The 98,231-nt window shown below is 72.5% G+C and carries 90 protein-coding genes and 2 pseudogenes; 50 read left to right on the forward strand and 42 right to left on the reverse strand.

Annotation, left to right across the window (positions count from 1 at the left end):
- Positions 1 to 106: 106 nt before the first annotated feature.
- Complete coding sequence (locus tag ACF08N_RS24505) at positions 107 to 979, reverse strand: winged helix-turn-helix transcriptional regulator (protein ID WP_392326811.1); 873 nt, start codon at positions 977 to 979, stop codon at positions 107 to 109.
- Positions 980 to 1,108: 129 nt separating this feature from the next.
- Between ACF08N_RS24505 and ACF08N_RS24510 the strand changes: the two genes are divergently transcribed.
- The 4 genes from ACF08N_RS24510 (at position 1,109) to ACF08N_RS24525 (ending at position 5,489) form a co-directional block, all read left to right on the forward strand.
- Complete coding sequence (locus tag ACF08N_RS24510) at positions 1,109 to 1,906, forward strand: ABC transporter permease (RefSeq protein ID WP_392326812.1); 798 nt, start codon at positions 1,109 to 1,111, stop codon at positions 1,904 to 1,906.
- Positions 1,907 to 1,908: 2 nt separating this feature from the next.
- Positions 1,909 to 2,886, forward strand: a complete 978-nt coding sequence (locus ACF08N_RS24515; RefSeq protein ID WP_392326813.1) for an ABC transporter ATP-binding protein — start codon at positions 1,909 to 1,911, stop codon at positions 2,884 to 2,886.
- Positions 2,883 to 3,716, forward strand: coding sequence for an ABC transporter permease (locus tag ACF08N_RS24520; RefSeq protein WP_392326814.1), 834 nt, complete (start codon positions 2,883 to 2,885; stop codon positions 3,714 to 3,716). Before ACF08N_RS24515 ends, ACF08N_RS24520 begins: the two co-directional genes overlap by 4 nt.
- Positions 3,717 to 4,103: 387 nt before the next feature.
- Positions 4,104 to 5,489 (forward strand): PAS domain-containing protein, encoded by a 1,386-nt coding sequence (locus ACF08N_RS24525; RefSeq protein ID WP_392326815.1) that lies wholly within the window; start codon positions 4,104 to 4,106, stop codon positions 5,487 to 5,489.
- 500 nt (positions 5,490 to 5,989) lie between these two features.
- On the opposite strand, the gene ACF08N_RS24530 is transcribed toward ACF08N_RS24525, so the two are convergent.
- The gene (locus ACF08N_RS24530) at positions 5,990 to 6,745 is read right to left on the reverse strand and encodes an SIS domain-containing protein (RefSeq protein ID WP_392326816.1); all 756 of its coding nucleotides are present in this window, start codon (positions 6,743 to 6,745) and stop codon (positions 5,990 to 5,992) included.
- A 205-nt stretch (positions 6,746 to 6,950) separates the two neighbouring features.
- Here ACF08N_RS24530 and ACF08N_RS24535 point away from each other — a divergent pair, with 205 nt between their 5' ends.
- The 3 genes from ACF08N_RS24535 to ACF08N_RS24545 all read left to right on the forward strand — a co-directional run bounded on the left by ACF08N_RS24535 (position 6,951) and on the right by ACF08N_RS24545 (position 9,865).
- Positions 6,951 to 7,643, forward strand: a complete 693-nt coding sequence (locus tag ACF08N_RS24535; protein WP_392326817.1) for a metal-dependent transcriptional regulator — start codon at positions 6,951 to 6,953, stop codon at positions 7,641 to 7,643.
- 523 nt (positions 7,644 to 8,166) lie between these two features.
- Complete coding sequence (locus ACF08N_RS24540) at positions 8,167 to 9,030, forward strand: alpha/beta fold hydrolase (protein ID WP_392326902.1); 864 nt, start codon at positions 8,167 to 8,169, stop codon at positions 9,028 to 9,030.
- 82 nt (positions 9,031 to 9,112) lie between these two features.
- A complete protein-coding gene (locus ACF08N_RS24545; protein WP_392326818.1) occupies positions 9,113 to 9,865 on the forward strand; it encodes a hypothetical protein in 753 nt (250 codons plus the stop codon).
- Between the two features lie 12 nt (positions 9,866 to 9,877).
- Here ACF08N_RS24545 and ACF08N_RS24550 read toward each other — a convergent pair whose 3' ends face one another.
- From ACF08N_RS24550 to ACF08N_RS24560, 3 genes are all read right to left on the reverse strand, one after another.
- The gene (locus ACF08N_RS24550) at positions 9,878 to 11,470 is read right to left on the reverse strand and encodes a transporter (protein WP_392326819.1); all 1,593 of its coding nucleotides are present in this window, start codon (positions 11,468 to 11,470) and stop codon (positions 9,878 to 9,880) included.
- The gene (locus ACF08N_RS24555) at positions 11,467 to 12,297 is read right to left on the reverse strand and encodes an ABC transporter ATP-binding protein (RefSeq protein ID WP_392326820.1); all 831 of its coding nucleotides are present in this window, start codon (positions 12,295 to 12,297) and stop codon (positions 11,467 to 11,469) included. The genes ACF08N_RS24550 and ACF08N_RS24555 overlap by 4 nt, the downstream gene beginning before the upstream one ends.
- A 102-nt stretch (positions 12,298 to 12,399) precedes the next feature.
- Positions 12,400 to 13,065: a bifunctional DNA primase/polymerase gene (locus ACF08N_RS24560; protein ID WP_392326821.1), complete on the reverse strand. Its 666-nt coding sequence runs from the start codon at positions 13,063 to 13,065 to the stop codon at positions 12,400 to 12,402.
- A 305-nt stretch (positions 13,066 to 13,370) separates the two neighbouring features.
- Here ACF08N_RS24560 and ACF08N_RS24565 point away from each other — a divergent pair, with 305 nt between their 5' ends.
- A complete protein-coding gene (locus tag ACF08N_RS24565; RefSeq protein WP_392326822.1) occupies positions 13,371 to 14,753 on the forward strand; it encodes a transcriptional regulator in 1,383 nt (460 codons plus the stop codon).
- 169 nt (positions 14,754 to 14,922) lie between these two features.
- Positions 14,923 to 16,821, forward strand: coding sequence for a hypothetical protein (locus ACF08N_RS24570; protein WP_392326823.1), 1,899 nt, complete (start codon positions 14,923 to 14,925; stop codon positions 16,819 to 16,821).
- 50 nt (positions 16,822 to 16,871) lie between these two features.
- Here ACF08N_RS24570 and ACF08N_RS24575 read toward each other — a convergent pair whose 3' ends face one another.
- Positions 16,872 to 18,185 carry an ABC transporter substrate-binding protein gene (locus ACF08N_RS24575; RefSeq protein ID WP_392326824.1) on the reverse strand — a complete coding sequence of 438 codons (1,314 nt, stop codon included), beginning with the start codon at positions 18,183 to 18,185 and terminating at the stop codon, positions 16,872 to 16,874.
- 173 nt (positions 18,186 to 18,358) lie between these two features.
- Between ACF08N_RS24575 and ACF08N_RS24580 the strand changes: the two genes are divergently transcribed.
- Both ACF08N_RS24580 and purU read left to right on the forward strand, forming a co-directional pair.
- Entirely contained in the window at positions 18,359 to 18,805 is a 447-nt protein-coding gene (locus ACF08N_RS24580; protein WP_392326903.1) for a hypothetical protein, read from the forward strand.
- Between the two features lie 82 nt (positions 18,806 to 18,887).
- Positions 18,888 to 19,739, forward strand: a complete 852-nt coding sequence (gene purU / locus ACF08N_RS24585) for a formyltetrahydrofolate deformylase (protein ID WP_392326825.1) — start codon at positions 18,888 to 18,890, stop codon at positions 19,737 to 19,739.
- Between the two features lie 34 nt (positions 19,740 to 19,773).
- Here the strand turns inward: purU and ACF08N_RS24590 are convergent, their stop codons facing one another.
- Genes ACF08N_RS24590 through ACF08N_RS24600 form a run of 3 tightly spaced genes read right to left on the reverse strand, consistent with a single transcriptional unit; the run spans position 19,774 to position 26,023 of the window.
- Positions 19,774 to 21,081 carry an extracellular solute-binding protein gene (locus ACF08N_RS24590; RefSeq protein WP_392326826.1) on the reverse strand — a complete coding sequence of 436 codons (1,308 nt, stop codon included), beginning with the start codon at positions 21,079 to 21,081 and terminating at the stop codon, positions 19,774 to 19,776.
- On the reverse strand, positions 21,078 to 22,349 hold the full coding sequence (locus tag ACF08N_RS24595; RefSeq protein WP_392326827.1) for a hypothetical protein: 1,272 nt from the start codon (positions 22,347 to 22,349) through the stop codon (positions 21,078 to 21,080). The genes ACF08N_RS24590 and ACF08N_RS24595 overlap by 4 nt, the downstream gene beginning before the upstream one ends.
- Complete coding sequence (locus tag ACF08N_RS24600; protein ID WP_392326828.1) at positions 22,346 to 26,023, reverse strand: tetratricopeptide repeat protein; 3,678 nt, start codon at positions 26,021 to 26,023, stop codon at positions 22,346 to 22,348. The genes ACF08N_RS24595 and ACF08N_RS24600 overlap by 4 nt, the downstream gene beginning before the upstream one ends.
- A 36-nt stretch (positions 26,024 to 26,059) precedes the next feature.
- On the opposite strand from ACF08N_RS24600, the gene ACF08N_RS24605 reads away from it, so the two are divergent.
- On the forward strand, positions 26,060 to 26,374 hold the full coding sequence (locus ACF08N_RS24605; RefSeq protein ID WP_392326829.1) for a trypco2 family protein: 315 nt from the start codon (positions 26,060 to 26,062) through the stop codon (positions 26,372 to 26,374).
- 129 nt (positions 26,375 to 26,503) lie between these two features.
- On the opposite strand, the gene ACF08N_RS24610 is transcribed toward ACF08N_RS24605, so the two are convergent.
- Positions 26,504 to 27,964 carry a zf-HC2 domain-containing protein gene (locus tag ACF08N_RS24610; protein WP_392326830.1) on the reverse strand — a complete coding sequence of 487 codons (1,461 nt, stop codon included), beginning with the start codon at positions 27,962 to 27,964 and terminating at the stop codon, positions 26,504 to 26,506.
- Positions 27,961 to 28,542 (reverse strand): sigma-70 family RNA polymerase sigma factor, encoded by a 582-nt coding sequence (locus tag ACF08N_RS24615; protein ID WP_392326831.1) that lies wholly within the window; start codon positions 28,540 to 28,542, stop codon positions 27,961 to 27,963. Before ACF08N_RS24615 ends, ACF08N_RS24610 begins: the two co-directional genes overlap by 4 nt.
- A gap of 269 nt (positions 28,543 to 28,811) precedes the next feature.
- On the opposite strand from ACF08N_RS24615, the gene ACF08N_RS24620 reads away from it, so the two are divergent.
- A complete protein-coding gene (locus ACF08N_RS24620; RefSeq protein ID WP_392326832.1) occupies positions 28,812 to 29,186 on the forward strand; it encodes an STAS domain-containing protein in 375 nt (124 codons plus the stop codon).
- A gap of 112 nt (positions 29,187 to 29,298) precedes the next feature.
- Positions 29,299 to 29,817: an EF-hand domain-containing protein gene (locus ACF08N_RS24625; protein ID WP_392326833.1), complete on the forward strand. Its 519-nt coding sequence runs from the start codon at positions 29,299 to 29,301 to the stop codon at positions 29,815 to 29,817.
- Positions 29,818 to 29,856: 39 nt separating this feature from the next.
- Here the strand turns inward: ACF08N_RS24625 and ACF08N_RS24630 are convergent, their stop codons facing one another.
- Positions 29,857 to 31,347 carry a class I adenylate-forming enzyme family protein gene (locus ACF08N_RS24630; RefSeq protein ID WP_392326834.1) on the reverse strand — a complete coding sequence of 497 codons (1,491 nt, stop codon included), beginning with the start codon at positions 31,345 to 31,347 and terminating at the stop codon, positions 29,857 to 29,859.
- 112 nt (positions 31,348 to 31,459) lie between these two features.
- Between ACF08N_RS24630 and ACF08N_RS24635 the strand changes: the two genes are divergently transcribed.
- The 4 genes from ACF08N_RS24635 (at position 31,460) to ACF08N_RS24650 (ending at position 35,554) form a co-directional block, all read left to right on the forward strand.
- Entirely contained in the window at positions 31,460 to 32,653 is a 1,194-nt protein-coding gene (locus ACF08N_RS24635; RefSeq protein WP_392326835.1) for an amidohydrolase family protein, read from the forward strand.
- On the forward strand, positions 32,653 to 33,795 hold the full coding sequence (locus ACF08N_RS24640) for an acyl-CoA dehydrogenase family protein (protein ID WP_392326836.1): 1,143 nt from the start codon (positions 32,653 to 32,655) through the stop codon (positions 33,793 to 33,795). The genes ACF08N_RS24635 and ACF08N_RS24640 overlap by 1 nt, the downstream gene beginning before the upstream one ends.
- Positions 33,795 to 34,670, forward strand: coding sequence for an acyl-CoA dehydrogenase family protein (locus tag ACF08N_RS24645; RefSeq protein ID WP_392326837.1), 876 nt, complete (start codon positions 33,795 to 33,797; stop codon positions 34,668 to 34,670). Before ACF08N_RS24640 ends, ACF08N_RS24645 begins: the two co-directional genes overlap by 1 nt.
- A gap of 377 nt (positions 34,671 to 35,047) precedes the next feature.
- Entirely contained in the window at positions 35,048 to 35,554 is a 507-nt protein-coding gene (locus tag ACF08N_RS24650; RefSeq protein ID WP_392326838.1) for an ATP-binding protein, read from the forward strand.
- A gap of 77 nt (positions 35,555 to 35,631) precedes the next feature.
- Here the strand turns inward: ACF08N_RS24650 and ACF08N_RS24655 are convergent, their stop codons facing one another.
- Positions 35,632 to 36,558 (reverse strand): cyclase family protein, encoded by a 927-nt coding sequence (locus ACF08N_RS24655; protein ID WP_392326839.1) that lies wholly within the window; start codon positions 36,556 to 36,558, stop codon positions 35,632 to 35,634.
- Positions 36,559 to 36,639: 81 nt separating this feature from the next.
- On the opposite strand from ACF08N_RS24655, the gene ACF08N_RS24660 reads away from it, so the two are divergent.
- The 4 genes from ACF08N_RS24660 to ACF08N_RS24675 all read left to right on the forward strand — a co-directional run bounded on the left by ACF08N_RS24660 (position 36,640) and on the right by ACF08N_RS24675 (position 40,131).
- Entirely contained in the window at positions 36,640 to 37,554 is a 915-nt protein-coding gene (locus ACF08N_RS24660; protein WP_392326840.1) for an SDR family oxidoreductase, read from the forward strand.
- A 17-nt stretch (positions 37,555 to 37,571) separates the two neighbouring features.
- Positions 37,572 to 38,732: an acyl-CoA dehydrogenase family protein gene (locus ACF08N_RS24665; protein ID WP_392326841.1), complete on the forward strand. Its 1,161-nt coding sequence runs from the start codon at positions 37,572 to 37,574 to the stop codon at positions 38,730 to 38,732.
- Positions 38,729 to 39,778: a Zn-dependent alcohol dehydrogenase gene (locus tag ACF08N_RS24670; protein WP_392326842.1), complete on the forward strand. Its 1,050-nt coding sequence runs from the start codon at positions 38,729 to 38,731 to the stop codon at positions 39,776 to 39,778. The genes ACF08N_RS24665 and ACF08N_RS24670 overlap by 4 nt, the downstream gene beginning before the upstream one ends.
- A 149-nt stretch (positions 39,779 to 39,927) precedes the next feature.
- Complete coding sequence (locus tag ACF08N_RS24675) at positions 39,928 to 40,131, forward strand: EF-hand domain-containing protein (RefSeq protein ID WP_392326843.1); 204 nt, start codon at positions 39,928 to 39,930, stop codon at positions 40,129 to 40,131.
- A gap of 241 nt (positions 40,132 to 40,372) precedes the next feature.
- Here the strand turns inward: ACF08N_RS24675 and ACF08N_RS24680 are convergent.
- Positions 40,373 to 40,600: pseudogene (locus tag ACF08N_RS24680) on the reverse strand (helix-turn-helix domain-containing protein); the annotation flags it as partial.
- On the reverse strand, positions 40,599 to 41,279 hold the full coding sequence (locus ACF08N_RS24685) for a DUF5919 domain-containing protein (RefSeq protein ID WP_392326844.1): 681 nt from the start codon (positions 41,277 to 41,279) through the stop codon (positions 40,599 to 40,601). The gene ACF08N_RS24685 and the pseudogene ACF08N_RS24680, both read right to left, overlap by 2 nt.
- Positions 41,280 to 41,540: 261 nt before the next feature.
- Between ACF08N_RS24685 and ACF08N_RS24690 the strand changes: the two genes are divergently transcribed.
- The 4 genes from ACF08N_RS24690 to ACF08N_RS24705 all read left to right on the forward strand — a co-directional run bounded on the left by ACF08N_RS24690 (position 41,541) and on the right by ACF08N_RS24705 (position 44,997).
- Positions 41,541 to 41,927, forward strand: coding sequence for a DUF6415 family natural product biosynthesis protein (locus ACF08N_RS24690; RefSeq protein WP_392326845.1), 387 nt, complete (start codon positions 41,541 to 41,543; stop codon positions 41,925 to 41,927).
- A gap of 274 nt (positions 41,928 to 42,201) precedes the next feature.
- Positions 42,202 to 43,230, forward strand: a complete 1,029-nt coding sequence (rfbB, locus tag ACF08N_RS24695; RefSeq protein ID WP_392326846.1) for a dTDP-glucose 4,6-dehydratase — start codon at positions 42,202 to 42,204, stop codon at positions 43,228 to 43,230.
- The gene (locus tag ACF08N_RS24700; protein ID WP_392326847.1) at positions 43,223 to 44,356 is read left to right on the forward strand and encodes a DegT/DnrJ/EryC1/StrS family aminotransferase; all 1,134 of its coding nucleotides are present in this window, start codon (positions 43,223 to 43,225) and stop codon (positions 44,354 to 44,356) included. The genes rfbB and ACF08N_RS24700 overlap by 8 nt, the downstream gene beginning before the upstream one ends.
- Positions 44,353 to 44,997 (forward strand): formyltransferase family protein, encoded by a 645-nt coding sequence (locus tag ACF08N_RS24705; RefSeq protein WP_392326848.1) that lies wholly within the window; start codon positions 44,353 to 44,355, stop codon positions 44,995 to 44,997. Before ACF08N_RS24700 ends, ACF08N_RS24705 begins: the two co-directional genes overlap by 4 nt.
- A gap of 15 nt (positions 44,998 to 45,012) precedes the next feature.
- Here the strand turns inward: ACF08N_RS24705 and ACF08N_RS24710 are convergent, their stop codons facing one another.
- Both ACF08N_RS24710 and ACF08N_RS24715 read right to left on the reverse strand, forming a co-directional pair.
- Positions 45,013 to 46,209: a glycosyltransferase gene (locus ACF08N_RS24710; protein ID WP_392326849.1), complete on the reverse strand. Its 1,197-nt coding sequence runs from the start codon at positions 46,207 to 46,209 to the stop codon at positions 45,013 to 45,015.
- Positions 46,210 to 46,279: 70 nt separating this feature from the next.
- Positions 46,280 to 47,266 (reverse strand): GlxA family transcriptional regulator, encoded by a 987-nt coding sequence (locus ACF08N_RS24715; RefSeq protein WP_392326850.1) that lies wholly within the window; start codon positions 47,264 to 47,266, stop codon positions 46,280 to 46,282.
- A 71-nt stretch (positions 47,267 to 47,337) separates the two neighbouring features.
- Between ACF08N_RS24715 and ACF08N_RS24720 the strand changes: the two genes are divergently transcribed.
- Entirely contained in the window at positions 47,338 to 48,645 is a 1,308-nt protein-coding gene (locus ACF08N_RS24720) for an MFS transporter (RefSeq protein ID WP_392326851.1), read from the forward strand.
- Between the two features lie 137 nt (positions 48,646 to 48,782).
- On the opposite strand, the gene ACF08N_RS24725 is transcribed toward ACF08N_RS24720, so the two are convergent.
- From ACF08N_RS24725 to ACF08N_RS24745, 5 genes are all read right to left on the reverse strand, one after another.
- Complete coding sequence (locus ACF08N_RS24725) at positions 48,783 to 49,283, reverse strand: DUF1203 domain-containing protein (protein ID WP_392326852.1); 501 nt, start codon at positions 49,281 to 49,283, stop codon at positions 48,783 to 48,785.
- A 42-nt stretch (positions 49,284 to 49,325) separates the two neighbouring features.
- Positions 49,326 to 49,919 (reverse strand): flavin reductase family protein, encoded by a 594-nt coding sequence (locus ACF08N_RS24730; protein ID WP_392326904.1) that lies wholly within the window; start codon positions 49,917 to 49,919, stop codon positions 49,326 to 49,328.
- A gap of 82 nt (positions 49,920 to 50,001) precedes the next feature.
- Complete coding sequence (locus tag ACF08N_RS24735) at positions 50,002 to 50,727, reverse strand: enoyl-CoA hydratase/isomerase family protein (protein WP_392326905.1); 726 nt, start codon at positions 50,725 to 50,727, stop codon at positions 50,002 to 50,004.
- A gap of 68 nt (positions 50,728 to 50,795) precedes the next feature.
- A complete protein-coding gene (locus tag ACF08N_RS24740; protein WP_392326853.1) occupies positions 50,796 to 53,027 on the reverse strand; it encodes an acetate--CoA ligase family protein in 2,232 nt (743 codons plus the stop codon).
- Between the two features lie 506 nt (positions 53,028 to 53,533).
- Entirely contained in the window at positions 53,534 to 54,715 is a 1,182-nt protein-coding gene (locus ACF08N_RS24745) for a flavin-containing monooxygenase (protein WP_392326854.1), read from the reverse strand.
- Positions 54,716 to 54,875: 160 nt separating this feature from the next.
- Here ACF08N_RS24745 and ACF08N_RS24750 point away from each other — a divergent pair, with 160 nt between their 5' ends.
- Complete coding sequence (locus tag ACF08N_RS24750; protein WP_392326855.1) at positions 54,876 to 55,328, forward strand: DoxX family protein; 453 nt, start codon at positions 54,876 to 54,878, stop codon at positions 55,326 to 55,328.
- Positions 55,325 to 55,720, forward strand: a complete 396-nt coding sequence (locus ACF08N_RS24755) for a Zn-ribbon domain-containing OB-fold protein (RefSeq protein ID WP_392326856.1) — start codon at positions 55,325 to 55,327, stop codon at positions 55,718 to 55,720. Before ACF08N_RS24750 ends, ACF08N_RS24755 begins: the two co-directional genes overlap by 4 nt.
- 3 nt (positions 55,721 to 55,723) lie before the next feature.
- On the opposite strand, the gene ACF08N_RS24760 is transcribed toward ACF08N_RS24755, so the two are convergent.
- Positions 55,724 to 56,404: a pyridoxal 5'-phosphate synthase gene (locus tag ACF08N_RS24760; protein ID WP_392326857.1), complete on the reverse strand. Its 681-nt coding sequence runs from the start codon at positions 56,402 to 56,404 to the stop codon at positions 55,724 to 55,726.
- Positions 56,405 to 56,476: 72 nt separating this feature from the next.
- Between ACF08N_RS24760 and ACF08N_RS24765 the strand changes: the two genes are divergently transcribed.
- Positions 56,477 to 57,058: a TetR/AcrR family transcriptional regulator gene (locus ACF08N_RS24765; RefSeq protein WP_392326858.1), complete on the forward strand. Its 582-nt coding sequence runs from the start codon at positions 56,477 to 56,479 to the stop codon at positions 57,056 to 57,058.
- Positions 57,059 to 57,134: 76 nt separating this feature from the next.
- Here ACF08N_RS24765 and ACF08N_RS24770 read toward each other — a convergent pair whose 3' ends face one another.
- A complete protein-coding gene (locus tag ACF08N_RS24770; protein ID WP_392326859.1) occupies positions 57,135 to 58,304 on the reverse strand; it encodes an acetyl-CoA acetyltransferase in 1,170 nt (389 codons plus the stop codon).
- Positions 58,305 to 58,337: 33 nt separating this feature from the next.
- On the opposite strand from ACF08N_RS24770, the gene ACF08N_RS24775 reads away from it, so the two are divergent.
- Positions 58,338 to 58,712 (forward strand): iron chaperone, encoded by a 375-nt coding sequence (locus ACF08N_RS24775; protein ID WP_392326860.1) that lies wholly within the window; start codon positions 58,338 to 58,340, stop codon positions 58,710 to 58,712.
- Positions 58,713 to 58,800: 88 nt separating this feature from the next.
- Positions 58,801 to 60,033 carry an acyl-CoA dehydrogenase family protein gene (locus ACF08N_RS24780; protein WP_392326861.1) on the forward strand — a complete coding sequence of 411 codons (1,233 nt, stop codon included), beginning with the start codon at positions 58,801 to 58,803 and terminating at the stop codon, positions 60,031 to 60,033.
- Between the two features lie 90 nt (positions 60,034 to 60,123).
- Here the strand turns inward: ACF08N_RS24780 and ACF08N_RS24785 are convergent, their stop codons facing one another.
- Positions 60,124 to 60,771, reverse strand: coding sequence for a TetR family transcriptional regulator (locus tag ACF08N_RS24785; protein ID WP_307714933.1), 648 nt, complete (start codon positions 60,769 to 60,771; stop codon positions 60,124 to 60,126).
- A gap of 254 nt (positions 60,772 to 61,025) precedes the next feature.
- Between ACF08N_RS24785 and ACF08N_RS24790 the strand changes: the two are divergent.
- From ACF08N_RS24790 to ACF08N_RS24805, 4 genes and pseudogenes are all read left to right on the forward strand, one after another.
- Positions 61,026 to 61,826: pseudogene (locus ACF08N_RS24790) on the forward strand (VOC family protein); the annotation flags it as partial.
- A 1,097-nt stretch (positions 61,827 to 62,923) separates the two neighbouring features.
- Positions 62,924 to 65,332, forward strand: a complete 2,409-nt coding sequence (locus tag ACF08N_RS24795; RefSeq protein ID WP_392326862.1) for a PQQ-binding-like beta-propeller repeat protein — start codon at positions 62,924 to 62,926, stop codon at positions 65,330 to 65,332.
- A 440-nt stretch (positions 65,333 to 65,772) separates the two neighbouring features.
- A complete protein-coding gene (locus ACF08N_RS24800) occupies positions 65,773 to 66,372 on the forward strand; it encodes a hypothetical protein (protein ID WP_392326863.1) in 600 nt (199 codons plus the stop codon).
- Positions 66,373 to 66,470: 98 nt separating this feature from the next.
- The gene (locus tag ACF08N_RS24805; RefSeq protein ID WP_392326864.1) at positions 66,471 to 66,953 is read left to right on the forward strand and encodes a hypothetical protein; all 483 of its coding nucleotides are present in this window, start codon (positions 66,471 to 66,473) and stop codon (positions 66,951 to 66,953) included.
- A gap of 11 nt (positions 66,954 to 66,964) precedes the next feature.
- Here the strand turns inward: ACF08N_RS24805 and ACF08N_RS24810 are convergent, their stop codons facing one another.
- From ACF08N_RS24810 to ACF08N_RS24820, 3 genes are read right to left on the reverse strand one after another with little or no spacing between them, the layout of a single operon-like run.
- Positions 66,965 to 67,756, reverse strand: a complete 792-nt coding sequence (locus ACF08N_RS24810) for an enoyl-CoA hydratase/isomerase family protein (protein WP_392326865.1) — start codon at positions 67,754 to 67,756, stop codon at positions 66,965 to 66,967.
- Positions 67,753 to 68,175, reverse strand: coding sequence for a Zn-ribbon domain-containing OB-fold protein (locus tag ACF08N_RS24815; protein WP_392326866.1), 423 nt, complete (start codon positions 68,173 to 68,175; stop codon positions 67,753 to 67,755). Before ACF08N_RS24815 ends, ACF08N_RS24810 begins: the two co-directional genes overlap by 4 nt.
- Before the next feature lie 9 nt (positions 68,176 to 68,184).
- On the reverse strand, positions 68,185 to 69,333 hold the full coding sequence (locus ACF08N_RS24820) for a lipid-transfer protein (RefSeq protein WP_392326867.1): 1,149 nt from the start codon (positions 69,331 to 69,333) through the stop codon (positions 68,185 to 68,187).
- A gap of 55 nt (positions 69,334 to 69,388) precedes the next feature.
- On the opposite strand from ACF08N_RS24820, the gene ACF08N_RS24825 reads away from it, so the two are divergent.
- On the forward strand, positions 69,389 to 70,960 hold the full coding sequence (locus tag ACF08N_RS24825; RefSeq protein ID WP_392326868.1) for a FadD3 family acyl-CoA ligase: 1,572 nt from the start codon (positions 69,389 to 69,391) through the stop codon (positions 70,958 to 70,960).
- Between the two features lie 73 nt (positions 70,961 to 71,033).
- Here ACF08N_RS24825 and ACF08N_RS24830 read toward each other — a convergent pair whose 3' ends face one another.
- The 3 genes from ACF08N_RS24830 to ACF08N_RS24840 form a co-directional block, all read right to left on the reverse strand.
- On the reverse strand, positions 71,034 to 71,252 hold the full coding sequence (locus tag ACF08N_RS24830) for a hypothetical protein (RefSeq protein WP_392326869.1): 219 nt from the start codon (positions 71,250 to 71,252) through the stop codon (positions 71,034 to 71,036).
- A gap of 213 nt (positions 71,253 to 71,465) precedes the next feature.
- Positions 71,466 to 74,420, reverse strand: coding sequence for a BTAD domain-containing putative transcriptional regulator (locus ACF08N_RS24835; RefSeq protein ID WP_392326870.1), 2,955 nt, complete (start codon positions 74,418 to 74,420; stop codon positions 71,466 to 71,468).
- A 220-nt stretch (positions 74,421 to 74,640) separates the two neighbouring features.
- On the reverse strand, positions 74,641 to 75,867 hold the full coding sequence (locus tag ACF08N_RS24840; RefSeq protein ID WP_392326906.1) for an RNA-guided endonuclease InsQ/TnpB family protein: 1,227 nt from the start codon (positions 75,865 to 75,867) through the stop codon (positions 74,641 to 74,643).
- Positions 75,868 to 76,067: 200 nt separating this feature from the next.
- Here ACF08N_RS24840 and ACF08N_RS24845 point away from each other — a divergent pair, with 200 nt between their 5' ends.
- The 8 genes from ACF08N_RS24845 to ACF08N_RS24880 all read left to right on the forward strand — a co-directional run bounded on the left by ACF08N_RS24845 (position 76,068) and on the right by ACF08N_RS24880 (position 86,224).
- Positions 76,068 to 77,288 (forward strand): amidohydrolase family protein, encoded by a 1,221-nt coding sequence (locus ACF08N_RS24845; RefSeq protein WP_392326871.1) that lies wholly within the window; start codon positions 76,068 to 76,070, stop codon positions 77,286 to 77,288.
- A 109-nt stretch (positions 77,289 to 77,397) separates the two neighbouring features.
- The gene (locus ACF08N_RS24850) at positions 77,398 to 77,811 is read left to right on the forward strand and encodes a PaaI family thioesterase (protein WP_392326872.1); all 414 of its coding nucleotides are present in this window, start codon (positions 77,398 to 77,400) and stop codon (positions 77,809 to 77,811) included.
- Between the two features lie 91 nt (positions 77,812 to 77,902).
- Positions 77,903 to 78,823 carry an LLM class F420-dependent oxidoreductase gene (locus ACF08N_RS24855; protein ID WP_392326873.1) on the forward strand — a complete coding sequence of 307 codons (921 nt, stop codon included), beginning with the start codon at positions 77,903 to 77,905 and terminating at the stop codon, positions 78,821 to 78,823.
- 16 nt (positions 78,824 to 78,839) lie between these two features.
- Entirely contained in the window at positions 78,840 to 79,592 is a 753-nt protein-coding gene (locus ACF08N_RS24860) for an SDR family NAD(P)-dependent oxidoreductase (RefSeq protein ID WP_392326874.1), read from the forward strand.
- 97 nt (positions 79,593 to 79,689) lie between these two features.
- Positions 79,690 to 80,811, forward strand: coding sequence for an LLM class flavin-dependent oxidoreductase (locus tag ACF08N_RS24865; protein WP_392326875.1), 1,122 nt, complete (start codon positions 79,690 to 79,692; stop codon positions 80,809 to 80,811).
- 382 nt (positions 80,812 to 81,193) lie between these two features.
- Entirely contained in the window at positions 81,194 to 82,933 is a 1,740-nt protein-coding gene (locus tag ACF08N_RS24870) for an amidohydrolase family protein (RefSeq protein WP_392326876.1), read from the forward strand.
- Positions 82,930 to 84,384 carry an aldehyde dehydrogenase family protein gene (locus ACF08N_RS24875; protein WP_392326877.1) on the forward strand — a complete coding sequence of 485 codons (1,455 nt, stop codon included), beginning with the start codon at positions 82,930 to 82,932 and terminating at the stop codon, positions 84,382 to 84,384. Before ACF08N_RS24870 ends, ACF08N_RS24875 begins: the two co-directional genes overlap by 4 nt.
- A 274-nt stretch (positions 84,385 to 84,658) precedes the next feature.
- Positions 84,659 to 86,224 (forward strand): APC family permease, encoded by a 1,566-nt coding sequence (locus ACF08N_RS24880; RefSeq protein WP_392326878.1) that lies wholly within the window; start codon positions 84,659 to 84,661, stop codon positions 86,222 to 86,224.
- A 3-nt stretch (positions 86,225 to 86,227) separates the two neighbouring features.
- On the opposite strand, the gene ACF08N_RS24885 is transcribed toward ACF08N_RS24880, so the two are convergent.
- Positions 86,228 to 86,860, reverse strand: coding sequence for a dihydrofolate reductase family protein (locus ACF08N_RS24885; RefSeq protein WP_392326879.1), 633 nt, complete (start codon positions 86,858 to 86,860; stop codon positions 86,228 to 86,230).
- Between the two features lie 98 nt (positions 86,861 to 86,958).
- Between ACF08N_RS24885 and ACF08N_RS24890 the strand changes: the two genes are divergently transcribed.
- Positions 86,959 to 87,831 carry a DMT family transporter gene (locus ACF08N_RS24890; RefSeq protein ID WP_392326880.1) on the forward strand — a complete coding sequence of 291 codons (873 nt, stop codon included), beginning with the start codon at positions 86,959 to 86,961 and terminating at the stop codon, positions 87,829 to 87,831.
- A gap of 58 nt (positions 87,832 to 87,889) precedes the next feature.
- The gene (locus ACF08N_RS24895; RefSeq protein ID WP_392326881.1) at positions 87,890 to 88,255 is read left to right on the forward strand and encodes a hypothetical protein; all 366 of its coding nucleotides are present in this window, start codon (positions 87,890 to 87,892) and stop codon (positions 88,253 to 88,255) included.
- 7 nt (positions 88,256 to 88,262) lie between these two features.
- On the opposite strand, the gene ACF08N_RS24900 is transcribed toward ACF08N_RS24895, so the two are convergent.
- The 6 genes from ACF08N_RS24900 to ACF08N_RS24925 form a co-directional block, all read right to left on the reverse strand.
- On the reverse strand, positions 88,263 to 88,739 hold the full coding sequence (locus ACF08N_RS24900) for a hypothetical protein (RefSeq protein WP_392326882.1): 477 nt from the start codon (positions 88,737 to 88,739) through the stop codon (positions 88,263 to 88,265).
- Complete coding sequence (locus ACF08N_RS24905; RefSeq protein WP_392326883.1) at positions 88,736 to 89,236, reverse strand: RNA polymerase sigma factor; 501 nt, start codon at positions 89,234 to 89,236, stop codon at positions 88,736 to 88,738. The genes ACF08N_RS24900 and ACF08N_RS24905 overlap by 4 nt, the downstream gene beginning before the upstream one ends.
- A complete protein-coding gene (locus ACF08N_RS24910; protein ID WP_392326884.1) occupies positions 89,229 to 89,687 on the reverse strand; it encodes a DUF3995 domain-containing protein in 459 nt (152 codons plus the stop codon). The genes ACF08N_RS24905 and ACF08N_RS24910 overlap by 8 nt, the downstream gene beginning before the upstream one ends.
- A 103-nt stretch (positions 89,688 to 89,790) precedes the next feature.
- A complete protein-coding gene (locus tag ACF08N_RS24915) occupies positions 89,791 to 90,120 on the reverse strand; it encodes a putative quinol monooxygenase (RefSeq protein WP_392326885.1) in 330 nt (109 codons plus the stop codon).
- A 286-nt stretch (positions 90,121 to 90,406) separates the two neighbouring features.
- Complete coding sequence (locus ACF08N_RS24920) at positions 90,407 to 91,144, reverse strand: IclR family transcriptional regulator (protein WP_392326886.1); 738 nt, start codon at positions 91,142 to 91,144, stop codon at positions 90,407 to 90,409.
- A 50-nt stretch (positions 91,145 to 91,194) separates the two neighbouring features.
- Entirely contained in the window at positions 91,195 to 92,712 is a 1,518-nt protein-coding gene (locus ACF08N_RS24925) for a CehA/McbA family metallohydrolase (protein ID WP_392326887.1), read from the reverse strand.
- Between the two features lie 151 nt (positions 92,713 to 92,863).
- Between ACF08N_RS24925 and ACF08N_RS24930 the strand changes: the two genes are divergently transcribed.
- Positions 92,864 to 93,691: an LLM class F420-dependent oxidoreductase gene (locus ACF08N_RS24930; protein WP_392326888.1), complete on the forward strand. Its 828-nt coding sequence runs from the start codon at positions 92,864 to 92,866 to the stop codon at positions 93,689 to 93,691.
- A 50-nt stretch (positions 93,692 to 93,741) separates the two neighbouring features.
- The gene (locus ACF08N_RS24935; protein WP_392326889.1) at positions 93,742 to 94,017 is read left to right on the forward strand and encodes a hypothetical protein; all 276 of its coding nucleotides are present in this window, start codon (positions 93,742 to 93,744) and stop codon (positions 94,015 to 94,017) included.
- Positions 94,018 to 94,029: 12 nt separating this feature from the next.
- Here the strand turns inward: ACF08N_RS24935 and ACF08N_RS24940 are convergent, their stop codons facing one another.
- Positions 94,030 to 94,227 (reverse strand): DUF397 domain-containing protein, encoded by a 198-nt coding sequence (locus ACF08N_RS24940; RefSeq protein WP_392326890.1) that lies wholly within the window; start codon positions 94,225 to 94,227, stop codon positions 94,030 to 94,032.
- On the reverse strand, positions 94,224 to 95,090 hold the full coding sequence (locus tag ACF08N_RS24945) for a Scr1 family TA system antitoxin-like transcriptional regulator (protein WP_392326907.1): 867 nt from the start codon (positions 95,088 to 95,090) through the stop codon (positions 94,224 to 94,226). Before ACF08N_RS24945 ends, ACF08N_RS24940 begins: the two co-directional genes overlap by 4 nt.
- A 136-nt stretch (positions 95,091 to 95,226) precedes the next feature.
- On the opposite strand from ACF08N_RS24945, the gene ACF08N_RS24950 reads away from it, so the two are divergent.
- Positions 95,227 to 95,661: an ATP-binding protein gene (locus ACF08N_RS24950; RefSeq protein ID WP_392326891.1), complete on the forward strand. Its 435-nt coding sequence runs from the start codon at positions 95,227 to 95,229 to the stop codon at positions 95,659 to 95,661.
- A gap of 117 nt (positions 95,662 to 95,778) precedes the next feature.
- Here ACF08N_RS24950 and ACF08N_RS24955 read toward each other — a convergent pair whose 3' ends face one another.
- Positions 95,779 to 96,276, reverse strand: coding sequence for a hypothetical protein (locus tag ACF08N_RS24955; protein WP_392326892.1), 498 nt, complete (start codon positions 96,274 to 96,276; stop codon positions 95,779 to 95,781).
- Between the two features lie 11 nt (positions 96,277 to 96,287).
- Positions 96,288 to 98,231 (reverse strand): RHS repeat-associated core domain-containing protein (locus tag ACF08N_RS24960; protein WP_392326893.1); only part of this gene is annotated, 1,944 nt, incomplete at its 5' end.

Consider the following 98,231-nt stretch of genomic DNA (forward strand, 5'->3'; position numbering starts at 1 on the left):
CGCGTTGTCGTCGGTCGCCGACGCTCCGCGTCGCCTCCCTCCTCCGCCTTGCGATGCACGGCACCAGACGCCGCTCGCTGATCCGGCCTGATCGACAAGACACCCCCTACAGCCCGCGCGCGACGTCGAGTGACGACTCCACCGCCGCCGGGATGTCCGCCACCGGGAACTGCACGTGCCGCACGGCGCGTTCCCGGTCGACCACCAGCACCGCGCGCTTGAGCCGCAGCGCCTGGCCGGCCCGGAAGGTCGGCAGCCGCAGCGCCGCCGCGAACGCGGCGTCCATGTCGGACAGCAGCGGGAAGGGGATGTCCTCCTCCTCGGCGAACCGGCGCTGCTCGTCCGGGCGCTGCGTGCTGACGCCGCGCACGGCCACGCCCGCCGCGGTGAAGTCGCCGTACGCATCCCGGAACAGGCGGTTCTCCAGGGTGCAGCCGACCGTGCCGGGGATGTCCGACCAGCCGTCGGGCAGCGGGCTCGGGCGCCCGGTCGCCGGGAAGCAGAACAGCACGGTGGCGCGGCTGTCCGGGTCCACCGGGTCCAGGGCCGTGCCGGTGTGCGCGGGCAGGGTCAGGCGCGGCAGGCGGGTGCCGGGCAGCTCGTGCATCCGGTGGGCGTCGGCGCCGTGCTCGTCCGCGGAGGCGGTGAGCGTACCGTCGCCGAGCAGCCAGCGGTCGGCCCAGTCCTGCATCGACACCAGCACGGGCAGCAGCGCGCGCCCGACGGCCGTGAGCCGGTACTCGTACCGCACCGGGCCCTGCTGGTAGGCGACCTTCTCGAGCACACCGCTGTCGACGAGATGCGCAAGGCGCTCGGCGAGCACCTTGCGGGAGATCCCCAGCTCCTGCTGGAGCTCGTCGAAGCGGTGCCGGCCCCGCGCGGTCTCCCGTACGAGCAGCAGGCTCCACCAGTCGCCGACGACGGCCGCCGCCTGCGCGATCGCGCACGCCGCGTCGCGCTCGGGTACCGCTCTGACCATCGTCCGGCTCCTTCCCGGGGGTGCGGACCCATCTTGCGCCATCGAGTGAGTTCCCGATAGAAACTCATTGTAAGTTCCTAAAGGAGACTCACTACGGCCCAGCACCGGCCGAACCCAGGGGGAGGGAAAGTGCCCATCGCACGGGCCACCGCATGGCGCACCTGGCAGATGACCAGACGCGCCTATCCATGGAGCTACGCCGTCGGCACCGTCATGCCCGCCGCGCTCACCATCTCGCTCGCGTACCTCGCCTTCCACGCCATCGGCGGCGGCACCGTGAGCGACGACGCCGGCACCGGCGCCGACACCTACCTCGCCTACATCGCTGTCGGCGCGACCGCCTTCCAGTTCACCGTCCGCCTCATCCTCTGGTCCGCCAAGGCCCTCATCACCGAACAACGCCAGGGCACCCTCGCCGCCCTGCTCATCGCCCCCGCGGGACGCCTGCCCTACCTGCTGGGCCTCACCGCCTTCGCCGTGCTCAGCAGCCTCGTCGAATTCCTCACCCTCGGCGCCCTTTTCGCGATCCTCGGCATCACCGTGCCCGTCGCCTCACCTCTCGGCGCCCTCGCCGGCGCCCTCGCCCTCGTCAGCGCCGTCTTCGCCCTGAGCGTCGGACTCGGCGGCCTCATGATCGCCGCGGGCGAGGCCCACATCTCCCAGAACACCGTCTTCATCGTGCTCGGCCTGCTCTGCGGCTTCACCTTCCCCCGCGACTACCTGCCCGCCCCCGCCCAGTGGCTCGCCGAGACCCTCCCCACCACCGCCGCCATGGACGTCCTGCACGGATCCCTCGCCGGCGGCCACACCCTCACCGAACTCGCCCCCCGCCTCGCGCTCAGCGCCGCCCTCACCGCCGCCTACCTCGCCCTCGGCCTGACATACCTGCCGCACGCCGAGGCCCGCGCCGTCGAAAGGACCCACTGACCATGCAGGGCATAGCCGTCCGCGCACTGCGCAAGGAATTCCCCGTACGCGACAAGGGACTCTTCGGACCCCGCACCACCAAGACCGCCGTCGACGGGCTCGACCTCGACATCCCGCGCGGGCGCGTCACCGGACTCCTCGGCCTCAACGGCGCCGGCAAGACCACCACCATCAAGACCATCGCCACCCTGCTGCGCCCCACCTCCGGCACCGTCACCGTCGACGGACTCGACACCGTCACCGACGCCCGCGCCGTACGCCGCCGCATCAACCTCATCGCCGGCGGCGAACGCATGGTCTACACCCGCATGACCGGCCGCGAGAACCTCTGGTACTTCGGCCGCCTCTACGACGTACCGGGCCCCGCACTGCGCCGCCGCATCCACGAACTCCTCGCCCTCGTCGGCCTCACCGACGCGGCCGACACCATGGTCGAGCGCTACTCCCGCGGCATGACCCAGCGCCTCGCCATCGCCCGCGGACTCATCAACGAACCCGACTACCTCCTCCTCGACGAACCCACCCTCGGCCTCGACGCCCCCATCGCCCGCGACCTGCGCCGCGTCGTCGCCGACCTCGCCGCCGACGGCACCGGCGTCCTCCTCACCTCCCACTACCTCGCCGAGGTCGAGGAGCTCTGCGCCCACGTCCACGTCATCTCCGGCGGCCGCCACCTCGCCGAGGGCAGCCCCGCCGAACTCAAAGCCGCCACCGGCAGCCACCGCACCGTACGCATCACCGTCACCAATCCCGGCGAGCGCGTCGGCGCAGCCGCCGACGCCTTCGGCGCCACCCGCGAAACCCTCCCCGACGGCAGCCAGCTGATCACCCTGCGCCACCCCGACGACATCGCCGGCCCGCTCGCCGCCGCCCTCGTCGAAGCCGGCGGCTCCATCGGCGGACTCACCATCGCCGAAGCCAGCCTGGAGGACGCCATCCTCACCCTCGCCGACCGCACCCCCGAGGCGGCACCCGTATGAAGCGCGCACTCCGACACGCCCTGTGGATCTTCGCCGCCGAGACGCTCAAGCAGCACCGCCGGCTCTTCGGGCAGCCGCTCGTCGTCTTCTCCATGCTGGTGTGGCCCGTCCTCCAGCTCGCCACCACCTACTACACGCTGCGCCCCGTCGCGACCACGTCCCGCGCGGCGGCCAACTGGCCCCTCGCCGCCGACCCCGAACGCCTCCTCGCCTTCCTGGCCACCGGCACCCTCGCGTACGCGTTCTTCTTCTCGCTCGTCCAGTCCGCCTGGCACTTCTCCTTCGAACGCACCACCGGCACGCTCGAACTGCTCTTCCTCTCCCCGGCCGGCCGCCTCACCCTGATGATCGCCAACGGCGCGGGCGCCCTGCTCCAGAACGCCTGGCTGCTCACCTGCTTCACGGTCGCCGCCCTCACCGGCTTCGGCACGCTCTCCGTGTCCGCGTGGTGGATGTACGGGGTGGTCGTCCTGGCGCTGCTCGTCCCGGCGGTGGCGTGGGGGGCGTTCCTCAACAGCCTGCTGGTCTTCTCGCGGGACTCGGCGTTCCTCTACACGATCCTCGACGAACCGCTCTGGTTCGTCTCCGGGGTGCGCCTCCCCCCGTTCGCGCTCCCGACCGCGGTCCAGGCCGTGGGCGCCGTCTTCCCCCTCACCGGCAGCCTGCTCGCGGTCCGCGGCGCCCTCCTGGAGTCCCGCACGGCAACGGACCTGGCCCCGTCCCTCGCCGCCCTCGCCGCCCTGAGCGCGCTGCTGCTGGGAGCGGCGGCGCTGATCCTCCGCGCAGGCGAGTCCCGCGCCCGCCGCACGGGCCGCCTGAGCCTGGCGTGATTGCCCCGGCCCGGGAACGCAGACGACCCGTGGGCCTTGGTCCCTCCGTCCGGACGGAGGGAGCCGGCCGGACTTACCGGCGGCCCACGGGTCGGGTGACTGCTTGGGTTTCGGCAGACGACCTGCCGAGGTGCACAGAGTGCGACGGCAGGCCGTTAGCCCGCAGTCACCTCACGAGTCCGAAAATAAATCATGTTTTCGGATCACCTCCTTTCGCGTGTGCCCACACCCTAAGAAGCGTTGCGGCACGGTTCAAGTGAATTTGGAGACCCACTTTCTCCGGCCCGCGGACGATTTCCGGGAACCGTGTGTGTCCTGGGTCACGTTGAAGTTGAATGGGCTTAGGTGCGTCAGCACACGTGGACACGTCCTGCAGGGGGTCCCGGGATGAGTGCTTCCAGGAGTGAGATCACCGACGCGCTCGGGTCCGGGGAGCCGGAGCCCGGGGACGGGGGCTCCGGGCCGCCCGATGCGGACCTGCTCGCGGCGCTGCTCGACGGGATGGACGCCGCGTTGTGCGCGTTCGACGCCGAGGGGACCGTCACGCACTGGAACCGCGAGGCCGAGCGCATTCTGGGCTGGAGCGCCGAGGAGGCCGTGGGGCGGCGCGGATTCGCCGGGTGGGCGGTGCGCAGGGCCGACGCGGGCGAGGTGCAGGAACGGCTGATGGCCGCGATGGGCGCGCCGGGGCGGCAGGTGCACGAGTTCGCGCTGCTGCGCAAGGACGGGGGCCGGGTGCTGGTGCGCATCCAGTCCGCGCGGGTGCTCGGCGCCGACGGCGAACCGGCCGGGGTGTACTGCGCCTTCAGCGAGGTCCACGCCCAGATCGATCTGGAGCGCTCCATCGCGCTGAGCGAGGCGCTCTTCGACGACGCGTCCTGGGGTGTCGTCCTGGTGGACGTGGATCTGCGTCCGGCCGTGGTCAACGGCGAGGCGGCGAGGGTCCTGGGCGCCGGCCGGTCGACCGTGCTGGGCCGCCCGCTCGGGGAGCTGATCTCCCAGGGCGTCGAGGAGCTGGAGGGCGCGCTCCACCACGTGCTGGCGGAGGGCGCCCCGCGCGGGCTCGTGGACCTGTGGGTGAGCGTCCCGACGCCGGAGGGTGAGCGCAGGCGCTGCTGGCGCAGCGGGTTCCTGCGGCTGGCCTCGCCGCTCGCGGAGGAGCCGGTGCCGCTCGGGGTGGGCTGGGTCTTCCACGACGTGACGGACGTGAAGCTGGCGGAGCAGGACGCGGACCGGCTGCGGTTCCGGTCGGGGCAGTTGCACCGGGCGGGCCGGGCGGCCGCGGAGTGCGAGGACCCGCTGGAGGCCGCGGCCGTACTGCTGGACTTCGCGCTCGCCGGTTTCGCCGACCACGCGCTGCTCGACCTGGCGGAGGACGAGGGGCAGCGTCTGGTGCGGGCGGCGGTCTCGCCGTCGGGCACGTCGGGCCCTTCGGCGCAGACGGGGGGCGGCGGGATCCCGGTGCGGTACGAGCCGGGGCATCCGGTGTTCCAGGCGATCGAGCGCTCGGGGTCGGTGCGGGCGAGCGCGGGTACGGAATCGTCGCCGGGGGAGTGGGCGGAGCGCCGCCAGTGGCCCAGGGACGCGGCGCACGCGCTGTGCACGTCATTGCGGAGCCGGGGCAGGACGGTGGGTGCCCTGACGTTCCTGCGCACCGCGAGCCGCCCGGCGTTCGAGCGCCCGGACGCGGTCTATGCGGAGAGCCTGGCGGCCCTGGTGGCGACCTCACTGGACCTGGCCCGAGTGTCGGAACAGGGCGACACCCCGCGCTGACGCGCGCCGGGGCGTGTGTCCGCCCGCAACCGTCTGCCGCGGTCCGCGATGGCCCCTCCTACGGGCCGGCTGCCTCGCGGCCGACGCCATGCCCCTGCGCCAGGCGCTCGCGCGCCCGACTGCGAGGTTGGACCCGACGCCCGCGCGGCCGCGCGCCGGTACGCACGCGCCGCGCTGACGGGGCGCGGCACGGCACGGTGTACGCCGGCTCCTGCGGCGGCCGGCGGGCGCCCGGTGGGCCCGCGCCGCCGCGCGGCCGGCCCTCGGCCCGCGGCCGATCGTCTGCCGCGGCCCCCGTGCGTCCTCCTGTACCGGCTTCCCCTGCCCGCGCGGCCGGGCGCCGACGCGCCAGCGACCGGCCGGCCCTCGGCCCGCTGCCGGCCCGGGCACCGGCGGCCGCCCCGGCCCTCAGCCGCGCGGCGGTTCCACCGCGTGCGGGCCCCGCGGGCGGCGGCTCAAGCGCCCGGGTGCGGGCGCGCGCCCCCGCCGACCACGTCCCCTCAGTGGCGGAAGAAGATCCGGTCGCGGTACTCCGCCATCACACGGCCGTTCCACTCGTGGCCGCCGTCCACGTTCCCCGAGCGCAACAGCGGGGGTTCGATGCCGCGGGCGGCGAGGTGTTCCGCGGCGGCGGCCATCATGGCCTGCATCAGCGCGCTCGTCACGACCGTCGATGCCGGCGCGAACGGCGCCTCGATGCCCTCGTGCGTCAGTTCCGCGTCGCCGACCGCGATCTTGGAGTCGATGACGATGTCGCAGTGGTCCTTGAGGAATGTCCCGGAGACGTGCCGCGACGTGGTCTCCTCCGCGTACGCGACGGACGTCACGCCGATGACCGTCAGCCCGAGTGCGCGGGCGTTCATCGCCATCTCGACGGGCAGGGCGTTGCGCCCGGACAGGGAGACGATCACGAGGACGTCGCCGGCCGTGGCGGGGCTGGTGTCGAGGACCGCCGCGGCGAGGCCGTCGACGCGCTCCAGCGCGGATCCGAGCGTGGCGGGCATGACGTCGACGCCGACGACGCCGGGCACGGCCAGCAGGTTCATCAGGGCCAGGCCGCCCGCGCGGTAGACGACGTCCTGGGCGGCGAGGGAGGAGTGGCCCGCGCCGAACGCGAACAGCCGGCCGCCCGCGGCGACGGCGTCGGCGAGGGCCGACCCGGCGGACGCGATGTTGGCGGACTCCTCGTCCCGTGCGCGCCGCAGCAGACCGATCGCGGCGTCGAAGAACTGACCGGCCAACTTGCTCTCGCTCATCGCCGAGCCCTTTCCGGAACGTACGAGGTGGGTAGAGGAACGGTACGAGTGCGTGACGGCCCGGGAACATCCGTGCCGCCGATCACGTTGCGGTCTGGACCATTGCGCTGTCAATACGGGCTTCGCCCGCCGCGACACCGGTTGTCGGTGGGATGCGTAAGAATTGAGCCGGGGCCGCAGCGCACGATTTCTTCGAGGGGCACGTATGTCCGGACTGATCGACACGACGGAGATGTATCTCCGCACCATCCTCGAGCTCGAAGAGGAAGGCGTGGTGCCCATGCGGGCCCGTATCGCGGAGCGGCTGGACCAGAGCGGTCCGACGGTCAGCCAGACCGTGGCCCGCATGGAGCGGGACGGTCTGGTGACGGTGGCGGGTGACCGGCACCTGGAGCTGACCGGCGAGGGCAGGCAGCTGGCGACGCGGGTGATGCGCAAGCACCGGCTCGCGGAGTGTCTGCTCGTCGACGTGATCGGCCTGGAGTGGGAGCAGGTCCACGCCGAAGCGTGCCGCTGGGAGCACGTGATGAGCGAGGCGGTGGAGCGGCGGGTGCTGGAGCTGCTGCGCCACCCGACCGAGTCGCCGTACGGGAATCCGATCCCGGGCCTGGAGGAGCTGGGCGAGAAGGCGGAGGCCGACCCGTTCCTGGACGACAGCATGGTCTCGCTGGCCGAGCTCGACCCGGGCACGGACGGCAAGACGGTGGTCGTGCGGCGGATCGGTGAGCCGATCCAGACGGACGCGCAGCTGATGTACACGCTGCGCAGGGCGGGCGTGCAGCCCGGTTCGGTGGTGAGCGTGACCGAGTCGCCGGGCGGTGTGCTGGTGGGCAGCAGCGGGGAGGCGGCGGAGCTGGAGGCGGAGATCGCCTCGCACGTCTTCGTGGCGAAGCGCTGACAGACGCCCGGGTGGCCGGGCGGTGAGCGGTGTCGGGCGGTCCCGGAGCCAGGGTGCTCCGGGGCCGCCCGACGTGTGTCCGCGCCGGGCTTCCGTGGTGGCGAAACCGTTTTCCGTCCGGAATGGCAGCGGCCGGGCGAATCGCGTGCCACTCTGAAGCCGAGGCATATGACCACGGCCCGGGGAGGGGAGCCAGGGTGATGCGCCGCCTGCCGTACGTCCCGCATGTCCTGCGCGTCCTGACATGGAGGGGTCCCGACGCCCGAGGGCGCCGGGACCTGTCCTCCCCGGTGCTGACCCGGAGCCCCGAGCTCCCAGGGTCAATCCCCTCGGACCGTTTTCCCCGAGCGGCCCGCCTCCCGCAGGAAATCTCCCCTCGGCAGCGCCGTCCAATCCCTGGGCCGGGTCACTCGAACGAGGGGTGTTGCGCGCCAGAGCCGCGTTTTCGAATACAGGTTCGATAGTCTGGCGTCATCTCGACACGAGCCACTCGATCCGGGGGAGACAGGGGGTGCCAGGACAGATGGTGCGGCGCATCGATGTGACCGGAGCCGGCGGTGTGCGCCTGGCTGCCTGGGAGTTCGCGGATCCGCCGAAGGGGCGCGGGGAGCACGAGAGTGCGCCGGGCGTCTTACTGCTCCACGGGCTGATGGGCCGTGCCTCGCACTGGGCACCCACCGCGCGGTGGCTCGCCGAGCGGCATCGCGCGGTCGCCCTCGACCAGCGCGGCCACGGCCGCAGCGAGAAGCCGGTCGACGGCCCGTTCACCCGCGCGGCATACGTGGCGGACGCGGAGGCGGCGGTCGAGCAGCTGGCGCTGGCCCCGGTGACCTTGATCGGCCATTCCATGGGAGCGCTCACGGCCTGGCAGTTGGCGGCCCGGCGCCCGGACCTCGTGCGCGCGCTGGTCATCTGCGACATGCGCGCGTCGGCGCTCGGGGTGGCGAGCCAGCGCGAGTGGGAGGGCTGGTTCCGCTCCTGGCCGGTGCCGTTCGCGACGCTGGCCGATGTGCGCAAGTGGTTCGGTGAGGACGACCCCTGGGTGGAGCGTCCGAATCCGGCGCGGGGCGAGTTCTTCGCCGAGGTGATGGCCGAGCGGGCGGACGGCTGGCGCCCGGTGTTCTCCCGCCGCCAGATGCTGACGTCCCGTGAGACGTGGGTCCTCGACGCGCACTGGGAGGAGCTGGCCCAGGTCCGCTGCCCGACGCTGGTGGTGCGCGGACTCGACGGGGAGTTGGGCCGCGCGGAGGCCCAGGAGATGGTCCGCGTGCTGCCCCTCGGGCAGTACGGGGAGGTGGCCGACGCGGGCCACCTCGTCCACTACGACCACCCGGACGGCTGGCGGGCGGCGATCGAGCCCTTCCTGGACGGAGTCCTGACACCATGACAGCACCGCGTCCCGTGGCGGTCGCACAGGGTGCGTCGCTGCCCGGGTCCGCCGGAGCCGAAGAGGCGGAGGACTGAGGCATATGGCGGACGGGTACGGCGCGTTGCAGATCCACACCGTGGAGCCGGTCGACGCGCGCACCGCCGAGTGCGTCGTGCGGTGCGTGGGCGGCACGGCCCGGCCTGGACAGCGGTACGACGGGGGGCGGCTGCGGCTCGACCGGATCGACCGGTACGGGCGACACGTCGACCTCGTGCACCCGCCGCACAGCGCGAAGGTGCGGCTCTCGGGCGACGGAGTGGCCCGGCTGCGTCTCCGGAGCGTCGTCGCGACCCACGGCCCCCGCCTCTTCGGCTACGTGGGCCCTGCGGACATCCGGCGCGCCGCCGAGGACGCCCCGGCCGGCCGGGTGATCCGTACGCCCGCCGACTTCGCGGCCTGGGCCGAGGCGCAGGCGCCCGGCGACCTGGCCGAGCCGTTCACGTACGTCGTGGACGCCGACGGCTTGCTGCGGCTCGCGCCCCGCCGCAGCGAGCACGTCGCCTGTGCCGGACGTGCCGCCGTCGCCGGTGCCGGGGAGGTCGGCTTCCGCCGGACCGACGGCGGCCGCTGGCAGGCCGGTTACGTCAGCAGCCAGTCCACCGGCTACTGCCCCGACCCCGACTCGTGGCCCGCGGTCGCGGGCGCCCTCGACCGGGCCGGACTGGTCCGGCCCGGTGGGGGGTTCACGCACGAGGTCGTCTTCCGCCACTGCGGCGCCAGCGCCGAGCTCAACGTGGTGCGCGAGGGCGACTTCGTGTGCGTCTTCTGCGACGCGGGCCTGCCGCAGGCGTGACCGCCCTTGCCCTCAGCCCTTGCTCACCGCCGTGAGGATCTCCGGCAGCCGGTCCGCGGTACGGGGCGCGGCCAGGCGCAGGCCCGCCCACAGGAGCAGCGCTCCGTACGCCGTGCCCAAGGGCAGCAGCAGCCACAGCGCGGCCGCCTGCGCGACGTGCAGCCAGATCGTCAGCGCCAGCAACGGTGTGCACAGGAGCGCCGAGAAGAGCATGCCGCCGAAGATGGAGATCCAGGCGATACCGCCCTGCCCCGGCGCGACGTTCTTGTACGCGCTGTCCTGCGGGATCGAGTACGGGAAGTGCGCCGACGCCACCGCGCCCGTCGCCAGCATCGCGCCCAGCAGCGCGAACGACAGGCCCAGCGTCTCCGGCAGGTCCTCCCACCTGCCGAGCACGCCCACAGTGACCGCGGCCACCAGCGTCATGTACGGCACGGTGATCAGGAGCAACGCCAGGGCCCGGGCCCGCAGTTCGGCGTACGCGTCCCGCGCGGAGGAGATCGTCAGCGCGACCATCCAGAAGGCCGACGTGTCCTGGCCGAACTGGTTGTACATCAGCAGGCCGAGCATGCTCGCCGCGAAGCACACGAGATAGATCGAGCCGGTGCCCTGCAGGGCGTTGAAGACCGGCACGATCAGTCCGACGGCCAGTGAGGTCACCCACGCCGCCTTGGTCTTCGGGTCCCGCCACACGTAGCGCAGGCTGCGCTGCATCACCGTGCCCGTACGTCCCTGGGGCAGCAGCCGGTGCAGACCCGTCGACGTCCCCTTGCGGGACGGCTCGGAGGCCGCCGCCAGAGTCGAGCCGTCGGGGGCCGTCATCAGCTTCGTCAGGCTGCTCCGCCACCACCACAGCAGGGCGGCCAGGGCCAGGGCGGCGAGCGCCAGTTGGGCCAGGGCGGTCCCGTAGGCGCCCTCGCCGGCCGAGCCGACCGCGCCGAGCGCGGACGCGGGCGGCACCCAGCGCACGACATCGGCCACCGGGTCCAGCGTGGCCAGTCCGCCCGCCTTGCCGATGCGCTGCGCGCCGAAGTTCACGAGCTGGAAGCCCACCGCGATCACCAGGCCGCTGAGCACCGCCAGGTCGCGGCCCTTGCGCGAGGTCAGCAGCCGGATGTTGGCGGCGGCGACCGCCCGCGCCAGCGCCACGCACACGAGCAGCGTCAGCGGCACGGCGAGCACCGACACCAGGACAGCGCCCGCCCCGTGCGCGAGCGCGATCGCCGAACCGACCGCCAGGCACAGCGTGAACAGCGGCCCGATGCCCACCACCGACGCCCCCAGCAGGGCCGTCACCAGGGGCCTGGGCCGTAGCGGCAGCATCACCAGCCGGGTCGGGTCCAGCGTCTCGTCGCCGCTGGGGAAGAACAGCGGCATCACGGCCCAGCCGAGCGCCAGCACCCCCGCGAGCAGCACGACGAGCGAGGCGGCGTGGGCCTCGCCGCGGAGCAGGACGAGCCCCGCGAGCTGCGCGGCCGCGAACAGCAGGACGCACACGAGCGAGACGATGTACGCGGCCCTGCGGCCGGACGACTGGCGCAGCCCGTTGCGGAGCAGCGACAGTTTCAGTCCGACGAAGACACGGGTCAGCGGTGCGGTGCTCAACGCGCACCGCCGCCGAGCCAGTCCAGCGAGTCCCCGGTGTCCCGGTCCCGGGCGCCCACGAGTTCCAGGAAGGCGCTCTGCAGCGTCGGCGCCTTGCCCCGCACCTCGGCGAGCGGCCCCTGGGCGCGGATACGGCCCGCGGCCATCACCGCGACCCAGTCGCACAGCGACTCCACGAGCTCCATCACGTGGCTGGAGAAGACGACGGTGGCGCCCGAGGCGGTGTAGCGCTCCAGCACGCCCCGGATCGTCTGCGCGGACACCGGGTCGACGCCCTCGAACGGCTCGTCCAGGAAGAGGACTTCGGGGTTGTGCAGCAGCGCGGCCGCGAGCCCGATCTTCTTGCGCATACCGGTCGAGTAGTCGACGACGAGCTTGTGCTGCGCCCCGGCGAGGTCCAGGACGTCGAGCAGCTGCGCCGCGCGCTTGTCGACCTCGTCGCCGGGCAGGCCGCGCAGCCGGCCGTTGTACGCCAGCAGTTCACGGCCCGACAGGCGCTCGAACAGGCGCAGGCCCTCCGGCAGGACGCCGATACGGGCCTTCACCTCGACCGGGTCGCGCCACACGTCGTGGCCGCCGACCTGCACGCGGCCCTGGTCGGGCCGGAGCAGTCCGGTGACCATGGAGAGCGTGGTCGTCTTGCCGGCGCCGTTCGGGCCGACCAGGCCGATGAACCTGCCCGCCGGAAGCGTCAGATCGATCCCCTGGACGGCGATGTGGTCGCCGAACCGTTTCCACAGACCTTCCACCTGGACGGCGGGCGGCGCCGCGGGCGCCCCGCCGCCCACGCCCGCACGACCACTGTCGTCAACTGCCTGCTCCGGCATGGTCACTGCCTTTCGGTGTCCCCGTGTTCCCCGTTGGTACGGACACCAGCCTACGGACGAGCCTCCCTGGGGCGCACGGGTGATCCAGGCAGTATTCGCTGGTCAGCGTTGCCGGGATCGTGCCGCGGCGGCCTCCCTGCCGCAGGCGTAGGCGAGCGGGCTGATCAGCTCGTCCGCGTCCGGCAGCCACCGGTTCGCGGGGGTGGGGCGGCGCGCCCACTGCACCGCGCCCCGGCCGCCGATGCGGGTCGGCGGCGCGGCCACGTAGTGGCCCTCGCCGCGGGCGACGAGATCGAGGGAGGCGGGTGCCCAGCCGAGCTTGCGGATCAGGTCGGGGACCTTCACGGACGCGCCCGGGAGTACGAAGAAGAGCATGCGGCGGTCGGGGGTGCAGGTCACCGGGCCGAGGGGAAGGTCCATCCGCTCCAGCCGGGCCAGCGCCAGGAACCCGGCCGACTCCGGAACGTCGAGGGCGTCGAAGGTACGGCCCGTCGGCAGCAGGATCGACGCCCTGGGCTGCTTGCCCCACAGCCGCCTGGCGGCCGTGGCGCTGCCCGTCGCCTGGTTCGCCCAGTCCGGCCTGGCCGGGTGGGCGCCGGGCGCCGGGCAGTCGGCATCGCCGCAGGAGCAGCGCTCCGCTCCGTCGACGGCCTCCAGCCAGGTGCCGGGGAACACGTCCCAGTGCCGCTCTTCCGCGTACCGCACGGCGTTGTCCAGCAGCTGCTCGCCTCGTTGCTGGGGGATCTGTGCGGATTGACTGACTGACATGGTCTCTTCCACGACACACTCAACTACCGCCGCAACCTCGGGTTACGGGGCCCCTCTCCGCGGCCGGTGGAGCATCGATCCTGCATGCGGGGCGCACGGATGCACGGCCGGGGGCGCGCGGGGGGCCGAGCCCGCAGCGGCGGGTAGCCAGAGCGGGGACACGTACGGGACGGGATCGAACGGGGCCCGTACGACGGCGAAGCGCACGACGGCGAAAAGGAACCAACCCGACCAACTCTGCATTCTCCGTATATCAGCCGGGCAGTGATCAACTCATTGATCATCGCGGCACCAGGGGGTAGTTCATGGCAGCCAGGCCTCTCGTCGCCCGACAGCCGAACGAACGGTTGCAGGCACTCATCCAGGAAGCCGGGTGCTCGAACGCCGGCCTCGCACGGCGCGTCAACATGGTCGGCACCGAACGGGGCCTGGACCTGCGCTACGACAAGACGTCGGTGGCCCGCTGGCTGCGCGGCCAGCAGCCGCGCGGCCGGGCGCCCGGCATCATCGCCGAGGCGCTGGGCCGCAAGCTCGGGCGGACGGTCACGATCGACGAGATCGGCATGGCCAACGGCAAGAACCTGGCGACCGGCGTCGGCCTGCAGTTCTCGCCGACCGTGGTGGGCGCGATCGAGCAGGTCTGCGAGCTGTGGCGGTCCGACGTGGGCCGCCGCGACTTCCTGTCCGGCTCGGCCGTCGCCGCCTCCGCCCTCGTCGAGCCGAGCCGCGACTGGCTGATCACCGGCGCGGACGCCCAGGTGGCGCGCACGGCCGGGGCGCGCGTCGGCGCCTCGGACGTCGAGGCGGTACGGGCCATGACCGCGGCCCTGACCGAGCTGGACCACCGCTTCGGCAGCGGACACGTGCGGCCCGTCCTCGTCCACTACCTCAACAGCGTGGTCTCCGGCCTGCTGTCGGGCGCGTACCGGGAAGCGGTCGGCCGTGAGCTGTTCGCGGCGGTCGCCCGGCTGACCGAGCTCGCCGGATACATGGCCGTGGACACCGGGCAGCCGGGGCTCGCCCAGCGCTACTACATCCAGGCCCTGCGGCTCGCGCAGGCCGCCGGTGACCGCGGCTACGGCGGCTATGTGCTCGCCGCGTCCATGAGCCACCTCGCCGCCGAGCTCGGCAACCCGCGCGAGATCGCGCAGCTGGCCAGGGCCGCGCAGGAGGGGGCGCGCGGGCAGGTCACGCCACGGGTCGAGGCCATGTTCCACGCGGCCGAGGCCCGCGGGCACGCCCTGCTCGGCGACGCCCGCACCTGCCACGAGGCCGCCGCCAGGGCGGTGGCGGCGCTGGAGCGGGCCGAGCCGGACACGGGCGACGACCCGGCGTGGATCACCCACTTCGACGAGGCGTATCTCGCCGACGAGCTGGCGCACTGCCACCGCGACCTCGGCGAGGCGGGGGCGGCCGCCCGCCACGCGGAGGACGCGCTCTGCCGCCACCCGGCCTCACGCGCGCGGCGGCGCGCGATCGGACTGGTGCTGCTGGCGTCGGCCCAGGTGCAGCAGCGGGAGGTGGAGCAGGCCTGCCACACGGCCACGCGCGCGGTCGACCTGCTGGACACGCTGCGCTCGAGCCGGGGCGCGGAGTATCTGGACGACCTCCAGCTGCGGCTGGAGCCGTACGCGGACGAGCCGGCGGTGCGGGAGCTGGCCGCGCGCCTGGAGCTGCGGGCGGCGTGAGGAGCGGGCCGCGGCCGGGTGTGCGGAAGGGCTTTCTGCCATGCCGCGGCAGGCATGAACAGCGTCCTGTGTCCGCATATTGTTACTGCTCCGGCACGTGTGTGCGGAGCGCTCCGGGCACCCGGTAGCGTGAACCGACGATTCCGTAGGTCCACATGTAGGAGTCCCGGTGACGCACAGCGGACAGGGTGACGAGCAGCGGCTGCCGGCCGCGCGGCCCGCGCACGAAGGCGTCGTGCTGCCCGCCGACGGCAGCGAGCCCCTCATACCCGGATCCCCGGGAGCACAGGCGGCCCCTGCGGGCGGTCAGCCGTGGGGCGCGCCGTGGGGGCCGCAGCAGTCGCCGCCGCCGGCGCCTCCGGCGGCGGACGGCTACGGCGCTCCGGCACCGCAGGGCTACGGACACCCGCCCGCGCCCGGCCCGCAGGGCTACGGGGCCCCCAACTCCCCTGGCGCGCCGGGTGCTTCGGCACCACAGCCGGGTTACGGCTACCCGACCGCGCCCGGCCCGCAGGGCCCGCAGGGCTACGGGGCCCCCGACTCGCCTGGCGCGCCGGGTGCTTCGGCACCACAGCCGGGTTACGGCTACCCCGGCGCGCCCGCGCCCCAGGGCCAGCCCGGGGGCTACGGCTACCCGGCCGCTCCCGCGCCGCAGGCCGGTGGCGCCGGTCACCCCGGTGGACCGGGTCAGGCCGGCGCTCCCGCGCAGGGTCAGACGAACGGCTACGGCGCTCCCGCCCCGCAGGCGCAGCCCGGTGGCTACGGCTACCCGGCCGCTCCCGCGCAGCAGGGGCAGCCCGGTGGCTACGGATACCCCGGTGGACCGGGTCAGGCCGGTGCTCCCGTGCCGGGGCAGACGAACGGCTACGGGGCCCCGGCCCCGCAGGGGCCTGCCGCGTCCTCCGCGCCCGTGCCGCTCGCGCAACACGGGATCACGTCGCAGCCGTTGCCGCCGCAGGACGCTTCGCAGGAGGAGCGGACCCAGATGCTGCCGCCCCAGGGCGGCCAGGGCGGCCAGGGCGGCCAGGGCGGCCAGGGCGGCCAGGGCGGCCAGGGCGGCCCCGTCGGGGACGCCGACGCCACGCAGTACATCCAGCCCGTCGGCGGCGGCTCCGTCGCGCCGCCCGGGGCTCTGCCGCCCGAGATGCCCTCCGAATCGACGACGTTCCTCGGGACCGCCCGCGCCGGCGGGAGCGACTCCGAGGCCACGCAGTACATCGCTCCCGTGCCGCCCGCCCCCACCGCCGCGCCGTTCGGCATCCGGCCCGGCGCGCCGGGGGACCGGCAGCCGCCCGCCGAGTTCGACAGCCTGTTCCGTTCGGACGCGCCCCGGGCGCAGCCCGCCGACTCCACCCAGCACATGCCCCGGTTCGACGCCCGGCAGGGCGGTGCGCAGCCGTCCGGGCCCCGTTACGACGACGAGCCCGTGGCGCGGGGAAGGCGGTCCATCGTGCCCGTCGTCGCCGCGCTCGTGATCGGCTGCGCCGTGCTCGGCCTCGGTGTCGGGGCCGTGATGTCGGGCGGTGACGACGAGAAGGACCCGGCGCCGGACGCGAACGTCGCCGCCAGTACCCCCGCGCCGAGCCAGAGCGCGTCCACCCAGGCCGCCGACCCCGCCGAGCCGCAGGCGAAGGAGCTCGACAAGCTGCTTGCGGACAGCAACAACAGCCGGGCCGCGGTGATCCGTTCGGTCGAGAACATCAAGGTCTGCAAGAACCTCGACCAGGCCGTCACGGACCTGAAGGGCGCGGCCGCCCAGCGGCGCAGTCTGGTGACCCGCCTCGGCGGCCTGACGGTCGACAAGCTCCCGAACCACGCCGCGCTGACCTCCGCGCTGACCAGGGCCTGGCAGGCGTCGGCGTCGGCCGACGACCATTACGCGGCCTGGGCGCAGCAGGTCAAGGCCAAGAAGGGGTGCAAGGACGGCAAGGCCCGCGTCACGTCGCGGACCGCCCAGGGCAACCGGGCCAGTGGTGAGGCGACGAAGGCGAAGAACGAGGCCGCGCCGCTGTGGAACGCGATCGCCCGGAAGTACAGCCTGACCGAGCGGCGCAGCGAACAGCTGTGAGGCCCGGAGAGGGGCGGTGAATCCGGTTCACCGCCCCGCCGCGGCACGGCTCAGGACGCGTCCATCAGCGTCTTGCCCACGTCGACGAACTTCTTGTCCTGGGCCACCAGCCGTCCGTCCCGCACGACCTGGAACGTCACGCTGCGGTTGACGATCCGCGGATAGCCCGGCGCGCCGAGCATGTCCTCGTAGCCCCACCGCAGCGGCGGCGTCAGACCGTCCGTCGACACCTCCAGGCCCTGGTCGAGGGCGTGGGAGATGCGGCCCGGGGTGATCGCGTCGCTGTCGAGCGCGCGGATCACCCGTTCCAGCACCGTGTACGCGATCCAGGTGGTCTGCACGCCCGCGTCGGCCGGGTCGATCCGGTCGTCGCCGAAGGCGTGGTCCATGACGACCTCGCGCATGCCGTCCCAGCGTCCGTCGTTGGCGTCCGGGTACCAGCCGGTGATGTAGGCGCCCTCGAAGGGGCCGTTGCGGCCGCCGGTGCGGTCGACGAGGGGCTGGCCGACGCTGCCGATGACGGACGAGATGCGGATGTGCCGGCCGTCCTCGGGCAGGCGCCGGAAGGAGTCGAAGAAGGTCTCGGTGCGGTCGCCGAGCGCGGCGGTCACGCAGCCGGGCCGGGTGCCGGAGGAGACGGTCTGCGTCCAGGTGGGCTGCGTCGCGCGCCTGCGGGCCTGCGTGGCCTGCTCGGTGTACTCGGTGGCGTCGTCGGGCGCGAGGATGTCGGCCGACGGGATGTCCCGGTTGCCTTCCTCCAGACCCGAGTTGAGCAGCTGGACGAGGTCGTCGCCGTTGATGCTGTCCGGGCGTACGAGGGAGACGCCGGCGCAGTAGTCGGCGAGCTGCCTGCCGTTGCCGGCGACCAGGGCGGGCTGGCCGCCGTTGACCGGGTAGGAGAGGTAGCTGGTGAACTCCTCGCCGGACAGGCCGTATCCGCCGATGAAGGGGATGCCGGCGGCCTCCAGGGGCGCCATGAAGGAGCCGTACTGGCTGTAGGAGCCGACGACCGCCGCCGCGCCCTCCTTGACGGCGCGCCGGGCGCAATGGGCCGCACCCTGGGGGGTGTTCCGCTCGTTGCAGGTGATGACGCGCAGGTCGTGTCCGTCGATGCCGCCGCGTGCGTCGGCCCAGCGTTCGTACGCTTTGGCCATCGCCATCATGCCGGGCATGTTGGTGGCCTTGGTCTCCTCCGGGGCGAACGTCATGACGGTGACGGGCTCCCTGGAACCCCCCGGTTCTCCAGGGAGGACGCCGCAGCCGGTGACGAGGGCCACTCCTGCCGCCACCGCCGTGGTGCAGGCGGCACGTGCGCGACGGGTCGTGGAGGGGCGGGAGGTGGGGGAACGACGCCAACCGGTCATGGCACCGCACGTTTCCTTCCCCCGGGGAACGGCACAGTGAGCGTTGTTCAACGCAAGGTGACCGGAAGGTGAATTACAGGGGCGGGTCCGGGTGATCGAAAAGGGAACGTACGATCGAAGGCGTGCAGCAAGGTTCGGTCAACCCTTCCCGTCGCGCCCGTCGCTCCTCCACCATGGGCGGCATGCCGCTCAATGACATGCCCTGGTGGCGCTGGCGCAGCAACGTGCGCTCGGCGCTGCACATGCTTTCCGATCCCGTCTTCCATCAGGAGTGCTGGCTGGCCGGGCTCGAGGGGTACGGCGACGTCACGGACGCCGTCTACCGCCTGGTCGAGGACACCTGGCTGGACAACTGGTCGGCCGAGAAGTACGTCGGCACGATCTTCCGCGACTCGGGCGAGGCCGCCCTGGTGGACGTCGCCGTGCTGCGGGTGCTGCGCATCATGCACCAGGTCGGCGCGGACGCCCCGGTCTCGGCGTACATGGAGCACCACGGCTGGCCCGAGGCCGTGCGCGCCGCCCGCGACGCACACGTGCGCCTCGCGTCGAACGACGGCGAGGACCCGGACGCGCCGCCGCGCTCGCTGGACGTGCTGCGGATCATGACCCGGTCGGTGTGAGCGGATGAGCCGGCTGTACACGACCACGTCCGCTTGACGGACGCTGTCCGGGCCCGCCGCCCGTTTGTGGCAGGCTACAAGGATGACTGACCAGTACGTCCTCACGCTTTCCTGCCCGGACAAACAGGGCATCGTGCACGCCGTGTCGAGCTACCTGTTCATCACCGGCTGCAACATCGAGGACAGCCAGCAGTTCGGAGACCGGGACACGGGCCTGTTCTTCATGCGGGTGCACTTCTCCGCCGAGGCCCCGGTGACCGTGGACAAGCTGCGTGCCGGCTTCGCCGCCGTCGGCGACGCCTTCGAGATGGGCTGGCAGATCCACCAGGCCGACGAGCGCATGCGGATCATCCTGATGGTCAGCAAGTTCGGCCACTGCCTCAACGACCTCCTCTTCCGTTTCCGCACCGGCGCCCTGCCGGTGGAGATCGCGGCGGTCGTCTCCAACCACACGGACTTCGCCGAGCTGGTCGGCTCGTACGGCATCCCCTTCCACCACATCCCCGTGACGAAGGACACCAAGGCCGAGGCCGAGGCGCGGCTGCTGGACCTCGTGCACGACGAGAAGGTCGAGCTGGTCGTCCTCGCCCGCTACATGCAGGTGCTCTCCGACGACCTGTGCAAGCAGCTCAGCGGCCGGATCATCAACATCCACCACTCCTTCCTCCCGAGCTTCAAGGGCGCCAAGCCCTACCACCAGGCGCACGCCCGGGGCGTGAAGCTGATCGGCGCGACCGCGCACTACGTGACGGCCGACCTCGACGAGGGCCCGATCATCGAGCAGGAGGTCGAACGCGTCGGCCACGAGGTCACGCCCGAGCAGCTGGTGGCCGTCGGCCGCGACGTGGAGTGCCAGGCGCTGGCCCGCGCGGTGAAGTGGCACGCCGAACACCGCATCCTGCTCAACGGGCGCCGCACGGTCGTCTTCGCCTGAGCCGGCGGGAGCCGAGGAGAGCGGGGACGCGTCCCTACGGCTCTCCCGCGTCCGGCGACCCGGCCACCGGGTTGTCGCAGAGGTCGTCCAGGACGAACGCCCCCTCCTTCTCTTCCTCCTTCTCCCGCTGGAGCGCGGTCTCCGCGTCCAGCCGTTCGAGCAGGCGCGTCAGGAGCGCCGGGTCGTCCGGGTCGCCGACGAACTCCAGCACGGCCCGGTAGAACGCGTCGCGCAGCGTCGGCGGCATCGCGTCCGAGGCGTCCAGGCAGATCCGGCCCGCCGAGTCGAACAGCTCCTGCACCGCCCGTGTCCCCGGCGACGGCGCCTTCGAGGCGAACGTGCCGCCGGGGAAGAACGGCCGCTCACCGGGCTTCGCGGCGTCCGCCCAGTCCTTGCGGGCGGGTGCCGAGGTGAGGCGGCCCAGCAGGTCCCAGGCGGCGGCGCTCGGCCGGAAGACCGCCGCCATGTCGCCGGACACCTCGAAGGCGCCGCCGCCGTCCGCATCGGCCGCGCGGGCCCTGTCGAGGTGGCGGGCCGTCGGACTGGGCCGTACGTCGTCGCCGTAGTGCCTGCGGATGAACGAACCCTGGTGCTCGTGCGTGCAGTCGCCGCGGTTCAGCAGCCCGTAGCGGCCGTCGTCGAGCAGCTCGAAGGAGTCGGTCAGCGCGTCGGGCGCGGGGGAGCGGCCGTTCGCCGTGAGCATCCGCGCCCACTCCTCCCACTCCGGACGCGTGCTCGTCCACGAGCTCTCGCCGGTCGCCCACCGCTCGTACGCGTCCGAGCCCCGGCGCTGGAGAATCAGGTCCTCGATCCAGTCCGTGCCCGGCCAGCCGGAGGTGGCGCCCGAGTTCAGGCCGAGGCACCACACGGGCTCGCCCTCCGCCGCGTCCGTACGGCTCCACACCAGCGACTTCAGGTCGACGCGCACCGGCGCCCAGAAGACGTGCGTCCGGGCCGCCCCCTTGCCGGGGACGGTGACCGGAGGCGCCCAGGGCGGTATGGCCGCCCCGGCCACGTTCTCCGGCAGCGGATGGGCGTCGCCGGAGAGCGCGTACTGGGCCAGCTCGCCGGGGCTGTTGAGGATCGCCAGGTCCGGTGGCGCACCGGCCTGGAGCTGGGCGACCAGGGTCTCGCGCAGCGAGCGCGTGCCCTTGTAGACGTAGCGGTGGCCGGTCTTCCTGCCGATGCTCTTCAGCGCCTCCACGAACGGCGTCTCCTCGCCGTCCGTCCACGGGCCGAGGACGACGAGCGTCCGCTCCTCGGGGGCGCTCGCGCAACCGCCCGCCGAGGCGGCGGACACCCCCAGCAGGCAGGCCGCCAGGGCGAGCCTCAAGCGCTTCATGCGTCGCTGTCCTTTCGCCGGGCGACGTGCGGGGGATAGGGCCGTGCGTAGAGGTAGAGCGTGACGCCGCAGGCCAGCGCGCCGAGGCCGGTCGCGGGCATGGCGATGCCCGCGGTCAGCGCCCAGCCGTCCGGGTGCGCCGACCGCATCCGGGCCGCCGCGTCGGTCGCCACGCGCTCGATATCGCGCCCGACCCCGGACACGGCCGTCACGTACTCCAGCTGCGCGACCGCGTGGTGCACGTCCGCCTGCGCGGCGTGCTCCTGGGCGCCGCCGACGGTGAGCAGCGCGGGCGTCAGCAGGACGGGCACCGAGGCAGCGACGATCTGGACGCTCACCAGCCGCAGCCGGTCCCGCAGGAACACCGACGTGCCCACGACCGCGAAGGCGAACGCGACGGCGACCAGCGCCGCCGCGGCCGCCGCGGCCTGGGTGAGCGGGCTCCAGGCGGCCAGGTCGGCGCTCTCGTCGAGGAGTTGCTCCTCCAGGACCTCGATGCGGTCCAGCACGGTGGTGGGTTCCTGCGCGCCGCCGGCGGGCTGCGGGCTGCGCAGCATCCCGGCCGCGTACGCCACTCCCGCCTCGCGCAGCACCCGGCTCGTGCGGTTGCGGTCCGCCCAGGCGATCTTGTCCCCGTACGCGACGACGAGACCGGACACCACCCGCAGCTCCTGCTCCTGCCCCTTGCTCAGGGCCCCGGACTGCGCGACCCGGTTCAGGCTCTGGGTGGCCTCGGTCAGGTGCGAGCGGTACGTCTCGCCGAGTTCGACGAGACCGGCGTGCTCCGCGTTCAGCAGCCGTAACTCCGCCTGGGCCTGGGCGAGCCCGAGGGAGGTCCGCGCCTGGGCGAGGCCCACCAGTGCCGGTACGGACCGGTCCCGCAGTTGCTCGGAGCGCCGGTGCACGTCGTTGTAGGCGGCGGCGCAGAGTGCCAGGGCGATCAGCGCGAGGGCGGGCAGCACGAGCATCCTGCGCCGCAGGAACGCGGCGGTCGGCCGCCCGGGGCCGGGCGACCGGCCGGTGGCCCGGCTCCACAGGGCCGGCGGGACACGTCGCCCGTGCCGCCAGGCACGGCCGCCGAGCCGCCGCAGCGTGGCGGCGAGCGAGGCCCAGCCGCCCCTGCGGCCGCCGCCGTCGTCCTGCCCCGCCGGACGTGAGGGTCCCTCGTCGCGGTGCGCGTTGCCGCCGTCGCGCCCGGCCGTGGTCGCCGGTCCCTCGTCGGGGCGTGGTGCCGTGGCGGGCGACGCGCCCGTGCCGCCCGCCGTCATGCGGACTCCTCCCCGCTCCGGAGCAGGACGCGCCGGGCCCACCCGGGCCAGGACGTCGAGCGGGCGCCGTTCCGGACGTGGCGGACGCCCAGGGGGCGGGTGCGGAACGCCCGGTCCAGCAGGGCCTCCGCCAGCGCCGCGTCCTCGGGGCGGTCCGTGCGGGGGACCTGCTTCGCCAGCCGGCGATAGCTCGCCGACAACTCGTCGCGCAGCTGCCGCTCCGTCCTCGGGACCTGTTTCTCCGAGAAGCCGGCCGCCGCGAGCCGTGCCAGGGGGCCGCCGGAACCCGGCTCCTCGTCCGCCTCCTCGACCAGGCCGAGCAGCATCGACAGCAGCTCCGTCCTGATCCGGTCCTGTGCCGGTCCGTCCGTGAGCCCCTCGTCGTTGGTCAGCCGGTGCAGCGCCGCGTAGGCGTCGGCGGGCGAGCGCCGGTTCACCTGGATGCGCACGACGGCCGTGCGCGCGGCCGTGCGGTGCCGGGAGTCCGGCGGCACGCTCTCCAGGTACGCGCACGCCTTCTGCCACTCGTCCGCCGCGAGATGGATACGGGCGAGCCCGAACGCGGCCGCGCCCATCGCGTGGTTGCGCTGGAGCACCGCCTCGTAGAACTTCTTGGCCTGCGCCACGTTCCCCTCCCGGTCCGCCGGCGGTTGCGGCGGCTGCGCCGACTCCCTCTCCCCGGGCGGTGCGACGGCCAGCTTCTCGTGGCAGTAGCCGAGCGCGAGCTTGGGCGCGTACTCGCCGGGGATCGCCCGGTACACCGCGTCGAAGCCGCGCCAGGCGTCCGCCGTGCGGCCGGACGCGAGGTCGATGAGCCCCTGGTGCCAGTCCAGCCGCCAGTCGTACCGGGACCTGTCGCCCAGCCGCTCCTCGGCCAGCGCCCGTTCCGTCTCGGCCGATGCCCTGTCCCCGAGCTGGAGATGGAGCCGGCAGCGCAGCAGATGGAGTTCCGGTGAGCGCTCCCACTCGCGGCTGAGCTGGAGCAGACCGGCCGGGTCGTCGTACGACGTGCGCTGCAGCTCCTTCCAGTTGGGGTCCTGCACGTCCGGCTTGGGCTTCGGCAGCGCCACCGCCGCCTCGGCCGGGTCCGGGATGCGGGCGCCGAGACGGTCCGGCGGGCGGTCCGTGCGCCAGCGCTCCAGCGGTGGCGCCTTGCCGAGCTGGCCGTCGAGCGCGGCGGCCGGCGGGTCGAACAGGGTCGACGGCTGGTAGGTCTCCTCGCCCAGCCGCAGCGACCGCAGCTCGCGCAGCACCCCGCGCAGCTGGACGGCCATCTCGTCGGCGGAGGCGTACCGCAGCTCCGGCTGCTCGGCCATGGCGCGTCCCAGCGCGCGGTTCAGCGACTCCTCGCCGATGTCGGCGGACGGCTCGGGGTCCCGGGTCAGCAGCTCGCGCAGCACGGCGCCGACCGTGTAGAGGTCACCGGCGGTCGTCATCTCGCCCATCGGGCCCGAGCGCGGCGGCTTGTGGGTGACGGGCCCCGGCTCGCCCGGCTTGCGCACGCCGGCGACGTCGATCAGCTTGATGCCGTCGCCGCAGTGCAGGACGTTCGTGAGCGACAGGTCGCCGTAGACGAGCCCCTCCTTGTGCAGGTGGCTCAGCGCGTCCAGGATCAGCAGCCCGTACGTGACGACGAACTCGCGGACCCGCGGTCCGGCGAACGGCGGTCTCCGCTCGGCGATGCGGTCCGCGACCCACGACAGCGGCGCCCCGTCGGCGAACTCCATCACGATGAACTCGTCCGGCGCCGACGGATGCCGCGCGTAGTTGACCACCCGGATGATGGACGGGTGGTTGAGCCGCACCAGCCGAAGCCGCTCCTGGTGCGCCTGGCGGACCGCGGCCGGGTTGTCGGGGTCGAGGACCCCCTTCAGCGCCACCGGCCGCTTCTCCAGCAGCAGATCGCGGGCCAGATACACCTGTCCGTGGCTGCCCCGGCCGATCGGCCCCACCACCTCGTACTGCTGGTGCAGCAGGTCGCCGGCCGCGAGTTTGGCGCCGGAGCGGGCGGTGACCAGCGCGTCGGGCGCCCCCACGGTGACGACCGGCAGATCCTCCAGCCCGTCGCCCGGCGGCTCGGTGACGAAGTCGGGCGGCCCCGCAGTCCGGTGCAGGATCTCCTCCCTGTTCTCGGCCTCCAGCAGCGCCGTCTCGATGTCGACGGCGACGCGGAACATCGCGTAAGGCAGCGCCTCGCTGTCGTACGACAGGCCGCCGGGGCGCAGTTGGGCGAGCTTCGCCCGCAGCCGCTCGGCATGCGCGTGGCGCTCGGCTGCGTGCTCGGGCCGGTCGGGGTGCTCGCGGATGCGCCGCTCGCACGCGGCGAGACGGTCGAGCCGGGGCCGCAGCCGGCCGGCGCGGCGGTCCGGCCAGTCGGGCTCCATCAGGTCGGCGCGCACCTGGTCGAGCAGGGGCGAGCGGCGGTCGCTGAAGACGAGGAGCAGGCGGGTCCCGCCGCCGGCCCGCAGGGCGCGCAGCAGGTCCATGATCTCGCCGTCGGGCGAGGCGGACCGGTCCACGGCGAGGAAGGCGATGTTCAGGGGCGGGCTCTCGTCGGCGATGCGCCGCAGCAGGGCCTCGTGCGATGCGGGAGCGGCCGGGTCCGCATCCTCGGGGACGTCGAGCCCGATCCGGTCCGCGGCCTGCCGTGCCAGCTCCTCCACCGTGCGGTTCGTCGCGTCCACCGCGATGTCGATGCTGCCCAGCCGCGGCTCACCCGCCGAGGCGGGCATCGCCGACGGCGTCGGCGGGCTCTGTTCCCGGTCGGCCAGCGTCAGCACCGACCGGATCGTGTACCGGAGGTCGTGCTCGCCCACCCCCGCGAAGACCGGCTCCACCGGATCGGTGTCCGGCTCCCCGTCCAGCCAGCGCGTCAACCGCCGCTGGAGCCCCGGCACCCGCCCGGAGACCGTCCGGTCCGGCGCGACCGCGACGTCCCGGGACACGGCCCGCAGTCCGGTGATCTTCAGCCCGAGCCGCTCCAGCCGTTCCCGCCGCAGGTGCCGCAGCACCGTCTCCGTCGGGATCATGTACGCGTGGTCCCGGCGCACTCGTGCCTCCGGCGTGCCGAACTGGTGCACCAGGATGCCGATGACCCGGCGGGAGCGGCTGTGCACGACGCCGCAGCCGCTGTAGCCGTGGCGCACGACGTACGGCGAGTCCTGGGTGTCGAGCTGCACCCACTCCGGTGTCGGCGCCGGCCCGCCGCGGCCCATCAGCCGGGCGTCCAGGTGTTCGCCGCCCGGCAGGTCCTCGGGGTAGCCCGTGAAGTGGACCGGTTCGCCGTAGGCCGGGATCTGCCGGTGCAGCACCGCGGCCGGGATGTCGTGCGGCAGACCGGGCTGGTCGTCCAGTTCGAGCAGGGCGACGTCGCCGCCGAAGTCGGGCGTGGGCTCGATGAAGTACTTGGGGACCACGCGGGCGCGCACCGGCGCGCCCACGCGGCCGGACTGCGCGGGGCGCACCACGTCGACGTACACCGTGTCCAGCCGGGCGCGGGCGCCCGAGTGGTCGGGCGGCGACAGGACCGTATGTGCACAGGTCAGTACCCAGGAACGGGACAGGAGGACTCCGGCGCCCAGCGGGGTGCCGCCGCGGTCCGGTGCGGGCAGCAGGCGTACCCGCCAACTCTCCTCGAACGCCGAGGAGTTGGATGTGCGATACGGATCGCTCATACTGGCCAACGATAACTACGGGAAGCGGGGGGCGCGATGGCCGAGCGTGACGAAACCGCGGTGGCAGGGCTGGCCGAGGTGATCGGTCAGGTCCGCGACGAACTGGAGCGGGCCCAGCGCGCGGGGGCCGGCCGCGATCTGCGGTTCAGCGTGGAGAGCGTGCAGCTGGAGTTCGCCGTGCAGGTCAGGCGGGAGGCCACGGGCAGCGGCGAACTGCGGATCGGCGTGCTGACCGCGGGCGGTGGCGGCACGAAGGGCCATGACCGCACCCACACCATCCAGATCCAGCTCAAGCCGCACGGCAGCGACGGCAACCCGAACATCAGCGTGGGCGGCCTGCGGCCGCGCTAGGGGGTGTCTTGTCGATCAGGCCGGACAGGAGCCAGGGTCGCCCGCGCGTCGAGGGGCTCTCGCGGACGCCGGGCCGCACAGCTTGCGGTGGCCTCACGGCCCGCCGACGTCGCACAGTCCGCGGCGGTCTCACAGCCTGCTGAGCGAGGCCGCCGCGAACAGCACGTCGCGGATCGCCTCCCGGTCCCCGTCCTGGCCTGCCGCGGCCTCCTCCGGTGACACGTGCCCGGCGACGAGCCGGCAGAACTCGACGCCGTCCAGTGCCACTTGGGCCACCGACCGGTCGGGTGAGCCGACGGCGGCCGGGGAGTCCAGGGCGATGTACCAGTTGCCTCCGCCGGACCCCTCGACCTCCAGGTGCAGCGAGCGCCCCGGCGCGCCGGCCGCCACGAGATCACGTGCGGGCCCGGCGAGACCCGCGCGGCGCCGTTCGGCGAGCGCGGCGGGGAGCAGGCGCGCGGCGAGGTCGATCATCCGGTTGAGGTGGGCGCCGCTCGGCGGCGCGTAGGGGTAGTCGACCGCGTCGGCGATGTCGTCGGCGTGGATCCAGCACTCGAAGGCCCGGTCGAGGAGCGAGTCGCGCAGGGGCAGGGCGAACGCCCCGTACGACACGGACAGTTCCGCGACGCCGCGCCCGGCGAACGACACGGTGCGGATGAGGGTGTGGCTCTGGTCGCGCCATGGCTCGCGGATCGTCCGCGTGGCGGCCGGCAGGCCGGCGGTCTTCCAGAACGCCTCCGTCCGCTCGGCGGGCCGTATGGGCGCGGTCCGGCCCAGCGGGTCCTCCAGTCCGAGCGCCCCGGAGACCAGGCCGTCCACGCTCATCAGATGCCCGATGACCCCGGCGACGGTCGTACGCCGGTCGACCTGCCGGTCGCCCTCGAACCACTTCAGCCGCACGGGCGCGTGCCACTCGGAGTCGCCGATGTCGCGCAGCAGCGCGTCGAGCCGGGCGGTCTCGGCGTCGTACGGGTCGGCCCAGTCGGGCACGGGGATGCGGGCGGGCCTGCGGCCCAGGCAGTTCTCCAGGACCCGGAAGCGCAGCAGGGGGTCGAGGTCCAGGTCGCGGTCGGAGTGCAGCAGCCCGACCGCGTCGCGCAGACGCAGCGCCTCGTCGGCACAGGGAGCGCACTCGCCGAGGTGCTCCTCGACGGCGGCGGTCTCCTCCGCGGAACAGGCGGACAGGGCCCATGCGCCGAGGAGCGACTTGAGCACACTGTGCGACGTGGGGCCGCCGGGGGCTGTGCCGCCGGTGACTGTGCCGCCGGGGGCTGTGCCGCCGGCCGGTACGTCGCCCGCGGCGTGCGCGCCCGCCGTACCGGACGCCTCGGGCGTGCCCTCGGAGCCTGGGCCGGTCCCGGCCGAGGGCCCCGGTTCGCGGTCACCGCCGCGGCCGTCGCCGCCGTCGGCCCCGCCCGGGCGCGGCGCAGTCGAGCCGTCACCGGCCTCGGGTCGCGGCGGGCGGTACGCCTCCGGGGACAGGTCGTCCGCGGCCGGCCTCGGTGCCGGTATGCGCGGAACGCCTCGCACCTCGTCCCCTCCCCGGTCCCGCTCGGGCCCGTCGCTGCCGCCGTCGAACGGCCCGCTCACAGCGCGCGTCCGTATCCGGGCGGTGACGACCCCTCCAGTGGGCGCGTGTGCGCGGTGGACAGCAGCTGGAGGCCCAGCCGCAGCCTGCGCCGCGCCTCGTCCTCCGTCACCCCGAGGTCGGCCGCGGTCTGCCGGTAGTCCCGGCGCTGGAAGTACGCCAGCTCCAGCGCCGCCCGCAGCGGCGCGGGCATCGACGTCACGATGTAGTCGGCGCGGGCCGCGACCGCCGCGCGCCGCACCTTCTGCTCAAGCTCCTCCGCGCTGCCCCCGCCGCCACGGGCCAGGGCCGCCGCCTCGCTCTGGCGCAGCCGGTGCACGGCCTGCTTGTTGGTGAGCCGCGCCACCCAGGAGCGCATCGAGCCCTGCTTGGGGTCGTAGGCGTCCGGGTTCTCCCAGATGTAGCCGAAGACCTCGCGGGTGACCTGGTCGGCCGCCTCCTCGTCCTCCAGCACCCGGTGCGCCTGGCTGTGCACGAGCGCGGCGAACCGGTCGTACAGCTCCCCGAGCGCCGCGGCCTCGCCCCGCGCGAGCCGCTGCTGCATCTTGCGGTCCCAGCGCGGTGGTGCGTCCTTCGCCATGCGGCCCCCAGCCGTCTCGCCCTCGCAGTCCCGTGCCTCATTCGAATGTAGTGCGCCGAATGACGTACGCACCCTGCTTTGCGGCAAGTACGCCCGTCGGCGCCGCCCGGGATGGTAGGAGTCCGCCGGGCCGGGCCGGGGCTGTCGGGCGGAGGGCGGAACTCAGGGTGACATCCGTCGCGTTTCAGGGAGAGACGGCAGGGCAGTGGCCAGTGGAAGGACGGCTTCCGGTCTCCGGGCCGGCCGGTTCGACGAGAGGTCCGTACGTGATGATGCTCAAGGTGGCCGTGACCCGGCAGGGCGCGTGGACCGTGCTGCACGTGTGCGGCGAGCTCGACCTCGTGTCCTCGCCCGTGGTCCGCCAGCGGGTGCACGACGCGGTGGCGGCGGGGGACCGGGATGTGGTCCTCGACCTCTCCGAGGTGTTCTTCTGCGATTCCAGCGGCGTGGGCGTGCTCGTCGCCGCCCGCCGGCTGATGCGCTCGTGCCAGGGCAGGCTCCGGCTGATACTCCCCGCGCGCGGCGCGGAGGAGGGCTCCCACGTGAACAGGGTGCTGAGCGCGCTCGGCGTGCGCCGCCTGTTCGAGGTGTACGCGGACGCGGTCTCGGCCACGGACGAAGAGGCGCAGCCCCTCTCGGCGTGAGCGCGCGCGAGGGCGGCGCCGTCGCGTCACCAGCGCGTCTCCCTGACGTCGCCGCCCGGCAATTCACCGGGTGTGTACACGCGTCAGCGCCCGGGGCCTTACGCTGCCCGCCATGGACAGCGCAGAGTACGAGCGGAAGATCGCTTCCCGCTTCGCCGCTTTCGATCAGGACGGCAACGGCTCCATCGACCGCGAGGACTTCAGCAAGGCCGCGGCCTCGGTTCTCGCCGAGTTCTCCGTGACGGCACGCTCCGACAGGGGCCAGGCCCTCTACAGCGGCGCCGAGGCGTTCTGGCAGGGCATGGCCGGGATCGCCGACGTGGACGGGGACCAGCGGGTCAGCCGAGAGGAGTTCGTGACCGGCGCGGTGAAGAGGCTGCGCGACAACCCCGAGCGGTTCGGCGAGATCGCCCGCCCGTTCCTGCACGCCGTCGTGGCCGTCGCCGACGAGGACGGCGCCGGTGTCACCCCGCACGCGGCGGCGCGGGTGCTGCGCGCCCTCGGCGTGGACCCCGAGGTCGCAGCGCAGGCCGCAGCGGCACTGGACCCGGACGGCGACGGCAGGATCTCCGAGAAGGAGATCCTGACGGCCTTTGCCGCGTACTGCGTCACCCCCGAGCAGCCCAGGTAGCAGGCAGGTCCCGGCCGCCCGCGCAGCCCGGGCGGCCCCTCACCCGAACCGCTCCCTGAGCCGGTACTTGAGCACCTTCCGCAGTGCCTCGTTGCGTGGCAGCGCGTCCACCACCTCCAGTTGTTCCGGGAGTTTGTGCACCGCGAGGCCCGACGTCCGAAGATGTGCGCACAGCGCCTGAAGCGTGGGGGCGTCCGTGCCCGGGGCCCGTTCGATCACGGCGCAGACGCGTTCGCCGCGGTCCGTGTCCGGCAGGCCGATCACCGCCGCGTCGCCCACCGCCGGATGCGTGTGCAGCAGGTCCTCGATCTCCTTGGCCGAGATGTTCTCGCCCTTGCGGATGATCACGTCCTTGAGGCGGCCGGTGAGCACGAGGTGGCCGCTGTCGGTGAGGTGGCCGAGGTCTCCCGTCCTCAGGAAGCCCTCGGAGTCGAACGGGCTCTCCGCGGCGCCCAGGTAGCCCTGGCAGACCGCCTCGCCGCGCAGTCGGACCTCGCCGTCGACGATGCGGATCTCCATCCCGGCGGGCGGCCGGCCCTCGGTGCCGGCGAGGTTCTCCGGGGTGTCGTCGGGGGAGCCCATGGTGATCATCGGGACCTCGGTCATGCCGTAGCCGTGGGCGAGCGCGCAGCCCATCTCGCGAATGACGGCGTAGTGGAGCTCCGGCGGCTTGGGCGCGCCGCCGCCCGCGAGCAGTCGCAGGGTGGGGATCAGCTTCTCGCCGGGCCGCTTGCGCTGTTCGGCCAGGAACATCGAGTAGAACGCGGTGGAGCCGCCGGCCGTCGTGACCCCGTGCCTGCGGTACTCGGCCAGCGCGTCGGGCAGCGCGAACGTCTCGAAGAGGACCGCCGGGAATCCGTACAGCAGCAGCATCACGAGGTAGTCGGCGCCGCCGATGTGCGCGAAGGGGAAGGCGATCGAGCCGACGTCGTCGGGGGTGAGGCGCAGCGCGTGGGCGAGGCAGGAGCCGCCCGCGATCAGGGAGCGGTCCGTGTGCAGGACGCCCTTGGGGTCGGAGGTGGTGCCGGAGGTCCAGTAGATCCAGCGCACGTCGGTCCCCGACGGGGGCGGTGGCGGCAGCACCGCGGGGTCGCCGTCGGGCAGCGATCCGTACGCCTCGAAGACGCCGCGCGCCCCGAGCCGCCGTGCCATCGCCGTGTGGTCGAAGCCCCGCCACTCGCCGGGCACGGCGAAGAACTCCGCCCCGGACTCGCGCAGGGCGAACCCGGTCTCGCGCTCCCGGTAGAAGGGGATCACGGGGGACTGCACGGCGCCGAGCCGGGCGAGGGCGACGGTCAGCAGCACGGTCTCGACGCGGGTGGGCAGTTGCCAGGCGACGACCGTGCCGGGTCGCACGCCCATCGCGTACAGCCCGGCCGCGGCGCGCTCGGCGCGCTCCCGCAGTCCGCCGAAGGTCAGGGTGCGCTCCTCCTGGAGGAGTACGGGGTGGTCCGGGGTGAGCGCGGCGCGCCGGACGACGAGCTCCCAGAGGGTGCGCGATGTGCCGAGTGCGTGTGCGGTCTCGTTCATGGCCGGCCCCTCCATAACTGACGGACCGTCAGAGAATAGGTCTCCGTGCCTTGTCGGTCCAGGGGTGCGGGGCTAGCCTGCGAACTGACGACCCGTCAGGAGCGGAGGTCCCATGGAACAGGAACTGCCCCGGATCGTGAGCGTCGACGACCATGTGATCGAGCCCGCGCACCTCTTCGAGACCTGGCTGCCGGCCAGGTACCGCGACCGCGGGCCCCAGCCGCTGACCGCGGGCATCGGCGAGCTCGCCTACGTCGGCGGGAAGTACCGCATCACGATGGACCCGGACGGGCCGCCGGCCGACTGGTGGATCTACGAGGACCTGAAGTTCCCGTACAAGCGCAACATCGCCGCCGTCGGCTTCGACCGCGACGACATGACGCTGGAGGGGATCACCCGCGCGGAGATGCGCCCCGGCTGCTGGGACCCGGCGGAACGGCTCAAGGACATGGACCTGAACCATGTCGAGGCGTCCCTGTGCTTCCCCACCTTCCCCCGCTTCTGCGGACAGACCTTCGCCGAGGCCCACGACAAAGAGGTCGCCCTCGCCTGCGTGCGCGCCTACAACGACTGGATGGTCGAGGAGTGGTGCGGCGACAGCGGCGGCCGGCTGATCCCGCTGTGCATCGTCCCCCTGTGGGACATCGGCCTCGCGGTGGCGGAGATCGAGCGCAACGCCGCGCGGGGCGTGCGGGCGGTGACCTTCTCCGAGATCCCCACCCACCTCGGGCTGCCGTCCATCCACTCCGGGTACTGGGACCCCTTCTTCGCGGCCTGCCAGGACACCGGCACCGTCGTCAACATGCACATCGGGTCCAGCTCCCAGATGCCCGCCGCGTCCCCCGACGCCCCGCCCGCCGTCCAGGCGTCCCTCAGCTTCAACAACGCCATGGCCTCGATGACCGACTTCCTCTTCAGCGGCGTCCTGGTGCGCTTCCCCCGCCTCACCCTCGCCTACAGCGAGGGGCAGATGGGCTGGATCCCGTACGCCCTCGAACGCGCCGACGACGTGTGGGAGGAGCACCGGGCCTGGGGCGGCGTGCGCGACCTGATCCCCGAACCGCCCTCCACCTACTACTACCGGCAGATCTTCTGCTGCTTCTTCCGCGACAAGCACGGCATCGCCTCGATCGACACCGTCGGCCGCGACAACGCCACCTTCGAGACCGACTACCCGCACGTCGACTCGACCTTCCCGCACACCAAGGAGGTCGCCCTCGACCATGTGAAGGACCTCGACGACGAGACCGTGTACAAGCTCATGCGCGGCAACGCCATCCGCATGCTCGGCCTGGACCTCGTCTGATGGACCTGACCCCCACGGCCGAGGAGGCGGAATTCCGGGCCCGGCTGCGCGCCTGGCTCGCCGTCGCCCTCCCGAAGCTGCCGCCGAAGCCGCCGCCGGACGACTGGCCTGCCCGGCGCGCGTACGACACCGCCTGGCAGCGGGCGCTGTACGACGCCGGGTACGGGGACGTGCACACGCACGCCCCGCCGGCCCTCCGGCTGGCCTTCCTGGAGGAGACCGAGCTCGCCGGGGCCCCTTACGTCGGCGCGAACTTCGTCGGACTGCTGCACGCCGGGCCCACCATCGCCGCCGAGGGCACCCCCGAGCAGCGGGAGCGCTGGCTGGAGCCCATCCTGCGCGGCGACGAGGTCTGGTGCCAGGGCTTCAGCGAACCGGACGCCGGCTCCGACCTCGCCTCCCTGCGCACCCGCGCCGTCCGCGACGGCGACGACTACGTCGTGACCGGCGCCAAGATCTGGACCTCGCACGCGGAGGTCGCCGACTGGTGCGAACTCCTCGTCCGCACCGGCCCTGTGGCCCCTGGAACCAACGCCCACCGCGGCATCACCTGGCTCGCCATGCCCATGGACGCCCCCGGCATCACCGTTCGGCCGCTGCGCACGCTCGCCGGAACGGCCGAGTTCGCCGAGGTGTTCCTCGACGAGGTGCGGGTGCCGGCGGCCAACCGGGTGGGCGAGGAGAACGACGGCTGGCGCGTCACCATGGTCACGCTCTCCTTCGAGCGCGGCACCGCCTTCGCCGGGGAGGTCGTCGCCTGCCGCCGCACCCTGTCCTGCCTGGCCCGCGCCGCACGCGACAACGGCCGCTGGGACGACGCCGTGCTGCGCCGCAGACTCGGCCGGCTGCACGCCGAGTTCACCGCGCTGTGGCGGCTCGTCCAGTGGAACGTGAGCGAGGCGGCCGCCACCGGCGGCGCCCCGGGCACCGGCGGCTCCGTCTTCAAGCTCCGCTACTCGCACGCCCGACAGGACCTGTACGACGCGGCCGCCGACGTCCTCGGCCCCGACGCGTTCGACCTCGGCCACGACTGGACGCGCGACCGGCTGTCCACCCTCGCGTACACGATCGCCGCCGGCACCTCCCAGATCCAGCGGAACATCGTTGCCGAGCGGACCCTCGGCCTGCCGAAGGGACGCTGATGGACTTCCGGCTCACCGACGACCAACGGGCCCTGCGGGCCGGGGTGCGCGACCTGCTCGCGGCCCGCTTCGGCCACCAGGCGCTGCGGGCCGCCGTGGCGGAGCCCCGGCTCGACCGCGGGCTGTGGCGGGAGCTGGGCGCGGTCGGATTCTTCTCCCTGCGGCTGCCCGAGGCGGACGGCGGGGCCGGTCTCGGCCTCCCCGAGGCCGTCCTCGCCTTCGAGGAGGCCGGACGGGTCCTGCTGCCGGGACCGCTGGTCGCCACACACCTCGCCGCGGGCCGCGTCCCCGGCGCCGCCTCCGGCGAGAGCGTCGTCACCGCGTCCGACGGCGCGCTCGTGCCCTGGCTGGACGCCGCCGACGCCGTCCTGGGGAAGCTCACCGACCCCGTGCCCGTACGGTCCCTCGACCCGCTGACCCCGCTGCACCGGGACACCGGCGGACGCGGCGGGCCGCCCGACCCCGTCGCCGTGCTGCTCACGGCCGCCGAGCAGCTCGGGTCCGCGGCCCGGACGACGGACATGGCCGCCCGGTACGCCCGCGAGCGCACCCAGTTCGGCCGGCCCATCGGCTCGTTCCAGGCCGTGGCGCACCTGTGCGCGGGGATGTTCGTCCGCACCGGACTCGCCCGCTCGGCCGTCTATGCCGCCGCCGTCACCGCCGATCCCGGCGAGATCGCCGGAGCCAAACTCCTCGCCGACGAGGCGGCCGTGCAGGGGGCCCGGGACTGTCTCCAGGTGTTCGGCGGAATGGGGTTCACCTGGGAGGCAGATGTCCATCTCCACCTCAAGCGCGCCTGGTTGCGGGCCGGGATGTGGCTCACGGCGGCGGAGGCGGAGGAGTTGCAGGCCGAGGCATTGGCCTCAGCGCTATGAAGCGTCACCGAGCGTCGATATCGGGTTGTGTCCTTCGGAGGACTCGTCACGGCCCGGAGTCGTCATGTCGCTCCGGTACGCTCCATGAGATGCAAGTCGCTGCGAGGACGAGGCGTCACGGCGCGGCCGGTCCGGCTGACCCGGTCCTGTCGATGCGCGCTGATCGGCCGGTGCGTGTGCGGTCTGCGAGCCTGTGTTCGACTCCCTGTGAGGTGCGTCGCACAGTATGCACCATGGGTACTCCTTCACGCTGGAATATGCCCGAAGCGCTTGTTGCAGTGACTGTACGTCAACCATGCTGTCCTGCAAGGGAATCACGTTCCGTGATGGCTGTGAGGCGCAAGGCGATGTGTCCGCCGGTTCGGATGGTGTGAGCGGTGCAGGTGCTTCAGGTGCAGTTGGAGGTCGGGCCCGATCCCGCGGAGGTGGGACGGGCGCGCAGATGGGCCCGTTCGCGTCTCCTGAGGTCAGGACTGGGTGACGACGAGCCACTGGCCGAGACGTTGATCCTGCTGATCTCGGAGCTCGTCACCAACGCCGTGGTGCACACCGGCTGTCCGGCGGTGCTGCGGATGCTGTTCGGCGCGGGACCGGCCGAGGCCGGAACCGTGCGGGTCGAGGTCGCGGACAGCAGCGCCTGCCCGCCCCGCCCCCGGCACGCGGAGGGCGACGACACGAACGGCCGCGGGCTCGAACTCGTCGACGGGCTCGCAGACCGCTGGGGCTGGACGCCGGAGGGAACCGGCAAGTCCATCTGGTGCGAGGTGGACCGATGTCCGGGCCCCGTACCGGCGGCGCCGCACACAGCAGGGCCGGTATGCGAGGCGGGGGCGTACGGGAGGGAGCCGTACGGCACGCTGCGCGCGACGGCGCGCGGCGCCTGACGTCCACCACCGATGCCCACGGCCGACGCCCAGGCCCTGTCCGGCCGGTCTTGCCGGCCTGATCGACAAGACACCCCCTAGAGGACGGCCACCGGAGCGACGGGCGTTCCCGTGCCGCCGACGAACGGCTCCGGCATCGCGCACAGCAGGAAGGCGTACCGCCCCTCTTCCCCGCAGGCCGTGGACAGCTCCTCCAGGTTCCAGTTCTGCCCCTGGATCATGCCCATCTCCACGAGGTCGAGCGCGTGCACGGCAAGCCAGAGGTTCTCGATCTCCGGCGGGAAGATCTCGAAGGTGAGCGTGTCGTTCGCCACGGCCGCGACGTCACGGGCGTGGAACCACTCGGGCGTACGGACGGAGAGGCCGGGCGAGGGGTAGCCGTAGCCGTGCCGGTCCCCGCCGAGGAGGAGCCGCATCTGCCCCGTCCGTACGAGGACGACGTCACCGGCCCGGACCGTGACCCCGCCGAACTCCGCCGCCTCGTCCAGGTCCTCGGGTGTGACCGCGTGGTCGCCGGGCAGCCGGTCCACCCCCTTCGCCCGCGCCACGTCCAGCAGGACGCCCCGTGAGACGACCGGCGGGGCCGTGCCGATGCCGCTGAAGCGGGCGCGGCCGTGCGGGGTGATGGAGTCGGCGGGACGGCCGTTGTAGAGCAGGCCCGAGTGCGAGGCGTGGGGGAGCGCGTCCCAGTGCGTCGCGCACTGGAGCCCCATCGTCACGATGTCGTCGCTGGTCGCGACGGTGCCGGGGCCGAAGAGCTCCTGGTTGATCTGCACCATGGCGTGCAGCGGGTTGACACGGCCCGGGATGACCCCGGTCTGGACGCCGTCCTGGTGGAGCGGGAGCGCGAGGGGGACGCGCAGCCCGTGCGTGACCGCGGCGGCGGCGTCCCGCACGGCGTCGCGCGTGATCAGGTTCAGCGTGCCGATCTCGTCGTCGGCGCCCCAGCGCCCCCAGTTGTTGACGCGCTTGGCGATCTCGTGGAACGCGGCGGGCAGGGACATGGCGCCTCCTGGGGCTTGTGCTCGGCTGTCCGTCGGGCCAAGAATCTAACGAACCGTCAGAAACCGCGGGAAGGGGCCGGTGTGGGGAACTTCTTGGCAGGCAAGGTGGTCGCCGTGACCGGCGCGGGACGCGGTATCGGCCGGGCGGTCGCGCTCGCCGCCGCGGCCGAGGGGGCGAAGGTCGTCGTCAACGACTACGGCGTCTCCGTCGCGGGCGGCGAACCGACGAGCGAGATCGCGGCGGGGGTGGTCAAGGAGATCGAGGCGGCGGGCGGCGACGCGGTCGCCGTCGCCGACGACATCTCCGCGATGGCGGGCGGGCAACGCGTCGTCGACGTCGCGCTGGAGCGGTACGGGCGGCTCGACGGGGTCGTGTGCGTGGCCGGGATCCTGCGCGAGCGGATGCTGTTCAACATGACCGAGGAGGAGTGGGACCCGGTCCTCGCCACTCACCTCAAGGGCACGTTCACGGTGTTCCGGGCGGCGTCCGCGGTGATGCGGCGGCAGGGCGCGGGCACGCTGATCGGCTTCACCAGCGGCAACCACCAGGGCTCGGTGTCGCAGGCGAACTACGCGGCGGCCAAGGGCGGCGTGATCTCCCTGGTCCGCAGCGCGGCGCTCGGCCTCCACAAGTACGGCGTCACGGCGAACGCGGTGGCCCCCGTCGCCCGCACCCGCATGTCGGCGCAGGTCCCCACGGAACTCACCGAGATCGGCGACCCGGAGGACGTGGCCGCGCTCGTGGTGTACCTGCTCTCGGACGCCGCGCGGGCGGAGGGCATCACCGGCCAGGTCTACACGGTGGCGGGCCCCAAGATCGCGGTCTGGGCCCAGCCGAGGGAACTGCGCGCCGCGTACGCGGAGGGCGGCGCGTGGACCCCCGCCCGTATCGCGGCGGCGCTCCCCGGCACGGTGGGCACGGACCCGATGCCGCTGCTGTCGCGCCTCGGGGACATGTCCGCAGCGGCGGCGCGCGGCGCCCGCCCGAACGCGTGAGACGGGGAGGAGCGGACATGGACGACGTCTTCGGAGGGCCCTCGGGGGAGCTCGACGCCGCCTTCCGGGACGAGGCCCGGAGCTGGCTGCGGGAGCATCCGCACGGCGGGCACACGCCCCGGTCGTGGGAGCGCGAGCTCGGGCGGGGCGGATGGGTCGGCATCGGATGGGGCACCACCCGGTACGGCAGCCGCAGAGCCGCCGGCCTCCTCCAGCAGGTCGTCTGGGCCGAGGAGTACGCCCGCGCCCGCGCCCCCGGCCGCCTCGGCCACATCGGCGAGCACCTCCTCGCCCCCACGCTCCTCGCCCACGGCAGCCCGGCCCAGCAGGACCGCTACCTGCCCGGCATCGCGCGCGGCGAGGACGTGTGGTGCCAGGGCTACAGCGAGCCGGGCGCCGGCTCCGACCTCGCCGGCGTCAGGACCGCCGCAGTGCGCGAGCGCGACGGCACGTACCGCGTCACCGGGCAGAAGATCTGGACCTCGCACGCCCGCGACGCCGACCACTGCTTCGTGCTCGCCCGCACCGAGCCGGGCTCGCGGCGCCACCACGGACTGTCGTTCCTGCTCGTCCCCATGGACCAGCCGGGACGGATCGAGGTCCGGCCCATCCGGCAGATGACCGGGACCGCGGAGTTCAACGAGGTCTTCTTCGACGGCGCGCACGCCCGCGAGACCGTGGGCGGGGAGGGCGCGGGCTGGCGCGTGGCCATGAGCCTGCTCGCCCGGGAGCGGGGCGTGTCCACGCTCGCCCAGCAGATCGGATTCGCGCAGGAACTGCGCGACGTCGTGCGCGCCGCCGTGGACAGCGGGGCCGTCGACCGGGACCCGGTCCTGCGGCACCGCCTCGTCCGGCAGTGGGCCGAGCTGCGCACCCTGCGCTGGAACGCCCTGCGCACCCTGGGGAGTTCGCCGGCGAAGGACGACGGCGCCCCGAACGTCGCCAAGCTCCTGTGGGCCCGCTGGCACCAGCGGCTCGGCGAGCTCGCCGTCGAGACACGCGGCGCGGCCGCCACCGCCGGCCCCGGTCCATGGTCCCCGGACGCGTACGAACTCCACGACCACCAGCGCCTGTTCCTGTCCACCCGGGCCGACACCATCTACGGCGGTTCGGACGAGATCCAGCGCACCGTCATCGCCGAGCGCGTGCTCGGCCTGCCCAAGGAGCCGAGGCCATGAGAGGCGTGGTGTTCGACGGTACGCAGGCACAGGTCGTCGACGACCTGGAGATACGCGAGCCCGGCCCCGGCGAGGTCCTCGTCGCGATCGCCGCCGCCGGGCTGTGCCACAGCGACCTGTCGGTGATCGACGGAACGATTCCCTTCCCGTCCCCGGTCGTCCTCGGCCACGAAGGCGCCGGGGTCGTCGAGGCGGTCGGCCCTGGCGTCGGCCATGTCGCGCCCGGCGACCACGTCTGCCTGTCCACCCTTGCGAACTGCGGCGCGTGCGCCGACTGCGACCGGGGACGCCCGACCATGTGCCGGCGTGCCATCGGCCGCCCCGGCCGGCCCTTCTCGCGCGGCGGCACGCCGGTGTTCCAGTTCGCCGCCAACTCCGCGTTCGCCGAGCGCACCCTCGTCAAGGCCGTACAGGCGGTGCGGATCCCAGCCGACATCCCCCTCACCTCCGCCGCGCTCATCGGCTGCGCGGTCCTCACGGGCGTCGGTGCCGTGCTGAACCGGGCCGGGACCGGGCGCGGGGACACCGTCGTCGTGATCGGCGCCGGTGGCATCGGCCTCAACGCCGTCCAGGGGGCCCGGCTCGCGGGCGCGTCGGCGATCGTCGCCGTGGACGCCAATCCGGCGAAGGAGGCCCTCGCGCGGCGATTCGGCGCGACGGATTTCCTCACCTCGGCGGCCGGCGTACGGGAGATCCTGCCGACCGGTGCCGACCACGTTTTCGAGTGCGTCGGCAGCCCGGCGCTGGTCCGGCAGGCGATCGACCTCCTCGACCGGCGGGGCCAGGCGGTCCTGCTGGGCATGACCTCGCCCACGGCGGAGGCCGCGTTCCTGCCGGCGTCGCTGTTCCTGGACAAGTCGGTCCTCGGCTGCCGGTACGGGTCGTCCCGGCCGCAGCACGACATCGCGCTCTACGCCGAGCTGTACCGGCGCGGCGAGCTGCTGCTCGACGAACTGGTCACCGAGACCTACCCGGTCGAGGACTTCGCGAAGGCGGCGGACGACGCCCACCACGGGCGGGTGGCCCGCGGCGTGCTCACCTTCTGAGAGGGGGCGCGTCGGGAACGAGACACCCTCGCGCCGTACCGAAGGACGCGTCCTTGGGACCCGCATGCAGTACGGGCCCGTGTCCGGTCGATCACAGAGGTCGTTGTCCAGCCGTATCGCAGCCCCCACTCGAAGCGCAGGGAGACACCATGAGCGTCAACGCCGAGCACAGGCGCCAGTTCGAGGAGATCGACACCGACGGCGACGGCTACATCACCGCGGCCGAGCTGAAGGAGTCCCTCCAGGGCAACGGCAAGGTCAGCGCCGAAAACGTCGCCGTGATCGTCGAGATGGCCGACACGGACGGGGACCGCCGTATCGACCTGGACGAGTACGCGAAGTTCGTGAGGTAGGCAGGCGGAATCCGCAGCGGCCCGGCGATGACGGCCAGGGACCAACGGCTCATCGCCGGGCCGATGCCGCGCGGAACGTGCGGCGGTAGACCGTCGGGGGGACCCCTAGGGGGTGTCCGGCGGATCTTGGCCGGGGCCACGACGCCTGGCACGGCACCTCGCCGCGTTGCCGAAATGCCCCAATAGCTCCGCTATCAGGGCACTCCGGCGCCTTGCGATGCACCGCACCAGACGCCGCGTCCTATCCGGCCCTGATCCACCGGACACCCCCTAGCGCCGACTGCAGGTGCTGACGCATCGACTGGGCCGTGCCGAAGCCCGCATCCCGTGCCACCTGGTCCACCGACAGGTCCGTGGACTCCAGCAGGTGCCGGGCCCGCTCCACGCGCTGCTTGGTGAGCCACTGGCCGGGGCTGACGCCGACCTCCTCGCGGAAGCGCCGGGTGAAGGTCCGTACGGACATCGACTCAGGTGCGGGCCGGCTCGTTGAGTGGGACGCTGCGGGACCACAACTCTTCGGCATGCTCTGCGAATCTCTCGAACATGCCACGCTCGCCGCGCCGCTGGACATGCATCAGAGGCGAGTCATGGCCGACGAGCCGGGCGAGATGCGGCGTGATGAGCGCTTGGTCGTCCATACGGAACACGGACAGGCTCACGTGATTCGATGCATCCTCCGAAGCGCTGTAGCGGGCCTCGATTCCCTCGGTGTCACGCAACTTGGCCAGTTCTTCAAGGGTCATACGGATTCGGGTCGAGACAGTCAGCGCCACGCCTTCGATCTCTTCCCGCCGCTGGGTCACCGCATTCTCGGGGTTGCCGAGGAGGAATCGGACACGGCAGCCGGCCTTGGCCTTGGCGCGCAGTATGTCGGGGAAGGTCGGGACCTGTGTCCATAGAAAGTAGTTGGTGTATCCGGCGAACATCAGATCGTTCGTCGCATCCGTGATGAGCTGTGCCCAGACGGTCGACGGACACGCCGACCGGTACGGGTAGGTGGAGACGATCTCCCGATCGCCTCCGATCTTGATCCGCTCCCGCACCGCTCGTGGCCACAACATGTCCGCTTCAACTCCCAGTGCCTGCGACGCGTCTTCTCTGTTCCTGGCGTGGGGAATCAGCTCTTCGTCGCTGATCCACCTCTCCACGGTCTTCCCTGAAACTCCTACTCGGATGGCGAGCTGCCGTGGGGACAGTCCGGCCGAATCCATAGCAGCACGTAAGGCTCGGTTCAAGGGTCCTCCCCATGACGTCTCGACGTTTTCGACGATAGCTCCCCAACATCTCAACTGTGCCCAGGCAAAGCCGAATTCGCTCCAAATCGCGGCCGATGATGTGCGGGCATGCAGAACCCCGGCGACCGCTGTCACGGTCCCGGGGCTTGGCCAACGCTTATGAGGAGCGTCGACATGAAGCACCATAAGGCTCCGCAGACCGCGGACTCAGATCAGGGCGACTCCAGGCCGGTCGACCTCGTCACGATCCGGAACACCGCCCGGCGCGTGCTGGCACTCGGCGGGGCGCCGCCACTGATCGAGGACCTCGACAAACTGATCGGCGCCCTGCGTGGGTACGTCCAGCTGTTGGTCCCGGAAATCCGAGCACTGATCCGTACGGCGCCTGCCGGCGACATCCCGGCCGCCGTCGCCCAAGTCGGCATCGACGAAGCATGGCGGCGGTTGAACACCGGCAGGGGCTTCGGCCCGGACGCCGACTACCGGCACGCCAAAAAGGTGGCGCTGTCCGTACGGTCCCTCTGCGACCACTACGAGAACCTCAACCCGCGGGCTCGCTGAACCAGCGCGCACCACACTCACGGCGACCGCTTCGGGTCCAGGGCCGCAGCAGAGCACCCGCTCCGGCTGACATCAAGCGAGGTGATCCTCGCGCACCGGCTGCTGGTCGCATCCTTCCGCCGAACAGACGTCTCAACTTCTCGGCACGGCACGGTCAGGCGACCACGTCCCAACCAGCCGCGTGGAATGGCAACCGTGCCATGCCGGAAAAGTCCTGGCGCTCAACAGATGCGCCGATCAGTGCTCCATCACGCCAAACGGATGGGACAGGCTCATGAACAAAGTGCTCGTTACCGGCGGCGCCGGCTTCATCGGATCGCACTTCGTCAAACGTCTCCTGCAGGCCGACGACGTGGCCACGGTGACCGTGCTCGACGCTCTCACGTACGCCGGTCATATGGAGAACCTCGGGGAGGCGTTCTTCTCTCCGAAGCTGACGTTCGTCCAGGGCAACATTCTCGACGCCGAACTCGTGGACGACTTGGCCAGGCAGCACACGGCGATTGTGCACTTCGCGGCCGAGTCGCACGTGGACCGCTCGTTCCTGGAAGCGGGCAGCTTCCTGGCCACGAACGTGTTCGGAACCCAGATCCTCCTGGACGCCGCAATGCGGCATGGCCTCCAGAAGTTCGTCCACGTCTCCACGGACGAGGTGTACGGGCCTCTGCTGTCGGGCTCCGCCACTGAGTTCGACCTGCTGCGGCCCACCGTTCCCTACGCCGCGTCCAAGGCCGCCAGTGACCTTGTGGCGCTGTCGTACTTCCACACCTACGGCGTCCCCGTGTGCGTCACCCGCTCCTCCAACAACTACGGCGCGGGCCAGCACCCCGAGAAGATCATCCCCCTGTTCGTCACCCGGCTCCTCAAAGGGCGTGGGGTCACCCTGCACGGGGACGGCGGGCACGTGAGGAACTGGCTCCACGTCGAGGACAACTGTCACGGCGTCGAACGAGTCCTGACCGACGGCACGCCCGGCGAGGTCTACAACATCGGCGGCGGCACGGACCTCACCAACAAGCAACTGACGGAGATCCTCCTCCGGCTGTGCGGCGCCGGTTGGGACTCCGTCGCGTTCGTCGCCGACCGCACAGCCAACGACCGCCGTTACGCCATGGACTGCACGAAGGCCGCCGCCGCTCTCGGCTACCAGCCCACATGGGCGCTGGAGGACGGGCTGGCGCAGACGGTCGACTGGTACCGCAAGAACCCCCACCGCTGGGCTCCGCTCCTGCGGAACCCGCATGCGCAGATGCCGGCGATCAGCCTCAGGACAGCCACACAGACGGGAACGACCCATGCGTGAACGACAGGCGCACCAGTCGGCGATCGAGCCCGCCACTCAGAATGCAAGGCCGTTCCTCCACGGCGCTGAGCTGGAGGCCGTACGTACGGTGCTGGACAGCGGACAGTACGGCCACGGAGAGGTCACCGAACGATTCGAGCAGGCGCTCGCAGCCTTCCTGGGCGTTCCGGATGTGGTCGCCGTCGCGTCCGGCACGGCCGCGCTCCATATCGGCCTCGTCGCGGCCGGTATCGGCCCCGGGGACGAGGTGATCGTCCCTTCCATGACGTTCTGCGCAACTGTGCAGGCGATCGAGGCGACAGGAGCGCGACCGCGCTTTGCCGAGGTCGACCCTGACACGCTGTGCATCACCAGCCAGAACGTGCTGGAGGCGATCACCCCGGCGACCCGTGCGGTGATGCCGGTCCTCTACGGTGGCAGGCCGGTCGATCTGACCGCCATCCACGGCGAGCTGGCCATCCGGAACATCACGATCGTGGAGGACGCCGCACACGCCTTCGGCTCCTTCTGTGGCAGCAGGCGCGTCGGGGCCACCGGCCTGGTGACCTGTTTCAGCTTCGGCCCGATCAAGAACCTGACGTGCGGCCAGGGCGGCGCGATCGTCCCGCGCAGCCTGGAAGAGGCCACGCACGCCCGACGGATGCGCCTGCTGGGCATGGTGGAGCCACCCGCGGAACGCGCCCGCAGTACGTCGTATCGGGTTGAGGGTTTCGGGCTCAGGGCGCAGATGTCGCAGATCAACGCAGCGATCGGTCTGGTGCAGCTCGAGTACTTCCCAACGATGGAGGCCCAGCGCAAGGACCTGTGGCGGGACTACACCAGGGCGTTGAAGAACGTGGACGGGGTGGCCCTGGTAGACGTGGACGTGGAGCAGTCCGTTCCCTCTCTGTGCGCGGTGCGGGTTCCCGGCCGGGACCGCGTCTTCGAGATCATGCGCAGCCGTGACATCGGTGTGGGTGCCCACTACCCTCCCAACCACCTCCAGCCCGCTTTCTCGCGCTGGCATCGGCCGCTGCCGGTCACGGAGCAGATCGGATCCGAGATCATGACGCTCCCGTTCCACCCGGCCATGGGTCCCCACGAGGTGAGCGCGGTCGTTTCGGCGCTGGAAGGGGCATTGAGGTGAGGCGCGCCGCCGTACTGGGCAAGGGGGCGCTGGCGGTCCACGCCTGCGAGACGATTGCGGCGCTGCCTGGCATCGCCCTGGACACGGTGATCCCGAACAGCGTCGAACCGGAATGGGAAATCCGCCTTTCGGACTGTGTGGTGGAGCGCTGGCCCACGACGCGCATCCTTCGCTCCGGTGACTGGCGAGAGCTGGAGCCTGGCCGCTGTGACCTCGTCTTCAGCGTCCTCTACGACAAGATTGTTGGCCCCAGCCTGGTCGACGCGACCGAGACGATCATCAACTGCCACCCCGGCCGGCTCCCCCACTACCGGGGCGCGCGGCCGGTGAACTGGGCGCTGCGCAACGGTGAGAGCATGCACGGCGTCACGATCCACGTCATCGACTCCGGTATCGACTCCGGGCCCGTGCTGGCGGAGGCCTTGTTCTCCATCTGGCCGGACATCGACGAGGTGAGAGATGTTTGGGAGCGGTCCATGCGCCATGCGCAGTTGCTCATCTCCGACACGTTGCCTCGTCTCGGCCGGATCACTCCCCGGCAGCAGGACGAATCCGCGGCGGTGACGCACTACAGGCGAGACAGCGGAGCCCTTGGTGACCGCAGCGACTGGACCAGGGCACTGTCGTCCGACGGCGCCTGATCCCGCAACGTACGGTCAGTGGCGGGCGGCGGCGGAGAGCAACACATCTACCAGGCGCTCCGCCGCGTCCGGCCGGCCATGCGACCGGGCCCGCTCGGCGATGCCCGTGCGGCGCCCCGGGTCCGTGAGCAGCGGACCCACGGCGCTTTGCAGACCCGTCGGCGAGACACCGTCGAGCAGGGCGACCGCGGCACCGGCGTCCTGCAAGTGGCGTGCGTTGTGCATCTGTTCCCCGCCCGCAGACGAGGCGAGCGGAATGAGGACAGCCGCCTTGCCCAGAGCGGTCAGCTCGGCGATCGTCCCGGCTCCGCTGCGTGAGATCACCACATCGGCCAGGGCGAGGACGTCGGGCAGCTCCGGGCCGACGAAGCCGGTCAGGTAGTACCGACCCGCCAGGTCCGTGGGAAGCGTGGCCGCGAACCGGCGCAGTGCGGTGACATTCGCCTCGCCGCACTGGTGGACCACGTTGGCCTGAGCCAGAAGCCACGGCAGGATGCTGCGCACGGTGTCGTTGATCTGTGCCGAGCCTTGGGCGCCACCGGTCACGTAAACGGTGGGCAGAGCCCGGTCGAAGCCCCGAAGCCCCAGCACCTGCACTGCCTTGTCGGCCTGTCCGGTCGATACCTCGGGCCGTACTGGATTGCCGGTGACCACGGCTGCTTCCCGCGTCGACTCGGGAAGCAGCGGCAGGGTGGCTTCGGAGGAAACTGCGACCTTCGTTGCGGCACGGGCGAGTGCCCTGTTGGCGAGGCCGAGCCGCACGGTCTGCTCGTGGACCACCAGCGGCCGGCGACACATCTTGGCGGCCAGTCCCACCGGGACGGCCACGTAGCCGCCCGTGGCGAGCACCACGTCGGGTCGGTAATCGGAGACGATCTTTCGTGCCTGACTGACGCCGCGGGGGACGTTGCTCATGTCCTTCACGTTGGCCGGCGACACCAGCTTGAGCGGGTTCTTGGAGCGGCGGATCTTGCCGGTGGCGACCTCCGCGAACGCAATGCCCTCGGCGGCTGCGACACGGCACTCCAGGCCGTCGGCCGTTCCCACCCACAGGACGTCCAGTGCTCCACCGCCGGCCGCAAGCCTGGCTTGCAATGTGCGCAGTGCGGTGAGCGCAGGATAGGTGTGACCGCCGGTGCCGCCACCCGTGACGATCAGACGGAAGGCGCGATCCGTAGCGTTCGGAGCGCGGCTGACGGTCTCACGGTCCATGAAGAGTCTCCCCATCTGGCTTCGGGCTCGGACCGAGCCTCCCACACGCGCGGTCGCTGAGGGGTGCCCGTCAGCCGTTCCCCGCCCCCGCGCGGAACGTGCGGCGGTAGACCGTCGGGGGGACCCCCAGCGCCGACTGCAGGTGCTGACGCATCGACTGGGCCGTGCCGAAGCCCGCATCCCGTGCCACCTGGTCCACCGACAGGTCCGTGGACTCCAGCAGGTGCCGGGCCCGCTCCACGCGCTGCTGGGTGAGCCACTGGCCGGGGCTGACGCCGACCTCCTCGCGGAAGCGCCGGGTGAAGGTCCGTACGGACATCGACTCCTGCTCCGCCATGTCGCGCAGCTGGATCGGCTCGTGCAGGCGGGCGATCGCCCAGGCGCGGGCCGAGGTCGTGGTCGCCACCTGCGGTTCGGGCAGCGGGCGGTGGATGAACTGGGCCTGGCCGCCGTCCCGGTGCGGCGGGACCACCGTGCGGCGCGCGACCTCGTTGGCGACGGCCGTGCCGTGGTCGCGGCGCACGATGTGCAGGCACAGGTCGAGCCCGGCCGCGACTCCCGCCGACGTGAGCACGTCCCCGTCGTCGATGAACAGGACGTCCGCGTCGACCCGTACGGACGGGAACAGCCGCTGGAAGTGCTCGGCCGCCGACCAGTGCGTGGTGGCGGGCCGGCCGTCGAGCCAGCCGGCCGCGGCCAGGACGTAGCCGCCGGTGCAGATGGAGACCATGCGGGTGCCGGGCCGGATGTACGCGAGTGCGGCGGCCAGGTCGTCGGTGAGGCGCCCCTCCTCGTAGACGGGGCCGAGCTCGTACGAGGCCGGGACGACGACCGTGTCGGCGGTGGCCAGCACCTCGGGCCCGTGCTCGACGGCGACCGAGAAGTCGGCGTCCGTCCGGACCGGGCCCGCGGTGAGGCCGCAGGTGAGGATCTCGTACAGGAAGCGGCCCTCGGCGTCCTTGGCGCGGCCGAAGATGCGGTGCGGAATGCCCAGCTCGAAGGGGAGCAGTCCGGTCAGCGCCAGGACCACTACCCGATGCTTTCTCACCTCGGTCATGGCCCGATCCTAGCGAATGCTGTCCTTCGGGCCACTCGTTGCGCACGGTACGGACGCCGAAGCTGGGTGACGTGACCCAGACAACCGCCCCGCACACCGGCTCCCGCCGGCCGCTCCGCCGTCCTCCCCGTGTCCACCGCGCGTGGTTCGTCGCCGCCGTCACCTTCGTGACGATCATCGGCGCCGCCGCCTTCGCCTCCCTGCCGGGCCTGCTGATCGAGCCGCTGCACGAAAGGTTCGAGTGGTCGCGCGGCACGATCGGCTTCGCCGTCTCGGTCAACCTCGCGCTGTACGGGCTCACCGCGCCGTTCGCCGCGGCGCTGATGGACCGGTTCGGCATCCGCCGGGTCGTCGCGGTCGCCCTCACCGTGATCGCGGCGGGCTCCGTCCTCACGGTGTGGATGACCGAGCCGTGGCAGCTCGTCCTGTACTGGGGCATCCTCGTCGGCCTCGGGTCCGGCTCGATGGCGCTCGCCTTCGCCGCGACCGTCACCAACCGCTGGTTCGTCCGGCGCCGCGGCCTCGTCACCGGCATCCTCACCGCGGCGGGCGCGTCCGGGCAGCTGGTCTTCCTGCCCCTGCTGGCCTGGCTGGTGGAGCACCACGGCTGGCGGCCCGCCGCGGTCACCGTCGCGCTCGCCGCGCTCGCCGTCGTCCCGTTCGTGTGGCTGCTGCTGCGCGACCACCCGGCGGACGTCGGCCTCGCCGCGTACGGCGCCGAGGGCTTCACACCCAAGCCCGACCCCGTGCCGGGCGCGGCCCGCCGCGCGCTCACCGTCCTGTTCAGGGCGGCCCGCACCGGTCCCTTCTGGCTGCTCGCCGGGACCTTCGCGATCTGCGGCGCCTCGACGAACGGCCTGGTCAAGACCCACTTCGTGCCCGCCGCCCACGACCACGGCATGCCGATCACGGCGGCCGCCTCGCTGCTCGCCGTCATCGGTGTCTTCGACATTGTCGGCACCATCGCGTCGGGCTGGTTCACGGACCGCTTCGAGGCGCGCCGGCTGCTCGCGGTCTACTACGCGCTGCGCGGCGTCTCGCTGCTGTTCCTGCCGATGCTGCTGGCGCCCTCCGTGCAGCCACCGATGATCTTCTTCATCGTCTTCTACGGCCTGGACTGGGTGGCCACGGTCCCGCCGACCATCGCCCTGTGCCGCGAGCACTACGGCGACGACAGCGCGATCGTCTTCGGCTGGGTCCTCGCCTCCCACCAGGTGGGCGCCGCGGCGGTGGCGTTCGCCGGCGGTGTGGCGCGCGACGTGTTCGGCTCGTACGACGTGGTCTGGTACGCCTCGGGGGCGCTGTGTGCGGCGGCCGCGCTCATGGCCCTCGTCATCCGCCGGAAGCCGCTGCCGAAGGTCGTGCCGGCGGCCGGCTAGAAAGCGAGTCGCCGCGGGCCCGGTGCGACTACCCGCCGGACCCGGGGTACCTGCTGCGCACGGACACGGGCCGCCCGCTGCCGGAGCAGACCCCGCCGGAGCGGCGCGATCCGCGACCGGCCTGGTGAGGCGGCCGGTCAGCGGCGCCGGATCTCGACCATGAAGCAGCCGAACTCGACGGCGCGCACATGGACGAGCGCCACGTCCGGGTCGGCGAAGACCTCCCGCAGGACGCCGTCGACCTCGGCCGCCCGCTCCTTCGGGAGCTCGACGAGCGTGCCGCCGAGGATGCGCCCGTCGGCACCGTAGGCGCGCAACACCCGGCGCGCGCCGTGGAGTTCGGCCGGATCGCCGGAACCCGGCAGTCGGCCCCCGCACTCCCCGGCGTGCACGAAGACGGGACCGACCTCGTCGTACGGGCCCGGTTCGGCGCCCGTCGCGGCCGCCCAGCGGCGCAGCGGCGCGTACGAGACGAGGACGATGCGCTCCCCGGCCTCGCTGTGCCGCAGGCAGCAGCGCAGCGGAGCGCCGCCCTCGGGGTCGGTGTACGGGCGCGGGACGAGCCCGGCGTCGTCGCGCTCGCGCAACTGCTTCAGTACGACGGGGGCGATGGCGAGAGCCTCATGGCGGATGTCCATGCGCCCAGCATCGGGCCCGCCCCGCCCGCCTGCCGGCGGGATTCAGACGTCGAGGCGCCCGAACCGGCCCCGGTGGAACAGCAGCGGCGCGGCGTCGTCCCGGGCGTCCAGCGCCTCGACCCGGCCGACCACGATCAGATGGTCGCCGCCGGTGTGGACGGCGTGGACGGTGCAGTCGACCCAGGCCGCGACCCCGTCCAGCAGCGGCGCGCCCGTCACCGGCGCCGGACGGTGGTCCACCCCCGCGAACTTGTCCGCGCCGCTCACGGCGAACCCCCGGCACAACGCGCCCTGGTCCTCGGCGAGGACGTTGACGCAGAAGGCCCCGGCGCGGGCGATGCGCGGCCAGGTCGTCGAGGCGCGCCCGACCATGAAGACGACGAGCGGCGGGTCGAGCGAGAGCGAGGCGAAGGACTGGCACGCGAACCCGGCGGGCCCGTCCTCGTCGTGCGCCGTGACGACGGTGACGCCGGTGGCGAAGTGCCCGAGCACCCGCCGGAACGCGCCGCCGTCGACGCCCGCACGCTCGTCCTCCCCGACGGCCCGCAGCCGCGCCCGTCGCGCCCCTTCGTACGCTCCGGGCGAGACGGTCGCGGCTCCGACGGACTGGAGATAGCGAACGGCAGTGGCGGCCATGGCGGCGTGTCCCATCATGGATTCCATTGAACCTGACGGAGCGTCAGATGAGAATGCCCGTGCGCGTCCGCAGGCCGGTGCCCTACCGCCCCTCGAACCCCGCCGGCCGCCGCTCGACGAAGCTCGTCACGCCCTCCGTCGCGTCCCGCGTCGTCATGGTGATCTCCTGGGCCCACGCCTCCGCCGCGAACGACGTCGCCCGGTCCGTGTCCAAAGACGCGTTCACCAGTTGCTTCGTCAGCACCAGCGCCCTCGTCGGGCCCGACGCCAGGCGGTTCGCCCACGTGTGGGCCGTCTTCTCCAGGGCGTCCGCCGGGACCACCCGGTTCACCAGGCCGAGGCGTTCCGCTTCGTGTGCCGGGAGCGCGTCGCCGAAGAACATCAGTTCCTTGGTGCGCTGCGGGCCGATAAGGCGCGGCAGCAGATACGCCCCGCCCCCGTCCGGGACCAGCCCCCGCCGCACGAACACCTCGACGAACCGCGCGTCCTCGGACGCCAGCACCAGATCGCACGCGAACGCCAGATGCGCGCCGATGCCCGCCGCCGTGCCGTTCACCGCCGCGATCACCGGCTTCTCGCAGTCCAGTACCGCCCCGATCAGCCGCTGCGCGCCCAGCCGGATCATCCGGGCGACGTCACCCGGCAGCCGTTCGCCGGCCGTCGTGGCCGGGGAGCCGCGCAGGTCGGCCCCCGCGCAGAAACCCCGCCCCGTCGCCGTCAGCACCACCGCCCGCACGGCCGGGTCCTCGGACGCCGAGCCGAGCAGCCCGATGATCCGCTCCCGCTGCTCCCACGTCACCGCGTTCATCGCCTCGGGCCGGTTCAGCGTGATCCACGAGACGCCGCCGGCGCACGCGTGCAGTACCTCGTCGGCCGTCACCGGCACACCGCCAGCGCGTCCAGCGCCACCGCGCCCTGCCCCCGCGGCAGCACCATCAGCGGGTTGATGTCCAGCTCGGACAGCACCCCGCCCAGTTCGAGCGCCATCCGCTGCACCCGCAGCACCACCTCGACCAGCGCGTCCACGTCCACCGGCGGCCCGCCCCGCACCCCCTCCAGCAGCGCCCGGCCGCGCAGTTCGGCGAGCATCGCGCGCGCCTGGTCCTCGCCGAACGGCGGGACGCGCACGGCCACGTCGTTCAGCACCTCCACCAGCACGCCTCCGAGTCCCGCCGTCACCGTCGGCCCGAACAGCGCGTCCTGGGTGACGCCGACGACCATCTCCACCCCGCGCTCGACCATCTGGCACACCAGCACCCCGTCGAGCTCGATGCCCTCGTAGCGGGCGATGTCGGTCAGCTCGCGATAGGCGTCGCGCACCTGGCTCGCCGAGGTGAGCCCGATCCTGACCAGGCCCAGCTCGGTCTTGTGCGCGAGGCGCGGCGCGGACGCCTTCATCACCACCGGGTAGCCGACCAGACCCGCCGCCCGCACCGCCGCCGCCGCGCTCGTCACCAGCTGCTCGCGCGGCACCCGGATCCCGTACGCCCGCAGCAGCTGCTTCGCCGCGTGCTCGCTCAGCTGCTCGCCCGGCCGCATCAGCGCCTGCGCCTTGCGGAAGGACGGGGAGGGGGTGCGCGGCGCCTCGTCGAACGGCGAGACGTAGCCGTTGGTGAAGCGGTGGTGCGCCAGATGGGCCCGTACGGCCGTGATGCAGTTGGCGAACGTACGGAACGTCGCCACGCGCGAGGACCCCAGCAGCGTCGACCGGTACGCCTCCTCCGTCCCGACCGGCGACCCCCACACCACGCACACCAGCTTGTCCGTGGTCTCGGCGGCATCCACCAGGTCCTGGGCGAGCCGGTCGCTCATCGGCGGGAACGGGCCCGTGATCGGGCAGATCAGCACCCCGATCGCGGGGTCGTCGAGCAGCGCGTCGATGATCTTCCGGCCCCGTTCGTCGCCGACCGGGTGGCCGCCGTTGTCCACCGGGTTCGCCACGTTCAGGTACGCCGGGATCCACTGGTGCAGCTCGGCCTGCCGGGCCTCGGACAGCCTCGGGATGCGCAGGCCCGCGGCCGTCGCCAGGTCCGCGAAGTGCGCGCCCGTGCCACCGGATATCGCGTACACGGCGACCCCGTCGGAGACCGGGGGACGGGCACGGGCCAACAGGGCGGCAGTGTCCTGGAGTTCGTCCAGGCCGTCGACCCGGATCACGCCGTACTGGCGCATCGCCGCGTCCACCACCGTGTCCGTCCCGGTGAGCTTGCCGGTGTGCGTGGCGGCCGTCCGCGCGCCGGTCTCGGTGCGGCCCACCTTGACCGCGACGACCGGCACCTTGCGGCGCGCGGCCCGGTCGGCGGCGAGCAGGAAGGAGCGCCCGTCCCGTAGCCCCTCCAGGTAGCACGCGATGGCCCCGACCTCCGGCTGCTCGGCGAAGTACGCGATGAAGTCCGCGCTCTCCAAGTCCGCCTCGTTCCCGGTCGGCGCCCAGTGCGAGAGGCGTACGCCGAGCTCCTGCAGGGCGAACACCGGCCTGCCCTGGTGTCCGGACTGGGTGACCAGCGCCACGGCGGGGCCTTCCAGGTCGTCGCGGAAGTGCTCGAAGGCGTTGAGGTTGGTGTTGGGTCCGAGCAGCCGGACGCCGGCGCGCTCGGCCGCCGCGGCGAGCCGCGCCTGCGCGGCCGCGCCCTCGGGGCCGGTCTCCGCGTAGCCGGACGCGAAGGCCACGGCGAACCGCGCCTTCGCCTCGGCGAGTTCCTCGACCACGGGCAGCGGGTCGGAGACCAGGAGGACGGCCAGATCGACCGGTGCGGGCAGGTCGCGCACGGACCGTACGCACGCGCGCCCGAAGACGGACGCGCGGGACGGGTGCACGGGGTGCAGCCGGGCCCCGACGCGCTCGGCCCAGGCGACGAGCTGCCGGGTGATGCCGGCGTTCGGGCGGCCCTCGGTGTCGGACGCGCCGACGACGGCGACGGACGAGGGCCGGAAGAACCGGTCGAGGTCCGGCACGGCCGCGTACAACGGCCGTCCGCTGACGTCGGCCTCGCCCGCCGCGTCCGTGACGGCGGCGGTTTCGTGAACGGCGTCCCCGGTCGGCTCGCCGCAGGCGACGACGCGCGCGCGGAGGTCGGAGGTGAGGGTGCCGTGAGTTGATCCGAGCATCGCTGGTCCCCGCTCCCGCTCGACGGTGCGGGCCGACTGGCCCAATAGCTGACGCTCAGTCAGATTAGCGAACTGACTGAGCGTCAGGAACCGCTCGTACGCAAACTGTGCCGATGCGCCGTGCCGGCGCCGGTCCGCCCTGCGCCGGCCCGCCGGGCTGCCGCGCCGGGTCCGCGGCGCCCTGCGTCCTGCCGGTCGGCCCGTGCCGGTCCGCCCTGCGCCGCGCGCTGTGTCGTGTCGGTCCGCCGTACCCGTATTGCGTCGTGCGGTCTGCGGCGCCCTGCGTCGTGCGGATCCGCGGTGCGGTCCGCCGGGCTGCCGCGCCGGGTCCGCGGCGCCCTGCGTCGTGCCGGTCCTCCGGCCGGTCCGCCCGTGGCGGTTCGCCGTGCCCGGCGCCGCCGGTGCGCGACAACGGCCGCGCCGGGCGTCGGTCGTTGATCAGGCCGTGGTCCGGCCCGGGGTGCCCGTCGTCAGGCCGGCGACCGGCCGGGCCCGCCCGGCCCCGGTCAGGCCGTCCGGCGGGCGTGGGCGCGGGACACCGCTCGCGCGATCCGGTTCGCGTCCTTCGCCAGCTCCCGCAGCATCCCGCTGATCGGGTTCGTGAAGCCCGTGAAGTACAGACCCGGCGCCCCCGCCGGGCAGCGGCCGCCCCGCACGAGTGGGCGGCCGGCGGTGTCCAGTACGTCGAGGTGGCCCACCAGGTCCTCAAGACCGCGCCGGTAGCCCGTCGCGGCGATCACCGCGTCCGCCGTCAGCCGGGTGCCGTCCGCGAGGACCACCTTCCGGTCGTCGAACGACTCGACCGCCGCGACCACTTCGACCCGCCCCGAGCGCACCGCGTCTATCAGGCCCGGGTCCTGGACCGGGACCGCGCCCTCCCGTGCGCGCGAGTACAGGCCGGTGTCCGGGCGCGGCAGGCCCTGGGCGGCGAGGTCGGGCACGGTCAGCCGGCACAGCAGCGCGGCCGCCCGGTCCACCAGCCACACCGGCAGGCGGCGTCCGAGGATGCCCGAGCGCTGGGCGGGCCAGCCCGCCGTGGAGCGGCGCACCAGGTGCGGGACGGTGCGGATCGCGAGGCGGATGTGCGCCGCGCCGCCCGCCACGAGGTCGACCGCGATCTCCGCGCCGGTGTTGCCCGCGCCCACGACCAGGACGTCCTTGCCCGCGTAGGGGGTGGCGTCGCGGTAGCGCGAGGCATGGACGAGCCCGTCCCCGTACGCCTCCAGGCCCGGCCAGTCGGGCACGTGAGGGGTGTGGTTGTAGCCGGTGGCCACCACGACCGCGCGGCCGGTCAGTTCACGGCCTCCGCTCGCCCGCAGCAGCCAGTCCGTGCCCGCCCGCTCGATGCGGGACACCTCGACGCCCGTGACGATCTCCAGCTCGTGGTGCTCGGCGTACGTCTCCAGGTAGCGGATCACGTCGTCGCGCGCGACCCAGCGCCCGAACGAGCGCGGCATCGGCAGGCCGGGCAGTCCGGACAGCGTGCGGGTGGTGTGCAGGCGCAGCCGGTCGTAGTGACCGCGCCAGGAGGCACCGACGGAGCCGGACCTCTCCAGCACCACGGCCCGTACGCCCCGTTCCCGCAGCGCGGCCGCGGCGGCGAGTCCGCCGGGGCCGCCGCCGACGACGTAGACGGGCCGGTCGTCCGTGCGGTCGATGCCCTTGATCCTGCCCATATCGTCGGTCATGGACGGTGAGCGTAAATCTTCCGTTTTCTTGATGGGTCTCGGTCAAGACCTCGTTCGGTTGCGAATGGGTCACGCCTGTGGAGGTCTTGCGTCCGTCGGCCCGATCCGCTGAACTGACATACCGTCAGATCTGCTGGCTGGATGGGAAGAGGGGTGGGCGATGCGGACCGTCTGGCTCAGCGGCGCCGAATGGGCCGCCGTACTGCGCATCGGTCTCGGCCTGTGGTGGCTGGAGAGCTGGCGCCACAAGGACAGGAAGGGCTGGTTCGAGCGCGGCACCGGCATCACCTGGGCCGCCGGCATCGCGCGGGAGCACCGCTGGCCCGCCGTGCGCACAGGCTTCGAGAAGGTCGTCGCCCCCCGCCCCCGGCTGATGGCGTACGTCGTCGTGTACGCCGAACTCGCCCTCGGTCTCGGCCTGGTCAGCGGCCTGCTCACCCCGGTCGCCCTCGTCGGCGGGCTGCTCCTCAACCTGTTCTATCTCGTGCTGATGATCCACGACTGGGCGGAGCAGGGGCAGAACGCCATGATGGCGCTGATCTCCCTCGTCGCCCTCTTCGCCATGTCCTGGCAGACCTGGTCCCTCGACCACGCGATCGGACTCTTCCCGTGACGGCCACCCCGGGCATCGACGACTTCACCCGCCCCTTCTGGGACGCGGCTGCGGCCGGTGCCCTGCTGGTGCGCCGCTGCGGCGACTGCGGCAGGGCGCACCACTACCCGCGCGAGTTCTGCCCCCACTGCTGGAGCGAGAACGTCGGCTGGGAGCGGGCGAGCGGCCGGGCCACGCTCTACACGTGGTCCGTCGTGCACCGCAACGACCTCCCGCCGTTCGGCGACCGGGTCCCGTACACGGCCGCCCTCGTCGAGCTCGACGAGGGGCCGCGGATGATGACCGAGGTCGTCGCGTGCCCGGCGGCGGACCTCGCCGTCGGCATGCAGCTCGTCGCGGCGTTCCGTACGGGGGATGACGGCGTCACGGTCCCGGTCTTCCGCCCGGCGTGACGCTCACGGCCAGAGCAGCTCGCGCTCCCAGCCGTCCCCCGTGCGCCGGTACCGCAGCCGTACGTGCCGGCGCCGGGCGTCCCCCTGGAAGAACTCGACCTCGCGCGGCCGGAGCACGTACCGCGTCCAGGTCGGCACGGGCGCGTCCGGCTCCGCCTGGGCCCGCTCCCACGCGGCCTGCGACGCCCGCGCCAGCTCGGCCTGCGAGTCCAGTACCTCGCTCTGGCGGCCGGTGAGCGCGGCGGCGAGGGCCCCCGTCGAGCGGGCGTGCAGATCGGCCTGCCCCTCCGTCGCGGTGGCCGTGTCCACCGGGCCGCGCACCCGCACCTGGCGGGCCTGGGCGGCCCAGTAGAAGCCGAGAGCGGCCTCCGGCCGGGCGGCCAGCTGCCGGCCCTTCGCGCTCGTGGAGTGCGAGGCGAAGTGCCAGCCGCGTGCGTCGGCGTCGTGCAGCATCAGCGTCCGCAGGTCGGGGCGGCCCGCGTCGTCCACGGTCGCGAGCGTCATGGTGTGCGGTTCGCACTGGCCGGCCGCGGCGGCCTCGGCGAACCAGCGGTGGAACAGTTCCAGCGGGGTGGCCGGCGCGGTGTCCGGGTCGAAGGAGGGCAGGGACGGCACGTCCCACACCCGCTGCGCGTGCAGGAGGGCCCGGAACGTCTCCTGGCGGGCGGTCTCGTCGTCGCTCATGGGGATCATTCAACGCCCACCCGATGCCACTACACTTGCAGTGGTCATGGATCGGCGGCGCAAGGAGTACGGATGAGGCAGAACCTGGCCCGGCGCGCGGCGCTCGTGGACGCCGCGATCGAGGTTCTCGCCCGGGACGGGGCGCGCGGTCTGACGTTCCGCGCGGTCGACGCGGAGGCGAAGGTCCCCAAGGGGACGGCCTCCAACTACTTCGCCAACCGTGACGACCTGCTCAACCAGGCCGGAGCCCGCATCTACGAACGCCTGCGCCCGGACGACGCCACGATGCGGGCCATGTCCTCGGGCCCGGCGACCCGCGCCCGCACGGCGCAGCTCGTCCGCGAGGTGGTCGAACGGGTCACCGCCTTCCGCACCGGCTACCTGGCACTGCTCGAACTCCGCCTGGAGGCCACGCGCCGCCCCGAACTGCGCGCGGTGCTCACGGCCCGCGTCGGCGAGGACGTCGCCCGCAACGTCGAGGCCCACCTGGCGTCGGGCCTGCCCGGTGACGCGGCGGCGGTGAAGATGATCTATCTCGCGGCGAACTGGCTGGTGGTGGAGCGCCTGACGCTCCCGGAGGTGTTCCCGCAGGAGGAGGCGGGAGTGCTGATCGAGGACCTGGTGCGGCGGATCCTCCCGGAGGACGGGGCGTAGTCCGGACGGTGGCCTCGGGATCGTACCGGCGTCCGGGGCGGGTCCCGGGTTCGGGAAGGGGCGGGGTGGGCGGACCTCAGTCCCGCCCGAGCACCACCGTTCCCGACGCGCAGAACCAGCCCCCCGTCCCGGACGCCACCGCCAGCCCCGGCAGCCGGCCGGACGCAGGGCGCACCTGGTGCGGTCCCGCCTCGCCGCGCAGCTGCCGCACCGCCTCCACCAGCAGGAACAGCCCCCGCATCCCCGGGTGGCACGCCGAAAGGCCGCCGCCGTCCGTGTTCACCGGCAGGTCCCCGTTCCGCAGCAGCCGCCCGTCCTCCACGAACGCCCCGCCCTCGCCCTTCGCGCAGAAGCCCAGATCCTCCAGCGTCACCAGCGTCATGTACGTGAAGGCGTCGTAGATCTGGGCGATGTCGATCTCGTCGGGCCGCACCCCGGCCCGTTCGAAGGCCAGCCGGCCGCTGACCGCCGCCGGCGAGACGGTGAAGTCGTCCCACTCCGACATCGTGGTGTGCGAGACGTGCTCGCCGGTGCCGAGGATCCACACCGGCGCCTTCGCCGTGTCCGGCACGTACTCCTCCGCGGCCATCAGCACCGCGCACCCCCCGTCGCTGCGGATGCAGCAGTGCAGCTTGGTGAACGGGTCCGCGATCACCGGTCCGGCCAGCACCTCGTCCACGGTGATCGGGTCGCGGAACATGGCGTCCGGGTTCGCGGCGGCGTTCGCGCGGGCCTGGACGGCGACCTCGGCGAGCTGTTCCAGGGTGGTGCCGTACTGGTGCATGTGGCGGCGGGCGGCCATCGCGTACTTGGCGACCAGCGTGTGTCCGTACGGCACCTCGAACTGCAGCGGACCGCGCGTCCCGAACGTGAGGTTGGAGGTGCGGCGCCCCGCCCTGATGTCGGCGCGGGCGGTCGATCCGTAGACGAGGAGGACCGCGTTCGCATGCCCCGCGGCGATCGCGTCGGCCGCGTGCGCGGCCATGACCTCCCAGGTGGCGCCGCCGACCGCAGTGGAGTCCACCCAGGTGGGGCGCAGGCCCAGGTACTCCGCGACGTCGACGGGGGCCAGCGCGCCGAGGCCGGCCGAGCACAGGCCGTCGACGACGGACCGGTCGAGGCCGGAGTCGGCGAGCGCGCGCCGAGCGGCCTGGGCGTGCAGGGTGTAAGGAGTGGGGCCGTCGACGCGACCGCAGTCCGAGAGGGATATGCCGACGACGGCGACCTTGCGCGGTGAGGCAGGCATGAATCTGACGGTACATCAGAAAAGGTGAGGCGTATGGTCTTCAGCAGTTCCGCCGACGTCGACGCCTACCTGGAGGAGGTCGCGGAGCCGGACCGGCTCACGGCGCTCGTCCGCATCCGGGAGCTGTGCCGGATGGAGCTGACCGGCTACGAGGAGGTCATGGCGTACGGCATGCCCGCCTACCGCCGGCCGGGCGCGGAGCCGGAGATCGCCTTCGCCGCCCAGAAGCAGTACCTGTCCCTCTATCTGATGCGTCCCGACGTGCGCGAATCCTTCGGTGCCCGGCTGGCCGGACAGGACATGGGAAAGGGCTGCCTGCGCTTCCGGCGCATGGAACGGATCGACTTCGGTCTCGTGCGCGACCTGCTGCGGGCCGCCGCCGCCGCGCCGCCCGGCCCGGTGTGCTGATCCGTCCGCTCCCCGTCTCTGGGCTTCTGGCATCGCCCCACCTAACATGACGGCCCGTCAGGTCAGGTCTGTGGGAGGAGCCCACCGGATGGACGCCGCCTCTACCGCCTTCACCCCCGCCACCCCCGTCAGCGCCTTTGCCGCCTTCACCGCAGAGCAGGAGGAGATCCGCCGCACCCTGCGCGACCTGCTCGCCAAACGGTCCGCCCCGGAGGACGTCCGGTCCGCAGTGCGCACCGGGGCCGGATACGACACCGAGCTGTGGGGCCGGCTCGCCGGCCGCCTCGGCCTGCCCGGCCTCGCGCTGCCCGCCGCGTACGGGGGCGCGGGCTGCACGCTCACCGAGCTGGCCCTCGCCTGCGAGGAGACGGGCCGGGTTCTGCTGCCGTCGCCACTGATAGCCACTTCGGGCATCGCGGCGCCGCTGATCGACGCGCTCGGCACCCCCGACCAGCGGCGACAGCTACTCCCGCGCATCGCCGACGGCTCCTTGACCTGCACCCTCGCCGTACCCGGCGGCGCCCTCGGCACCTCCCTCGCCCTGACCGCGCCCGAGGTCCCGCCCGACGGCGCGTGGGCCGGGGGAGGGCGCGCCGGAGGAATCCAGGCGCGGCCCGCGGGCGACGGGCGCCGGCTGCTGTACGGGGAGGCCGCCCAGGTCCTCGACGGCCACAGCGCGGGCCTGCTGCTGGTCGCCGCGCACACGGGAGGCTTCGCCCGGAGTCGTACGCTCCTGTTCCTGGTCCGCCCGGAGGCGGCCGGGGTGACCGTGACCCGGCAGACCGCGCTGGACGAGACCCGCCCCCAGGCGCGCGTCGAACTGCGGGACGCCGAGGCCGAGTTGCTCGGCGCGGACGACGCGCCCGCGGTGCGGGCCGCGCTCGCGGCGGCCGGGACGCATGCGGCGGTGCTGCTGGCGGCCGAGGCGGCGGGCGCCGCGGCGAGCGCGCTGGAGCGGACCGTCGAACACGTCACGGTGCGCGAGCAGTTCGGGCGGGCGATCGGTTCGTTCCAGGCGGTCAAGCACCGACTGGCCGACGCGTACGTGCACGTCCAGGCGGCCCGCTCGGCGGCGTACCACGCGGCCTGGGACCGGTCCGCGGGACCGCTGGCCCTCGCGCAGTGCCTCCAGTCGCTGCGTGCGGTCGCGGGCGAGGCCGTGCAGCTGCACGGCGGCATCGGCTTCACGTGGGAGCACGAGGCCCATCTGTACCTCAAGCGGGCGACGGCCGACGAGCTGCTGTTCGGCCCGGTCCACCGGCTGCGCGACGCCGCGGCCGAACGCGCCGGGCTCTTCGCGCCGTGCCCCTCTGGCGGGTGAAGACCGAGGAGGAGGGGGAACGCGCGACGGCGGTCACCTCATGGGTGACCGCCGTCGGCGTGACAGGACTTCGGGTGGTGCTGTGCGACGCTACTTCGTCGGCTTCTTGCCGGTGATGCCCAGGTGCACCAACAGCGCCAGGTTCGGCTTCAGTTCGGCCTGCTTTACTCCCCAGGTGGTGAAGCCCTTCTGGTGCGAGGCCACCGCGGCGAGCATCGCCACCAGCGACCCGGCCATGGCGGCGGGGCTCACGTCCTTGTCGACCTTGCCCTTGGACTGGAGCTCCTGCACCGCCTCGGTAAGGGAGTTGGTGACGGAGTTCAGGATCTTCATGCGGATCTTGTAGAACCGCTTGTCGCCCTCAGCCGCGCCGAGATCGACCACGCGGAGGATCGCGTCGTTGCGGCGCCAGAAGTCGAGGAAGCCCTCGACCAGTTCCTCCGAGGACTGCCAGCCGGCCTTGCCGACCCAGGAGCGCCCGGAGACCAGATCGGTCAACGATGCGCCTTCCTTGGCCATTTCCTCGGCGATCTCGAGGACGGCGCCCTCCACGTCCGGGAAGTACTGATAGAACGTCGCGGGGGAAGTGCCCGCTTTCCGGGCCACGTCGATGACCTTGACGTCCCGGTACGGCGAGGAGCTGAGCATCTCGCTGAGGCAGTCGAGCAGCTTCTGCCGCGTCGCCTGTCCGCGTCGTCCGGCCACCCGGCCGTCGACGGTGCGTACTTGTCCTGTCATGCCGTCAGCTTACCGAGGGGTGATCGGCGCGCGATTCGGCCGACTGCAAATGGGGGCGGGCGTGCGAGCGAATAGTGTTATCAACAGCCTGTGGACAACTTCGGTGGACAACCCACCGAGACGGTTCGTCGCGCAGGGTCACCGGATGCACTCCGTGCCCCACCTTCTGGGTGTTTGTTCGATTTCATTCCGCGCGCTCCGCGTGATGCGACGTTAGCTTGATGTGACGGGCACCACACGGAAGGGGCCACTCCATGGCCGTATTCACAGAGGGCACGCCGTGCTGGGTGGACGCGTCCCTTCCCGACGTCGAGGCGGGCAAGCGCTTCTACGGCGAGCTCTTCGGCTGGACCTTCACGGAGGGCGGCGGCGACCCGCTCCCGGGCGGCCGCTCGCGCGGCCGGTACGCCGACGCCTACAGCGGAGGCCGCCTCGTCGCCGCGCTCACCCCCAAGCGCGACGGCCGCATGCCCACCGTCTGGGGCGTGTATCTAGCCACCCCCGACGCCGCCGCGCTCGCCCGCCGCATCGCCGCGGGCGGCGGCCGGGTGATCAACGACCCGCTGCCCGTCGGCCCGGCCGGCACGGCCGCCGTCGTGGCGGACCCGGGCGGTGCGGTCTTCGGACTGTGGCAGGCGGGTGAGCGTACGGGCTTCGAGAAGCAGGGCGAGCCCGGCTCCTTCTGCTGGACCGAGGTCTACACGCGCGACAAGGAGCGCGTCGACGCCTTCTACGAGGGAGTCCTCGGCTTCCAGGGCACCGACCTGCCCGGCATCACGTCCGAGGACTTCCGCATGTGGTCGCCCGCGGGCACGGAACCGGGCGAGAGCACGGCCGTGGGCGGGCGCAGCGTGATCACCGACTCCCTGCCGGCGGAGATGCCCGGCCACTTCCTCGTCTACTTCTGCGTCGAGGACTGCGACGCGACCGCGGAGACGGTCGTCCGGCTCGGCGGCCGGGTGCGGACGGCGCCTTTCGACATCCCGTACGGGCGTACCGCGGTCCTCACGGACGACCAGGGTGCGACGTTCGCGGTGCTGGCGGAGCCCGCGGCCGCCGGACTGGGGGAGGGCCGGCTGGCCCGGCCGGTCCCTGAGCCGACGGCGGCCCCGGCCCCCCGCCTGGACCCCGAACTCCACCCGGAAACGGAGTCCGGCCGCCCGCCCGCCCCCATGCGGGAGCCGGGCCCTGCCCGGCACGCCCGGTCGGGCGAGGAGGGTGAGGAGGCGGAGCCGGGGACGGCGCCCGCCCCCGCACGGGAGCCGGGGCACGCGCGGCACGCCCGGTCGGGTGAGGAGCCGGAGTCGGGGACGGCGCCGGCTCCTGACGCGGAGGGCGGCCCCGCACGGGAGCCGGAGCCGGGGACGGTGCCGGCTCCTGACGCGGAGGGCGGCCCCGCGCGGGAGCCGGGGCCCGGGCCTGCGCCGGAGGAGGGGCCTGATCGTGACAAGCCGGGGCCCGTCCGTGCGCCGGAGGCGGGGCCCGAGACTCACGAGGAGCCGCGACCCGAGCCCTAGGGGGTGTCTCGCCGATCTTGCCGGGCTCCTCGCTGCGTTGCCGAAGCCCCGAATAGCTCCGCTATCAGGGCACTCCGGCGCATTGCGATGCTTCCCCTCGGCCCTGCGGGCCTGGGGAGACCCCACCCCCTCGGCCCCTGCGGGCCTGGGGAGACCCCACCCCCTCGGCCCCTGCGGGCCTGGGGGAGACCCCATGCACCGGACGCCGCGTCCTGTCCGGTCCTGATCCGCCGGACAGCCCCTGGCCCGGCCGCGCGCCGGAGCCGGGTGCCGACTCCCCGGAGAGGGACGGCACCGCGGGCGCCTGAGCGCCGCGGCGGGTGGGCAGCAGCCGACCGGGTGCGTGACGCCGGTCCGCCACGTCGGCCCGCCCGGGCCGAAGCGCAGCCCCGCCACGTCGGCCCCGGGGGGCAACCCGGAGGCGGCCGGGTGCGTCCCCACGGGGGGCGCGGGCCGGGAGGCATGTCCGAAACGGGGTGAGACACCCCGATCCGCCCCCGGGTTCGCAACCGCCGCCCCGGACAGGAAGAATCAGGGTGCTCACCGCAGAGGGGCTCGATGGTGAGACCCTGCACGGGGCTGTTGATGACGGGCTCCAATTCGACGGAGCCCGTACGGGGAGGTGGCACGCAAGTATGGAGCAGCTGACGCAGCACGACCCGAGACGGATCGGTCCGTTCGAGGTGCTGGGCCGGCTCGGTGCCGGCGGCATGGGACTGGTCTATCTCGCCCGGTCGGCGTCCGGCCGCCGGGTCGCGATCAAGACCGTGCGCACCGAGCTCGCCGAGGACCAGCTGTTCCGCGTCCGCTTCACGCGTGAGGTGGAGGCCGCCCGCGCGGTCAGCGGCTTTTATACGGCCGCCGTCGTCGACGCCGACCCGCGTGCCGCCGTGCCGTGGCTCGCCACCGCCTACGTACCCGCGCCCTCCCTGGAGGAGATCGTCAACGAGTGCGGGCCGCTGCCCGCCCAGGCCGTCCGCTGGCTCGCCGCCGGCATCGCCGAGGCTCTCCAGTCGATCCACGGCGCGGGCCTCGTCCACCGCGACCTCAAGCCGTCCAACGTCCTCGTCGTCGAGGACGGCCCGCGCGTCATCGACTTCGGTATCGCGTCCGGCGTCTCCAACACCCGCCTGACCATGACCAACGTCGCCGTCGGTACGCCCGCCTACATGTCGCCCGAGCAGGCCCGCGACTCGCGCAGCGTCACCGGCGCCAGCGACGTGTTCTCGCTCGGCTCCACCCTGGTCTTCGCCGCCACGGGCCACGCCCCCTTCCATGGCGCGAACCCGGTCGAGACCGTCTTCATGCTGCTGCGCGAAGGGCCCGACCTGGAGGGGCTGCCCGACGAGCTGCGCCCGCTGATCGACTCCTGCATGCAGATGGACGCGGCCCTGCGGCCCACGCCCGAGGACCTCCAGGCCCAGCTCGCCCCGCATCTCTTCTCCTCCGGCGGCGACGACAGCGGCACGGCATCCGCGTGGCTGCCAGGCCGTGCCACCGCCATGATCGAAACCCGCCGCGGCGGCGGCCGCGCCCCAGCTCCGCGCCCGGCCGAGCCCTCCCGGCCCGCACTCCAGGCGCCTCCGCCGCCGCCCGTGCCGCCCGCCCCCGCCCCCACCCCCGCCCCCACCCCCGCTCCCGAGCGCGAGCCGGCCTGGCACGGCGCGGGCGACCCCCGTTCCGGTCAGCCTGCCGCGCACTCGAGCGGCGGACCCGTACGGCTGGCGGGCGCCGCCGTGCCCATCGGGCCCGGGCTGCGCGCGGTCGGCGCCGGGCACGCCCCGGTCGCCGACGCGGGCCCGGCCACCGGCTGGATCCGCCCGCCCGGCGGCCTGAACGGCTCCGATGCCGCGGCCACCAGCGCCGTCCCCGCCCCGGCGCCCCCGCCGCCCCAGCAGGAGACCGGCCCCGGGCACTGGCGCCCGTGGCGTTTCCGCATGTCGAACGATGTGTGGGGGACGCCGGTGGTCGCCGGCGACCTGCTGTACGTCACCTCCTTCGAGGTCCACGCGCTCGACGTCGGCACCGGCCGCCGCCAGTTCAAGACGCGCGACGTCGCCTGGTCCATGGCGGTCGCGGGCGGCCGTATCCACGCCTCCGACGGGCCCACGCTCTACGCACTCGACGCCACGAGCGGCGGCGAGCGCTGGCGGCTGCAGACCGATGCCTGGGTGTACTCACTCAAGGCCGACCGCGGCACCGTCCTCACCGGCACCCGCGGCGGCGGCGTCCAGGCGTGGGAGGCGTCCAACGGCGAGAAGCTGTGGGAGATCACCGGTGCCCAGACGGACTTCGAGACGGCCGAGGCGGGGCCGGCGATCTTCGACGACACCGTCTACGTGTGGAAGGACGCCCGTCTGCGCGCCCTCGACGCCCGCACGGGCGAGGAGCGCTGGTCCTACCCCGTGGGCGACGCCGCCTCCTGCGGCAATGTGCCCGTGCGCGTACAGCCGGCGCCCGACGGCTACGTCTACGTCTCCGCCGGCACGCGCGTCCTCGCTGTCGACATCGCCTCCGGCCTGGTGCGCTGGCACTTCGAGGCGCCCGCCGTCTTCCTCTCGCCGCCCGCCTTCGCGCCGGGCCCCGCGGTGACGGGCGGCGGCGTGTACCTGGCTGACTACCTCGGCACCGTGTACGCGCTGGACGCCACCACCGGCAAGGACCGCTGGCGCATCGCCACCGAGCCCCGCCAGTCCATCGAGCCCGTACTCGTCGCGGCCGGCAACATCCACGTCGGCAGCGGCAGCGCGCTGTACACCCTCGACGCCGTGACCGGCACGCCGATGTGGCGGTTCGCGGCGGGCGGCGAGGTCGTCGGCACGCCGGTCGTCGCGGACGGCCGCGTGCACTTCGGCTCGGCGGACCACGTGCTGTACACCCTCGACGCGAGCGGCGGCCAGCTGCGCTGGAAGCTCGCCACGGGTGGTGAGATCACCGGGTCGCCGGTGGCCCGGAACGGCGTGGTGTACGCGTGCAGCAAGGACCGCTGCGTGTACGCGCTGGACGCGGCGAAGGGCACGGCGACGGGCCGCGGCCCCCGCTGACCCGGGCGCGGGGCGCTGCGCCCGCGGGCAAATCCAGCCCCGCTGGGGGCACTCCCCCTACGCCTGGCGGCGTGGGAGGTACCCCCACCCACGGCCGCCAGGCCGTAGGGGGAGTTTGAGGCGCGGGGTCCGGGGCAGAGCCCCGGCGACCCGGCCGAGGCTTCGGACCCGGCTACCGCCCGGTGGCACGGCACGGCCTGCGGCCGTGTCCTCAAACGCCGGACGGGCTGGAGTCGCCCCGGCTCGGCCCGCCCGTGTGGAGCACGGTCCCGACGGGACTCGGCCGCCGCCCGGTGGCACGGCACGGCCTGCGGCCGTGTCCTCAATCGCGGGTGCCCAGGCCACGCGCGTACGACGCGCCTGGCGGGGTACCCGCGGCGGGCGTAGCGTCAGGACCGAGAGCGGTCATGACCGGAGCGGCTGACTCAAGGAGGCCGGCGATGATCCGTAACGTCATCGGCTCGATCCTCGCTCTCGCCGGAGCGACGGCCGCCGTATGGAGCCCCTTCCGTGACTGGTACGACGGCCGTCACGGGCGCGACTACCGCGTCCAGGACCTCTTCAACGGCATCACCGGCACCGACGGCCCGCTCCTGACGTCGGTCCTGCTGCCGCTCGCCTTCGGCGCGCTGATCACGCTGCTCGGTGTGCTGCTGCGCTCGCGCCTGCTCGTCGCCCTGTCCGGTCTGATCGTGCTCGGCTTCACCGTCCTGTGGATGGTCCGCCAGGGCCAGGCGGCCGGCAGCCTGACCGTCGGCGGTGACGGGGCGGGCCTCGGCACAGGCGTCGCGCTCGTCGCGGGCGGAGGCGTCCTGCTGCTCGTCGCCGCCGTGGTCATGAGCGGCCGTCGGCGCCGCGAGGAGGAGTTCGACGAGGAGACGCACCGCCTGCCGCAGGAGGACTGGGGTCCGTACGGCCCCGACGCCGGCGGACCCGTCCCGTACGACCGGGGCCCCCACCGGTCCGGCCCGTACGACGACGGACACGGACCAGAGGGGCCGCCCACACTTCCCTCGCCCGGACAGCGGGACGAGCGCTGAGGCGTCACCGTGGAACGAGACGGCACGGCAGCGCTGCTAGGGTGACGTGCGCTCGTCAACGAGCCCCATCTGCCGACACTTTCAACGGGGGTTGAAACGTGAAGATCCGTCATGTCCGCGCGCTCGCCGTCTTCGGAATCGCACTTGTCGCCCTGACCGGAGCCCGCGGCTCCGGAGGCGCCGGCTGCGACAACAACAGCAGCTCCAGCAGCAGCGGCGGCAGCAGCCACCGCGACGACGACAGCTCCGGCAGCAGCGGAGGTTCGCTGCCCGGCGGCTCCGGCGCCGACAAGGCCGCGCGTGACATCACCATCGACGAGTGCAAGTACGACACCGCGACCAAGAACCTCACGGCGCGGATCACCGTCACCAACAGTGGCGCGCTGGACTACGACTACGACGTCACCATGAAGTTCATCGGCGCCGCCGGCGGTTCCGCCGTTCCCGCCACCGCGACCAAGACGGCGATCGCCGTCGCCGCGGGCGCGTCCGAGAGCGCGGTGCTCACCACCCCGTACACCGGTTCCGGCGACGGCTCCGAGTACACCAAGTGCGAGGTCTCCCGCGCCTCCCGCAGCTGAACCGGAGCGCCTCAGCGCACCGTGAAGCGGGCTCTGCGCCGACCGCCCCTGCCCCGCCCGCCCGTGAACAACTCGGCCTGCCGCTCCGGCGGCAGGTTCCCGAGCACGACCAGGTGCGGGGCGAGGGCGAGCGCCCCCGCCCGCGCCGACTCCGTCGCCGACCAGACCGCCCGTACGGTGCCCTGTACCGCCTCCGGCGGATACGAGGCGATCACCGCGGCGGCCCGCAGCGCCGCCGCGGCGGCCCCGCCCGGCTCCGTCAGCTCCGAGACCAGACCGGTCTCGTACGCGCGCCGGGCCGACAGCCGCTCCGCGTTCCCCATCAGCGCCGTCCGCGCCACCTCGCCCGGCGGCATCCGCAGCGCCATGTACGCCGACTCGTACGCGCTGACCATCCCGTACGACGTGTGCGGATCGAAGAACGTCGCCTCGCGCGAGGCCACCACGAACTCGCTCTCCCCGAGCAGGTAGAACGCCCCTCCGCAGGCCATGCCCTCCACCGCCGCGACGACCGGCTTCCACAGGTCGTTGGCCTTGGGGCCGATCCGCAGCAGGGGATCGTCCACCGAATACGGGGACGAGGGCTGCGGCACCTCGGCCGCACGGTCGATGCCCGTGCAGAACGCCGCGGTGCCGGCGCCCGTCACGACCGCCGCCCGCACCGTGTCGTCGAAGCGGAACCTCCGCCAGACGGCGGCCAGTTCATCCGCCATGGCGAGGTCGATCGCGTTGTGCTTCGCCGGCCGGTCGAGGGTGACGAGCGCGACGCCCGAGTCCTGGTCCGTCTCCACCCGGATGCTCACGGCCGCTCCGGCAGCCAGCGGGGGAGCCCGTTGCCGTCGAACACCGCCCGCACCGGGGCCCCGATCCGCAGCCGTGCCGGGTCGAGCGAGTCCAGCGGGGCGTCGGGGGAGGTGACGACGTTGCCGACGAGGCGGATGCGGGGGGCGTCGGAGAGTTCGACGACGACGACGTTGTACGGGGCATGGGCGGCGTAGTCGGGCAGCAGCGGCGGGTGGGGGATCGCATACGACCAGATGCGGCCGCGCCCGGACATCAGGCGCCACTCGCTGTCGAAGGACCCGCAGTGCGGGCAGCACGGGCGGGGCGGGAAGCGCGGTTCGCCGCAGGAGGGGCGGGCGCAGGACTGGACGCGGAGCTCACCGCGGGCGGCGTACTCCCAGAAGGGGGCGCCGTCGTCGTCGGTCACCGGTGCGAGCATTTCTCCTCCTCACGTCCGCAGCAGCAGGGCCGATGTGGGCACGCCCTCGCCCGCCGTCACCAGGCATGTGGCCGCCCCCGCCACCTGGGCCGTCGAGGCGCCCCGCAGTTGCTTCACGCCCTCGGTGATCAGGTTGAAGCCGTGCACGTACGCCTCGCTCAGCCCGCCGCCGCCGGTGTTGAGCGGCAGCCGGCCGCCGATCTCCAGGGCCCCGCCCTCCGTGAAGGCGCCCCCCTCGCCCCTCCCGCAGAAGCCGTACCCCTCCAGCGACAGGGGGACGAGCGGCGTGAACGCGTCGTAGATCTGGGCCACGTCGACGTCCTCGGGGCCGAAGTCGGCCTGCTTCCACAGCCGGCGTGCGGCCGTCCAGGCCGGACCGGTGAGCGGGTCGTCGTTCCAGTAGTTGACCATGCCGTGGTGCTGGGCGGGCAGGCCCTGGGCGGCTGAGTGGACGTACACCGGCCGGTGCCGGCAGTCGCGGGCCCGTTCGGCGGAGACGACGACGCAGGCCAGGGCGCCGTCCGTCTCCAGGCAGTTGTCGTACAGGCACAGCGGTTCGCTGATCCACCGGGCCGTCATGTACATCTCGCGGGTCAGCGGCCGGTCGTACATGATGGCGGCGGGATTCTGGTTGGCCCTGTTCCGGCACGCCAGCGCGACGTTGAAGAGGTGGTCGCGGGTCGCGCCGTACTCGTGCATGTAGCGGCGGGCGAGCATGGCGATCTCGTCGACGGGGCGCAGAAGCCCGAAGGGGCGCGTCCACTGGGCGGGCGTCGGCAGCTGCGCGCTCGTGTTCCGCCAGGGCCGGGGGCCGCTGCCGCGCTTGCGCGACCGCCAGGCGACGCCGACGCTCGCCTGACCGGTGGCGATCGCGGCGGCGAGGTGCGCGACGGTGGCGCAGGAGCCCCCGCCGCCGAAGCCCACCCGGGAGAAGAAGGTGACGTCCCCGGCCCCGATCGCCTTCGCCAGCTCGACCTCGTCCGTCTCCTCCATCGTGTACGAGGCGAACGCGTCGACCTCCGAGGGCGCGACGCCCGCGTCGTCGAGGGCGGCGAGCACCGCCCGGCAGGCCAGCGTCTTCTCGGACTCCGGCAGGTGTTTCGCGAAGGCGGTCTGGCCTGTGCCGGCTATCGCCGCCCGGTCCTTGAGGGTCGCCATGCCGGGCAGCGTACAGCTAATCTGACGTACCGTCAGCTACTGAGAGGGGCTTGCGATGCGACGCGGCGACCTGGAGTGGGGCTCCGTCCCGAGGCTGGTGCGGGACGCGGCCGAGCGGTACGGGCGACGGGAGGCCGTCGTCGACGGCCGCACCCGCGTCACCTTCGCCGAGCTCGGCGAACGCGTCGAGCGCGCGGCCGCCGCGTGCGTCGCCGCCGGCGTCGCCAAGGGCGACCGGGTCGCGATCTGGGCGCCCAACTCCCTCGAGTGGATCGTCTCCGCGCTCGGCGCGGTCACGGCGGGCGCCGTCCTCGTCCCCCTCAACACCCGCTTCAAGGGCACCGAGGCCGCCGACGTCCTCCGCCGCTCCCGCGCCCGGCTCCTCTTCGTCACCGGGACCTTCCTCGGCACGTCGTACGTGGCGTCCCTGCGCCGCGCGGACGGAGAACTGCCCGGCCTGGACCAGGTCGTGGTCCTCGCCGACAGCGCGCCCGACGACCCCCGCTACCGCACCTGGAAGGACTTCCTCGCGGGCGGCGACGCGGTGACCGGTGCCGAGGTCCGCGCCCGCTCGGACACCGTCTCCGGCGCCGACCCCTCCGACATCGTCTACACGTCGGGCACCACGGGCCGCCCCAAAGGCGCGGTCATCACCCACGCCCAGACCCTGCGCTGCTACGACCTGTGGAGCGACCTCGCCGGGCTGCGCGAGGGCGACCGCTACCTGATCGTTAACCCGTTCTTCCACACCTTCGGCTACAAGGCGGGCGTCATCGCCTGCCTCACCCGCGGCGCGACGATGGTGCCGCAGCCGGTCTTCAACGTGGACACCGTCCTCGCCAACATCGCCGCCGAACGGATCTCCGTCCTGCCCGGCCCCCCGACCCTGCACCAGTCGCTGCTCGACCATCCCGCCCGGAGCCGGCACGACCTGTCGTCCCTGCGCCTGGTGGTGACCGGCGCCGCGGTCGTCCCCCTCCGCCTCGTCGAACGCCTCCGGGGCGAACTCGGCGTCCCCACCGTCCTCACCGCCTACGGCCTCTCCGAGGCGAGCGGCATCGTCACCATGTGCCGCCGCGGCGACGCCCCGTCGGTGATCGCCGCCACCTCGGGCCGCGCGATCCCCGGCACGGAGGTCCGCGTCGCCGCCGGCCCCGGCGAGCCGGGCGAGGTCCTGGTCCGCGGACACAACGTGATGGCGGGCTACTTCGAGGACCCGGCCGAGACGTCCCGCACCCTCACCCCGGACGGCTGGCTGCACACGGGCGACGTGGGCGTCCTCGACGCGGAGGGCAACCTGCGCATCACGGACCGGATCAAGGACATGTTCATCGTCGGCGGCTTCAACGCCTACCCGGCGGAGATCGAGCAACTGCTCGGCCTGCACCCCGACATCGCGGACGTGGCGGTCATCGGCATCCCGGACCCCCGCCTCGGCGAGACGGGCAAGGCGTACGCGGTCCGCCGCCCGGGCGCGACCCTCACGGCGGACGACCTGATCGCCTGGTCGCGGCGGGAGATGGCGAACTACAAGGTGCCGCGCCAGGTGGAGTTCGTGGACGAACTGCCGCGGAACGCGAGCGGCAAGGTGCTGAAGGGGGAACTGCGGGCGCGGCACGGCGGGTGACCGCGCCCGGACACACCACGGCCGCGGCGGCTCCCCCTCCGCGCCGCCGCGGCCGTTCCCCGTCGTGAGTGGCTCAGTCCTGCGGAGGCGCCGGGATGTGGTTGTCCATCGTCGTGATGGTCCCGTCCTGCGGCGGCGCGGGAATGTGGTTGTCCATCGTGGTGAGGGTCCCGTCCTGCGGCGGTGCAGGGATGTGGTTGTCCATCGTGCTGATGGTGTTGTCCATCGGCGGCGCCGGGATGTGGTTGTCCATCGTGGTGATCTCGTCGCGCTTCTGCTCGCTCGTGCTCACGTCGTCCCCCATGGGGTAGTGCCGATACCTGAAGGGCCTTCCGCCCGGAGACTCCCCCGAGGGCCGCCGGACAGAAGGCCTGTGGACCTGCCCCTCCCCCGAGTGGAAGGTCCGTTGATCCGGTCCGTCTGCCCCCCGAAGCGACGGACCGGATGCCGTTGAGCATGTCGGATGAGCATAAACAAACGCTGAACGCGCAGGAGAGGTCTTTTCTCAGGCAGCCGCGAGAGGCAACAGCAGTACCCGGACCTGCTCCGCCTCGGCCGCACCCAACTGCTCGTACACCGACAGGGCCTCACGCCAACAGGCGCGGGCGCGGTCTGTCTGGCCCAGGGCGTACAGGGCCCTGCCCAGGGTCGTCAGCACATTGCCCCGCATCCGGTCGCCGCCGATGCAGCCGCTCGCGAGGGCCTGTTCGGCGTGCTGAGCCGCCGTCGCCGGCTTGCCGGTGCGCAGGTACGCGTCGGCGATGCGGAAGTGCGTGGTCCCCTCCCAGAGCCGCTGACGGTCCTCGGCGAAGATGTGCAGCGCCTCCGAGAACTGTTCCAACGCCTCGGCATGCCGCCCCGCGTGAGTAAGGGCGACCCCCAGGGCGTACATCCCGTTCGCCAGGCGCACGGTCAGCCCTATGCCGTCGTAGATGGCGATTCCCTGCTGCGCGAGTTCTATGGCGCTCGTGGTGCGCCCCAGCAGCAGGTGGACCCGGGACAGGTTGCACAGTGCGGTCGCGGCTCCGGGGAAGTTCTCGTCGGCGCGGTAGCCGTCGACCGCCTTGAGGAGATGCTGCTCGGCTTCCTCGTACCGCTCCTGCGTGAAGGCGATGATTCCCCGGTCGTTGTCCGACCAGGAGACCGGTGCCGTGTCGTTCGCGTCCACCGCGAGCAGACGGGCGCTGCGCGCCTCCTCGTCCGCCTCGTTGTAGCGTCCCGCCACCAGGTAGGCGTTCGCGAGCGTTGTGCGGGCACGGCCCTCCGCGCGGGTGTCGTCCGCCGCGCGGGCGGCGTCCCTGGCGGTCAGCGCCGTCCACTCGTACTGCTTCGAGTTGGCCCCGGATTCCCCGAGGTCCTTCGCCGCCCACAGCAGGTCCACCGCGCGCCGCAGACCAGGCCCGCCGGTGGCCTGCCGCGCACAGGCCAGCAGGCAGTTCGCCTCCGAGTACAGCCAGTCGAGAGCGGCCTGCCGGTCCTTGAACGACAGCCCCGCGCCCCCCGTGGGCTCCAAGTGGTCCACCAGCCGGTCCCCCGGGCGTTCGATCGCGTAGACCCGCGCCGCCGTCCCCAGGTAGAAGTCCAGCAGCCGCGACAGCGCCGCCTCCCGTTCCCGTGGCGGCTGTTCGTCCCGCTCCGCGCATGCACGCGCGTAGAGCCGCACCAGGTCGTGGTAGCGGTACCTGCCCGGCGCCGCCGACTCCACCAGGGACGTGTCGACCAGGGCCTCCAGCAGGTCCTCCGTCTCGTGGAGGGGGAGGTCCAGCACCGCCGCGGCCGCCGCCAGCGAGATGTCCGGGCCGTCCGCCAGGCCCAGGAGGCGGAAGGCGCGGGCCTGGGCCGGCTCCAGCTGGCCGTAGCCCAGCTCGAACGTCGCCTTCACCGCCAGGTCCCCCGCCTGGAGTTCGTCCAGCCTGCGGCGCTCGTCCGCCAGCTTGGCCGCCAGGACCGAGACCGTCCACGTCCGGCGTGCCGCCAGGCGGGACGCGGCGATACGGATCGCGAGCGGCAGGAACCCGCACGCCGCGACCACGTCCAGCGCCGCCTCCCGCTCCGCACGCACCCGTTCCTCGCCGACGATCCGGGTGAAGAGCTGGAGCGCCTCCTCGGGCGACATCACGTCCAGGTCGACCAGGTGCGCGCCCGCGAGGTCCACCATCCGCACCCGGCTGGTGATCACCGCGGCGCACCCGGCCGTGCCCGGCAGCAGGGGCCGGATCTGGGCCGCGTCGCGCGCGTTGTCCAGCAGGACGAGGACCCGGCGTCCGTCCAGCGTCGAGCGGTACAGCGCGGCCCGCTCGTCCAGCGTGTCCGGGATCGCGGAGTCCGCCGCGCCCAGGGCGCGCAGGAACGCGCCGAGCACCGTCTCCGGTTCCGCGGCCCGGTTGCCCGCGCCCTGGAGGTCCACGTACAGCTGCCCGTCCGGGAAGTGCTTGCGCGCCTGGTGGGCGACGTGCACGGCGAGAGTCGTCTTGCCGACTCCCCCGATGCCCGCGAGGGCGGAGACCGCCATGACCGAGCCATCGGCGGTGGCGAGCCGGTCGCCGAGCTCCCGTACGAAGGAGCTGCGCCCGGTGAAGTCGGGGACAGTGGCTGGCAGTTGGGCGGGGCGTGTGACCTGCGGGGCGGGTGACGGCTCCTCGACCGGCCGTGCCAGCTCCGCGTCGGCCTGCAGGATGCGCTGCTGGAGTCGGGCCAGTTCGGGCCGCGGGTCGACGCCCAGTTCGTCGGCGAGCAGGCGCCGGGTGTCGGCGTACACGGCCAGGGCCTCCGCCTGCCGCCCGCTCCGGTACAGCGCGAGCATCAGCAGCTCCCGCAGCCGCTCGCGCAGCGGATGCGCGGCGGTGAGCGCGGTCAGCTCCGAGACGGCCTCCGCGTGGCAGCCGAGCTCCAGGTCGAGATCCAGGCGCGTCTCCAGCAGTTGCAGACGCCATTCCTCCAGCCGGGCGCGCTGGTTCTCCGCGTACGGCCCGGGGACGTTGGCCAGCGGCTCGCCGTCCCACAGGCCCAGCGACTTGTTGATCAGCGCCCGGGCCTGGGAACGGTCCCCGGCGGCGCGCGCCTTGTCCGCCTCCGCGGCGAGATCCTGCGCCACGGCGAGGTCGAGGGCGTCGCGCCCGGTCCGCAGGGCGTAGCCGCCGGACTCGCTCACCAGGGCGTCGGCGGGCAGGGACTTGCGCAGCCGGGAGGCGTACGTGCGGACGGCGGCGAGCGCCTGCGAGGGCGGTTCCTCGCCCCAGATCGCGTCGATCAGCTCCGAGGCCGTCGCGGTCCGCCCGTCGCGCAGCAGCAGCGCGGCGAGCAGGGCGCGTTGCTGCGGTGAGCCGGGCGGCAGGGTCTCCGCGCCGCGCTTGACCCGGACCGGCCCGAGCACGCTGAAGTGGAGCCGGGCCGCGTCGTCCGCGCCGCTGTGCAGCGGAGCGCGCTGATTCGGTACGCGTGGCCCGCTGTCACGGTCCATTGGCTGCCCCCTGCCCGTACTGCCGGAAAACGCCCTCGACAGTCTGCCCTGTAGGGGGCGGCCCCGTCAGCAGCGGGGCACCTCCGTCTCCCGCCTGCCCGTGTGAGCCTCGTCCCAACCCTGATCAGGGGCGATAGACCGTGTTCCGCTGTAGGGGCACCCGGAGCGAGGATTTCTGGGGAGCTCGGGACCGTGACGAAGGTTTGACGTGCTCCGCGACCTAAAGGCCGCGGATTCCTGCCACGGTCTTCCGACCGTCTGGGTGGCTTCCTGCTTCAACGCGCTGCGCCGGGACGTTGGCCCTGGTCTTACCTGCGCTCTGCGAGGCGTTTAGCCTGTCCGCCCGTCCGGCGGCCAGGGTGTTCTTGGATGCGTTGTCGTCTCGATCGTGGAGGGTTCCGCACTCTTTACAGGTCCATTCGCGGACATGCAGGGGTTTGGGGCCGTCCTTGACGCCACAGGCGGAGCACACCTGTGAGGTCGGCTCGAAGCGGCCGATCTTCCCGAAGTACCGGCCGTGCTTGGCGGCCTTGTACTCCAGCATGCTTACGAACGTGGACCACCCCGCGTCGTGTACGGATTTGGCCAGCCGGGTGCGGGCGAGGTCCGCCACCGCAAGGTCTTCCACGTACACCGCTTGGTTGTTGCGGATGATCTGCGTGGATGCCTTGTGGTGCCAGTCCCGGCGCCGGTCGGCCACCCGGGCAAGCTGCCGCCCGACCTTGGTGCGGGCCTTGGCCCGGTTCTTCGATCCCTTGGCCTTACGGCTGAGCTCCTTCTGCAACCGCTTGAGCTTCTTCTCAGCTCGACGCAGAAATTTCGGGGAGGAGATCTTTGTGCCGTCGGACAGAACCGCGAACGTGGACAGGCCGAGGTCGACGCCGACTTCGGTGTCCCGCGTGGGGAGGATGTCCGGTTCGGTGTCCACGACGAAGCTCACGAAGTACCGGCCGGACGAGTCCAGGATCACGGTCAGGGACGTGGGCGTGGCCGGCAGCGGCCGGGACCATTTCACCCTCAGATTGCCGACCTTGGCCACATACACCGTGCCGTCGTCCCGAAGGCAGAAGGCGTTGGTGTTCAGGCGGATCGACTTCCGTGTGTCCTTCTTCGACTTGTACCGGGGCGGGGAGATCTTCGACCCTTTACGCCTGCCCTTGAGTGAGTCGAAGAAGTTCTTGTAGGCGGTGTCCAGATCCCGCAAGGACTGTTGCAGCACGACCGCCGAGACGTCAGCCAGCCAGGCACGTTCCTCGGTGCGCTTGGCCTGGGTGATGCGCAGCCGGGACAGCTCGGCCGACGTCACATAGGGCAACCACGCCGCATGCGCTTGTTCCCGGTCGCGCAGGCAGTCGTTCCACACCACGCGAGCACACCCGAACGCACGGGCCAGCGCCGTGCGCTGAGGTGCGTCCGGGTACACGCGGTAGTTGTAACGTAACTGCATGCAGCCAGGCTGGCTGAAGTGGTTTGTCCGGCGCACTGGAAAACGATGCGGAGCATTCGCCGGCTTGCGTCTCCTTGGCCTCGTAGTGAAGTGCCCGGTGAGGTATGTGGTGGCAGAACTGGCCGTTCCGAACGGCGCGGAACGTGCGAGCACTGTGACATGAAGCTGACGAACCGTCAGATCGGCGCTACCGTGGATTCATGGAGACCTTCCCCAAGATCATCTCGGTGGACGACCACACGGTGGAGCCCCCCAATGTCTGGCGGGACCGGCTCCCGTCGAAGTACCGCGACATCGGCCCGCGCATCGTCCGGGCCCCGCTCAAGGACATGACGTTCCTGGGCGGAAAGTTCTCCCCGGTCATGGGAGCGCCCGGGGACGACGGCCCGATCGGCGACTGGTGGGTGTACGAGGACCTGCACCGGCCCCTCACCCGCCTCGACACCGCGGTGGGCTGTGACCGCGACGAGATCAGGCTGGAGATCATCACCTACGAGCAGATGCGGCCCGGCTCGTACAGCGTCCCCGACCGGCTCGCCGACATGGACGTCAACCACGTCCAGTCGGCGCTCTGCTTCCCGACCTTCCCCCGCTTCTGCGGCCAGACCTTCACCGAGGCCGCCGACCGTGAACTCGGCCTGCTGGGGGTGCGGGCCTACAACGACTGGATGGTCGAGGAGTGGTGCGGCCCCGAGGCCCGCGGCCGGCTGATCCCGCTCACCCTGGTGCCGCTGTGGGACGCCGAACTCGCCGCGGCGGAGGTGCGGCGCAACGCCGCGCGCGGGGTGCGGGCCGTCGCCTTCTCCGAGATACCCCCGCACCTCGGGCTGCCGTCGATCCACACCGACGACTGGGACCCCTTCCTCGCGGCGTGCGACGAGACCGGCACGGTCGTCGCCATGCACATCGGCTCGTCGAGCCGCATGCCCTCCACGTCGGCGGACGCGCCGCCCGCGGTCGGCTCCACGATCACCTTCGCCAACTGCTGCTTCTCGATGGTCGACTGGCTGATGAGCGGCAAGTTCGAACGCTTCCCGAACCTGCGGATCATGTACGCCGAGGGCCAGATCGGCTGGATCCCCTACATCCTGGAGCGGGCCGACGTCGTCTGGGAGGAGAACCGCGCCTGGGGCGGCGTCGCCGACAAGGTCACCCGCCCGCCCTCCGAGCTGTTCGCCGAGCACGTCTACGGCTGCTTCTTCGACGACGCCTTCGGCCTGCGGAGCCTGGACGCGATCGGCGCGGGCAATGTGCTGTACGAGACGGACTATCCGCACTCGGACTCGACCTGGCCGAAGTCGAAGGAGGTCGGCGAGTCCCAGATGGGGCACCTGCCCCCGGACGTGGTGGACCGCATCGTGCGCGGCAACGCGATCGAGCTGCTGGGCCTGACGGAGGAGGGGCTCTGGGCGGGCGCGTGAGGGCGCGGGGGCCGTGTCCGAGGGCGGCCCGCTACCGAGCCGCCTTCGGGGCAAGCGTCTCGGGGCGGCCCGCTACCGAGCCGCCCCCGTTCGCGGGAGCATGCTCGGCATGACGCTCTCCATCGCCGAAGCCGACAAGATCCTCTCCGACAACTTCGCGCCCTGGGTGCTCGACCTCGGGCTGACCGTGCTCGAGGCGGGCGACCTGCACGCGGTGCTGAGGCTGCCCTGGTCCGACCGCCTCGCGCGCGAGGGCGGGGCGCTGTCCGGTCAGGCGCTGATGGCCGCGGCCGACACCGCGACCGTGATCGCGGTGTCGTCGGCGCGAGGTGTGTTCGTCCCGATGACCACGGTCCAGCAGTCCACCACCTTCCAGCGGGCCGTCACGGGCGCGGACGTCCTCGTCGACGCGCGGATCACCAAGCTGGGAAAGCGCATGGCGTTCGCGGAGATCACGATGACGGCGGAGGGCACGGACGCCCCCGCGGCCCGCGCCTCGACGGTGTACGCGCTGCTGGGGTAGGCGGCGCCCGGGGCCTTGCCTGATGGCCCGGCGGGCACGACCATGGGCGGGCCATCGTTTATGACGATCCGTCAGATCCGAGGAGTCCCCCATGGTCGCCTACGGGATGCAGCTCCCGGTCCAGTCCCAGAGCACCCTCTACGCCGAGCCCTGGGAGGTCGAAGCCGGGCCGGAGGCGCTCGTCGAGGTTGCCAGGGCCGCCGACCGGGGCGGCTTCGCGTACATCGCCGTCTGCGACCACGTCGCGATCCCGCGCCGGCTCGCCGACGCCATGTCCACCGTCTGGTACGACCCCGTCGCCACGCTCTCCTTCCTCGCGGCCGCCACCGAGCGGGTCCGGCTCCTCAGCCATGTCGCCGTCGTCGGGCTGCGTCACCCCCTGGTGACTGCCAAGCAGTACGCGACCCTCGACCATCTCTCCGGCGGGCGGCTGGTCCTCGGCGTCGGGGCCGGGCATGTGCGGGAGGAGTTCGACGCGCTCGGCGTCGACTTCGACGCCCGCGGGCCCGTGCTGGACGAGACCCTCGACGCGCTGCGGGCGGCGCTCGGCCCCGAGGAGTACCCGCGGTTCGCGGGGGAGCGGTTCTCGTTCGACGGGCTCGGGCAGCGGCCCCGGCCCGCCCAGGAACGCGTACCGCTCTGGGTCGGCGGCTCCTCGCCCGCCGCCGTGCGCCGTGCCGCGCTCAAGGGCGACGGCTGGCTGCCGCAGGGCGATCCGCGCGACCGGCTGCCCGCGCAGATCGCCCGCATCAGGACGCTGCGCGAGAAGGCCGGTGTCGAGACGCCGTACGTGATCGGCGCCATCACCGAGCCGCTCTACGTCGGCGAACCCGCCTGGCGCACCGGCCGCAGGACCCTGACCGGCAAGCCGCAGGCCCTCGCCGACGCGCTGCGCGCCTACGCGGTGATGGGCGTCGACCAGATCCAGGTCCGCTTCCGCAGTCGTGGTGTGACCGAACTGACGGACCAGATGGCGGCGTTCGCCGCCGACGTGGCCCCCCATCTCGCATGACACGAAGGAGCACGGCATGGGCAAGCTGGACGGACGCGTCGTGTTCATCACCGGTGCGGCGCGCGGGCAGGGCGAGGCGGAGGCCCGGCTCTTCGCCGCGGAGGGCGCGCGGGTGGTCCTCGCCGACGTCCTGGACGAGCAGGGCGAGACCCTCGCCGAGGAGCTGGGGGCCCTCTACGTCCACCTGGACGTGAGCCAGGAGGACGACTGGGCCGCGGCCGTGGCCGCCGCGAGGGACGCGTACGGGAAGATCGACGGGCTGGTCAACAACGCGGGCATCCTGCGCTTCAACGAACTGGTCGGCACGCCGCTGGAGGAGTTCCAGCTGATCACACAGGTGAACCAGGTCGGCGCGTTCCTCGGGATCAAGACGCTCGCCCCCCAGATCGAGGCCGCCGGCGGCGGGACGATCGTCAACACCGCCTCGTACACGGCCCTGACCGGCATGGCGTACGTCGGCGCGTACACCGCCTCCAAGCACGCGATCCTCGGCCTGACGAGGGTCGCCGCCCTGGAGCTGGCGGGGCGGGGGATACGGGTCAACGCCGTGTGCCCGGGCGCCGTAGACACCCCGATGAGCAACCCGGAGGGCGCGGACCCGGGCGCGATCGAGGAGCTGTACCGCTCGCTCGTGCCGCTCGGCCGGGTGGGGCGGCCGGAGGAGGTCGCGCGGCTCGCCCTCTTCCTGACCGGCGAGGACTCCTCGTACATCACGGGCCAGCCGTTCGTCATCGACGGCGGATGGCTCGCCGGGGTCAGCGTTCTCTGACGTTCCGTCAGGTATTGACGTTGCGGCATGGGCGGTGGAACAGTCGGAGCCATCCGGATCTGACGGATCGTCAGAATTGATTGGGCGGTGAACCCCCGTGGAATTCGGCATCTTCGTACAGGGATACCTCGGCAAACGCGCCGAGACCGACCCGCTCGCCGAGCACAAGGCGCTGATGGAGGAGACCGAGTACGTCATCCAGGCGGACCGGTCCGGGTTCAAGTACGCCTGGGCCTCCGAGCACCACTTCCTGGAGGAGTACTCCCACCTGTCGGCCAACGACGTCTTCCTCGGCTACCTCGCGCACGCGACGGAACGGATCCACCTGGGCTCGGGGATCTTCAACCCCCTCGCGCCCGTCAACCACCCGGTGAAGGTCGCCGAGAAGGTCGCGATGCTCGACCATCTGTCGGAGGGCCGGTTCGAGTTCGGCTCCGGGCGGGGCGCGGGATCGCACGAGATCCTCGGGTTCATGCCGGGCATCACCGACATGAACCACACCAAGGAGATCTGGGAAGAGACGATCGCCGAGTTCCCCAAGATGTGGCTCCAGGACGAGTACGCGGGGTTCCGGGGCAAGCACTGGTCCCTGCCGCCGCGGAAGGTCCTCCCCAAGCCGTACGGGAAGGCGCACCCGCCCATGTGGTACGCGGCCGGCTCCCCGTCCTCGTACGCCATGGCGGCCCGGAAGGGCCTCGGTGTCCTGGGCTTCAGCGTCCAGAAGGTCTCCGACATGGAGTGGGTCGTCGAGTCGTACAAGACGGCGGTGAAGGAGGCGCGCGCGGTCGGCGCGTTCGTCAACGACAACGTGATGGTGACGTCGACGGCGATCTGTGCGGAGACGCACGAGAAGGCGGTCGAGATCGCGGTGGGCGGCGGGCTGAACTACCTGCAGTCGCTGCTGTTCCGCTACCACGACACGTTCCCGCGGCCGGAGGGGGTCCCCGAGTGGCCCGAACTGCTGCCGGAGTACACGGCGGAGATCATCGAGCTGCTGATAGCCGAGGAACTGATGATCTGCGGCGACCCGGGGGAGGTGCTCCAGCAGTGCAAGAGGTGGGAGCAGGCGGGGGCCGACCAGCTGTCGTTCGGGCTGCCGATCGGGGTGTCGTACGAGGACACGATGACGACGATCAGGCTGATCGGTGAGCACGTGATCCCCCACATCGACACGGACCCGATCCACCGGACGACCCGCTTCCGGGAGTCGTCGGGCTGACGGGGCGCCGGCCGCCGCTGCGCGGGGGCGTTTTCCCCACCCCGCCCCATCCCGTAACCGGGGCTCCGCCCAGACCCCGTACCGCGCTGCGCGCCGTGTCCTCAATCGCCGGACGGGCTCCTCAGGAGCCTCGCCGGCGATTGAGGCGCGGGGGTGCGGGGGGAGCTCCCGAAATACCGCCCGAAGGGCGGTACCGGGTCCGGGGCCTGCCCCGGTTTCGGGATGGGGGAAACCCTCCGCCCCCACAGACCGCGGGCGGCGTCTTCCCGGACCGCCACCCGCCTCCGCCCGGTCGGAGGGCGCCCGCGTCCGCGGCCGGACGCCGCGCCCTCCGACCGGGCCAACCAGGCCGCCGTCGCACCGCCCGAGAAGGGACGTTTCCATGCTCGACCACCTCATACGGCGCGTGACCGTCGTCGACGGCAGCGGCGGCCCCGCCTTCGCCGCCGACGTCGGGATCCGCGACGGCCGCATCGCCGTCATCGCCCCGCCCGGCAGCGTCACCGAGGACGCCCGGACCGGCGAGGACGCCGCCGGACTCGTCCTCGCCCCCGGCTTCGTCGACCCGCACACCCACTACGACGCCCAGCTGTTCTGGGACCCGTACGCCACGCCCTCCCTCAACCACGGCGTCACCACCGTCGCGGGCGGCAACTGCGGGTTCACCCTCGCCCCGCTGAACCCCGGCCGGCCCGACGACGCCGACTACACCCGGCGCATGATGTCCAAGGTCGAGGGCATGTCGCTGGTGGCCCTGGAGCAGGGCGCGCCCTGGACGTGGCACACGTTCGGCGAGTACCTGGAAGCCCTCGACGGCCGTACGGCCGTCAACGCCGGGTTCATGGTCGGGCACTGCGCCCTGCGCCGCCATGTCATGGGACCGGACGCCGTCGGCGGGCAGCCCACGCCCGCACAGCTCCGGCAGATGACCGAGCTCCTCCACGACGCCATGGACGCGGGCGCCTGGGGCCTGTCCACGACCCAGTCGTCGACGCACTCCGACGGCGACGGGCGGCCCGTCGCCTCCCGGCACGCCCGGCCCGACGAGCTCATCGCACTGTCGCGGGCCGTGGGCGAGCACGAGGGCACCCAGCTCGAGGCGATCGTCGCCGGCTGTCTCGACCGGTTCGCGGACGAGGAGATCGACCTGCTCGTCGCGATGACCGCCGCCGCCGGGCGGCCCCTCAACTGGAACGTCCTGACCATCGACGCCGCCGTTCCCGAGCGCGTACCGCGCCAGCTCGTGCCGAGCGAACGCGCCCGAAGGGCCGGCGGCCGGATCGTCGCCCTCACCATGCCGATCCTGACCCCCATGAACATGTCGCTCGGCACGTTCTGCGCGCTCAACCTGATCCCCGGCTGGGGCGAGATCCTCGCCCTCCCGGTCCCCGAGCGGATCACGAAGCTCCGCGACCCGGCGGTCCGGGCGGAGATGCTGCGGCGGGCCGACTCGAAGGAGGCCGGCGTCTTCCGCCGCCTCGCCGACTTCAGCCGGTACGTCATCGGCGACACGTACGCGAAGGAGAACGAGGGACTCACCGGGCGGGTCGTGCGGGACATCGCCGCCGAGCGCGGCCAGGACCCCTTCCGGTGCCTGGTCGAGATCTGCGCCGAGGACGAGCTGCGGACGGTCCTGTGGCCCATGCCGCCCGACAACGACCCGGCGTCCTGGGCCCTGCGGGCCGAGACGTGGCAGCACGAGGACGTGCTGCTGGGCGGCTCGGACGCGGGGGCGCACCTGGACCGGATGTGCGGGGCGCCGTACACGACGCGGTTCCTCGGGGACTGTCTGCGCGGCCGCCGGCTGGTCGGCCTGGAGCAGGCGGTCAGGATGCTGACGGACGACCCGGCGCGGCTGTTCGGCCTGCGCGAACGCGGACGCATCCAGGAGGGCTGGCACGCGGACCTGGTCCTGTTCGACCCGGAGCGCATCGACGCCGGCCCCGCGCGCCTCGTGCACGACCTGCCAGGTGACAGCCCGCGCCTGGACGCGCAGGCGATCGGCGTCGTGTCCGTACGCGTCAACGGCGTCGAGACGATCAGGGACGACCGGGTCACCGGGGCCGTACCCGGCAGGGTGCTGCGCTCGGGGCGGGACACCGGGACGGTGTCGACCCGATGAGGCCGCAGAAGCTGTTCGTCGGCGGCGCGTGGGTCGAGCCGGACCACGGCCACTACGAGGTGATCGACCCGGCCACGGAGGAGGTCGTCGGCCTCGCGCCCGAGGCGAGCCGCGCCCAGGTGCACCAGGCGGCCGCCGCGGCCCGGGAGGCGTTCGCGGCCTGGTCGCGTACGAAACCGGAGGAGCGGGCGGCGGTCCTGGACCGGGCCGCGGACCTCGTCCAGCGGGACGCGGAGGCGCACACCGCGCTCGCCCGCGCCGAGAGCGGCGCGACCACCGCCACCGCCCGCGGCATGCAGGTCGCCGTCGGCGCGGCCCGCTTCCGCCGCTACGCCAGGGGCGCGCTGGAACCGGTCGAGCAGGCGCTGCCGCCGCAGATCAACGCGGCGGGCCCCATGGGGAGGGCGGGCGTGTTCGGCGCGGTCGCCGTGCGCCGGCCGGTCGGCGTCGTCACCTGCATCACCTCGTACAACAACCCGTGGGCCAACGCGGCCGGCAAGGTCGCGCCCGCCCTCGCGGCGGGCAACACGGTCGTCGTCAAGCCCGCGCCGCAGGACCCGCTGTCGGTCTACCGGATGGCGGAGGCCCTGGAGGAGGCGGGTGCGCCGCCCGGCACGGTGAACGTGGTGACGGGTTCCGCGCCCGCGGCCGGCGAGGCCGCCGTCGACTCGCCGGACGTCGACATGGTCAGCTTCACCGGCTCGACGGCGGTCGGACAGCGCATCGCGGAGGTGTGCGGCCGCGGCATGAAGCGCCAGCTGATGGAGCTGGGCGGCAAGGGCGCGGCGCTCGTCTTCGACGACGCGGACGTGGAGTCCGCGGTGCGCGGGATCGGGACGACGTTCTCCTTCTACAGCGGCCAGATCTGTACGGCGCCGACCCGGGTCCTCGCGCAGCGGGGGGTCTACGAGCGGGTGGTGGCGGGCCTGGCCGGTTATGCCGAGCGGCTCAGGATCGGTGACCCGGCGGACCCGGCGACCGTGGTCGGCCCGCTGATCTCGGCCGCCCACCGCGACCGCGTCGAGTCGTACCTCGAGCTGGGGCGCAAGGAGGGGGCGCGCCTGGTGGCGGGCGGTGAGCGCCCGGCCTGCGAGCGGGGCTTCTACGTCGCGCCGGCGCTGTTCGCGGACTGCACCAACGACATGCGCGTCGTGCGGGAGGAGATCTTCGGGCCGGTGGTGGTCGTGGTGCCCTTCGACGACGAGGAGGAGGGCGTGGCGCTCGCGAACGACAGCGACTACGGCCTGATCGACTACGTCTGGTCGGGCGATGTGGCGCGCGCGTTCCGGGTGGCGGGGGAGCTGCGGGCGGGCGGGGCCGGGGTGAACACGGTCGGCCGGAACATGGAGGCGCCGTTCGGCGGGTTCAAACGGAGCGGCGTCGGGCGGGACGTGGGGTCGTACGCGCTGCATGCGTACAGCGAGTTGCAGGCGGTGGTGTGGCCGGGGTGAGGACGGCCGGGGAAGGGCCGGGGAAGCGGCGGAAAACGGGCGCGTAAGGCTGTCCGAAAATCGCCTTGGGAAATTTTGAAACCGGGCAAATCGGACATGGCTGCGGTTCCCGCAATCGAGGGAGGGGTGTTGTCGACCTGTCGAAGTGCGTGCAAGGCGCCGCAGATGTCTTTCAATCGTGAATCACTTGCGCTGTATGACCTTCGAATCCAAAGCGTAAGATCCGGAGTTCGATCCTCCGAATGTGGAAACCGCAGGACTTAACGTCCTCTACATGACTCAGCTCGATGCGCGGCCACAGGCCGGAGATGCAGTACGGGGCACGGCCGCCCCCGAAGACGCCGGAGGTGTCCGCGAGAAAGGCCTCGGCGGAAACTCCGTCGGCCTGATGGGCGGAGCCGTCATCGGCGTCTCGACGGTCGCCCCTGTCTACTGCCTGACCTCGACACTCGGACCGACCGTGGGAGAGGTCGGACTCCAGATGCCGGCGATCTTCCTGGCCGGCTTCCTCCCGATGCTGCTCGTCGCCTTCGCCTACCGCGAGCTCAACAAGGCGGTTCCGGACTGCGGCACCTCCTTCACCTGGACGGTGAAGGCGTTCGGCCCGCGGATCGGCTGGATGTGCGGCTGGGGCCTGCTGGTGGCCACCGTCGTCGTCCTGTCCAACCTCGCCGGCGTGGCCACGTCCTTCTTCTGGCTCACCGCCGGACAGATCAGCGGCAGCGAGAGCGTGGCCGCACTCGACGGCAACAAGGCCGTCCACATCCTCACCACCCTCGCGTTCATCGCCGTCGCCACGGCGATCAGCTACCGCGGCATCACCGCGACCAAGTGGGTCCAGTACGCCCTCGTCGGACTCCAGCTCACCGTCATCGCGATCTTCGCCGTCATGGCCATCGCCAAGGCGGACGAGGTCGCCGGATCCCTGGACTTCTCCCTCTCCTGGATGAACCCGTTCGGAATCGAGTCCTTCTCCGCCTTCACGGCCGGACTCTCCCTCTCGATCTTCATCTACTGGGGCTGGGACGCCTGCCTGTCCATCAACGAGGAGAGCGTCGGCAGCGCCCGCACCCCCGGCCGCTCCGCCATGCTCGCCATGGTCGTCATCGTCGTCTCGTACCTGATGGTCGCGATCGCCGTCCAGATGTACGCCGGCATCGGCGAGAAGGGCACCGGCCTCGGCAACCCGGACACCTCCGACAACGTGTTCGCGGTCCTCGCCGACCCGATCATGGGATCGGGCCTCGGCATCCTGCTCTTCGTCGCCGTCCTGGCCTCCGCCGCGGCGAGCCTGCAGACCACCTTCATCCCCGTCGCCCGCACGGCCCTCGCGATGAGCTCGTACGAGGCCATGCCCAAGGCGTTCGCGAAGGTCCACCCCCGCTTCAAGACCCCGGGCCTCGCCACCCTCGCCGCGGGCGCCGCCACCGGCGTCTTCTACACGGTGATGAGCCTCGTCAGCGAGAACGTCCTGGTCGACACCATCTACGCGCTCGGCCTGATGATCTGCTTCTACTACTCGATCACGGCCTTCGCCTGCGTGTGGTTCTTCCGCAAGGAGCTCTCCCGCTCGACGGCGAACCTGATGGTCAAGGGCGTCCTCCCCGGCGTCGGCGGGCTGATGCTCACCGCCGTCTTCGCCAAGACCCTCATCGACATGTGGGACCCGGCGTACGGCTCGGGCTCCTCCGTCCTCGGCATGGGCTCGGTGTTCGTGATCGGCGTCGGCCTGCTGCTCCTCGGCGTCGTCCTGATGCTGGCGATGGAGCGTCGCAGCCCCGCCTTCTTCCGCGGCGAGGTGCTGACGAAGGAGACGCCGGCCCTGGTGATGGCCGACTGACCGTCAGGCCCGCACGGGCCGCAGCCGCAGATGGGTCACGGAGGGTGAGTCGATCACCCGGGTCGTCTCGAACTCGACCGTCTCCGTGGCCCTCTCTGCGTTCTCGGCGGGCTCGAACAGCCGCACCCCGCCACCGAGCAGCACCGGCACCAGGTGCAGGTGGAGCTCGTCGAGCAGCCCGGCCCCCAGCACGCCACGGATCAGCTGCCCGCCGCCGGCGACGGCCACGTCCTTGTCCCCGGCGGCGCGCCGCGCCCGTTCGACGGCCTCCTCGATCCCGCCCACGAAGGTGAACGTCGTCCCGCCCTGCTTCACCAGTGGCTCACGCTCCTCGTGCGTGACGACGAACACCTGGGCGCGGAACGGCGGCTCGTCCCCCCACGGCTCCTCGCCGTTGTCGAACATCCTGCGCCCCATGACGTAGGCCCCGGCGCGCTGCACCGCCTCCTGCACGATGTCGGCGTCGGGCCCCGTGGCACCCCCGTCGAGACCGTGCATCGCCCGCCAGCTGGCGAGCGGATACACCCACTCGTGCAGCCGCTCCCCCCGGTCGCCGAGCGGATTGTCGCGGCCGTCGTGCGGTCCGGCGACGAATCCGTCCAGGGACACGGAGATGTCCGCGACGACCTTGCTCATGGCGTACTCCTTCGATCGATGTCCGGCACCGACTCTGCCCCCGCCGGACGCGGGAGTGTCGGCGCCTCGCCGTCGGCGGCCGCCTCTAGCGTGCAGCCATGCGCCCACTGTCCGACAGCCGCACGGCCCTGGCCTCGTTCGCCGCGTGCTCCCTGTTCGCCGGCGGCAACGCCGTCGGAGTGCGCTTCAGCAACCGCGAGCTCGACCCGCTGTGGGGCGCGGCCCTGCGGTTCGGCGCGGCCGCCGTGGTGCTGCTCGCCGTCATGGCCGTCATGCGGCTTCCCCTGCCGCGCGGGCGGGCCCTGGCCGGGGCGCTGCTCTTCGGCTTCCTCAACTTCGGCGTCACGTTCGCCCTCGCGTACTACGCGCTCGTCCGCATCCACGCCGGCCTCGGGCAGACGATCCTCGCGCTCGTGCCGCTGGTCGCGCTGCTGCTGTCGGTGGCCCAGCGGCAGGAGCGGTTCCGCATGCGGGCGGCCGTCGGCACGGTGCTCGCCGTGGGCGGCGTCGCTGTCGTCTCCCGCGCACCGCTCCAGGGCTCGGTCCCGGTGCTGTCGTTCCTCGCCGTGCTCGGCGCCGTGTTCTCCTTCGCGGAGTCCACCGTGCTCGTCCACCGCCTGCCCAAGGTCCATCCGGTGACGATGAACGCGGTCGGCATGACGGGAGCGGCCGTCGTGCTCTTCGCGGGCTCGCGCGCGGTGGGCGACGCGTGGATCCTCCCGGAACGGGCGGCGACCTGGTGGGCGCTGATCTACGTCGTGCTCGCCGGCTCGGTGGCGGTGTTCGTGCTCTACCTGCTGGTGGTCAGGGCGTGGGGCCCCTCCCGCGCGTCGTACGTCTTCGTCGTCTTCCCCGTGATCACGATCCTGCTCTCGGCCTGGCTCGACGACGAACCCCTCACGGCGAGCCTGCTGCTGGGGGCGCCGCTGATCCTGCTCGGGGTGTACCTGGGGGCGCTGCGCACACCCTGACGTGCATGGTCCGCCGCCGGGGCGGACGGTGTCGGACCCGCCCCGTACAGTCGCCCGCATGACGAAGCCGATGATCCGGGCGCGCGAGGCGGGCGGGAGGTCGATCGACGACCCGACGTACGTCGACGTGCACGACCTGCTCGCCGACATGAACCTGTCCCACCCGTACGTGATCGTCGAAAGGCGGGACCGGGAGCCTGCGGGGCAGCACTACATGCAGGTGCTGCTCAAGGACGACCTCGGCTACCAGGTCGAGTACCGCGAAGGCAGCGAGGAGCTGCACTTCCAGGCCCATGTGCCCGCGCAGGGCCCCGTGATCGGACCCGAGCCGGTCGCGAAGGTCGTCGACGACTGGATGCGCGACGGCGACGCATGGCGCACCGCGCTGCCGTGGATCCCGCTGTTCCCGCGGGAGAAGGGCTAGGGGGTGTCTAGGCACGGTCCGGCGCGACGCGTTCCGCCAGCCTGCCCAGCACCCGGCGCCCCGCGCGCCCCACGCCCACCGGCACCAGCGCCGCCCGCCCCGGGACGCGCACGCCCCCGGTGAAGGCCACCCGCGTCGTGCCCGGGGCGTCGCCCGGTGCCGCGGCCACGCCGATCAGGACGAAGCGGCTCTGCAGCCACACCCACCCGGGCCGCCGCACCCCCTCGAACCTCGCCCGGAAGCCGAAGCGGCTGCGGGCCACCGCCTCCACGCGGTCGCCGTCCTCGCGGGTCACCCGCAGCCGCCGCATGTCCGGTACCAGGCGGGCGAGTTCGCCGTCGACGTCCGCGAGCAGCGGGACGATCTCCGCGTACGGTGCGGCGACCACGCGCTCGCTCACCGTGGCGCCCCGCACCCCCGCGGCCAGCGCGTACAGCCGCCGCACCGGGTCGAGCCCGGCGGGCGCGGGCCAGTTGACCGTCATGACGACCACGCCTTCCTGAAGGAGTCACGCGCCCGGTGCAGCCGGGACTTGACCGTGCCGACGCGCAGCCCCAGCAGCTCCGCCGCGGTCCTCTCGTCGAAGCCCTCGACGTCGCGCAGCACGAGCACGGCCCGGTGCTCGGGCGACAGCCGGGCCAGTACGTCCCCGATGTCGGCGGCGAGTTCGGGGTCGCCGCGCTGCGGCAGCGTGCTCAGGTCGGCGGGCACCGCGCGGGCGGAGCGGCGCGCGCCCCGTACCGCCTCGCGGCACGCGATCGCCCGCACCCACCCGTACAGCGCGGCCGGGTCGCGCAGCGAACGCAGCCCGTGGAAGACGGCGACCAGCGTCTCCTGGACGGCGTCCGGGCCGTCGTCGAGCGCGATCGGCGCGCAGATGCGGCCCACGTACGGAGCGAGGGCGTCGAGCAGGTCGTTCATCGCGATCGCGTCGCCGCGGCGGGCCGCCCGCACCAGGCGGGCCACGTCGTCGTCACTCACTCCGCTCCCTCGCCACGGTCAGCGCGCAGGCCGCGAGCACCAGGCACAACGGCGTGTAGAGCGCCAGGTTCAGCCAGTGGAACGTACTCCCGGTGCCCTCGTCCGGACCGGCGTCCACCCCCGCCGCCCAGGCCAGCCCGGCCAGGCCGCGGACCGCGAGACCGCACGCCACCGCCACCGTGCCCAGCTGCGCCGCCCGCCAGAACCGGTGCCCACGCCCCAGCCGTGCCCGCGCCGCGACCAGCGCCGCGGCCGTGAACAGCAGCGCGGCGAGCGGCAGGACGACGGGCGGGGTGAACGGCGCGTCCCTGCCCAGCACGGCGTACGACAGCGCCTGCGGATCGGCGGCGGGCCAGTGGCTGCCGGTCGCCCAGAACACGTGCAGCAGTCCGTCGAAGGCGAGCACGCCGGCGACGGCGTGGGCGGCGGCGGTACGTCGGTTCGTTGTCATGTGCCCTCTCCTGCGTGGGGTGGCGCGCGGTGCGTCACCCCACAGAGGAGCGGATCCGCCGAAACGTTCCGCGGTGCCCGGGGAATTCTCGGGGCGGCGTCGCCTAGCGGGCGGCGGGTTCGAGCTCGGCCATCTCGTTCCAGCCCTGGCCCGGCACCTCGACGTTGATGATCTCGGGCTTGGTGGCGATGGCGGTGGCCATGGCCTCCATGCCGGCCTTGAAGTGGTCGGACGCGACGTGCGCCGCACCCGCCTCCGCGTCCGCGAAGGCCTCCAGCAGCGTGAACCTGTGCGGGTCCTCGACGCTGCGCGACCAGTCGTAGAAGAGGTTTCCGGGCTCGGCGCGGGTGGCGCGCGTGAAGTCGTCGACGATGTCGAGCCAGCGTTCGCTGTACTCGGGACGGACGGTGAACCTGACGGCGATGAAGATCATGCCTCCAGGTTCGGCGGCCGGGCGTCCGGGCACCACTTGGGCGGTCCGGTTTTCCGACCCCGTCGGAAAGGCGGCGGACGGATGTCCGCGTCCCGCCGGCCGTCGATCGGCCGGTGGCCGGCGGCCAGCGGCGGTGCGGCCGGTCGCCCGACGACTGTCGTCACGGCGGCAGAGGGCGGCCGCCTGCGCCGCGCGTACGGCGGCAGAAGAGCTGGGGGGCTGCGCCCCGCCGGCCGGCCGGCGATTGGCCCGGCCGTTCGGCCGGTCAACCGGCCCCCGCACCGCGCTAGCGCCCGGCCGCCCGTACCAGCGCCGCCCGCAGCTCTCCGTGCCGACGCCGGAAGTCCGCCGTCGGCAGCGACAGCGACAGCGCGTGCACCACGCCGTCCGCGCCCTGGTCGGGAAGCGTGGCCGCCAGGCAGGTGTACGCCGGGTCCGCCTCGCCCACGGACACCGCGTACCCCTGGCCCCGCACCCGCGCGACCTCCGCCTCGAAGCGTTCCGCGCCGGTGATCGTGCGGTCGGTGAAGCGGGCCATCCCGTACCCGGCCAGGTACCGCCGTCGCGCCGCCCTCGGCAGCGCGGCGAGCAGCACCTTGCCGTGCGCGGTCGCGTGCGCCCGCGTCTCCGGGCCGGGCACGAAGGGATGCTCGCTGTCCGTGACCGGCACCGTGCTGTCGAGCATGACGATCCGGCCGTCCCGGTACGCCGTCACGTACGCCTCCGCGCCGGTCGCCCGCCGCAGCCGCGGCAGCAGTTCGGCGAGCTGCGGCCCCAGCCCCAGATGCCGCTGGAACGACCGGTGCAGGACGGCCACGCGCGGCCCCGGCGCGTACCCGTCGGCGGTCCTGACGAGGTGCCCACGGGCGGTGAGCGGACCCAGCAGGTGGTACACGGTCGACAGCGAACACCCCAGCCGCCGCGCGAGCGCCTTGGCCCCGAGAGGGCCGGGCGCGTCGGCGACGGCGTCGAGGATCTCCAGCGCGCGGTCGACGGACTGCGGCCCGGAGGCAGGGCTTGCCATGATCACGTCCTTCCACGTCCCGTTCGAGGGTACGTGGCGGGACCGCCGGCTCAGCCGCCGAGGAAGACCGGGTTGGTGAAGGCCGCCAGCGGCCCCGGCAGCCCGGGAACGACAGGCGCGTGCCGCACCTCGGCACGGACGTACGTGGCGTACTGCGCCGTCGTACGCCACTCCACCGTTCCCGCCCCGGAGGCGGGAACGGCCGCCGTGTGCAGGACACCCTGGTCGGTGACGATGCGGACCGTGCAGCCGGGCACGCCCGACACCTCCGCACGCACCGTCACCGGATCGTCGTCCGCCACGCGCAGCCGCTCGCCGATCCCCGCGTGCTGCCCGCGACCGCCGGCCGCGGAGAAGGCGACCGTCACGTCCTTGTTCTCGGCGACGTAGCTCCGCCCGGCCCGGATCCCGTCGAGGATCGCCTCGCGCGTCAGATCGTCGGCGAGGACGACCGTCTGCGGGGTGCCGATCGGGTCGGGGTGGCGGTGGGCGTCGCTGTTGCCCATGGCGGGGGTCCAGCGCTTCCCGGTGCGGGCGGCGACGGCCAGCGCGCTGTCCCAGTCGGCCAGGGACACCTCGTCGTCGGGGGTGTAGGGCCCGTTCCACACCTCCACCGCGTCCGCTTCCCCGAAGCCGAACTTCCAGTTGCAGCCGATGCACGTGGCGTGCGGGTGGGCGGGGACGACGAGGCCGCCGGCCCGGCGGATGGCACGGGCGTAGTGCCCGAAGCGGTTGTCGCGGGCGCGGTAGCGCCAGTCGACGAACGTCCCCGGGTCGGTGCCGAGCGCCACCACGTGCCCGTTGCGCGTCGTGACCTCCTCCCCGAGGAGGATCAGCAGGTCGTCACCGGCCACCTCGGCCCAATGAGGGTGCGCGGAATGTGTGTTGTGCTCGGAGGAGTTGATGAAGTCGAGCCCGGCGGCGCGCGCGAGGGCGGCGATCTCGGCGGGGGTGCGCCTGCCGTCCGAGTACCACGAGTGCAGGTGGCAGTCGCCCCGGTACCAGGCGCGCCCGCGCCCCTTGGCCCGCTCCGGCGGATACACCGCCGTGCGCGGCTCCGCCTGCTCCCCGTAGGTGAGCGTGACGCGGACCTCGTACGGCAGCCCCTGCGGCGCGACGGTGTACGGCCCGAGCGCGATGTGCCACAGCCCGGGGCGGACGGGCCCCGGGATGTACCCCGGCGTGGCCTCGTCCGCCCGGATGAAGAACTCCGTCCTGGCGCCGCCCGACCAGCCGCGGAAGCCCTTGCCGCCGAGGGCGGTTCCGCGCTCGTCGAAGATGCCGATGTCGAGGGCGTTGCCCGCGGTGCCGGCGGGCTGGGGCGGCTTCTCGTAGCTGTACGAGACATGGATCTGACGGACCCCCGCCGGAATCTCCACGGGGAGGTACACGAAGTCGGGTGCGCCGGGCGGCAGCGTGCCGCGTACGACCTTCGTCGCCCCCTCGCCGCCCCGTGGTGCCGCGTTCGCGAAGCTCACGGTGCCCAAGGTAAGGGCGGCCGCGGCTCCCGTCACGATGAGTCCTCGTCTGCCCAGTGCGTGTCCCGCGTGTTCGTCGTCGTTGCACATGCCGTCGGCTCCCGAGAGGTCGAGATGGACAGGAGTGATGCAGTCCGAACCCTGGTATTGAGCCGTGAACGCGGATGCAAGGGAAGGGGATTGACGGATGACACCGTCGTGGCCGGGGGCGGGTGGCCGCCTTTGGGCCTACGGTGTCCCCATGCGGATCGCGACCACGATCTTCCTGACCGACGAGACGATCACCCCCGTGCGGCTCGCCCGCGAACTCGAACAGCGCGGCTTCGCGGGGCTCTACGTCCCTGAACACACCCACATCCCGGTGTCCCGGAAGACGCCGTACGGCGCGGGCGGCGAACTCCCGCGCGAGTACGGCCGCGTGCTGGACCCGTTCGTCGCGCTGGCCCAGGCGGCTGCGGTGACGACGTCCCTCACGCTGGGCACGGGCGTCACGCTGGTGGCCCAGCACGACCCGATCGCCCTGGCGAAGAGGATCGCGACCCTGGACCATGTGTCCGGGGGCCGCTTCACGCTCGGAGTCGGCTTCGGGTGGAACGTGGAGGAGGCGGCGGACCACGGCGTGGAATGGTCCACGCGCCGGGAACTGGTCCGGGACAGGATGCGCCTGATGCGCGCGCTGTGGTCGGCCGAACCGCTCGGCTACGAGGGCGAGTTCGCGACGGTCAGCGCCTCGCTCGCCCACCCCAAGCCGCGGGGCGGCGCGCCCCGCGTCCTGGTGGGCGGAGCGGCGGGCCCGAAGCTGTTCGCGCACATCGCGGAGTACGGCGACGGCTGGATGCCGATCGGCGGCCGGGGCATGCGGGAGTCGGTCCCGGTGCTGCGCGACGTGTGGTCCGCGGCGGGCCGCGACCCGGACTCCCTGGTGGTGATCCCGTACGCGGTCCGCCCGTCACCGGGCAAGCTGACCCACTACGCGGACCAGGGGGTGGGGGAGGTGGTGCTCCAGCTGCCGGCGGGGGGCGAGCTGGAGGTGCTGCGGGCGCTGGACGAGTACGCGCAGTATTTGTAGGGGGCGCTCAACTGCCGCGAAGCCCCTGGGGAACCGGTACGGTCTGGGCCATGCGTACGTCGCCGGATGCCCCAGCCGCCGACTTCGGTGCTCTGCTTGCGAAGGTCTTCCCCTGGATGCGCCATCTCTCGCGAGAGGAGGTACGGGAGCTCGCAAACGAGCTCCTCCAAGCCGCGCGGGATGCGGGCCCTGAGGCGCACCGGACTCTCGACCGCGTCCTCGCGGAATGGCGCGCGACGGCGGCGATCCTGGCCGACTCCGCCCTGACAGCGCAGTTGATGCGCCCCCTGCCGGCCGAGGACCACGGCGAGGTCGCCGCCCCGTGACGGGGCGGCGTACTAATCGAGAGGGTTCACCACGCGCGCACAGGCGACGAAGGCAGCCCAGGCGGGGGCGGTGAGCGCGAGCTGAGGGCCGGGGAGGTTCTTGGAGTCGCGGACGTGGACGGTGGTGGGGGTGGTGGCGACCTCGACGCACGCGCCGCCCTCGGCGTCGCTGTAACTGGACTTGAACCAGCCGTGTTCGGTGGTGTTCATCGTTCTCCCAGCATCTTCTCGATCAGGGCCAGCGACTCCTGAGGCGTAAGGGCCTGCGCCCGCATGCTGCCATAGCGCTCGCCGAACACGCCGACCTCCTGTGGATCGGTGATCAACCGCGGATGGCCGTAGCTTTCGGTGTAGGCCACCTGCGGTCGGCCTCTTGGAGTCAACAGGATGAACGCTCCGCCCATGCAGGGATGTTCCTCGCGGCTGGTCGGCATCACCTGGAGCTTCACGGTGCGTAGGCGTCCGACGTGCAAGAGCCGTCGAAGCTGCCGCTCGTGAACGTCCTTGCCGCCGATCGGTCGTTGCAGCACGACTTCTTCCAGCACGTAGCTGACTGTCGGTGTGGGCCAACGTTCGAAGATCTGCTGCCGGGCCAGCCGGTCGGAGACGCGCTTCTCGATGGTCTCCTCGTCGAGGAGCGGTTGCCGCTGGGAGAACAGTGCCCGCGCGTAGTCCTCGGTCTGCAGAAGACCGGGCACGGTCTGGTTGCTGTACTCGTGCAGCGCCGAGGCGTCGGCCTCGACGCGTGCGAAATTGCGGAACCAGTCCGGATGGCGGGTCCGTGCCTTCGACTGCGCCTCGCGTACGTCGTCGACGGCTGCCTTGAGCACCCCACCCGCGCCCACCAGACCGTCCACGCGCTCCAGGAAGTCTGGTTGTGGGGTCCGGACCCCGCGCTCGATCGCGGAGATCAGGTCCTCACCGCAGTGCGCTGCGGTACCGAGCTCCTTCTGACTCAGCCCGGCCCGTTCCCGCAGCACCTTGAGCTGCTTGCCGAGCGCCCGGAACAGATGTGCGGTCCCGTCCGCCTCGACAGGCCGTTCCGGCCGCTCTTCCCGTCCTGTGTTCCCCATGCCGTACCCGCCCTTGCGTACGTCCCCGATGGTCACGGCCGACAGCCATACAGCGGACCGACCGCGTCCGTACGGTTACCCGGCGTCGAGCCGTAGGTCCTGGTCAGCGTAGGCAGAGCCGGACACGCTCGGTGACGTGAATACGGAAACGACCACCCCCACGGCTGAGTTCACCCAGCGCTTCACGTCCACCCGCCGCGGCGCCCGCCTGGCCCGCCACCTGGCGGTGCACCAACTCGACGCGTGGGGCTACGCGTACGACAGCGAGCTGTCCGACACGGCGGCGCTGATCGTGGCGGAGCTCGCCGCGAACGCGGTGACGCACGGCCGCGTGCCCGGCCGGGACTTCGAGCTACGCCTGCGTTTGACGGAGACGACGCTCCGCATCGAGGTCTCGGACGCCCGGGGCGAGCGCGTGCCGATGGCCAGGGAGGAGCCGGCCCCGGACGCGGAAGCGGGCCGCGGGCTGGTGCTGGTGGCGGCGCTGGCGAAGGACTGGGGCGTGTCCGACCGTTCGATCGGTAAGACCATCTGGGCGAATGTAGTCTTGGCTGAAATTCTGGTCGATTGAGTACTCGCGGCTTGGCAGAGCCGCCTCAGAGGTCCACCATTACGGTTCGGATTATCCATTACGGCATCGACAATCGGACCTCCGTTTACCGCCAGGCATCTCCAGGAAGCCGTCACGTCATCCGTTCAGATCCAGGCCCAGGGAACCTGCCATGCCCCGCAGCACGGAGCGCGGGGTCGACCTGTCCGCCGGATCATCCATCCCCAACAGCGGTAGGTCAAAGATCAACTCATCGATTCTTGAAGGGCCCTTGCGTGAGTTCCAGCGCTCGATCGCCTCGAATGCGCGAGACGTGGCGTAGTAGGCAGGACTCTCTGCCGAGAATTCCGGTACCACCTCCAGCGTTCCCGCCGCCGTGCGTTGCAGCGGGCGGGAGGGAGGTACTACGACAAGCGGCGGGAGCCCGTCATTGCGAAGGTTGTCGAGAATCTGAGCCACGTCGTTGCGTGGGGACCCTCCATAGCGTTCCAGCGCGTAGATTCCCGACATACAGATGGCGTCTGCCTGCAGGGATTTCGGATAGGACTCCCTGAATTCGATCTCGTCGCACGGAGGGAATATCTTTCGCCAGGATTGAATCGTCTCCGCGCGGTTTGACGTGATGAGGATATGCATGGCGTTCCTGCTTACGGTATGGGCATGGAGGGAAGGATTCGTACCCGGCCTATCTTTTCTATTTCACTGCCCCTCAGGGCCATGGGTGCATCCACCTTACCGCCGGCATCCGCGAGGTGTTCGATGTAGCTCGCCGGGTCGATGTCGCTCTCGCGGATGATTCCTCGGGTGAGGGTGTACGAACTTCCGTCGTTGAACGTGTGGAACGCTTGCCGCGCGTAGGCGGCGGCACCTTCCGGACTGCTGGAGAAGTATTTCACCTCGGCTCCGCCGAGGTTTCTGTACCGGCGGTTTCCCGGCCCGAGGATGTCGTCGAGTTCACCGTCCATGACTGCCCGGTAGACGTAGATCTCTCCGGGCTTGAGCTTGCGCTCCGCTCCGGCCTCGGCGTCCGGGCAGACGACCGGAGCGAGTCCCAGTGGATCGACCCACGTGTGGGGGTTTTGGATGTAGGTGACGGGGTTCGGCGCGGGCGCAAGGCCGAGGGGATCCGGGGTGAGGTAGCGCGCCGTCTCCGGGTCGTAGTGTCGGAAGTAGTTGTGATGCAGGCCGGATTCGGGGTCGTAGTACTGGCCCGGGAAGCGCAGCGGGGTGTAGCCGGTGGCGTCGGCGTTCCAGGCGGTGGTGCCCCAGAGGGTGCCGCGGGTGCGCCAGGCGATGTCCCCGCGCTCGTCGATGAGCTCTGCCGGGCTACCGACGAGGTCGGTGACGATGGCGAAGAAGCGGGAGTCGATCTCGTCCTGGGGAACGTCGGCTCTGAGGATCCGCTCGGTCTGGACGATGGGCCGCAGACCTTGATGGTCCCAGGTAAGGGTGATCGGACTCGACAACTCGCGGGTGGTCGTGATCTGTTCGCAGAGGGTGGTGCTGTCCCAGGTGAAGTCGGTCCGCTCAACCGCAGTTCCCCCGTCAGCGGCGAGGCGAAGCTTCGCCGTACGGCGGCCCAGAGGGTCGTAGATGTAGCGCCAGCGGGTGCCGTCCGGCGTTACGACAGAGGTCAGACGGTCTTCGACGTCCCATTCGTAGCGCCAGGTGTCCGGCTTGTGGGAGAGGCGGGTTTTCTGGCGGAGGGTGATGCGGCCGAGTGCGTCGTGTTCGTAGCGGACGTTGCCCGCGCGCGTGATCGTCGTGCCGGTGTATTCGCGGGTGCCGATTGCCTCTTGGCCGGGGTGGGAGGTGGGCCAAGAAGCCTGTGTCTGGTTGCCTGCCTCGTCATAGGCATAGCGCTCCGTCCAGCGCCCCGCGTGAACCGCGGTCACGCGGCCTGCTGCATCGAGGTCGAAGGTCTTCGCGCCCGCGAGTTGGTCGTCGAGGCCGATGAGGTTGCCGTCGGCGTGGTAAGTGTAGTCGCGGCGTTGGATGCTGCGGCCGGAGCCGGTGATGTGTTGGCTGGTGAGGCGGCCCATGGTGTCGTACTGGGATGCCAGCGTGACCGTGTCGCCGATGTGGCGGGTGATCTCTTGGCCCGCCGCGTCGTGTTCGAAGGTCAGCGTCCGGCCGGCGGTGGTCAGTGACACCCGGCGCCCTACGGCGTCGTACGTCCAGGAGCTGGACGCCCCCGTCGGAGTCCTTCGACCAGTTCGGCGGCCCAGCCCGTCGTAGGTGAACGACATGGTGCGGCCGTTGACGGTCTCGGAGACGAGGCGGCCGTACCGGTCGCGCAGGTACGTGATGGTGGCGTCCGCGTTGACTGCTTCCGCAAGCTGATCGGTGAAGTCGTACGCGAACGTCGTGACGACACCGGCCGCGTCCTTGCGGACCATCCGGTCGAGGTCGTCCCACTCGTAACGGATGGTCTGGCCGAGTGTGTCGGTACGGGAAACCAGACGACCCACCTGGTCGGTTTCGTAGGTGAGGGTGCGGTTGTCGAAGTCGGTCTCGGATATGAGGTGTCCGGCCGTGTCGTATGCGTAGTCCCAGGTCAGGCCCTGGGGGTTGAGGACCTGGGTGAGGCG

This window comes from Streptomyces sp. NPDC015127 (genome assembly GCF_043080095.1).
Classification (GTDB): domain Bacteria; phylum Actinomycetota; class Actinomycetes; order Streptomycetales; family Streptomycetaceae; genus Streptomyces.

Excerpts from the sequence above, each read along its gene's own strand:
- ACF08N_RS24505 (WP_392326811.1), bottom strand. The coding sequence starts at position 979 with ATGGTCAGAGCGGTACCCGAGCGCGACGCGGCGTGCGCGATCGCGCAG.
- ACF08N_RS24515 (WP_392326813.1), top strand. The coding sequence starts at position 1,909 with ATGCAGGGCATAGCCGTCCGCGCACTGCGCAAGGAATTCCCCGTACGC.
- ACF08N_RS24520 (WP_392326814.1), top strand. The coding sequence starts at position 2,883 with ATGAAGCGCGCACTCCGACACGCCCTGTGGATCTTCGCCGCCGAGACG.
- ACF08N_RS24525 (WP_392326815.1), top strand. The coding sequence starts at position 4,104 with ATGAGTGCTTCCAGGAGTGAGATCACCGACGCGCTCGGGTCCGGGGAG.
- ACF08N_RS24530 (WP_392326816.1), bottom strand. The coding sequence starts at position 6,745 with ATGAGCGAGAGCAAGTTGGCCGGTCAGTTCTTCGACGCCGCGATCGGT.
- ACF08N_RS24535 (WP_392326817.1), top strand. The coding sequence starts at position 6,951 with ATGTCCGGACTGATCGACACGACGGAGATGTATCTCCGCACCATCCTC.
- ACF08N_RS24540 (WP_392326902.1), top strand. The coding sequence starts at position 8,167 with ATGGTGCGGCGCATCGATGTGACCGGAGCCGGCGGTGTGCGCCTGGCT.
- ACF08N_RS24545 (WP_392326818.1), top strand. The coding sequence starts at position 9,113 with ATGGCGGACGGGTACGGCGCGTTGCAGATCCACACCGTGGAGCCGGTC.
- ACF08N_RS24555 (WP_392326820.1), bottom strand. The coding sequence starts at position 12,297 with ATGCCGGAGCAGGCAGTTGACGACAGTGGTCGTGCGGGCGTGGGCGGC.
- ACF08N_RS24560 (WP_392326821.1), bottom strand. The coding sequence starts at position 13,065 with ATGTCAGTCAGTCAATCCGCACAGATCCCCCAGCAACGAGGCGAGCAG.
- ACF08N_RS24565 (WP_392326822.1), top strand. The coding sequence starts at position 13,371 with ATGGCAGCCAGGCCTCTCGTCGCCCGACAGCCGAACGAACGGTTGCAG.
- ACF08N_RS24575 (WP_392326824.1), bottom strand. The coding sequence starts at position 18,185 with ATGACCGGTTGGCGTCGTTCCCCCACCTCCCGCCCCTCCACGACCCGT.
- ACF08N_RS24580 (WP_392326903.1), top strand. The coding sequence starts at position 18,359 with ATGGGCGGCATGCCGCTCAATGACATGCCCTGGTGGCGCTGGCGCAGC.
- purU (WP_392326825.1), top strand. The coding sequence starts at position 18,888 with ATGACTGACCAGTACGTCCTCACGCTTTCCTGCCCGGACAAACAGGGC.
- ACF08N_RS24590 (WP_392326826.1), bottom strand. The coding sequence starts at position 21,081 with ATGAAGCGCTTGAGGCTCGCCCTGGCGGCCTGCCTGCTGGGGGTGTCC.
- ACF08N_RS24595 (WP_392326827.1), bottom strand. The coding sequence starts at position 22,349 with ATGACGGCGGGCGGCACGGGCGCGTCGCCCGCCACGGCACCACGCCCC.
- ACF08N_RS24600 (WP_392326828.1), bottom strand. The coding sequence starts at position 26,023 with ATGAGCGATCCGTATCGCACATCCAACTCCTCGGCGTTCGAGGAGAGT.
- ACF08N_RS24605 (WP_392326829.1), top strand. The coding sequence starts at position 26,060 with ATGGCCGAGCGTGACGAAACCGCGGTGGCAGGGCTGGCCGAGGTGATC.
- ACF08N_RS24615 (WP_392326831.1), bottom strand. The coding sequence starts at position 28,542 with ATGGCGAAGGACGCACCACCGCGCTGGGACCGCAAGATGCAGCAGCGG.
- ACF08N_RS24620 (WP_392326832.1), top strand. The coding sequence starts at position 28,812 with ATGATGCTCAAGGTGGCCGTGACCCGGCAGGGCGCGTGGACCGTGCTG.
- ACF08N_RS24625 (WP_392326833.1), top strand. The coding sequence starts at position 29,299 with ATGGACAGCGCAGAGTACGAGCGGAAGATCGCTTCCCGCTTCGCCGCT.
- ACF08N_RS24630 (WP_392326834.1), bottom strand. The coding sequence starts at position 31,347 with ATGAACGAGACCGCACACGCACTCGGCACATCGCGCACCCTCTGGGAG.
- ACF08N_RS24635 (WP_392326835.1), top strand. The coding sequence starts at position 31,460 with ATGGAACAGGAACTGCCCCGGATCGTGAGCGTCGACGACCATGTGATC.
- ACF08N_RS24640 (WP_392326836.1), top strand. The coding sequence starts at position 32,653 with ATGGACCTGACCCCCACGGCCGAGGAGGCGGAATTCCGGGCCCGGCTG.
- ACF08N_RS24645 (WP_392326837.1), top strand. The coding sequence starts at position 33,795 with ATGGACTTCCGGCTCACCGACGACCAACGGGCCCTGCGGGCCGGGGTG.
- ACF08N_RS24655 (WP_392326839.1), bottom strand. The coding sequence starts at position 36,558 with ATGTCCCTGCCCGCCGCGTTCCACGAGATCGCCAAGCGCGTCAACAAC.
- ACF08N_RS24665 (WP_392326841.1), top strand. The coding sequence starts at position 37,572 with ATGGACGACGTCTTCGGAGGGCCCTCGGGGGAGCTCGACGCCGCCTTC.
- ACF08N_RS24670 (WP_392326842.1), top strand. The coding sequence starts at position 38,729 with ATGAGAGGCGTGGTGTTCGACGGTACGCAGGCACAGGTCGTCGACGAC.
- ACF08N_RS24675 (WP_392326843.1), top strand. The coding sequence starts at position 39,928 with ATGAGCGTCAACGCCGAGCACAGGCGCCAGTTCGAGGAGATCGACACC.
- ACF08N_RS24690 (WP_392326845.1), top strand. The coding sequence starts at position 41,541 with ATGAAGCACCATAAGGCTCCGCAGACCGCGGACTCAGATCAGGGCGAC.
- rfbB (WP_392326846.1), top strand. The coding sequence starts at position 42,202 with ATGAACAAAGTGCTCGTTACCGGCGGCGCCGGCTTCATCGGATCGCAC.
- ACF08N_RS24700 (WP_392326847.1), top strand. The coding sequence starts at position 43,223 with ATGCGTGAACGACAGGCGCACCAGTCGGCGATCGAGCCCGCCACTCAG.
- ACF08N_RS24710 (WP_392326849.1), bottom strand. The coding sequence starts at position 46,209 with ATGGACCGTGAGACCGTCAGCCGCGCTCCGAACGCTACGGATCGCGCC.
- ACF08N_RS24715 (WP_392326850.1), bottom strand. The coding sequence starts at position 47,266 with ATGACCGAGGTGAGAAAGCATCGGGTAGTGGTCCTGGCGCTGACCGGA.
- ACF08N_RS24725 (WP_392326852.1), bottom strand. The coding sequence starts at position 49,283 with ATGGACATCCGCCATGAGGCTCTCGCCATCGCCCCCGTCGTACTGAAG.
- ACF08N_RS24730 (WP_392326904.1), bottom strand. The coding sequence starts at position 49,919 with ATGGCCGCCACTGCCGTTCGCTATCTCCAGTCCGTCGGAGCCGCGACC.
- ACF08N_RS24735 (WP_392326905.1), bottom strand. The coding sequence starts at position 50,727 with ATGAACGCGGTGACGTGGGAGCAGCGGGAGCGGATCATCGGGCTGCTC.
- ACF08N_RS24740 (WP_392326853.1), bottom strand. The coding sequence starts at position 53,027 with ATGCTCGGATCAACTCACGGCACCCTCACCTCCGACCTCCGCGCGCGC.
- ACF08N_RS24745 (WP_392326854.1), bottom strand. The coding sequence starts at position 54,715 with ATGACCGACGATATGGGCAGGATCAAGGGCATCGACCGCACGGACGAC.
- ACF08N_RS24750 (WP_392326855.1), top strand. The coding sequence starts at position 54,876 with ATGCGGACCGTCTGGCTCAGCGGCGCCGAATGGGCCGCCGTACTGCGC.
- ACF08N_RS24760 (WP_392326857.1), bottom strand. The coding sequence starts at position 56,404 with ATGAGCGACGACGAGACCGCCCGCCAGGAGACGTTCCGGGCCCTCCTG.
- ACF08N_RS24765 (WP_392326858.1), top strand. The coding sequence starts at position 56,477 with ATGAGGCAGAACCTGGCCCGGCGCGCGGCGCTCGTGGACGCCGCGATC.
- ACF08N_RS24770 (WP_392326859.1), bottom strand. The coding sequence starts at position 58,304 with ATGCCTGCCTCACCGCGCAAGGTCGCCGTCGTCGGCATATCCCTCTCG.
- ACF08N_RS24775 (WP_392326860.1), top strand. The coding sequence starts at position 58,338 with ATGGTCTTCAGCAGTTCCGCCGACGTCGACGCCTACCTGGAGGAGGTC.
- ACF08N_RS24780 (WP_392326861.1), top strand. The coding sequence starts at position 58,801 with ATGGACGCCGCCTCTACCGCCTTCACCCCCGCCACCCCCGTCAGCGCC.
- ACF08N_RS24785 (WP_307714933.1), bottom strand. The coding sequence starts at position 60,771 with ATGACAGGACAAGTACGCACCGTCGACGGCCGGGTGGCCGGACGACGC.
- ACF08N_RS24795 (WP_392326862.1), top strand. The coding sequence starts at position 62,924 with ATGGAGCAGCTGACGCAGCACGACCCGAGACGGATCGGTCCGTTCGAG.
- ACF08N_RS24800 (WP_392326863.1), top strand. The coding sequence starts at position 65,773 with ATGATCCGTAACGTCATCGGCTCGATCCTCGCTCTCGCCGGAGCGACG.
- ACF08N_RS24815 (WP_392326866.1), bottom strand. The coding sequence starts at position 68,175 with ATGCTCGCACCGGTGACCGACGACGACGGCGCCCCCTTCTGGGAGTAC.
- ACF08N_RS24820 (WP_392326867.1), bottom strand. The coding sequence starts at position 69,333 with ATGGCGACCCTCAAGGACCGGGCGGCGATAGCCGGCACAGGCCAGACC.
- ACF08N_RS24825 (WP_392326868.1), top strand. The coding sequence starts at position 69,389 with ATGCGACGCGGCGACCTGGAGTGGGGCTCCGTCCCGAGGCTGGTGCGG.
- ACF08N_RS24835 (WP_392326870.1), bottom strand. The coding sequence starts at position 74,420 with ATGGACCGTGACAGCGGGCCACGCGTACCGAATCAGCGCGCTCCGCTG.
- ACF08N_RS24840 (WP_392326906.1), bottom strand. The coding sequence starts at position 75,867 with ATGCAGTTACGTTACAACTACCGCGTGTACCCGGACGCACCTCAGCGC.
- ACF08N_RS24845 (WP_392326871.1), top strand. The coding sequence starts at position 76,068 with ATGGAGACCTTCCCCAAGATCATCTCGGTGGACGACCACACGGTGGAG.
- ACF08N_RS24850 (WP_392326872.1), top strand. The coding sequence starts at position 77,398 with ATGACGCTCTCCATCGCCGAAGCCGACAAGATCCTCTCCGACAACTTC.
- ACF08N_RS24855 (WP_392326873.1), top strand. The coding sequence starts at position 77,903 with ATGGTCGCCTACGGGATGCAGCTCCCGGTCCAGTCCCAGAGCACCCTC.
- ACF08N_RS24860 (WP_392326874.1), top strand. The coding sequence starts at position 78,840 with ATGGGCAAGCTGGACGGACGCGTCGTGTTCATCACCGGTGCGGCGCGC.
- ACF08N_RS24870 (WP_392326876.1), top strand. The coding sequence starts at position 81,194 with ATGCTCGACCACCTCATACGGCGCGTGACCGTCGTCGACGGCAGCGGC.
- ACF08N_RS24875 (WP_392326877.1), top strand. The coding sequence starts at position 82,930 with ATGAGGCCGCAGAAGCTGTTCGTCGGCGGCGCGTGGGTCGAGCCGGAC.
- ACF08N_RS24880 (WP_392326878.1), top strand. The coding sequence starts at position 84,659 with ATGACTCAGCTCGATGCGCGGCCACAGGCCGGAGATGCAGTACGGGGC.
- ACF08N_RS24885 (WP_392326879.1), bottom strand. The coding sequence starts at position 86,860 with ATGAGCAAGGTCGTCGCGGACATCTCCGTGTCCCTGGACGGATTCGTC.
- ACF08N_RS24890 (WP_392326880.1), top strand. The coding sequence starts at position 86,959 with ATGCGCCCACTGTCCGACAGCCGCACGGCCCTGGCCTCGTTCGCCGCG.
- ACF08N_RS24895 (WP_392326881.1), top strand. The coding sequence starts at position 87,890 with ATGACGAAGCCGATGATCCGGGCGCGCGAGGCGGGCGGGAGGTCGATC.
- ACF08N_RS24900 (WP_392326882.1), bottom strand. The coding sequence starts at position 88,739 with ATGACGGTCAACTGGCCCGCGCCCGCCGGGCTCGACCCGGTGCGGCGG.
- ACF08N_RS24910 (WP_392326884.1), bottom strand. The coding sequence starts at position 89,687 with ATGACAACGAACCGACGTACCGCCGCCGCCCACGCCGTCGCCGGCGTG.
- ACF08N_RS24915 (WP_392326885.1), bottom strand. The coding sequence starts at position 90,120 with ATGATCTTCATCGCCGTCAGGTTCACCGTCCGTCCCGAGTACAGCGAA.
- ACF08N_RS24920 (WP_392326886.1), bottom strand. The coding sequence starts at position 91,144 with ATGGCAAGCCCTGCCTCCGGGCCGCAGTCCGTCGACCGCGCGCTGGAG.
- ACF08N_RS24925 (WP_392326887.1), bottom strand. The coding sequence starts at position 92,712 with ATGTGCAACGACGACGAACACGCGGGACACGCACTGGGCAGACGAGGA.
- ACF08N_RS24930 (WP_392326888.1), top strand. The coding sequence starts at position 92,864 with ATGCGGATCGCGACCACGATCTTCCTGACCGACGAGACGATCACCCCC.
- ACF08N_RS24935 (WP_392326889.1), top strand. The coding sequence starts at position 93,742 with ATGCGTACGTCGCCGGATGCCCCAGCCGCCGACTTCGGTGCTCTGCTT.
- ACF08N_RS24940 (WP_392326890.1), bottom strand. The coding sequence starts at position 94,227 with ATGAACACCACCGAACACGGCTGGTTCAAGTCCAGTTACAGCGACGCC.
- ACF08N_RS24945 (WP_392326907.1), bottom strand. The coding sequence starts at position 95,090 with ATGGGGAACACAGGACGGGAAGAGCGGCCGGAACGGCCTGTCGAGGCG.
- ACF08N_RS24955 (WP_392326892.1), bottom strand. The coding sequence starts at position 96,276 with ATGCATATCCTCATCACGTCAAACCGCGCGGAGACGATTCAATCCTGG.